The sequence below is a fragment of the Bacillus salipaludis genome, from assembly GCF_004358205.1.
The window spans coordinates 1-115,343 of record NZ_SMYO01000008.1; the positions used below are offsets into that span (position 1 = coordinate 1).

Sequence of the window (115,343 nt, forward strand, 5' to 3'; positions counted from 1 at the left end):
CTGCACATAAACTGGATAATCCAGAAGCTGTATTTATTTCATTGAGCCAGATCTTCTTCCATCCATTATTTGCAGGATTTGCTTTAGCCGCAATTCTTGCCGCTGTTATGAGTACGATTTCTTCACAATTAATCGTTACCTCTAGTGCGCTAATTGAGGACTTATATAAGGTTGTTGTCCGTAAAGGCGCTAAGGATAAAGAACTTGTATTCTTAGGAAGAATGGCAGTGCTAATTGTCGCTGTTGTTGCTTCCGCTCTTGCCTTCAAGCAAAATAGTACAATTTTAAGCCTTGTTGCTTATGCCTGGGCAGGATTTGGAGCTTCTTTCGGTCCAATCATTCTTTTAAGTTTATTCTGGAAAAAAATGAACAACTGGGGTGCCCTCTTTGGAATGATCGTTGGTGCCGTTACCGTAATCATATGGAAAAATGTTGGCCTTGGGGACACCCTTTATGAAATCGTTCCAGGCTTCGTCCTTAACTTTATCGTTTCTGTTATCGTCAGCTTGGCTACTCATAAGAAAAACGATGAAATTGAAAAAGAATTTGATGAAAGTGTCCGTTTGTTGAAGCAAGAATCAGCGTAATTAACCCTTACTACTTAAAATTGATAAAGGGGGCTATTCATAATCTTTATGAATAGCCCCCTTTAGTATGATACTTAATCAAACTTCAACCCTTTTAATGCTTCTGCCAATGCATTATTCAACGGTTCGTCCTCTTTGTTTTGATTTTTTAGATACTTTTGTACTGTGCGTTTATCTACTTTACCGCCAGATTCCTTTTTGCGGCGTGCTTCGAAAGCAGATAATTTTTCACGGTATCCACATTTACATGCGAAAATTTGTCCCTCGCCTTCGCCGCGTAGCTCTAATTTTTTATGGCATTGCGGGCAGCGTGCATTGGTGACGCGCGAGACATTTTTACGATGTCCACATTCACGGTCTTGACATACGAGCATTTTGCCTTTTTTCCCGTTAACTTCCAGCATTGGTTTTCCACAGTCCGGACAATTTTTTGTAGAGATATTGTCATGCTTGTATTTTTTATTACTTGCTTTAATTTCAGCCACAATCTCTTTTGTGTAGTTTTTCATTTCGCCGATAAACACATCTTTTTTCAGCTTGCCATGGGCAATTTGATCAAGCTTTTGTTCCCACTCCGCAGTCAAGGTAGGAGACTTTAGCTCTTCAGGCACTAGATCCAACAATTGACGGCCTTTAGACGTAATATGAATGTCTTTGCCACGTTTTTCGATTAAGAATGAATTAAATAATTTATCAATAATGTCTGCACGCGTAGCAACCGTACCTAATCCACCTGTCGATTTTAATGTTTCTGCCAGTTGTTTATTTTTTGTTTCCATATACTTCGTAGGGTTTTCCATAGCCGAAAGTAATGTTGCTTCATTAAAACGTGCAGGCGGATTGGTTTGACCAGATGTTTGGGCGATTAGTTTTACGTTTAATGTGTCGCCTTTTTCGATGCGAGGTAATATCTGTTCCTTTAGGTCATCTGCTGCATCCTCATCTTCAAAGCGATTTTCGTATACTTCTTTCCAGCCAGTCGCTAAAATCGTTTTTCCCCTTGCAACGAAGTTCTCATCCCCGATTTTCGCACGAAGTGTTAATTGCTCATATTCGAATGCCGGGAATAAAACGGCCAAGAATCGTTTCACCACTAAGTCATAAATTTTCCGCTCTTTATCCGTGAAGGCAGAGAAGTTTACATAGCCTTCTGTTGGAATAATGGCATGGTGATCGGATACTTTGCTGTCATCAACAAATGCCTTCGAGGCTTTGATTGGCTTGCTTAAGATTTTATTGGTTAAAGGACGATATTCCCCTATTCCACATGCTCGCAAACGTTCTGGAAGAGTTCCTACAATATCCGAAGAAAGGTAACGCGAGTCTGTTCGGGGATACGTTAAGACTTTATGTTGCTCGTACAGTTTTTGCATAATGTTTAACGTTTCCTTAGCAGAGTAACCAAAGATTTTATTCGCGTCACGCTGTAATTCCGTTAAATCATAAAGACCCGGTGAAAATGACTTCTTTGGTTTCTTCTCAATTTCTTTTACAATCGCATTTTGTTTACCTAGTTTTCCCACAATCGCATCAATTTTCTCTTTATCAAAGCTGCGGCTGTTCCCCTTCACATCTTGCCACGTCAGCTTTAAATGATCTGCTGTTTGGGCTTCGATACCGTAATAGGTTTGCGCTTTAAAGGTTTTGATTTCGTCCTCACGTGCTGCAATCATCGCAACAGTAGGTGTTTGAACGCGGCCGCAGTTTAGTTGGGCATTGAATCTGGTGGTTAAAGCCCGGGTTGCATTAAGGCCGATATACCAATCCGCTTCTGAGCGCGCGACCGCTGAAGCATATAAATTGTCATACGACTTGCCAGGCTTCAAATTGGCGAAGCCGTCTTTAATCGCTTTATCGGTAACAGAAGAGATCCATAGCCGCTTAATCGGCTTATTGACTTTTACTTTATCAATAATCCAGCGTGCGACTAATTCTCCTTCTCTCCCCGCATCTGTAGCCACGATGATTTCTTTGACATCATTTCTAGTTAGTTGGCTTTTAACCGCATTAAACTGTTTGCCTGTTTGCTTAATGACAGTCAACTTCAAACGATCCGGCAGCATCGGCAGATCTTCTAAATTCCAAGTTTTATATTTCACATCGTAGCTTTCGGGGTCAGCAAGTGTGACTAAATGTCCGAGTGCCCACGTAACAATGTATTTATCTCCTTCAAGGTATCCGTTTCCTTTTTTATTACAATTCAGCACGCGAGCAATATCACGTGCGACAGAAGGTTTTTCAGCAATAACAACACTTTTTGCCATTTTTTAAACATCCTTTCGAATTTCAGGTAAGTTAACTATAGCATACGTTTCAAATGGATTCAGGTATTCCGAAGATTCCAATACATAAAGGTATTGAAACTAATTCCAATAGGATAGTATGATGTAATGGCTTACATGAAAGAAATGGAGATTTTTTATGAGAATTAGAGATTGGGACCGAAATTTAAAGGTCCGTTTATTTGCAGAAGCAATGATGAATATTACCTTTTGGATGTTCTTTCCGTTTTTGACAATTTACTTTGCAGATGAATTTGGTAAAAATAAAGCCGGGATTTTATTGGTATTTTCGCAAGTTTTCTCGGTTCTGGCCAATCTGATGGGAGGCTATTGTGCCGACCGCTTTGGCCGAAAACGAATGATGGTTCTTTCTGCAATTGGTCAAGGTCTTTCTTTTATCATATTTGGAGCTTCCAGCTCACCGTGGCTTGACTCGCCATGGATTGGCTTTATTTCCTTTGCGATTGCCGGAGTTTTTGGTGCTTTCTATTGGCCCGCAAGCCAGGCGATGGTAGCAGATGTCGTCGAAGAGAAAGATAGAGGGAATGTCTTTGCGATTTTTTATACTTCGATTAATATCGCCGTCGTTATTGGACCGATCTTAGGAGCAATTTTTTATGTAAATTACCGCTTTCAGCTTTTACTTGTTGCTGGTATTGTCTGTATTATGCTAGGGTTAATCCTGGCAAAATGGACCCGGGAAACTGCACCATTAAAGAAAACAACTTCTATTGATGTGGATGGGAAATGGTATTACTTTTTACAAAACCAGCTTCGCGACTATTCACTGATTATAAAAGATAAAACGTTTCTATTGTTTATTCTTGCAGGCGTACTAGCTGGGCAAACCTTTATGCAGTTGGATTTATTAATTCCCATTTATATGAAAGATGTTATCAAAAATCAAAGCCTGATTTCGTTCGGCAGCTGGTCCTTTTCTATTAAAGGGGAGCAGGCATTTGGGATTGTATTAGCGGAAAACGGGCTCCTTGTCGCATTATTGACCGTTTACGTTACGAATTGGATGAGCAAATACAAAGAACGTAATGTATTTATTCTTTCTTCTATTATGTATGCCATTGCGATTTTGCTCTTTAGCGGAACAGAGTGGATCTGGGGATTCATTTTTGCAATGGCGATTTTCACATTTGGTGAATTAATGGCCGCCGGACTTCAGCAAAGCTTTGTTTCCAAGCTTGCACCCGAACATATGAGGGGACAATATTTCGCTGCTGCCAGTTTACGGTTTACAATTAGCCGCACCATTGCCCCAATCTTTATCCCGATGACGGTGTGGATTGGGTATCACTGGACATTCTTCTTCCTATCGATTGTGGCTTTAATAAGCGCTGGTTTCTATTGGCTCATGTTTTATTTTTTTGAAAAACAAATAAAACAAAAACGTTCAAAAAACTTTCTATAAATTGTACTAAAATGTTCACATTCCCCTCTTTTACTATTATAATTAACTTGTAAAGGTTTTCTATTATTAAAGGCGGTGGAATGTATGGATGGATCACAATTTTTGTCTCCAACATCAATTTCAGGCATTATTACTTTTCTAGTTCTATTTTCCGCAGGGGTTTATTTTAATATAAAAGTATACGGTTCTAAACTGCAGTAGAGATGTAAAATCTTTACTGTTTTTTTATGCCTTTTGGTCAAAATGGCTGCTAGTTTCTTTTTCCAATTAAACAAGCTACAATATATATATGAAGATTTTGGTAAAGGAGAATACATAATATGAGTGAATTTCAGAAGAACCTTGAAAAATATGCTGAGCTTGCGGTTAAAGTGGGAGTTAATGTTCAAAAGGGCCAAACATTAGTGGTGAATGCTTCCTTAGATGCGGCTGAATTTGTTCGTCTTGTGGTAAAGAAAGCCTATGAAGTTGGGGCATTCAATGTTGTGGTCAATTGGGCTGATGACTTCGTTTCTCGTACAAAATATGATTTAGCACCTGATGAAGCCTTTCAAGAATATCCTGCCTGGCGTGCAAAAGAGACAGAAGAACTTGCCGAAAAGGGCGCAGCTTTTATGTCTGTTATTTCTTCTAGCCCAGACCTTTTAAAAGGAGTCAATCCTGAACGAATCTCCAATTTCCAAAAAGCGGCCGGTACCGCATTAGCCAAATACCGCCAGGCGATTCAATCCGATAAAGTAAGCTGGACCGTTGTTGCCGCGGCATCTCCTGCATGGGCTGCAAAAGTATTCCCAGATGTTCGAAGCGAACAGCAAGTTGAAAAACTATGGGAAGCAATTTTTAAAGCAACTCGCGCAGATGTTGAAAATCCTGTGGATGCCTGGAAAAAGCATGACGAAAATTTACATGAAAAGGTTCATTATTTAAATGAAAAGAAATATTTGAAACTACATTATAAAGCTCCTGGTACCGATTTAACGATTGAGCTTCCGAAAAACCATCTTTGGGTTGGGGCGGGAAGTATTAATGAAAACGGTCATGAGTTTATGGCAAACATGCCGACGGAGGAAGTTTTTACGGTTCCGCTTAAAACAGGTGTGAATGGTACAGTTGCAAGCACGAAACCGCTTAGCTACGGCGGCAATATTATTGATCGCTTTTCGATTACGTTTGAAAATGGAAAAATTGTTGGCGTAAAAGCAGAAGAAGGCGAAGAAATTCTGAAGCGTTTGGTTGAGACAGATGAAGGCTCGCATTATCTTGGCGAAGTAGCCCTTGTTCCATTTAACTCACCGATTTCACAGTCCAATATTTTGTTCTTTAATACCCTGTTTGATGAGAATGCCTCGAATCATTTAGCAATTGGCAGTGCGTATGCATTCTGTATTGAGGGCGGCAAGAAGATGTCTGCTGATGAATTAAAGGAAAATGGTCTGAACCAAAGTATTACCCACGTTGATTTCATGATCGGTTCGGCTGAAATGGATATTGACGGCATTACTGCTGATGGCAAATCAGAGCCAGTATTCCGCGGCGGAAACTGGGCGTTCTAATTGAATATTTGAATGATGAAAAAATGTCCTTCGATTTTTAGTGTTGAAGGACATTTTTTCTTTAGAGTCTCTCTCGGTTACCGCTACTGCTCTTTTTTTGCTTGCTCGGGCATCTAGAACCTCTCTTGGTTACCGATACTGTTCTTTTTTTGCTTGCTCGGGCATCTAGTGCCTCTTTCGGTTACCGATACTGCTCTTTTTTTACTTACCCGGGCATCTAGAACCTCTCTCGGTTACCTCAACAGCCTTTTTCTGCTCGCATGGGCATCTAGAGCCTCTCTCGGTTACCGCAACAACCCTTTTTTTGCTCGCACGGACATCTAGAACCTCTCTCGATTTCCGCTACTGCTCTTTTTTCCTTGCATGGGCATCTAAAGCCTCTCTAAGTTACCGCTCCTGTACTTTTCTACGGCCTAAACAGAATCACCCCGTCTTTCACCTTTGACACATTATCACGCATCTTTTCCAGCTGTTCCACAAGGTCATCAAGCTTTATTCTTCCCAACAAATCCAGCAACCCCAGCGATTTTAGCAGCCCATCATTCCATTTTTCAAGCCATTCCGTCTCGGTAGCATTATCAGAACAAACAGCCCCTAAAGCTACCTGCTTTTTGTGTGCTTCATCGATTAAATTCAAAGCAAGTTCTTTCGATATAACCCCTTTAGCATCATTAAGCCGTTCACATACTGATTGGACAGTCCCTTCTACCTTCTTCTTTGTATCCGTAACCACTGGTTCAACTGTCTTCACAACACGTTCCACTGGTTTAACTACTGGCTCCAACGGTTTTGTCACCGGCTCCAATGGCTTCGTCACCGAATCCACCACCTTCGTCACCGGCTCCAATGGCTTCGTCACCGAATCCACCACATCCGTCACTGGGTCCAACGGCTTCGTCACCGAATCCACCACCTTCGTTACCGGATCCAACGGCTTCGTTACCGAATCCACCACCTTTGTCACCGGCTCCAGCGGTTTCGTTACCGAATCCACCACCTTCGTCACCGGCTCCAGCGGTTTCGTCCCCACACCGACAACATCGTTTACCGGATCCGTTATTTTACCGTTCTTCCCCTGCTCAGCCGCTCCTTCCTCACATGTGAGCGGCAAATGTCCCTTTGAAATCCTTTCAATTTCCTGATCCAACTTCTGTTCAGAAAGCTTCCCCAATCCTTGAAGGATTCCTAATTTACCTGGCTGAGGGCCACCTACCTGCCCCGAAATCGTATTCAGAACAAGCTGCTTTATACTGCTATCCTCATTATTCATATAGTGTGCGACCATTACCACATTTTCCATCGCTAATTTCGGAACCATTTCCGATGCTTTAATACATACACCTTGAAAAGAAATCGCTGTCGTATCAACCGTCATTCCTTTCACCGTTACCGGACCATCGGCCTTTAACGTGATGCTGACGGGACCTTTGGGACTATTCACTTGTTTTACTAAACTCATCCCATAAATGGTGGCTGAATCATAGTGGAACCTAAGCATTATTTTTCCATCATTCGTGGAGGTTTCTTGTTTTACAATGGAAGCGGTCATGCCTGTTCCAATCACCCGGTCGGCTTTAATGATAAAACCATCCGCCTCATTCGTTTCAGCTTTAACTTTTCCACTAATGGAGAATATGGTTAAAAACATGATATGGAGACATACACTGCACAAGAAAAGCCTGCTTTTCCACCACATATTTTGATTCTCCTTTAGAGTGTTTGTGCCGCTTTTTCCGTATTGCTTGGCGGTGTAACCTTCACCTTTGCAGGACCGAGCCTCCAAGCCATTAGTAAGGCCCCGCCGATAATGCCAAGAAGTGTCCCGAAGAGAAAACCGCCCAAGGCACCTATCACAGATAAAATTGATAAAAAGATTGTAAAGATTCCCAGAACCTTGGAGGCATTTGGAAAAAATAAAGCACAGATTCCTATCAATGTAATCGCCCCGCCGAACAGCAGACCAATCGTCGCAATTGATCCAGGCAGGAAGGTGCTTAAATAAAGATTTAACGGGATCCATAAGATTAATAAGCCGCTAATAATGGTAATGATGGCACCCCATAAGGGTCTTTTCTTCCGCCACTGTTTAAATCCCACCCTGTTCATCCTTTCCTACTTTTTGATTCTTTCCACTGTTAATCTCATTCCGTTCATATTAATTGTTTTTTGAAATAGGTAATGGGTTTTTAATTTTGCATGTTCAAGAGTAATAGTTGAAGAGGTTTGTTTAAATTGTTTTTGCCAATCATCACTATGATGTTCTTTAAGAGCAAGATTAGTGAATTTCGCGTCCGCTTGAATCAGACTTGCATCATGCTGCAGCCCGGTAATTTGAACTGGTTTTGATGCCGTTATTTTCACGCGGATCCATTGCCCGCCAACCTTGAAATCCTTGTATAACTGAAGATTATCAATAACAAGATTATCCATAATATTGGTTCCTTGGGGGGCAGAATCTTCACTGCTCGTTTCTCCCAATTTTGGATAAAACGTATAGCCATTTCCTACAAGTTTATCAAACTCAACATAAAAGTCTCCAACTCCCGCAATGGGTACGGCATAGGCCACCCCAGATAAACCAAAAGAAACTAGCAGCAGCCCCAAAATTAAAACCCCAGAAGCTAACGCTGACCAGAAAACTTTTTTACTCGTTGCCCCTTCTACAAGCTGAATCGAACTTTCCATTCACACGCCTCCCTATTTTTTTAATTTTTAGAAATTATACCATTTCCTTAACATTACTTCGAAAACCCTGCAACTACAATCACGGAAAATATCGTGATTATCTGACACCCCCGTCAAATGTCGGGTGAAGGTTAGTACTACGGACATATTGGAAACCCCAAAAACGAACTGTATAATAAGAGAGACCGTGCGGGGGTGTAAAATAATGGAACAAAAAGTGGAGCAGTTGCTACTTAAAGGTCTTAACATCCTATTTGAATATAAAGAACCATTTTTAAAAGAATGGAAAAAGCTTGTTTCGTCAGCGAAATTCCAGCATACCACACTTGCATCAGAATTTGACTCCATGATTCAACTTGCCATTCAGCAAGTATCCAAACAAGAAACTTCAACTGTTGACACCTTAATTCTCTCACTCCTTGATGAATGGCAGAATCGTTTTTCTTCCATCCATGATGAATATGAATCTATCTTTCTGCTTTCTTCCATAGAAAATATGTTTCATAAACTGTTAGTAAAAAATCCAATGGCAACTGAGCATGAACATCAGGCAATCCAAGCATTTTTTTCAAGAATACTTGATCATGCTTTATTAACCCATGACCTGCAGGACCGGACAGAGAAATGGTTAAAAATGATTTTAGCCACAAAGGTAATTCCGATTAAGTGGATTGCCCTTGCTAGAAAAGAAGCCCAAGATTTTCAGATTTCCAGGGTCGTTTGTTCCTCCAAATTTTCTGTCGAGGCTCACTTGCTTGAAATTTGCTTAAATCTAAAATCGAAGGAAATCAATCACCTGTCGAATGCCCTTTCTAGATTAATCGATTCAAATTCACCAGAGGCTACCATCCTGCAAATTAGCTGTTTTAATGAAACCCTACTCCTTTGTCTTCAAGAAAAAGATTTTCCGGTGACCCACCAGCAAACGGAGTTTATTAAAGGGATGTATCTCCGTCAATTAAAGCTTCACCATCTTGAAAGCAAGCTTGAATGGAAGGACGCTTCCCTGCTGTTTTTACAGAGTTTGCTTAAGTCGAGGAGTGTCGATCGTGCTGTTCAGGCGATTACAAAAGGATTAACTGATTTTATGCCCTTTAAGCGCTGCGCCCTTTTTTTGTATAATCACTATGAAGATAAAGGGATTGGGGTTTGCGGTTATAATGTAAATAATTCCTCCCTTCAGCAAATTAGGGAGACTATTTTTAAGCTGCCATTAATAAAAAAATATCTAAATTCATTAAATTATTCACAGCCTCTTTATTTTTCGAATGCGCTGGAAGTTCTGCCAAAGAGATATGTCCGCGAGTTTCGTTTAAAATCCTTTGTGGTATTGCCCATCCTTACAGCAACAGAAGGAAATTTACTTGGAATTGCCATTTTAGACCAGGGAGAGGATTCACAATTTGAGGTTTCAACCCCAACCTTAACCACGTTAATAAAGTTTGGACAATATGCGGGCGAATTACTCCATTCAATATGGGATGAAACCCTGCAGCAGTATGGCAGCAGCAATAGCGTGTTAACAACACGTGAAAAAGAAGTCTTAAAGCTGATTGCTGAGGGTGCTTCCATTAATGAAGCAGCACAAGAGCTCCATCTCAGCAGCTATACGGTTCGTGATTATGTTTCCGTAATTATTCAAAAGCTTGCGGCAAAGAATCGAACAGATGCCGCTGTAAAGGCAATTAAAATGAAGCTAATTTCATAAATAAAGAGCAGTTCATAGAGGGACTGCTCTTCTTTTGTTGGTTGATAAGGTACCAATGAAAATTGTAAAATGAGAACGAATAGATTATGGAGGTTTTTATATGTGGAATGAATTTAAACAATTTGCAATGAAAGGGAACGTCATTGACCTAGCAGTCGGTGTAATTATTGGCGGGGCCTTTGGAAAAATTGTTACTTCCCTCGTTAATGATGTTATTATGCCCTTAATCAGCTTGCTGATTGGCGGGGTTGGGTTCGATTTTACAAAACTTAAAGTTGGTACTCTTAAATACGGCTTATTTCTTCAATCCGTGCTCGACTTCTTTATTATCGCTTTTTGCATCTTCCTTTTTGTCAAATTCATTAATCGCTTTAAAAAGAAAGAGGAACCTGTAAAGGAAGTGGTAAAAGTGGACCGCTCCGAAGAACTTTTAGCGGAAATCCGTGACATTTTAAAAGAAGATAAAGATTTTTTAAGAAAAAATGAAACATCTTGACCACTTCCTCGTATTAATTAATAAGAAACTATTTTGAGGTGAAGAAATTTGTACACACAAACATCTACTGAATTTATGCCATCTGTTTTAAGGACGTTTGCACTTTCGCTTGCTTTCGCCTTTATTGGCACAATGGCAGGTGTATTTGTACCAACTAGTTTATTTTTACCTTTGTCAATCCTTGAATTGGTCATGCTTTTCGCCGCTTTCTTCTTTAGAAGAAAAAAAGCGATTTCCTATTCGTTCCTTTACATTTTTACATTTATTTCCGGGATTACCCTATACCCAATTGTCGCTCACTATATGGCAACAACCGGGGCAAATACCGTTATCATGGCCTTTGCTACCACAACGGTAGTGTTCACGGGGATTGCGATTTATGCATCAAAATCAAAACGGAATTTCTCCTTTTTAGGCGGATTTCTGTTAGCTGCCCTGCTTGCTCTTGTGGCGATTTCAATCTTTAACATCTTCTGGCCGCTTAGCACAACAGGAATGCTAGCTTACTCCTTTATCGGGGTCATGGTCTTCAGCGGTTATGTACTCTTTGATTTTAGCAGGATGAAGCATTACGGGGTAAGTGCGGAAGATGTTCCATTGATGGCATTAAGCTTATACTTGGATTTCATTAACCTATTCATCAGCATTCTGAGGATTTTTGGGATTCTTCAAAGTAAAGACTAACGATTAAAGGAGCTTGGATTACCCAAGCTCCTTTTGCTTATGATTCATTGATCAGCATTAACCCTCGTTCAATCATTTGGCTGATGGATTTTTCCCAGTCGGTATTTTTTAAGGATTCTACAACATGCGTAACAGTGGTTTCGGCTGTATTGTATTTTTTTAATAATTCCAGTATTTCTAACCGGAGAAGCCAATCATTTGGATATTGATGATCTATTAGTGTTAAGATTTCATTTATTTGTAAAAGGCTCTCTTGATTCCATTGATCCTGCTCTCGAATCTTGCGGACTTCCGCGTATAAATGCTCTAATTCTGTTAGGCTTCTCATTTCAACCAATCCCTCTACCTCTTTTTCATTCTGCAAATCAAAATAGGCATTTGGGTCGGCAGCACCGGCATATACCGATGTAATTTTTCCCCCGACCGGCATATCAAAAATGCCCCATCCTTTGTCAAATAGGACTTGTTCCTGATAGGTAACCATACAATCCTTGAAAGATATTACGATCGGGTGACCACTAGACCACAAGATTTCTTTAACTGTCCCCTCTACTTTTACCCCGCTTTCAAAGTTTAAACAAGCTTTCCCCCTTTCTACGATTTCGAGTTCTTCTAATTGCTGACTCGTGCAATTTTCAAGCAATCGGTTTCCTTCTAACACTCCAATCGGAGCACCAAATCCTTTATAATGGGTTTCCTTGCCATGACTTGGTAATTGCTGATTATTTATAGATAAGGCAGTCGGTCCTTTTGTTCGGATATACACCGCTTCCCCATTTCTATCCTTAATGATGGTCGATAAAGTCCCGGTCACCTGTAGACCGGATGAATATACTATCGTTGCAGTATAATCAGATTGAAGCGCTTTTTCAAGACTTTCTGTTCCACCCTTTCGAAATGCCATTGTGGCAGCAAACTTTTCAATTTCCTCTACTAACCCTTCAAAATTTCTGCAGACAAATAATTGCGGCTGCGGCTTTGTAACGTCATAAGAGGTTTTGATACATTCTTCAACAGAGAAAGGGATTTTCCTTACGTCATCCGCTAAACAGCTTTGACTTTCTCCAACAGAAGATAGTAAACCTGCACCATATATTTTAGGATTATTCAATTCGCCAACTAAGCCATATTCTACCGTCCACCAAAACAAGCGCGAGATATAGTCGGCCTCCGCCAAGCTTTTTACCTTTTTCCTCGCCTCAGCAACCATAACCTCTGCTAGTTTAACCTGTTCCGGGGTTGACACTGGGTCCTCTGCGACAATGGTTAACTGTCGAACAGCTCGAAAAACGTCTAGCTTTTCCTTACTTGAAAGGGCAAAGGATCCCATCATGCCGATCTTTTTTACATATTCACGATAGGTCTGATCTAACAGAATCGGGGCGTGTCCTGCCGCTTCATGCAGCATATCCGGAGCAGGAGTATAGGCGATATTCTGCAGTTTCCGAACCTCGGTTGCAATCGGTAATATCCCATTCGCTAAAAAACTGTAGAAGGCAGAGCCTGGGATTAACCCGTCAATCGAAACAGCACCCCACCCAACGCAGGCAAGGCTCGCATCCATTTCCTCTACCTTTGGAATCGATTCAGTTTTGATTCCCGATTGCGCCAGCCCATTTACATAGGCAGGGTGTGCGATTTTTTTCAAGAAAAAATGATTTTGCTTCATGACGAAACGCCATACCGCATGATCTATCGGGGTATAGCTTTTGTAATGTTGCTGCGAAATATAGGGTTTTAAATGGGCAGGGACATTCATTGTCTTTTTTCTATTCATCTGAGACCGACCTCCTTGGTATCATATTTATTTGATTCCAATAAAAATAGACCCAAGGAACGGGTCAAAATAAGCAATTATCGCTGAACTGCTCCCTTTAAAAAAACGGATATTCCAATTTTTTTGCAGATGGTTAGATAATGCATAAGCGCGAGGAGGACAGCACCTGTATTCATCCCGATGATGACCCCTTCCATTCTCCATTCCGGATAGGAGCCGAGCCAGACGATAATGGTAAATGATACAATAACAGACCAAATGATATGGAAAAAGGTATCTTTAATCATATCAAGTCCAATCAGAAAGGCCTGAAATGGCATGATAAAAAAGTGGAATAAAAAATACGGCCAGAGCAATTGTAGAAATACAGCAGGCGTCGATGATTTAAAGAACAAAGAAGTCAGTTGTGGTGCAAAAAAGTAAAAGACTCCTACCGCCGCAACTCCATAAATAAAGGTCATGAACATAACCTGCTGGAGCATTTTTTGCAGGCTCGAATAATCTCCAGCAGCATGGGTTTTCGATACCCCTGGAATTAGGACAATCATTAAGGAATGGGCAATAAAAGCAGGGAAAAAACCAATCGACATTGCCACCCCCATCAGCATCCCAAAATGCTCTGTAGCGACTGTGGCGGACAAACCGGACCGAACTAGTGCCGCCTTAATCAGAAAAGGCTGGATAGCTCCCGTTACGGCAGAAAACAATCGCATCCCCGTTGTTGGAATCGACACCGCCATTAAGTTTTTCCGGACTAATTTCCGATTTAAATTGGAAAAAGGTACCCGTTTTACGTGTTGGAACTGAACGATAAACATATAGAATAAATAAAGGAAGACGACCACCTCACTGCCAATCAAGGCCGTAATGGCAATCAACAAGGCACTTTCTGTTTTATATTGAAACAGTCGAAATAAAACAAATAGGGCTGCAAGCTGGAAAACCTTTCGCAGAAAGTTGGCGACAGCAATTTTTCCCATATGATGCATCCCCATAAAATATCCCCTTGCCACAGAGGTAAATGAAATAACCGGGATTAGTATGAGAACCAGCCATCTTACATAGGGATGATACCCATTAAAGATTGGGATAAACTGCATAATGCTAGTGGCTAAGAGTAGCAAAATACTTGTAAAAATGATGGTAATGGTGAGAGCGTGGTAAAGGATATTGCGATGGTACCTGTCCTCTTTTTCAGCAATAAATTTGGAAATGGACACCTGCAATTCGAAACTTGAGAGCAACACAATTAAAAAAATAGTCGGCAAAATCGACATATAAAGCCCTAACCCGTGACTTCCAAGTTCCCGGGCCAAAATCATATTAACAAAAAATTCAATGCCTTCACCTAGAAAAGCGGATGCCGCTAGAAAGAAGATTCCCTTGTAGTAAATAGCCATTTTTTCATTTCCCCTTCAATAGATCTCACTTCTATAAACCTATGAGACAAGTCCGTTGAATAGTAGGGAAACTTTTTTACATTTTCCGAATTACATTTTTTCACTCCGCCCAATTCCTTACCAAAAAAGGCACATCCAGCTATCCGCCAGTTGTGCCTTTTTTTGTATAACCGCCTATGCGGCTTGCTCTTCGTGATGATCTCTAACTTTGTGACCTTCCCATTTGGAAATAACAATCGCCGCAAGTGAGTTACCGACAATGTTTACACATGTACGGGCCATGTCCAGCAACCTGTCTACGCCTAAAATAAACGCTAGTCCTTCGACCGGAATACCGACACTACCTAAGGTTGAAAGCAGAACAACAATTGAAACGCCAGGGACACCTGCGATCCCTTTTGATGTAACCATTAAAATAAGAACCAATGTAATCTGTTGTCCAATGCCCATATGAATGCCATACATTTGGGCGATGAATAAAGCCGCAATGGCCTGATACAAGGTAGATCCATCAAGATTAAAGGAATAACCAGTCGGAATGACGAATGAAGTAATCCCTTTTGGACATCCGATTCGCTCCATTTTTTCCATAATTTTCGGAAGAACGGTTTCCGAACTCGCTGTGGAATAGCCCAAAATTAATTCGTCTTTCAGATAAGCTAAAAGCTTAAAAATGTTGTAGCCACAAATTTTCGCTACAATGCCGAGCACGACAATAATAAAGAAAGCCATCGCGCCATATACGGTAATAACTAATTTTCCAAGCGGTATTAATGATTCCAACCCAAATTTTGAAACGGTAACCCCAATTAAGGCAAACACCCCTAATGGAGCAATCTTCATAATCTGATTGGTTACATAGAACATCGCATCGGCTGTACCTCTAAAAAATTCAATGATCGGTTTGCCTTTTTCACCAATTGCTGCAACACCAAGACCAAACATAACGGAGAAGAAAATAATCGCCAGCATATCTCCATTTGCAAACGCCTGAACCACATTGGTCGGTACAATATTTACAAGTGTATCAATATGAGAGTGTGACTCCGTTGCTTTTTCAGTCGTAACATAGGAACTGATATCTGATTTAACCAGTTGCGAACGATCCACGCCAGTACCTGGATGAAAAATATTAGCAACTAACAGGCCGACAACAATCGCGATCGTTGTAATGATTTCAAAATATAGAAGCGTTTTGCCTCCTAGTTTCCCTAGCGATTTCATATCGCCGGCACCTGCAACACCAACTACGAGACATGAGATGACAATCGGCACAACAATCATTTTAATTAATCGTAAAAAGATGTTTCCAATTGGCTGTAAGAATTGCTCGATATGTGGATTTCCATAAAAAATGGCTCCTAAAATAATCCCAAGAATTAATCCAATAAAAATTTGCCATGCTAAACTAATTTTTTTCACTCGCTTCTCTCCCATCGATAAGTTTTTTGATTTTTGATAATATTATAGTAGGAATATAGTTTGTAAACGATTACAGTTTATATCATAACGGTTGACCTACGATAACCTACAAAAAACTACAAAGTGGGTTAAAAAAATTTTTACAATTGAAAATAATTTTTTTACTATAGATAGGGGGGGTGATCGTATTCGCGATAAAATATTAGCCTATTTGTTTATGATCATTGCCGTTCCTATAGCCGGAGAAATAAAATTTTATCCTTTAACCGGTGCTGATTTAAGAATCAGCATGAGTACACCTGTATTCTTTTTTATATTGCTATGGTCACGTAAAATCCATCCAGTTGCGGCGGGCTTTTTAACCGGAAGTGCTGTCGTTTGTTTCCGGGTTATTCTGGACAAGCTTCAAGTTGGCTCCTTTGATTTCCCTGACCATTTTCCCGTGTTTTTCTATTACATGGTCTTTGCTGCATTTTTTCATGTTTTTAAAGTAAAAAAATTATATCATCGCCCGCTGCTCATTGGTCTAGTTGGAATGGTGCTCGAAATTATGGGCAATTTTTCAGAAATGACCATTCGCCATTACACAACTGATATGAAAATGACAACCTCTGGCTTCTTAATTATTGTTGGGGTAGCCATCATTCGCAGCTTCTTTGTACTTGGTTTTTTCAATACAATTTTAGTACGTGAGACAAGGTTGGCTGAAGAACAGCAACGAAAACGGACCGAAGAGGTTTTACTTTTAGTCTCAAATTTATATGTGGAAATGTTTCAATTGGAAAAATCAGCAAAGAACGCAGAGCAACTAACCAGCGCCTGCTACACGATTTATCGAGATTTAAAAACGCTAAACAATCAAAATGAAGCACAAGCCATGCTGAAAATCGCCGGTGAATTACACGAAATAAAAAAAGATAATCAACGTATTTATGCCGGCTTGTCTAAATTAATGGCCAAAGAAAAATTAGATGATTTTATGAACATTCGCGAAATCATTTCTGTTGTAACGATCTCAAATAAAAATTATGGTGAACTGCTCGGGAAATCAATTGATTTTCAGGTAAACATTACGGGGGTACATTCGGAGTACCGTACTTTTATCCTTCTTTCCCTTATAAATAATCTTGTTGCCAACGCGGTGGAAGCCATCCGTCAGGAAGGACAGATTGTATTAACGGTTGAAAGGGTTCTGGACTTTGTCAAAATATGCATAAAGGATAATGGAAACGGAATTTCTGAGAAGAACAAAATGTATATTTTTGAACCAGGTTTTACAACAAAATTTGATCAAGCAGGAATTGCTTCAAATGGAATCGGTTTATCCTACACTAGAAACGTCATTGAAAATCTGAATGGCACAATTAACCTAGTCGAATCAGAGAAAGAAAAAGGAACGACCTTTGAAATTCAGCTTCCGGTTATAAATTTAATAAACAAAACTCGCTGATTGGCAACCCCTAAGGGCGGTTTATGAGGCGAGTTGCACTTATACTTTATTACCAGTCGAAAAAGGGGTGATTACCATGAATTTTTTTATTGTTGATGATACCGTTACTATTAGAGGAATGCTATCAAATATCATTGAAGAGGAAGGCTTGGGGTCGATTGTAGGGGAAGCAGCGGACGGGGCTGAAGTGGATGCAGAGACTCTTTCTTTAAAAGATGTCGATATCCTAATGATTGACCTGCTCATGCCTATCAGGGACGGAATTGAAACAGTCAGAGAAATTGCTCCCTCCTTTCAAGGGAAAATCATTATGATCTCTCAAGTCGAAACAAAGGATATGATTAGCGAAGCGTATTCTCTTGGAGTGGAGCATTATATCACAAAGCCGATTAATCGGCTTGAGGTGGTCAGTGTCCTTAAAAAAGTAAGTGACTATCTGATGCTGGAAAAATCACTTCATCATATTCAAAAATCATTAAGCTTTTTAACGAAGCATAATACAAACAACCGCATTCTGGAGAACACACGTCCAACTAAACAACCATCACTGATCTCCTCCGCCAAAAGTATCCTTCTTGAACTTGGGATTATTGGCAAGAGTGGTGAAAAGGATCTTTTGGATCTTTTAACGATTTTACATCAATTAGACATGCAGGGTAATCGCGACCTCCCGCCTTTGAAAGAGTTGTATGAACAGGCAGCCAAAATTCGGCTCGGTTCAGCCGCTTCACCGCAGGAAATAACTAAGGAAGGTAAAGCCGTGGAACAACGGGTCCGCCGTACAATTCAACAGGTGCTAGAGCATCTTGCCTCACTGGGTTTAACGGATTATGCCAACCCAACCTTTGAGTACTTCTCATCCAAATTATTCGACTATACCCAAGTACGAATGAAAATGCTCGAACTCGAAGGAAAAAAACAATCCGCTGCCACTACCCGAATTGATATCAGAAAATTTATCCATTCCATACTCATGGAAGCAAAAGTTAGGGGCTGACACGGTTCCATTTAAAAAAATACTTTAAACAAAGGCTTTGTTAAAGGAGAATGTTGATTTTTGAACAACGTTGATTGGAGTGGAAGGCACGTAGACTCCTGTGGGATTACGGGACAGGGGAGACCCCACAGGAGTGAAGCGACGAGGAGGCTCCCCGGACCGCCCACGGAAAGCGAAGTGCCTGGAGCGGAAATCAACAACTATGTTTAACCGAGCCTAAACAAAAAGGGCCGAAATGGCCCTTTTAAACATTTGCGGGTATTGATTTTCTAAAGAATTTTTTCTTTACCGCGTAGGTCATGAAGAAAATAATCACAAGCAAGCCGATTTGTGTTAAAGTCGTTTCCCACGTTGGGTAAAGTCCAATCCAGTCAACGTATGGAAGCTTATTAACTGTAGTGGTCGGAATCATATTTGATATTTGCAGGGCATGGACGCTGATCCCAAGAATTTTAAATGCCAATACATAAATAAGGATGGTTGCCGCTTTAAAGAATAAACGGATTGGGATTTTCACACTGTATTTGATGATAAGGAACCCAACCACAGCTAAGATTACCACTGCCAGTAATACTCCGATGACGAGCTGCTGTAAGCTGATATAAGGAGTAATCCCCGCATAAAAAATAATCGTTTCTGCGCCTTCGCGAAAAACAGACAGAAAACTAATCATTGCGAAGGAAAGAAGGCTGCCTTTTGCAATTGCCTGTTCCATCTGTTGATTAATAAATTTATTCCAGTTTCCGATGCTTGATTTATTATGCAGCCAAGCTCCGATGGTTAACATCATTAACACGGCCACAATTCCGGTAATGCCTTCGATATATTCCCTACTTGAAGCAGCAGTTAGTTTTGAAAATAGAATGTTGATGAAAATAGCAAGAATTGCGCTCAGTAAAATACCTGCACCAACCCCTGCCCATATCCATTTCTGCTTTGAAGATTTCCCCATCCTTTTAAGAAATGCAAGCAATGTAGCAACAATTAATAATGCCTCCAAGCCCTCACGGAGTAATATTAATGCTGCATCCCATAATGAATAATCGGTTTTGCTCAATAATGGAGCAAGTCTGGTATGTAAATCCTCAATGATTTCAGAAGCCTTTTGAGCGTTAACATTTTTTGAGTTTAGGATGCTGATCGCTGTTGGAACCTTTGTTTCGATATCATTATATAGCTTACTATCCCTTGTCTGAACATCCCCTTCGACCATTGGCCAAATTGTTAAAACTTCGTTCAGCTTACTGCTCGCATTTTGATAATCTTTTTGGGAAATTAGGTCTTCAGCCTTCGTTAATAGATTAGATAAATCTTGTAAACTATACGTTTCTTGAGACTTTCCTGTGTTCTTTCCAGCGAGGAAGTTTTCAATTTCTTTCGTTAATTGATCTAATTGAAGCTGTGCCTTTTTTAAATCCGGCGGGTCCTGTGTGATCGCAATTCGGACGAGAGCCGTGTATTTTTCAATATTTCCATAGGAAGAAATACTTTCATCGTGAACGAAGGTTTCATTGGCAGTCCATTGGTTCATAAATGTTTGATATTGCAATTTCACCTTTGAGATATTCCCTTGTTCGCTGCTTTCCTTCATGGTGTCAATGATTGGAAGAAGGTTTTTAACCTGTTCTTTCCCCTTTTCTTTATCAACTGGGTTTTGTTCTTGATCATATTGCACAACTGCACTTGAAAGAGCAGAGAGACCTTTTGTAATGGCTTCATTATCCGCCTTCTCTTTAAGGAGACGATTGACATCATTTAGTTTTGTGTTAACTGTTTTTGCAAGTTTACTATCTTCTTTTTTAAGAGCATTCCACTCTTTTGAAAATTGTTCCATGTTTTTCGAAACAGTGACTTGATCCCCTTGTTTTGCTTTCATTAAGCTATCGCCAATTAGTACAAAAAGCTCATCATGATTTTCGGCTGCTGCTGCAGGCTGAATCATTAGGATGAGCATGAATAGGCTGATGAATAGGGCCAGTGATAATTTTATTTTCGTCTTCATTCTTTCTCTCTCCTTTAAAGAGGAAAACATTAGCTAAATAATGTTTCCCCTATGAAACCACCTTGTTTGCATCCTGGTAAACAAGCAAAAATCGCACTTCCGCGGTGGGAAGTATATTCATTTAACTTATCCATTTTTGCCAGCCGATGCTGAATCGGGATAAATTGTTTGCTCGGTTTTCGCTGAAAACATAGAAACAACAATCCTGCATCAAAGCTCCCGGTTTTTACATCCATTCCATTTGAATAAGAATAAGCCCGGCGCAGGATCTTTTGCGTTCCATCCCCGTGCGAAAGTCTTGTATGTGAATTAACAGGAATAAAGTCTTTACCATATTCATCTTTATGATTGAAATCAAGCTTGTCGAATTCATTCTTTTGCCCGAGCGGTGCTCCGCTAATTCGATAACGTCCAAATGTATTTTCTTGTTCCTTTAATGTCGTGCGGTCCCATACCTCAATAAACATTTGGATCTTTCGGACGACAAGATAACTTCCATTAGCAAGCCAATTGGGGCCATCTCCTGGCTGTACCCAAACTTGCTCATTCATCTGTTTTTCATCGTTTACATCTGGATTGGCAGTCCCATCTTTGAAACCAAACAAGTTTCTTGGAGTTCCTTCCCTTGGATCAGCCTGTGCCGTACGTTGAAATCCTGATTGAGCCCAACGCAGAATCGCTTTCCCCCTGGCAATGCGGACGAGGTTTCGAACGGCATGAAAAGCGACTTGTAAATCATCAGCGCAAGCTTGAATACAAAGGTCTCCGCCGGTCCACTCCTCTTCTAATGCATCAAGTGGAAATTTAGGAAGATCCACTAATTCCTTTGGCTGCTTATGTTGTAGCCCAAAACGGTCTCGTTGGTCTTTTTTAAATAACGTCGGACCGACACCAAAAGTAATTGTTAACTTGGATGGCGATAATCCTGCTGCCTCCCCAGTGTCCTTTGGCGGAAGAAATTCATTACTGGTCAGCTCCCCGACCGACTTCCCTTCCGTCATTAAAGCAGCTGCCTTTGTCCAGTCCTTAAAAAGTCTAATTAAATCTTGTTTATTCGTTGTCGTTACATCTAAAGCGGCAAAATACACATGATTCTGTGTTTTTGTTGTAATTCCTTGTTGGTGTTTTCCATATAACGGGATGCTCTCACCAGAGTCTATTTGTTTTGCCTTGCTCTCCGTTATAGAGAGCAGGCCGCCTAAACCGGAAGCACCGACAAGTACCCCTACACCGCCAATTCCGGCAGTTTTGAGGATATCTCTTCGCGAGAATGTTTTTGCTATTTTAGTAGATTCATTGTTGATATTTGGGTTCGTTGACAATTAAGACGCCTCCGTTACCATTCCTATTTGAGATAGTGGTTCTGCTAATGCATCAATCGCCTGACTTAATTCTTTTACTTGTTCTTTAGACAGTTCGGTATATAACTGGTATCCGTCACCTTTTTTGTATTGATTTAAAAGGCTGTACATTTCATCAAAACGGGTTTGAATTTCTTTTGCCACATCGGCATCTTTATCATGTAAAGCTGGCTTTAAAAGTTTGTAAATCTCCTCTGCTCCCTGTACGTTCGCCACAAAGTCATACAAATCAGTATGTGAATAGCGGTCTTCTTCTCCTGTTACCTTGGAGGTTGAAACCTCATTCAAAAGGTCCACTGCTCCGGTAATTAATAGGTCAGGAGTAACCTCTACTGTTTCTACCTTAGCACGGAGCAAATTAACGTCCTTCATTAATTGATCAGCATATTTTTCATAGCCCTTGGTAGTCTTATCAACCCAAAGTCCTTTTTCGATTCGGTGGTACCCGCCCCACTCTCCTTCAGGAACATCGCCTTCACGAGCATCGATTTTAGGATCAAGATCACCAAACACTTCGGCAATTGGTTCTGCTCTTTCATAGTACATACGGGCTGGACCGTAAAGCTCTTTCGCTTTTTCAAGATCTCCGTTTTTCACTGCCGTTGTAAAAGCGTCTGTTGCCTTAACGAATTCCTCGATTTCGCCAACAGCATACTCACGATATGTATTCGTAACACCATCAAGATTAGCCGCACTGCTTTTTGGTTCTTTTACTTTTGCAGGTGCAGAGCTTTTTTCTGTATTGGAACATCCGAATAGTAGACTGCTAGATAATAAAATAACGCCTGATACCTTATATAAATTCATTCTATAAAATCCCCCGAATTTAAGATTAATAATGATAATCATTTTCATTATTATTATTTTAACAGTTATTGAGAATAATTATCAATAGTTTTTTCAATATAACCAATGGAAAAATGTTGTTTTTGATTTTTCTTTACCTTTTTTATGCACGGCCTACTTCAAATGGCGGGTTATGAAACGCTCTTTCTTTTACCTTTTTCATTTTAAAACTCATCCTTCGGGCAATGGAACGCCTTTGCTTTTACCTTTTTCATTTTAAAACTCATCCTCCAGGCAATGGAACGCCTTTGCTTTTACCTTTTTCATTTTAAAACTCATCCTCCAGGCAATGGAACGCCTTTGCTTTTACCTTTTTCAGCAAAAGCGTACTCCTTCGGTCAATGAAAGCCTCGAATCCCTTAAAAACCAACAAAAAAAAGACCTTCCAAGGACACCCTGGAAGGCAGTTTTAATATCAATCATTTCGTTAACGAATGTTTAAACGCGTAAATAACCGCTTGGGTGCGGTCCTGAACACGTAACTTGCTTAGAATATTACTAACATGAGTTTTCACCGTTTTTAAGGCAATAAATAATTCATCCGCAATATCCTGATTAGTTTTCCCTTCGGCCATTAACAGCAGAATCTCGAGCTCGCGGCTTGTCAGTTCTTCATGAGGTAAATGCTGATTTTTCTGGCGCATTTTGACCATCATTTTTCCAGTTACCTCAGGCTCAAGGACCGATTGACCATGATATGTAGCTCGAACAGCATCCGCAATTTCGCTGGCCTTAGAGGTCTTAAGCATATAGCTAGTTGCCCCAGCCTCCAGCGCAGGATACACCTTTTCATCATCTAAAAAGCTTGTAACAATAATAACCTTTGCTTCCGGCCATTGTTCGATAATCTGTTTGGTTGCCTCAATTCCGTCCATTTCCTTCATCACAAGATCCATTAAAATGATATCGGGCCGAAGTTCCAGTGCAAGCTCAACTCCCCTTTTCCCATTGTCTGCTTCCCCAACTACATCTATATCAGGCTGTGCAGATAAATAAGCGGAAACACCGATTCTTACCATTTCATGGTCATCTACAAATAATACTCTAATCACTTGTACCATCCCCATTCCTCACCACTGGAACCTTCACTTCCAGGCGGGTCCCTTTATTTTTCATACTTATCACCTTTAGTGTCCCGCCCACTTCAAGGGCGCGTTCATGCATATTCTGCATCCCATAAGATCCTGCTTTTGTTTCATCATCGACCTCAAAACCAATCCCATCATCGACCACCCTCATAATAACAAGGTCATCCCGCTTGATGAGCAGTACGTCAAGTTTCCCGGCTTTTGCATGGCGAAGTGTGTTGGATACCGACTCTTGTAAAATCCTAAATAGATGGTCCTCCACTCCTTTATCAAGCGGAAAGGCTTCAACCTTCCATTTAATATCCATCGTTACCTTCATGGATAATTCAAGTAATAGTTCTTCAATCCCTTCTTGCAAGGATTTGTTCTTTAAGGCAACAGGCCGTAAATGAAGCAGAAGTGCCCTCATTTCTAATTGGGACTGATGAATCATTTCCTCAACCATTTTCAGCTGCTTCGCTTCCCGGTTATCTTCCGAAAACTGTTTCGTTTCATTTATCGCAGACATCATCATCGAAGCAGCAAATAACTGCTGACTGACAGAATCATGCAATTCCCTTGCTAGACGATTTCGTTCCTGCTCGATAATCTCCTGTATCCTTGATTCCTGGTCCTCCACCTTTTCCGTTGCCAACCGCTGCGACAGCTTAGCCTGCTCTGACATTTGTTTGCCGATTTTCTCAATTCTACTTGCAATCGTTTGTACTTCTGTAATCGAAGGTTTTATTTTAATCTCGGCCTGCCGTCCTTCTTCTAGTTGATGTAGAGAATGATCAACGGATAGAAGCTGTCTCCTCCAGAAAAATCCAGAAACGGCACCAATCAGGACTCCTAAAGCAATACTAAAAACCGGTATAAAAATCACAATCGGAATATCCATAAAGTGCCGATCCCATAGCTCCGACCAGTTAGATAACGGGAAAACATTAATGAACACAGCCGAAACAATAATGGCGGTCAAAAAGGAAAAGCAGACACTCCAGACAATTTGACGTTGTGCTGTACTCATATCCGGCTCACCTCTAAATTCCCAACCACAAGCGAGGTAAAGATTTTTACCTTTTGCTCAGCCGTTTCATAGCCTGGTGTTTTTAAATGAATCACCTGGTTAAATACTTTTGGCTCGTGGTGATCAAAAATATTAGTGGAACCCGCCATACAAGAATGGTGGATGCTTACTTCGATTTCATATGGAACAAGGATTTGCATGTTTCCGATTATATTCCGGATAAAAATAACGGTTTCCCCTTTTGGAAGCATGGTATAGCTAAGATCAATAACGGTATCGCCTATTCCAGCCTGGATATTGATATCCTCCCACTCGTATACACCTTGAGGGGTTTTTTGCTGTCCCAAAAAGATATTTTCAAAGAGCGGCTTACTCTTGTACATTGTTTCTTCAAACGGGTCCTGCTTTGGTTCGGCAACTTCCAATTGTATTTTCTTTGGATTTTTTTTTGAAGTAATAAATTGAATAAAAAAGTGCAGTAAAATTGCTAATAATAAAAATTTGAAGGTCATCATATTGATGATGCTAATAATAAAGAAAAAAACACCGGCAATGAAAAGCACTCTCCCACGCTTTTTCCCAGCTTTTTTGCGGCCTAAATACATCAATCCACAGGAGAAAATAAGAGAGAAAATAAGCCCTCTATTAAAAAATAAAATCTCAAGCCCGAGGACGAGGGCACCAATTATAGCCAGCCAGCCAATATAATCATTTTTCGTATTTTTAAACATTGGCTCACCCTCCCCTAGTATAAAATTCATGACCCTTTTACGGAAATTCTTGATATGGTCAAAAGGCGTAGAGATCCTACGCCCTTTTAGAATACCATGATTTGGTTATAATGTGGACTTGCTTTCTTCAACTTTCATTTCTTTTTCCAATTGGGCAATTCTCGCATCAATCGTGCTGCGATAAAAGGATTGATTCACCTGATTTTCTAAACGGTCCAAATAGTTCTCAATCTCTTTGAAACGGGAATAAGATTTTTCAGAGTTAGGATTTGTGTCCAGTACAAGGTTCATCCGATGATTCGCACGAGTCATATTTTCCCGCCCCATTAATTCCATCCGGCGAATTTGCATATCTTTTAACTTATGGTTCATTTCTTGATATTTTCTTTCTAATTCTTCGAGTTGCCCTTTGATTTGCTCAAGAGACTGACTTAACCGTCCAGCACGTTCTGCATATTGCTGATGTTCAGCTGCTGCAAATTGATAAAGTTCCATTTCTCCTGCCTGTGAAGCAATCTCCGCTTGACGCTTTCTTTTTTCAGCCAGCTCCACCGCTTGAACATGTTCCTTTGTAAATTCCTCTTTGAGGGTGTATTGACGTTCAAGGAGCTTACGAACCTTTTCCGTTTCCTGTTCACATTGTCGCAGATATTGATTAAGCAGCATAATTGGATTTTTCTTTTCCTTATGATCCAGGGCTTCATGTAAATCAGCAGCGATTGTGTTTTTAATTCTTGTAAATAAGTTTGTCATTTTGCATCTCTCCTCATAGGTTTAATAATGTTTTAAGTCGTTCCATTGTTTTTCGAAATTGGCAAACGGATCATTGGAGTCCTTTTTCATTTTTGTCTGTTTGTTCTCGTTCCATTTTTTATAAACAAGATAGAGCACATAGGCAGCACCGACACCGATTATCGCCGGTGCATTATGAATAGATGCCACAAGGACGATGAATCCTAAAATACCAAGGCCGATTTTGGCACCTGTTGACTCACTCTTTAGAAACTGTTTGAAGATGAAATATAGGATCACCAGACTGAGAAGTAAACCAATCATCGGACCGATGGTTGAGAGCAGGATGATAGCTGCAATCCCTCCCGCTACTAGTAAACCGAATTTTTTCATTTCGTTTTCCTCCTTTCGTTATCTTGATATCATCTTACCTTTTTTCTTTTAATTCCATAATTGCTCCAGAGCTTGATTTTCATCTCGGTCCTAAGACGTAGAAAGGGTCAGCCCCATGGAAGGACTGACCCTTTCTAGTCACTTAGATATAAATTGCTGTACCCAATAATACCGCATGGACCCGCCTTTTGCGTAGCCTACCCCAATCCTGGTGGTACTGGTACTTAGTATATTGGCCCGATGCCCTGGACTATTCATCCAAGCATTAACCACTTCTTGTGGAGTCGTTTGTCCGGCGGCAATATTCTCTGCCGCAGCGCGATAGGAAATCCCAAAGTTCTTGATCATCGTAAATGGATCCCCGTAGGTTGGACTTGTATGGGAGAAATAATTCTTATCTCTCATATCCATTGCCTTATAGCGGGCTACCCTTGACAGCTCCCAATCAGGTGTGAACGGTTTTAATCCGTTTTTCGCCCTCTCTTGGTTTGTTAATTGAATCACCTGATTTTCAATACTTTTGGTGGCGCCTAAATCAGGAATCGTTACCTTTTGACCAGGGTAAATTAAAGCTGGATTTTTAAACTGCGGGTTCGCTGAAATAATCTCCGATAAACCAACCTGAAACCGGACGGCAATTTTCCAAAGCGAGTCACCCGGCTGTACCGTATAAATTTGCTGGGCAAATGAAACGCTTGGGATGCAGAATATTGATAGGAAAAACAGAATACTAAACCAAAATGATTTTTTCACTTTTTCGCCTCCTCCGAATATATATTTTTAATTTAAAGCTCAAAATATACAGGGACTCATAAATAATTCGTTTTGCTCTGGAGGCTAAAAATGTGAGAGACATTTCATGGATTACCTACATCATGTTAATTTTGGCAAGCTATCGTTTAACCCATTTAATTGTTTTTGATAAAATAACCGAGTTTATCCGTAAACCCTTTATGAAAAAAGTTGAAGTAGAAACAGAAGAAGGAATAAAACTTAAGGAAGTACCTGCATCGATGTTTGGGTATCTATTGAAATGTTACTGGTGTGCCGGGGTTTGGAGTGCCATCCTGCTTGGAGGTGCCTATTTACTTTTTCCAAAAATAACCTTTGTGTTTATTTTCATTTTTTCCATTGCGGGCGGCCAGTCGATTATTGAAACGTTTGTAGGAGTGAATATTAAAAAAGTCGATTATTATGGAGGACACGAGAAGAAAGAATAAGGCATTATCACTATAAATACTATGGAAAAAATGTTCCCCCCAAGGCATATAGTGTAAAAAGGGGGGATTTTTCATGGCTTTATGGTGGGCTACAGCAATTGGCTTTATCATTTGTCTTGGATTTATTTTTGGATCGTTTATTCTTGCTATGCGAAGAGCACTGGACACTGAAGACTCAAGTCGGATTGACCCCATTCCAACAAAATCAGAAGATACGCATCAGTCTCCATCTTAATAATTAATAAAAAAATCACCCTGGACATCATTTCAGGGTGATTCGCACTATTATAGTGATTTCTCAACTGCCTGCTCAAATTGAGCAATAATATCCTCGGCATGTTCAATTCCGACTGAAATTCGGACGACCTCTTTTGTAATTCCTAAGGCTTCCGCAACCTCTTGCGGTAATTCCCGGTGAGAGGTCATTAATGGGTGAGAAACAGTCGTTTCAACCCCGGCAAGAGTTGGAGCAATTTTAATCCAGGATAATGAGCGGAAAAATTGCTGAATATCTACCTTCTTTGAAAGCTGAATGGTAACCATCGCACCGTAGCCTTCAGCATCCTTATCAAATGGGTAATAAACTTTTTCAATAAACTTATTCTGAGAAAGGGCTTCCGCTAACTTTCTTGCATTGGAAGATTGTGCTCTCATCCGTAATGCAAGTGTTTTTAAACCGCGGACAGTCAGCCATGCCTCAAATGGGCTGACATTTGTCCCGAGATTGACCACCTTTGTTTTCGCCTGAGCAACTAAATCCTCTCTGCCGGTCAAAACGCCAGAGATGACATCACTATGTCCGCCAATATATTTGGTCGCACTATGGACAACTAAATCAACGCCCATTAAATATGGACGGCAATGATAAGGGGTTGCGAACGTATTGTCCACCAAAGTAATCAGCCCATGCTTTTTAGCAATTTGTACAACCCCTTCTATATCCTCTACGCGCAATAATGGATTCGAAATCGATTCCGTATATAAAAGTTTTGTGTTTTCTTTAATAGCGTTTTCCACTTGAGTTTGGTCAGTAAACGAAACAAAGCTTGTCTCAATACCAAAATCATTTAATTCTTTCTCAAGCATATGATAGCTGCCGCCATATAGGTCATCTGCCGCGACAATATGATCGCCATTTTTCACAACGGCTAGAATTCCTGCAAGAATGGCTGCTAATCCAGAAGAGGCAGCAACACCAGCTGGTGCTCCTTCAAGCCTTGCAACGGCTTCCCCTAATTCATCTGTGTTTGGATTGCCTGTACGGGAATAAAGGTAGCTCCCATTGCCTTGATAAAATCCTTCGAGGTCGTCAAGATCCTTAAACGTAAAAGCCGATGTTTGATAAATAGGGGTTACTTTACTCGAAAACTTTCTTTCCCGTTTCTTTTCCTCGTGCAAAATTTCTGTTTCAAAATGTTTTCTCATACCTTTCACCCTCTTTTAATATGTATTTTCCTTATTCATTTTTAGGGTGAAAACTGCTCAAGCTTACACTTTTAGCTGTTAAGGCGCCAGAATTTATTGAATATTCTTATATAAAAATATCAATCCAATTATCCATCGTCAATCTAAATGATTTAAAAATTATCCGATGACAATAGATTATTTTTATCAGTTTAGGAAAAATTAAACATAAGCAAATTTTTGTAACTGGAGGATGGAATATGAGCTCAGCTGAAACAACCAATATGTTTCCGAAAACCTATTGGCGTGAAATAGAATTACCCACTTTTGAAGCATTAAAAGAAGATCTATCCGTTGATGTAGCGATTATTGGTGCCGGGATTACCGGTATTACCGCAGCCTATTTGCTGTCTAAAGAAGGAGTAAAGGTTGCGCTGCTTGAGGCAGGCGGGGTGCTGAATGGGACAACCGGGCATACGACGGCAAAGGTTACTGCCCAGCATGGCATATTATATGATGAATTAATCAATCATTTTGGCGAAGAAAATGCCAAACTCTACTTTGAATCCCAGTCAAATGCGATTCAGTTTGTTGAAAAAATGGTAAATGAAAAAGGAATTGACTGCGATTTTAGCAAGCAGGATGCCTATATTTATGCCACAACCGAGCAATATAAAAAGCAGCTTGAAACAGAAATGTCTGCCTACGAGCGATTAGGAATCGATGGTGCCTTAAAGGATACGATTCCATTTAAGATTCAAACGACCGGTGCACTCGTGATGCGCAATCAAGCCCAGTTCCATCCGCTTAAATTTTTAAAGACACTTTTGGATGAGGCTGTAAGTGCGGGCTGTCAAGTGTTTGAGAATACAACAGCCGTTGATTTAGAAGAGGAGGAAACCTCTCATCCAAAGGTTGTGACCAAGGAAGGGCATATCGTTACATGTAAAAAAGTAGTGATCGCTTCCCATTTTCCTTTTTATGATAAACCGGGGCTTTATTTTGCAAGAATGTATGCTTCACGGTCATATGCGATTGGGATTAAATTAACGGAGGAATATCCGGGGGGCATGTATATCAGTGCCGATAACCCGCCACGGTCGATTCGATATACCCCGTTTAATGGAGAAAATTTACTCATTATTGGCGGAGAAAATCATAAAACGGGCCAAGGAATTGACACGCTCGCACATTATCGCGCCCTTGAGGATTTTGCAAAAGAAGTATTTGGTCTCTCTGGCTATACCTATCGCTGGTCCGCACAGGATTTAATCACTCTGGACCGAGTCCCTTATATCGGTCAGATTACCGAAAATAAGGAAAATGTATTAGTGGCAACGGGTTATAAAAAATGGGGGATGACCACCGGGATTTTTGCCGGTCATTTGCTGACGGATTATGTTCTTGAACGGGACAATCCGTATAAGGAACTTTATTCCCCATCACGGTTCCAAGCCGATCCAGATTTAAAGCAGGTGGTTTCGACCAATGCCGATGTGGCGAAGCATCTCCTGAAGGGCAAATTGGAGTTTGTGCCAAAGGATCCGGGAGATTTGCGTCCAGGTGAAGGTTCTGCTGTCATGCACAAAGGTAAAAGAGCGGGAGCCTATAAAGACGAAAATGGCAAACTTTATATTGTAGATACCACTTGCACCCATATCGGCTGTGAAACGGAGTGGAATCACGCAGAAAAAAGCTGGGATTGCCCATGCCACGGCTCGCGGTTCTCTTATTCGGGTGATGTGATCGAAGGTCCGGCGCTAAAACCGTTGAAAAATGTCGGGGATGAGTATTATTCCTAGTGGGCAGATATGCTCCCGAGAATGGTTATCAACATTTTTTTGCCGGATATCAACAATTTTTAGTTAGATATCGACACTTTTCAATGGATATACACAATTTTCAGCTGGATATCGACACTTTTTCACTCGATATCAACAATTTTTCACTCGATATCAACACTTTTTAGCTGGATATCAACAATTTTTAGCTAGATATCGACACTTTTTCACTCGATATCAACAATTTTTAGCTGGATATCAACAATTTTTAGCTAGATATCGACACTTTTTCACTCGATATCAACAATTTTTCACTCGATATCAACAATTTTAAAAAATCATCAACTTAAAACGCCTCCCAAATCACAGGGAGGCGTTCTTGATTATTTACTATTCGGACGGTTCCGTTTTATATCTTCACCTGTTGTAAATTCAACAAGTTCCGAACTGGTCTTCATCGGTTTTTTACGATTATTATTTCGTTGGGCATTCGCATTACCAAGCTTCGTTCTTCCCACACTTACCATCTCCTTTTTCAAGAAAGTCAATGATAGTATGAGTGAAATGAGGCAAACTTATTCTAACAAGGCGGCTTGCGTACAGGGAGCAATTGTTCAAAACCATAGGCTGCTTCAATAAGAACCGGCTCACGATAAGCGGTTCCGGCAAAGGTAATTCCTACCGGTTCCCCATCAGCCGTGTAACCTGCCGGGACAGCAATGGTCGGATAGCCGGCTTTAGCACTAATATGTGACCCTTCTTCCCCAGGAAAAACAATCGCATCCAATTGATAGGTTTCCAGAGCAAAATCAATTCCTTTTACAGTTGCATAATAGTCATCAAATTCTAATGCTTTGAAATAGGCCTCTTCCGTCAACGAACCGCTCGTTTCTTCTGACTCAAGCAAGACAGCTTGACCGTATTTAAGCATCGTATCCTCATTGTTCTGATTAAACTCAATCAAATCCTTCAACGTGCGGACAGATACTGATGGATGAAGTCCATTCAAATAAGCATTTACATCCGGTTTGAATTCATAAGTCAGGACATCGTACTTCCACTTGGCTTTTGCGGATGGGATCTCAATAGACTCAATCACCTCAGCACCGGAGGATTTTAAAACATCAAGGGCAGCATGAATTATTTCCCTCTTATCCTCACGAATCGCATCAATAAAGCCTTCCCATGCAATGCCGATTCTTTTTCCTTTAAGGCCATCCCTCACAAGGTGCTTCGTAAAATCGTAATTTTCAAATGGATTTGTCCCCGTAATTGGGTCTTCTTCATCTCTTCCGGATAATGCATTTAGCAGAATGGCGGCATCTTCAACCGTACGTGCCATTGGCCCTGCGGTATCCTGCGTATGGGCAATCGGAATAATTCCCCTGCGGCTAATAAGCCCTACCGTTGGTTTGATTCCAACGATCGAATTATGACAAGACGGATTAAGGATTGAACCGGATGTTTCGGTGCCCACTGCTGCAGCTGCAAGATTGGCGGCAATCGCCGCACCCGAACCGGAACTTGAACCGCCCACATCGAATTTGCCAGGGCCATATGGATTTAATACCTGCCCCCCGCGCGAGCTGTAACCATTTTTCATTCCGAGCGCCATGAAATTGGCCCATTCTGTCATATTTGTTTTACCAAGGATAACCGCTCCTGCCTTACGCAGCTGCTCTGCAACATAGGAATCCCTTAAGGCAATCGAATCCTTTAAAGCTAAAGACCCGGCACTTGTGTGCATTTTGTCCTTCGTATCAATATTATCCTTAATTAAAATGGGAATTCCGTGCAATGAGCTGCGCGGGCCAGTTTCTTTCCGTTCGGCATCGAGTGCTGCAGCAATTTGCAACGCATCCGGGTTCACTTCTAGGACCGAATTTATGACTTGATCAAATGATGAAATTCTATTTAGATACATCAAAACAAGTTCTTTATAGGTCAGTTCTTCACTTGTTAATTTTTCCTGCATTTCCTTGATCGATGCTTCCTCAAGCCATTCATCATGTAATTTTTTCAGCTTCGGATTTTCCATACGTATTCCCCCTCTTTCCCTTAAGTATTCTTGAAAAAATAATAAAAATCCTTCCATTAAAAAACAGTGGGGATCTCCCCACTGTTTAGCGTCGTACTTTTTCTTCCTGTTCGGCAATCTGCCCTTTATAAAAAATTCGTTTATGCACAGGAACCTTTAACTCTCGGCAAAAACGTTTTAGCTCCCGTTCTTCTCTATCCGTAACGAGGGAGATGACGGTGCCGTTTGCTCCCATGCGGCCAGTTCTTCCGGAACGGTGAACATATTGATCAATGTCTCTTGGAAAATCAATATGGACAACATGAGTAACTCCTTGGATGTCGAGTCCTCTTGCTGCAACATCTGTTGCTATCAGCATCGACATTTTTCCATCGCGGAAAGCCTTTAATGTCGCTTGGCGTTCTAATTTCTTCATATCACTATGTAAAATACCGACTGATAGCTCTTTAAAATGTAATTTTTCTTTAAACACTTGAATTTCGCCAATGTCATTGATGAATGCCAAGGCTTTGATTCCTTCTAAGCGAGCAATTTTTTCAAGAAGTTTGATTTTGTCGCGCGGTTCAGCAGGGAAGTAAATATGTTCAACTTCTCCGGAGGATGCTGCTTCATCCTTCTTAATTCGCAAAACCTTTGGCTCTTTGGTTAAATCAGCGGCAAGCTTTTCTGTCTCGGCTTTCATGGTCGCCGAAAATAAAACAACTTGTCGGTCTGCCATTGTGGATTTGACTATGTTTTGAACGGTCCCAAGATGCTCAGGAATCAGCAATTGATCTCCTTCATCCAAAACGACCAATTTGACTTCATGCATTTTTACTTTTTTCTGTTTAATTAATTCGTATAATCGACCTGGTGTGGCAAAAATGATATGCGGACGCTTTTTTAATTTTTCCAGCTGTCTTTTTACGTTTGCCCCGCCAATAATAGAGGCACCGCGAATTCCGCTGCCTTCTGACCATTTTTGAAACTCTTGATAAACCTGCATTACGAGCTCCTGCGAGGAGGCAAGCACTACAGCCTGCAATGAAGATGAGACAGAGTCAACTTTATTTAAAAGCGGCAGCAAGTAAGCAAGCGTCTTGCCTGTACCTGTCGGTGACTCGGCGATGAGATCTTTTCCTTCTAAGACGAGCGGGATGGCTTCAGTTTGGATGGCAGTCGGCTCAGCAAAGCCTGATTTCTGCCATGCTTCCTGTAAGAAAGGCTTTAGTGTGTTTAGCATAGGGTACTCCTTTTTTCTTTACGTTCTTCTTATTATATTCGTCTTTGATACTAACTTATTCAATGGGCAGTGTCTAGCTAATTAGCTGGTGGTATTTAAATAAAGGAGAATCCACACTAGGTGATAAGCAAGGACGGAAAAATAGAGGATGCCGGCAGCTGTAAGCAGTGTTCTGATTTTTCCTTTAAGCGGGCGGAGGTAAAACAAGCCGATTAACACCAGCGGCAGGATGATTTTTACCAGATAGAAAAAGACCCAGCTTTTTTCGATGATCAGTTTCATCATCGGATTTCCCTCTTCAACGATACCAAATGCAATTCCAATATGGGTTAGGACGGCGTCTATTAAACCAGCAATCAGTAGAAATAAACAGGTTTTCATGTTTCCTCCTAAATAGAAATTTTCATTAGTAACCATTGTTTCTACTAATTCATATGCTGATACACTGGAAATGTTTAATTTTTTAGAAAATTAAACAAGGCTGCCTTTATGGCGGCAGCCCTATCTCAATTTACATATCGGCTATTTTTCGGCATTGCAATCTCATTAAAATTTTCTACAAGATTATGAAGGCTTTTGGTTAATTCATCCCCGGTCATTGGCAGTCCATGACCGGTTACAGCCGTCCTGGGGTTCAATGCTTCTAACTTTTTCACTGACTCAAAGGCAGCATTCCAGTCCGTTGTATAGTATCTCGGCGGGCCGCTGATTTCCTGTGTCTGGGTCATAACTTTATAAAGGGATTCTTGCTTCACGGTAACAAATGCATCACCTGCAATGAGAGCACGGTCGTCTTCGCGAAAAAGGGATATATGGCCCGGTGTGTGCCCTGGTGTATGAACCCACTTCCAACCAGGCATATTCGGAACCGATTGATCTTCTGGTAGTGCTTGGACCTGGCCGCTTATATTAATCCCGTGGTTCGGAAACATCGGGGACATTTTCGCTACAAGGCCGCTGTCGACGCTGGGGTCACCCGGAGGATAGTCTTTCTCCCCTGTTAAAAAAGGAATCTCCAGTTCATGTGCATAAACAGGCACTTTCCAATCCTTCAGCACCTCGACCAATGAACCGACATGATCAAAATGGCCATGCGTTAAAATGATAGCTTTCGGGCGGGCATTTTCGCCAAAATGATCCCCTATCATCGCTTTAATTTCATCTGCTGATTTTGGCATTCCCGCATCAATCAGCACAAATTCATCCGCGGCTCCTACTAATGCGAGATTGACAATTTTATTCGTATAACAATAGACATCAGGCAAAACAGCAATGCCAACGCCGCTTCCCACTGATGTCATTGGTAAAAAAGTATCCTCAAATTTACTATCCTGATTATGCTCCAAACAAATTCCTCCCTCTTTTTTCATAGTATTTAACGGCGAGGAAATATTATTACACTGGCACTAGTCAAATATTCTTAATGCCAATTTGTGAATACTGCTTTGAATTTCATCTTGGTGAATAATAGCTTCATTGTACATGACTAGAATCATTCCGCTGCCGGGGACAATTGTCACTTTTTCAATACCATCGTATTTTTTTATCTTTTTTTTGATTTTTCCAATACAACCTGTGCAAGCCACATCATTCAATGCCAATTGGATGGTACCCATGTTCACCAATCCTTTCTTGTCTTTCTTCCAGTTTACTTGAAGAAGGGCAATATAACCTTGACCTGAATCAAGTATTTGATTTATATCACACCAAAGAAATAGGCCCCACAGTAAAATAAAAGATACTATCTACAGTTGGGAGTGATTTTGCATGTGCTGTTATCAATGCTGCTCTCATGAAGCTTCATGCTTAGTTTCCGTTCCGGTCTTTCAAGGATTGAAAGAAGACGATCTCCAGATTTTGCAGAAGGTAACGCGGAGCCACAAATTTCAAAAGGGAGAGTTCATTTTTCAGGAAGGAGAGCGTTCAGAGACACTGTTTGTTGTAAATGAAGGGTTAATTAAACTAACCAAAATGTCAGCGGAAGGAAAAGAACAAATTGTCCGCCTATTGTTTCCAAAGGACTTTTTTGGATTATATTCGCTGCTTAGGGATGAAAAACACTATGTACATGCGGAAGCCGTCCAAGAAACGGTTATTTGTTATATCGATAAAAAGGATTTTTTAAAAACAATGGAGGGAAATGCCGGTCTGTCCTACCGATTTTTAATCGCTGTCAATGACCGCCTTTATGAAGCAGATGAATCTGTAGGTCTTCTCGGTTTATTAGAGGTAGAGCAAAGACTGGCACGGGTACTCGTGCTTTTTTATCAAAAAATGAACCCGAAAGATGGAATGTTCACCTTACCCATCTCAAAGAAGGATTTAGCAAGCTATATTGGAACAACCCCAGAATCAGTTAGCAGAAAGCTGTTAACGTTTATCTCTCAAAGTCTGATTAAAATGGATGGCAGGAGAAAGATTCAGATTCTAGAGTTGGACCAATTAAAAGAAATTGCCGGCCTGGATTAAAATTCATTCAATTTTACGGCCATAAGCCTAAAATGCATTGGTTCTAATTCGTTTACAATGACGTTCATGCCTAATCCCTGTAAATTAGCAATCAGCGGTTCTGCACGGTGCGGTAAATGTATTTCAAAAAATGTTCCTACCGGCGCTTCATTCACAAAATTTAATATTTCACGTCGTGGATGCTCCCCCTTTAAAATTCTTTCGCGAACATCCATGACGGCTCTTTGATCTTCGATTTGAAATGGCATGATTTAGAGGACCCCTTTGATTTTTATAACCAAAGTTTATCAGCAGAATGTCCGAAACAAATTGATTTATATCAAGTTAGGTTGCCTTCTTTTTGAAACCTTTGTGAACAATACTGTCCAAACGATAAAAGTAGCCTTTAATGATGATAGAATGAAAACAGCAAGATAACAATATTTCGGAGTTGAATATAATGTTTAAAAAAATCTCCCAAATTTCATTGCTGTTATTTTTCCTGCTAGGATTCAGCGTATTTTCACAGTCACATATAGAAGCTTCTTCGCATAAAACATCTGAAAAAACCGAGCAGGCCTCCTTCTCGCAAAAAGCAGAACCTGAATTAAAATCCTATATTATTCCGGGTACAGTCGGTGTCGTTATTGTTCTGGGTATTGCAAGCTATTGGTTGATTTACCGGAGAAAGCATACCTAACATTTAAAAGCAGCGTGAATGATAGAATTCACGCTGCTTTTCATTAATGAAACGATCTCCAAAAATCCCCGTTACGATTAATCATTCCCTTTAATTCTTCAAATGGTATCGTAAAAGTAGGCATACCAGCAGCATACGCGGCAATTTCATACTGGGCATAATAAATATTCAAACCACCCTCGTTGATAAAAAACGACTGATTTGGTTGAATATCTTTATATTCATTGATATTTAGGTAGGAATAGTTTTCATTATTCTTAATCTGGTTCCTGATGAGGTCACTGACGATTTTTACATAGGGTGCATCCAGCTTAAATAAGTCTTTCAGCTGATAAAATACGCCTGATTTCAAATTGACATGAGCATACTTTTTAATTGACATCCCATGTGCCGCTCCAAAAGGATAATCATAACCGTTTACTTCAAGAACTAAGAGATTTTTCTTAAAAAAACTCACTTCAAAATCTCCAATATAACTGGAATCCAGCTGTGTATGTGCGGGAATTTCCTTTACACCTGAGAGATCTTTCAAAGTTTGATTTACATGCTCAAATTCCCCACCTTGAATTTGTGGAAAATAAACTAAATAGTCCTTATTTGGCTTGTATTTATGTTCCGTTACTGCATGCTGCTTGTTTAAAGGAATGATGGTATTCTGCTTCCAAACCAGTTCTCCTTTTTTATTAAAATATAGAAGCCGATAATCAATTTCACCTTTGATTAAGGTTTTATCCTTTTCCAAAGTACCGCTTCCCGAAACCAGTGGAAGATAATAAGCACGATTTCCATTTCGATCAATAAAAAAAGTGGATTGATCATTCGATACGGAAGCAATCCCATCCTTATATTTCGTGATATCAGAATAAATAAATCCAGTAATAAGATGGCCCTCTACATCTGCAATTGCGTATTTTGCACCTAGATAGGGCTGTTCCGGATCATTCACCTTTCCAATCTGATATCTTTCTTCCCCTAGATAGAATATTTGATAATGGTCAGGTTTCATGAGAAACTGTCCTTTTTGATTTATGACACCATAATGGTTGGAATAATCATCAGAAACATTCACAATCGCCCGGCCATGACTAAATGCCTCTACTCCTGAAAATTGTGGTTTGATCACAACATTTCCTAGCTCATCCATATAACCAAATTTCCCATCCTCGCTCTTTTTAAACGCCAGCAAACCTTCACCGTAGTTTCCGACGAACGCATACATATAGGAGTGAAGCACTTTCCCAGTAAGATCGATCAACGCATAGCTGCCGTTTTTTATTTTTACAATCGCTTTGCCCTCTGAAAAATCACTTGCATCCTCATAGGATGCAGGGATGATCTCTTTTCCTTTTCGGTTAAGATAACCATATAAATATTCCCCTTGCTGATTGGAATCAGCAAATCGCGCGCGTCCTTCCTTAAACTCACTAATTGAGTAGTGAGCCTTCGGGGTAATTTCTTTTCCCCTTTCATCGATTATTTTGAAGCCCTTAAGATCATTGGCAATCGCCCGTCCTTCTGAAAAGGAAGTAATATAATCATATTTTGGCTGTACAATAAAATGGCCATTGGTATCAATGATTCCTGCCTTATCTGTCAATCGGACAATAGCCAGGCCATTTTCCTGAAAATCTTCAGCCTGGTCATAGATTGGTGGGAGGAGGGATTTTCCCTTTGAATTGATATATCCCCATTTGCCTCCGCCTATTTCTTTTATCGAGGCAGGAAAAAGGGCAATAGCTCTTGATTCATTGAAATCGAAGGAGCGTTGAGCGGTCTTCTTTTCAGCTTCTTCTAGATATGGATAATAAAATAAATAATCAGGATGTTCCCTAATTTTCTGTTGATAGTATTTCACTACTTTTTGAAAGTAATAGGGTTCAACATCCTTTGCGGGAACAAGCCGATCTATTTCCCAGCGGTAAACTTCTACACGGTAGGCTTCACCGGTGTCATGGGACCACAGCGCAATTTCTGCCAGTCCGTCCTTTCCGTTTTTCCCCGGCATGTCTTCTATTTCTATTTTACTAAAGGTGTAGTCCCCTTTGAGATTTAGTTCTTTTAAGCGGTTATGATGCCATTCGTAAATGGACAATTGGGACAAAACCGCCCCAACTTGCCAGCCAACCACCAGATTTTTTGCATTCCGACTCGTAATATTTGCCGTACCAAGGTAACTTATTTGATATCCTTTCCCCTTGATTAAAGAGATTATATGCCAGTGACCATGAAAGTTATTTAAAACAAAAAGGTAAAGTTCTTGATTTAATCGATAGATACCAATGACTTCCATAAACTCATCCTGATCCAAATTCACAAATTGTAAATATGCTTTTTTGGGCTGAGTCTCTGCGTATAATAGTTCTGCGCCATATGGAAGAAATGGCAGCATCCAATGCTGGCCTCCAGACATCGTACTCCCCCAGTTTATTTTTTTATCTATAATATATGGGGGTAATGCCCCGATGTGCCGACGAATACCAAAACACTAAGGTTTTCGGTGGTGAAATGGTGTTCATCGACCGGATGAAGAACAAATCTCCTTGGGGGCCTTGTGAAATGGTCTTCATCGTTAGCTTTATAACTAATTCCTCAACTTTTGCAAAAAAAAGAGGCCCAATAGAGCCTCTGATCATCCATAAATACAGGACTTACAATTCGTGGCCAATCTTTAACTCGTTTAAGGTCTTTCCCCTTCCCCTATATTCACCGACTGATCACCAATCTCAACAGGATAACTACTAAATAGTGTAACCCCTATTAGAACAGTCGTTCCAGTGAATAACCCATAAATGATTGGAAGCGTTGAAGAAATGCCATAAACAACAAAACAAGCAAAAATAACAATGGTACTGACAACGATAGCCGAAAATGCAGCTTTACTTGTGACGCGTTTCCAAAACAGTCCCGCCACTAACGGCACGAATATCGCTCCTGACAAAATAGCATAAGCCATATCTAGGGCAACAAGAATATTTTGAATCCATACAGAGAAAAGAATCGATAATATTCCTAAACCAAGTGTCACAATACGAGAGGTTTTAATAACTCCTTTATCATCCATATCCTTTTTAAAGTACACTTTTATGATATCATTCGTAAGTAAAGTGGCAGAGGCAAATAATGCTCCTGAAGCATTGGACATTAATGCGGAACAAACACTGGCAAGAACAAGTCCTAATAATCCCGGTGGCAGGATTTTTAATGCTAAGGCAGTAAAGGCCGATTGTGATTCTCCTAAATTCGGAAGTAATACCAACGCGCACATACCCACAATACTTAGTGCTAAAGCATAGAAAAGGCTGTACACTCCCGCAGATACTGCACTGCTTTTCATAACCTTCTGATTTTTTGCGGTAAATACGCGCTGCCATATATCCTGAGAAACAATTAACCCAAAGAAATATAGTAAGAAGTATTGAAAAATACGATCCCAGCCAATATTCGTTAAGCTAAGATGGTCTGCAGGCATACTGTGGAACAAAGCCGTTAATCCTCCTACACTGTTTATACTGTATGGAAACATGATAAAGAAAACACCAATTGTCATAATGACGAATTGAATAATATCTGTAAGCGTAATACTCCACATACCGCCCAGAATTGTATAAAAGAGAACAATCCCACCGCCAATCAGCATGGACGGTAAAACGGACCAGCCTAGTAAAACATGAATTACATTTCCCATTCCAATTACTTGAGTTACCACAATCATAAGCGTATAGATAGCGGTAACAATCGCACTAATCAGCTGAGTTCCTTCACCATACCGCTTCCCTAATAATTGACTGATGGTGAAGACTTCATAGCCGCTTATTTTATTGACAACGAATAGCCCTAATCCAGCAATACCAAGACCCATCATGGTGACAAACCAAAAACCGGAAATTCCAAAATCATAACCTAAAGTGGTTGAACCCATTGTCGCGGCACCACCAATAATAACGGCGGCCAAACAACCTACATGGGTAAAATATCCTAAACGGCTACCAGCTAGTAAAAAGTCTTTTTCTGACTTCGCTTTTTTAATCCCAATGATTCCTACCACAATTAACATACCAAAATAAAGTATCAGTACTGACGTATCTAGTCTATTCATTTATTCGCCCCCAATTCCGATTTCTAATTCATACTCACCGATTGCTTCATCTAATAAGTTGATTCCATAATCCAAATGTTCCCTATCTACAGTTAATGGTGGCATCATTCGAATAACCTCGCCTTTGTTACCACTTAAATAGAAGATGACTCCTTTATCAAGACTCTTCTTGAGAACTTTCATTAACCCTTCCCCGTTTGGATTTCCGGTTGCTGGATCAATAATTTCAATTCCAAGCATTAATCCAATCCCACGGACGCTACCAACGACAGAATGCCTTTCTTTAAGCTCTATTAATCTTTTCAGTGCATATTCCCCTAAAACTCTAGCATTCTCAACTAATTTCTCATCTTTTATAACATCTATGGTGGCACAACCAGCCGCACATGCGACGGGGTTGCCACCAAATGTAGTACTATGGCTTCCAATTGACCATTGCTCCATTAGCTCTTTAGAAGCAACGGTTGCACTAAGCGGTAATCCGCTTGCAATTCCTTTGGCAATCGCCATAATATCAGGAATCACCCCAAAACGATTGGCAGCAAACCAGTCCCCCGTTCTTCCAAAACCTGTCTGAACTTCATCAAAAATCAGCAAGATTTGGTGATGGTCACAAATCTCGCGAATTTTCTTCAGCCATCCTTTTGGAGGAACGATATATCCACCTTCACCTAAAACAGGCTCTAGTATGACTGCTGCTACTTCCTCAGGTGTCACCTGGTGATTAAATAGGCGTTCAAAGTCCTTTTCTACCTGTTCAGACCAGTAAATTTCCGGGTCACTTCCTTCTGGTGTTTCAGTAGGTTTTGCATAGGGAAGTTGATAGGACATATTGGAGCCGACAGGTAAATTTCTTCTGTACTTACTTTTTGAGGTAGTAAGACTTAAAGCACCCATGCTTCTTCCATGAAATCCTCCAAGAAAAGAAACAATATACGGTCTCTTGGTAACATGCCTTGCCAATTTTACTGCCCCTTCAATTGCTTCAGTCCCGCTATTGCCAAAGAAGAAACAATTTAATGGCTCTGGTAAAACCGCTTTCAATTTATTGCCTAATTGTAGGATTGACTCATAATTAATAATCCCTATTGGTCCATGGAGTAGTTTATCAACTTGATCTTTTATCGCTGCTATCACCTTGGGATGTCTGTGACCTGTATTTTCGGTAGCAATCCCTGATGTAAAATCCAAGTATTTTTTACCGTCTTCACTTATATAATACAGCCCCTCCGATTTTACAACTGCTAAATTTGGAAAGTCCTTTGCCATAGTCGGTGCTAAAAGGTCTGCATCTTTTGTTATCATCAAATCAATCATAAAAACAACTCCTCCCCTTAAATGGAAACTTAATTCCCTTGAATTTTCACACAATTTAAAAAATGGGTCAACGACGGTATATTAATAATTCTTATAGTATAAATAGAAGAATATCGTTGAGAATCCTAAAATTAAACGTTGAAAAAAAGATAACTAGGGGAGAGTCATTTAAAAAAGTAGGTATTTGAATAGGAAAAATTTAAATTAAGATAAAATATTGTTCATGACGTCGTTTATAGTATTGAAAAATTTTATAGACTTTTTCAATTTTTTAACGGATTAGATTGATAATACCACAATTAAAATTAACTGTAGATGAAAAAAATTATTGATATAATAGGCATAACAAAGCTGGATATTTGAAGTGGTGTTAGAAAAGAACTGTGGATTTTTAAAGTAAATAACAAAGAGGCGATTGAATGGAACTTAGAAATCTGAAAACATTTCAAATTGTAGCTGAAGAACTAAACATGACAAAAGCAGCAAAACGCTTAAAATATACCCAACCTACCATCACACTACAAATACAATCATTAGAAAGGGAACTTAACCATACTCTATTAACAAGAGTAGGTAAGAACACTTTTTTAACCGTCGCAGGAAGAAGACTCAAGGATCATGTAGATACCTTGTTTACACTTGTTGAAAAAATTGAATTAGATATGGAAAAATTACGTGGGCCAGCAGGAATTCTCACCATTGCTGCACCTGAATACTATTGTACACATCATCTTTCAACTATCATAAATACTTATACGGAACAGTACCCAAATGTGCGTGTAAGTCTCCTGCCGCTAAATAGTATTCATGCCATCCAAAGTATTCGAGATCATGTTGCCGATCTTGCTATTATTGCAAGTGAATGTGATGAAATGGATTTGAGGAAAAACTTTCTGGAGGAAGAACAAACCCTTTTAGTAGCCTCCACGGAACTCAGCAAAGGCCGAAATTTACAAGAGATATTATCTAGCTTTCCCTTTATCTCCTATAATAGTGATTGTAGTTTTAGTGATATTATTGAACAATATTTCAAGAAAATGGATATCAAGCCGATATCCACGATCGTGTGCGGCGGTAGTGATGAAACGATCAAACGGATTGTTTTAAACAATACTGGCTATGCCATTCTTGGAGAAAATTCTATTAAGAATGAATTAAAAGAAGGCACGATAAAAATCCTACAAAAGGTTTCCAAACCGATAAACACTTATTCTATTAACTTGAAGGTTCGTTCAGAGGAACCTAATGTTCAAACCTTTAATGATCTGCTGCAAAACGCATGGCCATTCATTTAATTTCTATAAAAATAACAAACAGGCTACTTTGGTTAGCCTGTTTGTTATTTTTATAAATGTTCTTTTACTTTATATTGCTTTAAAATATTTTCCAGCTTTAAGGCTTTGCCAATGTCGCCTTTAATTTTTAATTTCCCCGTCATAAAGGCCAACGTTCCATTCAGATTCCCTAATAAAAATTTACGGAAGTTATCGAGGGACATGATTAGTGTGCAGTCTGCAGGTGATTCATCTCCTTCTTTAACGGAAGCCTTCCCCTCTTGAAAATGAAGTTGATAGACCCCCTCCTCTGCACCGCTGATATCAAATTGATAGATAGCTGAAAAGCCTTGAACCGGTTCGGGGTTAACTGCTAATATCTCCTCAATTTTTTTCATGACTTCTGCTAAAGAATAGTCTTCAATTGTTTTGGGCATTTGACAATCCTCCTCAGAAAAGTTCTGTAGAAATTGCATTATTCTAAATTTTAAAATAAATAAATACCGTTAACAAGTAAAAAAATAAGCAGCACGCCGCTGCTTTCTAGAGTTTAATGCCCAATATTATTCACTTCCGGAATCAACTGTTTCCATTCTTCATAGGAAATGATGGTATTCCAGTGGCCGGTGATTTTGGCAATTCCAACAACTAAAATAAACAGAACAAGAAAAGCAATAGGAACAAACCATTTGTTTACTTTTTTATTGGCCACCGTCATATTTAATGTATCTTTGATTGGACATGCTTCCACGCATTGCATGCAAGCCGTACAGGCTGGAGTCACGACTGCCTTTTTTGTATGTACCTTTATTCTTTGCGGGCAAACCTTTGTACACATTTCACAGTTCGTACAGCTATCCTCATTTCTCCGGACTTTTGTGATTCTTAGAATCGAACCCAGCCCGATCATCGCACCATAAGGACAAAGGAAACGGCACCAAAAGTTTTTAAAAAATATTGAAAGAACGAACATGACCAAAATAAATTTCAAAGTGAAGCCGCCGATATTTAAGAAAAATAAAAGCATTTTCACATCAGAAACTTTGTTATAGGGATCCTCCAGGAAGCCTTTGGCCACAAATGTCGGCATATCAAAGATAATCATTTTTAAAAAGAATAAGAGTAATAAATATTTTAGTGGCGCTAATAACCATACGAGCGGCTGTGGAAGGTCAAAGTTCCTTTTAAACAGCTTTTTTCCAAGCATCCCGGTCCATTCACTCACCGTTCCAACTGGACAAAACCAACTGCAAAAGGATTTACGAAAAAGATTTCCCGATCCAACAAAAAAGGTAAATAGCACAAGCCCCGCCGGGTGGATTTTATCAAAATCACCACTTGTCAGCCATACCTTCAATCCCACGAGGGCACTAATTGGCAAGAAGCCTTCAACAGCAGATGGCCGTTCAACAAAGGGCTCTTTTCCCAACGTCTCAAAGTGCAAATAAAATTGATAAAATCTCAGTCCTACATAGAGTAAAAATAATAGGAACAGAGCTTGAACAATATGTCTTGTTATTTGAACGGGCTTTTGTTTTAGCTGTTTTATATACCAGGCCTTTGATTTCATAGCGGTTCCCTCCAAAACTTTCAATATCCTAACTATAAGGAATGGATATATGAGGGGAGTGTGATAAAAATCATTTGCCTTATCTATTTCATAAAGAGTTCACAAAAGCATTCTCAAAGTAGACAAAATAAAGGCCGGGGGTTAACCCAGCCTCTCCTATTTTTCAACATCAAAAATAATCTGATTTTGTCTACGTGCTTCTTCCGTTACCTCAAGGACAATCTGACTCCAATTCTTCAACTCTTCATATTTCTCATGATTATTGGTTTCAATGATTTCAGTCAAATTAATGCATTCGTATACCATATCCTTGTCATATTGCTCCACACTCAGGATTTGGCTTTTCTTGGTATGACTGTCAAAAAACTTGATCTCTGAGATTGGTGCCGCATCCCCAAGAACGAAGGTTCCTTTCTCCCCATGGATTTCACAAGGGATCTCGGAATGAGATATTTTCGAACAAAGAATGGTACAAACAAAACCATCATACGTTAACACAAGCGTACCGCTTCCGTCCATCCCGCTATGTAGTAAAACGGGATGATAGGCTACATTTTCAGGCTTACCGAATAATCCAACCGCTAAATAAAGAGGATATACTCCTAAATCAACCAGTGCCCCACCGGAATATTCTGCCGAGAAGATATTTGGCACTTCGCCTTGTAAAAACAAATCGTAGCGAGAGGAATACTGGATATAAGGCAAAACAGTACTCCGTAGCTTTCCTGCAAAATAGAGATTTTCTTTTAAGATTGCAAAATTAGGTGTATGGATATTGCGGATTGCTTCGAATAAAAACACACCATTCTCTTCAGCTGTTCGGTAAGCCTCTTCTAATTCAGTTGTAGTAGAAAAAATTGGCTTTTCACAAATTACGTGTTTTTTATTTTTTAAAAATAAAAGAGCCTGTTCAAAATGAACAGAATTTGGTGACGCAATATAAACAACATCGATCGAAGTGCTGCTAGCCATTTCATTTAAATCTGTATAAAAATTTGCTGAATGATATGTATCTGCGAGTTGTTTTGCTTTTTGCTCCGTCCTTGAATAAACGGCTGTTAAATTAAGTTTCCCACTATGTTTTGCTGCCTCAATAAATCTTGCGGTAATCCATCCTGTTCCTACTGTTCCCAGATTAAGCATAAACCTTCTCCTCTCCTAAGCCTATATATCCATTGATTTTATCTTTAATATAGTTACTTTTGCAATTTTAAAATTTATTTCCCTTCTGTTATGCTTATGATTGTCGGGAATAATGGAAAAATATCAGTATTTATGGTATTTATAGTAGTAGATACAATGAAAGAGGTTGAAAATAGTGGAACATAATTCCAATTTTATAAAAGATGTCATGATAAAGGATTTAGAATCGGGAAAACATCAAACGGTCGTAACCCGCTTTCCACCTGAGCCAAACGGATATTTACATATTGGTCATGCAAAATCAATTATTATCAACTTTGGCTTAGCAGATGATTTTAACGGAAAAACGAATTTACGATTTGATGATACAAATCCGTTAAAAGAGGACGTTGAATTCGTTAATTCTATTAAAGAAGACGTAAAGTGGCTTGGATTTGAATGGGATGACTTATTTTTCGCCTCCAATTATTTTGAAGAAATGTACAGCCGTGCTGTTCTTTTAATAAATAAAGGTTTAGCTTATGTGGATGATCTTACCGCAGATGAAATCCGTGAATACCGCGGTACACTGACAGAGCCCGGGAAGGAAAGTCCTTACCGTAAGCGTTCCATTGAAGAAAACCTTGAATTATTTGAGAAGATGCGGGCAGGAAAGTTCGGGAATGGCGAGAAAGTTCTTCGGGCTAAAATCGATATGTCTTCACCTAACATTAATCTCCGTGACCCTGTCATTTATCGTATTGCCCATGCGACCCACCATAACACGGGTGATAAATGGTGTATTTATCCGATGTATGCTTTCGCCCATCCGCTTGAGGATGCGATTGAAGGCGTTACACACTCCATTTGTACAATCGAGTTTGAGGATCAGCGACCACTGTACAATTGGGTTGTGGAGCAATGTGAAATGGAGAACACACCGCAGCAAATTGAATTTGGCCGTTTAAATATCACCAATACCGTTATGAGTAAACGCAAGCTAAAACAACTTGTCGAGGAAGAATATGTTGACGGCTGGGATGATCCGCGGCTGCCTACAATTTCCGGAATGAGAAGAAGAGGATTCACCCCGGAATCGATTCGGAATTTTGTTCGTGAAACAGGGGTTTCCAAAGGTTCAGGTGTAGTGGATTCCCAAATGCTCGAGCACTTTGTCCGTGAAGATTTAAAATTAAAAGCGCCGCGTACAATGGGTGTAATTAATCCGTTAAAAGTGGTGATTACGAACTATCCGGAAGGACAAATTGAACTCTTGGATGCCGAGATCAATCCGGAAAACCCTGAAATGGGCATGCGAAAGATTCCATTCTCTCGTGAAATTTATATCGAGCAGGATGATTTTATGGAAGATCCGCCGAAAAAATACTTTCGGTTGTTCCCTGGGAATGAGGTTCGCTTAAAGCATGCTTATTTCATTAAATGTGAAGAAGTGATTAAGGACGCGAATGGCAAGGTTGTAGAGCTGCACTGTACGTATGACCCAGAAACGAAGAGCGGTACCGGTTTTACCGGCCGTAAGGTAAAGGGAACGATTCACTGGGTGGAAGCAGCGCATGCTGTTCCAGCAGAGTTTCGTTTGTATGAGCCATTGATTTTGGATGAAGTGGAAGAAGCAAGTGATGGGGAAGAAAAAACTTTCTTAGATAATGTGAACCCAAATTCTCTCGAGGTTTTCCAAGGGTTTGTTGAGCCAAATATGAAGGAAAGTATGCCGCACGACAAATTCCAATTCTTTAGACACGGTTATTTCAATGTAGATCCAAAGGATTCCATTGCGGAAAAATTAGTCTTTAACCGTATTGTTTCATTGAAGAGTTCATTTAAGCTTTAGAGATATGATAGTAGCAAAACACACGATTTCTAATTTGAAATCGTGTGTTTTTTAATTGGTTCTCTAATGGTTATTTGGATTTGAAAGGCAAAGTTACCTTTTTGACTATGGAATAGGTGGGGTTTGAGGGACATTTTTCGCTTTATTGATCCTGGAAATGTTCTTCATTATGGCTTTGAAGGACAAATTTGGCTTTCTGATCATGGAAATGTCCTTCATCTAGGATTTGAAGGACAAAATTTGCTTTCTGATCATGGAAATGTCCTTCATCTAGGCTTTGAAGGACAAATTTTGCTTTCTGATCATGGAAATGTCCTTCATCTCAGCTTTGAAGGACAAAATTTGCTTTCTAATCAAGGAAATGTCCTTCATCTCTGCTTTGAAGGACAAAATTTGCTTTCTGTTCATGGAAATGTCCTTCATCTAGGCTTTGAAGGACAAAATTTGCTTTCTGATCATGGAAATGTCCTTCATCTCTGCTTTGAGGACAAAATTTGCTTTCTGTTCATAGAAATGTCCTTCATCTAGGCTTTGAAGGACAAATTTTGCTTTCTGTTCATAGAAATGTCCTTCATCTCTGCTTTGAAGGACAAATTTTGCTTTCTGATCATGGAAATGTCCTTCATCTAGGCTTTGAAGGACAAATTTTGCTTTCTGATCATGGAAATGTCCTTCATCTCGCCGTTAAGGACAAAACTCCATGGGAAATCACAAAAATGTCCTTAACTAAGCTCCCTTCCTATCACAGCACTCATCATGCTCTTGAAACAGGTACCTCAAAAATAATTTTCGTACCCTTTCCTAGCTCAGAAACAATAGATAGGTCTCCGCTAACCGCCCGGGCACGCTCGTCCATGCTGAAAAGACCAACTCCACGTTGAACATTGTCTACATCAAAGCCTATTCCTTTATCTTCAATCATTACCCTGACAAGTTCATCAATTTCCCTTATCGTGACAGTTGCTTTTAAGACTTCCGCATATTTACGGATATTCGTTAACGCCTCTTGGATAATCCGATAAATTGTTAATTCAATACTGATTGGCAGCCGTTTGTTCAATACACACTCAAAAAAGACATCAATATTATAGTGCTCTGAATAACGAGAAAGAAAAGAACGAATCGCAGGAACTAGCCCGAGGTCATCCAATACAGATGGGCGAAGCTCCCAAGAAATTTCACGAATCTCCTCAATTAACTGTGTAGCCTCCTGCTGCATCTGTTGAAGCAGAGGGTGGTCCTGCTCATTAAGCAGACGATTAATCGTTATCAAATGACTGTATAGATTTTGACCAATCCCGTCATGTAAATTTCTCGACAACCGCTTCCGTTCTTCTTCTTGGACATCAATGATGGTGGTCATCATTTTTTGCAATTCCTGCTCAACGCGCTTTCTTTCCGTGATTTCATATCGAATTGCAACATATTGATAAGGTTTGCCCTTATCATTTAAAAACGGAACAATGGTAGTATCCATCCAGTAATAGGTTCCATCCTTTGCTCTGTTTTGGATTTCCCCTTTCCAAACCTCACCGGAACCAATCGTCCGCCACATCTTTTTAAAAAACTCCTGTGAATGGTATCCGGAGTTAATAATCCGATGATCCTGCCCCAATAATTCTTTCCTTGAGTATTTTGATATCAGGCAAAATTGATCATTCACATATGTAATAATTCCGCGAGAATCCGTTATCGCTACAATTGAAGATGAATCAAGAGCAAATTTATAGTCTAAAAGTTCGTTTTTAATTTGCTGCATTTCTCTTTCCATTTCTTTTCCCCCTCAAAGTAATGTATGCCCTTTTAAAATCTGCTCCAGAGCTTCAGCAGCATCCTTTACCAATTCTTGATCCTGTTCGGTAAAATGATGTGCTGCCCTATTGCCAATAAGCAATACCCCTTTAGGGACAGAATGAAAAAATATCGGCACAGCATATGCCGATACAAGTTTTTCAGCCAGCATAATCGGATAATCAGTTACCTTCCCGAGGATATCATTCGGAAAATCCCCAAGCATCATTGCAGTTCCGCTTGAAATAATTTTTCCGGCGATTCCCTTACCGAAACGAACGGTGATCCGTTCATATTTATCATTCAAATTACCTGAAACATAATGCCAACGAACATCCGGGCCAATTTCATTTTGAAAGGCAAGCCCCACAAACTCACATTTTACTGCAGCTTTCAATTGATTACATATTTCAATAACTGCCTGTAATTCTCTTAATTTTGTCATTTGTGGCGCTTCTCCTTAAAAACCATACCCTAATAACCCCTTTTTAACCGCATATTCAACAAGCTCTGGCCGGGTTTTCATTTGCAGCTTTTCCATCAGGTTCCCTTTATGGGTTTCAACCGTTTTAACACTAATCACAAGCTGCTCGGCGATTTCCTTGTTTGAGTACCCTTTTGCTATGAGGGTGAGGACTTCTTTTTCCCGTTCCGACAAAAGATTATAAGTATCTGAACTGTCATGCTTCATTCCTGTCAAATATTCTTCCATTAACCGTTTTGTAGCTGCCGGGTGAAGATAGGCATCACCTGCTGCAACGGATTCAATCGCAGCCATTAATTCATCATGGGGTGCACTTTTTAAAATACATCCGGATGCACCTGCCTGTATCGCCCGGAACAGATACTCCTCATCATCATGCATGGTTAAAATCAAAATATTAATTGTTGGCATTTCCTTTTTGAGCTCAGTGGTGGCAGTAAGCCCATCTTTACCATGGGGCATACTTAAGTCCATGACCACTACATTCGGCTTTAACCTTAATGCCTTCTTTATTCCTTCGTTTCCTTCCGAAGCCTCCCCGATTACTTCCATCTTCGGATTGGTATTAAGGAGCATCTTCAGACCCATTCTTACAACCGCGTGATCATCAACCAATAGGATTTTTATCAAAACTAACTCCCCTTTGTCCCTTTATTTCAAGGGAAGAGATATTTCTATCGAGGTTCCTTCTCCTATTTTAGAGGAAATTGAACACTGTCCGCCAGTAAGAAGCATTCTTTCTTTCATCGCTGCAAGCCCGGATAATGGACTCGTTATTTCAAGTTCCTCCGGTTGAAATCCCTTACCAAAATCGTGTATCGTTATGGTTAATTCCGTCTTTTTCCAAATAAAATTCATCTTCACATTGGAGGTATCGGCATATTTCGCAATATTTGCCAGAGCTTCTTGGCAAACCCGGAAAACTGCGATATTTTGCCGCTCAGGAATTTGCTTTTCTTCTCCTAATGATTCCAAATCAACAAGAATACCAAATGTTGAAGTATACAACTTAATATAGCTCTTAATGGCGGGAAGTAAACCAAGGGTTGTTAAGGTAGGAGGATGCAATTCTACTGAAAGCAGCCTAATTTCTTGGATGGTTTTTTCGATCAGTTGAGACATTTCACGAAGATAATGCTTCATAGCCGGTTGCTCTGTACCGGATTCAACAAACTGTAATCCTGTTAAAATACTATATAGATTTTGACCTACACCCTCATGGAGCTCTAAAGCAATTCGTTTAATTTCCTCCTCTTGGGAGTGAATAATGTAGGAACTAATCCCCTCTTTTGACGGTAAAGTTGTCATTCATCAACCCTCCTAAACCCCTATTTAATTAGTATGCTCTGTTATTGGTTGTTGATTTCCTCTTCAGGCACAAGCGGTTCGTGGGCGGTCTGGGGAGCCTCCTCGTCGCCCACGCTCCTGCGGGGTCTCCCCTACCCCGTTCTCCCACAGGAGTCTTCGTGCCTTCCGCTCCAATCAACTTTGTTTAAAAAATCAACAATATTCTTTTACACATCCAATTATAAAAAAGCCAGACACTTTAGAGAGTCTGAACTTTTTTTACTGTATAATGAAGACCGCTTTCCGGATCAAATGCGGACCATTCGGTTTCCGTTTCAATAACATCGCTTGCTAGTGGTACTGCCAAAAAATAATAATCATCAAAATAAAAGCGAATATGGGTGCCATCAGGGCATGACTGCACTTTTTTTATCGTTTTGTTAACAGTTGGTGCCTGATCTCCACCCTCTGCATCATGAATCGCAATTTCAACCGGCCCGCCGGTAAATCGTTTTAGATCTTCTAAATTAATGGACTCCACAGCTATTACATCCCCTCTTTGCCGGATAGATGAACATCTTGTATCCTTGCAGATACTCCCAAAATTTCTCCCCGGCATTCTCCTCGAGAAACATAATTGTTTCTTCTTCAGAGCCCCAATCACTCATTCCTTTTATCTCTGCAACAACCATTTCAGCTTCATCCATTGTTTTTTCTTCAAGAAACCAATTCAAACGTTTATTCGCAAAAGTTTCTTTTAAAATCTGGTCTATTTCCTTAGCGAAACCGCCTGATTCTGACCGGATAAAACAAAAATCAATATACGTTTCACTAGTCATTGACCTTCACACCTTTTTTATAGATGATAAGTGCTACAGGAAATAAAATAATATTGATGGCCGCAGCAATAATGGTATTCGTGTACTTTTCATAAAAATATTGATGGACCATGTATTGGGTAAAGATAATGTTTAACATTAAGACAGCCAAGAGGAGTGCAACTGGTACGTAACTACGCTTCATAACGTTTCACCCCCACGGCATAGACAGCGCCGTTCTCAACTTTCACATGAATTTCAGGAAGCGGACGTCTCGGTGGCCCAGCAATTGGCTCACCTGTTTTCACATCAAATTTCCCGTGGTGGCATGGGCAGATCATTTCTCCCTCGTCTTTTTTCCAAAAAACAGGGCAGCGTAAGTGGGTACAAGCATTTTGGTAAGCTACAAATTTATTTTCTGAAAGCCTAATTAAAATCGCGCTATCGTGCTCGCCCGGGAAGGCAAAGTCTACTGCATCTCCTACCGGCAATGACTGTAAGTCAGCGATTTTATGCTTTGGATATTTTTTATCGCTAAGACCCGTTAATTCCTTGGCAGCTAAAGCACCCCAAGGAAGGGAAGAAACTGCAAATACTCCTGCTGCCCCTGCAAGCATTTTCATGAAACCGCGTCGGTCTAGTTTTCTCTCATTATTACGATTGATATTATGGGTGTAATTATCTTCATTAAACGGGATTTTATTATTTTTATTATTCATGTTAATCCCTCCTAAAACAGTTTCGTGACACCCTGCAAGATACCAGGGAGATTCACTCTTACATTTGTTTCGCCTTCTAAATAAGGCATGCTTGTTACCCATTTACCGTTATCTAAATTAAATTGCTTTTGTTTTGCTTCAATTTCTTCATCTGTCAGCCATTGCAATGTATTCGATGGGCAGACACTAGCACACATTGGCGGAATCCCATCCTTCGTCCGATCGATACAAAGATCGCATTTATACATTAAATTCTGCTCTGTATCAAACTTTGGTATTCCATACGGACAGGCAATCGTACAGTTCTGGCAGCCGATACATTTTTCCACAAGTGCCGAAAGCACGGCACCTGTTTCATGAATTTGAATCGCCTGTGCCGGACAGCTTCTTGCACACGCCGGATTGACACAGTGAAGGCACATAAGAGGCATTGTCTGGCGATTGACTAGCGGATTCACATCGTAAACATAGTTTCTGTTGCGCTGTTCATGCCCGCCGCACTGTGTACAAGCCGCTAAACAGGAGCGGCAGCCTATACAGTTTTCAAGTTCTAAATATAACCTCTTCTTCACCATTTATTGCACCTTCTTCATTTCTAGTTTTTCAATCTGTGCTGCACATGCTTTAAATTCCGGCATACGGGAGATTGGATCAAGCGCATCAATCGTTAATAGATTGATAGATTTATCGTGTCCAAAATGATAAGGCACAAACACCGTATCTTTTCGAATCGCTTCCGTAATTTTCACTTTATATTCTGCCTCACCTCTACGGGTAAAGAGGCGGACATATTCTTCATGTTGAATGTTATATTTTTCCGCTGTTTCAGGATGAACCTCCACATACGGCTCAGGACACATATCGCGTAAGAATTGAATTCTTCTCGTTTGATTACCCGATAGGTAATGGAAAACAACACGTCCTGTTGTTAAGCGTAACGGATAGGTTTCATCTGGCTCTTCAGCAGGCGGGCGGTATGGAAGGGCACAAATTTTTGCCTTTCCGTCTGGGTGATAAAACTTCTTATCTAGGAACATATGTGGTGTACCAGCGTCCTTTTCATCTCGGCAAGGCCAGAAAACACCATCTTGTTTGTCGATTTTATCCCATGTTGCTCCGTAGTAATCAGCATAACCGCCTTTTGAGGCTAAACGGAATTCATCTGCCACATCTCTAGCAGTTTTTAAATGCGAGAAATACTTCCCTCTACCCAACTTTTCAGCAAGTTCCACTTGCATTTGCCAGTCCGGCTTCGATTCACCAATTGGCTCTTGCGCTTTATTAATTTTAATAATCCGGCCTTCAAGATTGGTTACCGTTCCTTCATCTTCTGACCAGGTGACGGAAGGAAGGACAACATCCGCATATTCTGCTGATTCAGATAAGTAGAAATCCGCACAAACCATGAAATCCAGGCTCATTAACGCTTTTCGAATAAAGTTTTGATTTGGAGCAGAAACGGCCGGGTTCGAACAAAGCAAGTATAGAGCACGAATTTCCTTTTGCTCCATTAATTGAAACATTTCCACTGCTGAAACCCCTGGCTTCGGCATTTCATCAGGGGTAATGCCCCATACCTGACATACTTCTTCCACATGCTTCGGATTGGTTAGCTTGCGATATCCCGGCAATAAGTCTGATTTTTGACCATGTTCGCGGCCACCCTGACCATTTCCTTGACCAGTAAACGTTGCAACACCTGATTTTGGACGACCAATTTTTCCTGTTACAAGCGCCATGTTGGTGTAACCTGAAACATTGTCTACTCCCTTATGCTGTTGTTCGATTCCACGCGCGAACATGACGATTGCATTTGGTGCTTTGCCGTAAATTTCAGCGGCACGGATAATCTTTTCTTTTGCAACACCAGTAATTTGACTTGTATATTCAGGAGTAAATTCTTTAACTAATTCTTTTGTTTCTTCAAAACCATTGGTATGGTTGTTAACAAATTCCGCGTCAGCATAACCATTTTGAATCAACAGATTTAAAATTCCATTGGCCAGTGCTAAGTCTGTTCCTGGACGTAAATCTAAGTGAACATCTGCTCTTCTGGCAATTGGTGTTTCACGAGGGTCAGCCACAATCAAGTAGCCGCCTCTTTCCTGTACATGCCAGACACGGAACATCGAGGTTGGATGACATTCAGCTGTGTTACTTCCGGCAATAAACAAGCAATCTGTTTCATGGATATCGGTCCACGGTAATGTAGAACCGCGGTCCACTCCGAAGGAACGTAAGAAACCACCTGCTGCACTGGACATACAGAAACGTCCGTTATAATCGATATATCTTGTTTGAAGGGCTACTCTTGCAAACTTTCCTGTTAAATAACATTTTTCATTTGTCATCGATACACCGCTAAATACAGATAATGTATCTTTTCCATACTTTCCTTGCAGTTCGGTAAATTTCTTTGCGATTAGGTCATATGCCTCTTCCCAAGTTGCTTCACGGAAGCCTTCTTGCGTTCCTTTTAATGAAGCATCATCACGAATTAACGGTTTTAAGATTCGATCCGCATGATTCGTTTGTTGATAGGCGGTTACTCCCTTCGGACACATTTTACCAACGTTTACCGGCCAGTCATAACGAGGTTCTACCCCAATGATTTTGTTGGTTTTTGTATTTACACGTAAATTCATTCCACATTGCATTCCACAATAAGCACAATGTGTTTTTATTAACGTTTCGTTAGGGTGCCGTACATTTTCAATTTCTCTAAAAAACTTATCCCTTTGCATTCTGGTTTGCCTCCTTGACCTTCACTTGGTGGGTTGGGAATCCTGAGAATCTTGCAATCCGGTATTTTCTGCGGCATGGCAGGCACAATTCAGCAAGATTAAAACCGTCTTCCATATTAAATTCGATTTCATTGACTCCTAAAACTTGAATGACATCGTTTGATTGTTCAACTGAAACAAAATGATCTCCGCACACTTTACATTCTTTCATATGCTGTTCTCCATAATGTTCTCGGTAATTTCTTGCAAAAACGCTCATTGGACGGAAAGGAATATGAGCAAGCTTTCCGAATGGTAAATAGATTAATGTGATAATCACTGAAAATTGGTGGATTAAGGACATTTGCGGCTGCATCCAGCCATGTAATACTATGTTTTGAAAGGTTAATAACAGACCTGTAATCGAAATAAACAATAATAGGTAAAGCGGTAAGAAATCGTACATGAATTTTTGCTCTGCTCTTGCCTGCATGTTTTTTAAACGGCGGTAAAGCGCCATGCAAACACCTGAAATGACCATAATGGCTGCAATATTCAGTGCGTTATAAGAGAAAAAGGCGATAATCCCTTCAGCGGGAACCTTCATGACATTCATTCCAAAAAGCACAATATTATAATAGCCGTTGTCTTCCATCGTAAAGTACATCCAGCTAAATACGAGCGGGAAGGTCACAAGACACGCAAGCACACAGCCCCAGCCAATTAAGATATGTTGCACCCATCGGTAAATTCCCCGATTCCGGATAAAATCGTAAATCGCTAAATGACTGACTGCAGTTTTCGCTGTGCTTTTTCTAAAAAGCAGTTTTAAACCTTTTTTAATGATGATTTTGGTTGGCGGTCTTTCTCCCCAGGCAATAAATCGGTAGAAAAAGCCACCAATAAAGACAAGGGTTCCCACCATGTATCCGTATAAATTTAAGTCAATATGGGTAAACATTCTTGTTCCGATAAAGGTTAAAATCGCTAGTCCGACGACAGTTAAAAAGACTGATTTCGCAAAATGGGATGCAAACGCATCATTGACCGAGCGTTCCTGTTTTTTACTTGCTACTAGTTTCGCTTCCATTTCAAGCTCCTCCTAAAAAAAAATAACACTAACGTTTTGTCTTACCTTATTGTAAGAAAAACGTTAGTGTTTCAAATATAGGGGAACTCCCCCATCCTCAGGGGGAAAAACCCTTAGAAATATGGATTTTGACAAAACTCTGTCACATTTGTGATTTTTGAAGGTATTTTCCCTTCCAGGAATTGATGAGCAGGTAAAAGAACAATGCAATCTGTAAGATGAAGAGAGTTGAATCCCAAAAGCTTATACTTGAAGGGAATGTTTTAAAGCCTGGGATTACTTCCTGTATCGAATAAAACAATTCCGGAATGAAATAAAAAATATATAAAAATACAGTTAAACCTACCCCTATAAAATATAAAATGGAATAGCTGATTACAGTCTTTTTTTCGCTTTCAAAAAGAATTTCACCAGGGGTAAGTGATTTTCCAAACGGTATAAGGCCCCTCAGCAGCCCTTGAGCATTTTCCATCAAATTATAGCAGCCCGAACAATTCTCGAAAAGGTAATAAAAATCTGTTTTCATGTAAATACAGCATTGATACACCATTCTAAAAAAGATATCTAAAACAACAATTTTCATTAGGCTTAGGAAAAACCCTAGAGTGGGGGAAAAAAACAGTTGACCTGCTAAAGCAAAAAATAGGATAACTGTATCAAAACAGATACCTGCCAAAAATAACTTATTCCGATCCTTTGCTGGTAATTTCCATACCGTGGACATATCTGTTTCTAATACTAAAAGAAATAATCGGTGTCCCACATTTATTTTTGCAGGCATATTATATGAACGTAATGCCATAACATGTCCAAATTCATGAATTAAAACAAGAAGAGACCTTAGTACAATTAACAGCGGTAAAATTAAAGACATCGAATCAAGAACGAATAAATCTTTATAGTGCGGGAACAAAGAAGGATTTATGATTAAAAGAATGATATTAACAAAAAATAAAAGCGAATAAATAAAATAAGCATACCGATTGAAAAAGATTCTCCCAATTTTTGAGGGAATCCATAGAAATCCTAAATCTTCTTTTTCCCTTTGATTACACTCAATTTTTACTCCATCAATTTCTGCTATTAGATTTAGTGAGGTTAACTGGTCAACAAATTTAATCAGGTCCACGTCTTCATTAGGATATTTCGTGCGAAGTTGATGCTCGATTTCTCCTAACGGTATTTCCTGGCTAATTAAATGAATCGCATCAATACAAATCTCCGTCATTTCATAAAACTCACTTGAAGCTTGATCTTCAACAATATAATGTTTTTTATCTCTATGAATTTCGATCGCGACCAATTTGAGCAAAGAAGAATAGCTAACGCTCATTTAACCACCCTTTTACTTTTAATCTATAAAAAAGGATGCTTAGCTAAAAAGCTAGCACCCAACATTTTTCAAGGCATAAAGATACACCACCAGCAGGTAGTTTTGATTTTTTTTAACTTCCGGATCTTCATGAGGTCACCCCCCTTACCTTTGTCTTTTCTTCATGTATGTTTAAATTATTATGTCCTAATCCATCATTCAATTTACTATGAATGGTTTTCCATTTTGGTAATACTTTTTTATATTCTTCAACTAATTCAGGATCAAACTGTGTCCCGCTTCCCTCTAAGATTCTACTATTTGCTTCTTCAACTGATAAAGCTGATCTGTACGATCTTGTTGAGGTCATAGCATCAAAAGCATCTGCTATGGCGGATATCCTTGCGAGAAAAGGTATTTCTTTACCCTTTAATTGATCCGGGTACCCCTTTCCATCCCAACGTTCATGATGGGAACGTATGACAGAAATGCTATTCTTTAAACCCACCACCTTGGAGACAGCTTCGGCTCCCACAATGGTATGAGACTTTATAATTTCATATTCTTCATTCGTTAACATACCAGGCTTCATTAATATTTGGTCTGGGATATTAATTTTTCCAATATCATGGAGTAGACAAGCATAATTAAAAGACTTCAACTCATCTTCTGAAAATTTCCCACTTACTTTTGCCAACTCTAATGCATAGCTGGCAACCCTTTCGCTATGCCCTCTTGTATAAGGATCCTTAAGTTCGAGAGTCGCAATAACTCCTTTTACAATACCCACTATTTGTTGATCATAAGAAGTTTTTATTGCTTTTACATACGATTTGAATCTATATAAGATAATGAATGAAAGTACTGAAAAAATAGCTACAATTAAAACTGGCAAAAGAACAACTGGAGATTGGATGATTATCCCATCAAGAATGTATTTTAATAATAAACCGACCGTTACCACCTTAACAAAAGTGGTACTGACAAATACTGGTGATAATAGCAGCCAAAACACTTCAACTACATTTCCTGTTTTAAAATGAGTAGGGTCCCCCAAAAAGGAAATGATTTCATTTATTAATGATACACTTGTATAGGTAATAAAATAGATATATTTTATTAGGTATACCTTTTGTCTTTTAAATAAATAGTAAGCAATTGGAATTAATGCAAACATGAATAAATAAATCCATAAACCTAGGAAATCTCGATTATCATTCTTAAATTTCGGATCATAAATTGAAATTATTCGAAAAGATAAATCATACGCAATGGAGATAAAATAAAACAATACAAGAAACCATTTTAATGTTCGGCCCTCTTCATTTCTTATGTTGGGGTCTATTAATTTTTTTTTCATATATTTACCTCACATAATGGATGCTAAAACTTATAGTAGAAGAGAGAAATCAATTAGCTGAACAACACCTAAATTCCAACACTTTTCTACATTATAAATCATTTATTTTAATAGAAGAATACAAATAAGAGATGAATTTTTGTATTTTTGTAGAAATATTTTTGAACAAATAGGATAAATTGCCCAAAGACAGATATGGACTAAATTTCACCCTATCTTTTCAAATTTTGGTTAATTGGTAGAACTACTTCGACCTTTGTCCCTATACCAAATTCACTAAGAAAGTTCAGATTCCCGAAATGATCGTTAATAATTTGATTCGTAACCATCAGACCAAGGCCAGTTCCTTCCTTTTTGGTAGTGTAAAAAGGTTCACCTAAATTTAAAAGGCTTTCCTCAGAAATTCCGCAGCCCCCATCTTGGATCGAGATATGCATGCTTTCTTCCTTTGCTTCTTTTACGTTAATTTTCACCTTACCCCCATTAGGCATTGATTCAATTGCATTTTTTATTAAATTAATAAAAACTTGTTTCAACTGTTTTTCATCACATTCTATTGCTGGCAATGGCCCTTCTATAACCGTTTCAAGTATGACATTCTGGTTTTTGGCCTGTTGCTGAGTAATTGATAACGTATAAGCAATTATTTCTTCAATTCTTGCTCTGTCGAATTTAATTCTTTTTGGTTTTCCCAGATACATCAAATCATTGACAATTGAATTAATGCGGTCAATCTCTTGAATCATAATGGGGTAGTGGTCATTTGTATTTGGGTATCTCTCCTTTTGTAATTGCGTAAAACCTTTCAACGAAGACAATGGATTCCGAATCTCATGGCCTATTGCGGCAGCCATTTGACCGATTACTGCCAATTTCTCTTTTTGACGAAGTTCATTATAAACATTCGTTAAGGAATCAATATAGGAGTTAAATCTTATTAATAGAATAAAAGCAATAGCACCTATGATGAAAAACATCAAGACTGGAAAAAGCGCACGATAGTCATGCAGGATTAAACCCAAAAAAAGATCTTTTCCAATCATACTAAGAGTAACTGTCCAAAAGTATTTTTTATTAACGAAAACTGGTGAAAAAACAATGAATAGAATCTCTACAATATTTCCACTGGCAAATGGCTTTGATGTACCTAGATATGTAATAAGACAATCAATTACATCAAAAAATATATAACCGTAAATATACAGATACTTTACAATGTACGGATTTCCTTTTTTAATAAAATAAACTCCAATGAGCAACAAAGAAGATAATAAAAAATATTGCCATAATCCTAAACCATCATTAAGGTCTTTCAACTCCTTTTCATTCGAAAAAGAATAGATATAATCATAAAAAAAATCAAATGAAAAATAGATTATATAAAACAACCACAAAAATAATTTAATGGCTTTTTTCTCTTCAAATATTAACTTTTGATTTCTGAAGCCCTCTTTCATATTTGAAAATCCTCCAATGACTTAAGAAACGCGATAGATTTTGATTTATCTTTCCTACTATTCTACCATCTATTATAAAAATTACCGACAGAAATTTTAATTATACGATGATTTTCGACATATTTTTCAATGTTTAGTGCATAGGAAAAAGGACCTCTTTTTTGAGGTCCTTTCCGCAATTTTGTAGAACTAACTAACTTTTCTCATTTCCTTTACACTGCTATTCAATGTGGAATGCTTGCGTCCATAACCGAAGTAAACAGCTAATCCAATCACAAGCCACACTCCAAAGCTAATCCATGATGTTGCTGGAAGCTGAAATGCCAAGTATCCGCAGAATATGAAAGCCATGATTGGTACATATGGTACGAATGGAACGCGGAAACCCTTTGAAGCTCCTTGATTATTTTTACGTAGATATAAAATCCCGATTGAAACGGTCATGAACGCTAATAATGTTCCGATGTTAACAAGCTCAGCTAATTTACCCAGCGGCACTAATCCTGCAAATATGGATACAAGGAAGCAGGTAATCCATGAGTTCATCATTGGAGTTTGCGTTTTCTTATTAACCTTTGAGAAAACTTTTGGTAATAACCCGTCACGACTGATTGCATAAAACAAACGGGTTTGTCCATAAATCATTACGAGTAGAACCGTTGTTATTCCGGCTATTGCACCAAGTGAAATGAGGCCAGCCGCCCAATCTTGATGGATAAAGTTAAGTGCGAATGCTACTGGGTTTTTTACATCAAGTTGTTGATATGGAACAATACCCGTTAAAATGGCCGATACAGCAATGTATAAAACCGTACAAACAATTAACGAAGCGATAATTCCGATTGGTAAATTGCGCTGTGGGTTTTTTACTTCCTCTGCCGCTGTTGCAACAGCATCAAACCCTATATAAGCAAAGAAAACAGTTGCGGCACCAGTTGCAACGCCTGAGAAACCAAATGGCATAAACGGTGTCCAGTTAGATGGTTTAACATACCATACGCCGATAACGATAAATAGTACAACGACCGCAAGCTTTATAATAACCATGATCGCATTTAAACGAGCTGACTTTTTAACACCCTGCGTTAATAAGAAAGTAATAAAGAAAACAATAATAATAGCCGGGACATCGATAAATGTTCCGTTTGCCGGATCGTAGGCGCTTGTGATAGCTTTTGGAAAATGGATGCCAAAACCGGAAAGAAGCCCTTGAAAATAACCTGACCAACCACTGGCAACTGCCGATGAGGCAAGTCCGTATTCAAGAATTAAATCCCACCCTAAAATCCAGGCAATGATTTCACCAAATGTCGCATAGCTATACGTATAGGCGCTTCCTGATACTGGGACTGTTGAAGCGAACTCCGCATAACAAAGTGCTGCGAACACACAAGCTAAACCAGATAATATAAAAGAGATGATGAGTGCTGGTCCTGCATGTTCTGCAGCAGCAACTCCAGTTAATACAAATATACCTGTTCCGATGATGGCTCCAATGCCCAGCATCGATAAATCAAAGGCACCTAATTCTTTTTTTAAGGTTATATCTTTTTGTCCAACCTCTTTGATTAAGGACTGGATTGATTTCTTTCTAAATAAATCCATTGTGTTTACCTCCTCGACAAATGTCGAAATGTTCCGAATAAATACTTCGCAAAAATTTATATTGAAATAATATAATTTATTATCACAAAAAGCAATATATTTTGAAAAATAAAACAACTTGTAGATAATACCAAAACAGAATTTCCCTTTTATAAGGGTTTTTAACAGGGAATGATTGCGTTTTCACTATATTTGCTTCTATCTTCATTATATTATTATAATAATTTCTATTACCGAAATAATTCTTTTTTAGGCTGTGTTAATGGACAATGCGAGACTCCTCGAAAATGCTATCGCATTTTCATCGTGCGTGGGCGGATTCGGGGATGTAATTCAATGTCATGCGGGAGAAGCGGGACAGGTGAGCATCCTGGTGCGGAAATCAACAACTAAGTTTAACAGAGCTTTTTTATAAAAAAACTGACCTTTCATATGAAGGGCCAGTTAGACTATATAGTTACTTCTTCCTTTTTACCCGCAGGCAGTATCATTCTTACTTCGGTGCCAACTCCAGGTTGACTTTTGTAGGACACCTTCCCATTCATGGTTTCAATAATTCGTAATGAAACAGATGTACCAAGTCCAGTCCCCTTATCCTTTGTCGTATAAAATAAGGTTCCAATCCTTGAGAGCTGCTCATGTGTCATTCCCTTGCCGGTATCTGTTATCAAAATAATAGCATTTTGATGATCATGCTTGAACTGAATCCCAACCTTCCCTCCTTCTGGAGTAGCTTCAATTGCATTCTTTATCAAATTAACCAGTGCTTGCTTTAATTGATTCCGATCTGTAAACAGCGAGAAATCATTTTGGTTAAATTCACTTTTAAGCGTCACCCCTTGTTTTACCGCAAGCGGATCCAAAAGCATAACGACTTCTGAGAGAACATCTGCCAGTTGAAACTTCTCTAATTTTTCAAATTTAGGTTTCGCGAAATTTAGATAATCATTAATGATGGATTCAGCACGTCCTAATTCACTCAAAACAAGGGAAAAGTATTCATAATTTTTACCCTGTTCCTCTTTTTGCATCAATTGTAAAAATCCCTTCACAACCGTCAATGGATTCCGCACCTCATGGGCAATAGAGGCAGCAAGTTCCCCTAACGTATTTAGCTTTTCAGCCCGGATAATTTCCTCTCTCATCTTTTTTCGTTCGATCACATTTTCACTTAGCTTTGAAGTGATGATAATAGCAAGAGTATGTATAAATCCGATAAGAATAATATCTGGAATATTAAGAACTATTTTGAGTGGGGCCCCTTGAAAATAGTGGTAGGTATTAAATGAAACAAAGCAAAGCAGCAGGGGCCAACAGCCAATTACACTTGAAATAAGCACCCTTTTATTAGGAGATAATTTCCAAAACCGTTTCGCAGCTATAAATGATAGTAAAGCAGTTAATAGCGTAATGGCGAGCCCAAAATAAATGGTGTTTCCTCCCATAATGATTCGAGTCACAACAAGGGTTCCTAAAACCATCCCTCCGGCTCTCGGTCCCGCGTAAAGAAAAGAGAGGACGAGAGGGACGTAACGGAGGTCCCAATGAAATCCATAGTTTGCATGTGTAAAGATCATACAGGTTAGGGCAACTAAACTTTGCAGCGTACCGCTAAGAATAGGAGAGTTCATTTTTCTATTTTTGTCTGAAAGAACGCTATAAATTAGGACAGGTGCAATTGTGATTAACAAATTCAAAAGAAGTCTTTCCGCCAGCATCGCCGTATTCCCCCAAAAACCAACTATATTCTCAGTTATTCGACAAAAATTTCTCCATTCCTTTAAAACGAAGAAATTTTTTACATGAGGTATACTTTTTTGCGGTTAACGACTCTTGCCGGTAAAATTCCCATAGTAAATATAGCATTTTCGGTCTTCATCAATTTCTCTTGAATCTAAAGCAAATTCGAGAAACATCCCATCCGTTTGAATATAAATAAAATCCGAATGCAGGCTGGACAACACTTCTTCATGTCCCCATAATTCCTTGCTATCTAAAAGCTTTGTCCCTGATGGGTTAAGTTCTCTAATCTCAAAACCGATATAGGAATAGCTCTGCTCTGTTCCTTCGTTTACGTAATCTTCTTTTTTAACATAAAGAACCGCCATACCATCGGGATCCATGGCAGTGGCCGTTACGGCATATGTCCGGCCTTCTTTGACAAAAAAGTCACATGTCATTCTTGCTACAGTTTCCGTTATCGGTATGTCCTGGTAGCTCCATAATGCAGGATAGTTCAAATCCTGGTCGTCAAGGCGATATTCCAGCCGCATCCTCATCCCTCTTTCTTTTTTGTTTCAATTTTACCATTGTTTTCCTCACCATTCCTTCTATAATAAAAATAGATTAAAAAAGGGGTGAGACAGTGAAAAAAACACAATGGTTAATAACGGGGGTTCTTACCTCTTTAGTGGCTGGAACGGTATCCGGTTGTTCACAGGACCTGCCACCTAAACCGGATGATAATCGTTGTGCCGATTGGGATTGGGATGACAACCAAGGGGTTTGGCGCTGTGATGATACCCATTCAGGCTATTATCATCATTATTACCACGGGGGTAGTTTCTTTAAGAGCAAGTCGGCCCTACATAAATCATCTGCCTATAAATCTTATAAATCCTCCTCCAGTTTTAAAGGTGGGTTCGGAAGCGGGTCAAGGGGCGGATTTGGAGGGTAAGCATGTCCATTTATAAAGAAAAACGAAAGCAATTTTATTCAAAATTTCCTTCCTTTTGGTCAGACCTGTATGGAGGAGAATATAGTCTCTACCATATTTTCGAAATCACAGATCAAACCCACATGCTTCTTCGTGAAGCAACAGAACGGATGGGGAAGATCTTTTTCAAAACAGCTAAGCTTCTTCGTACTCTTACCGATGAACAGCTTCTCGAGCTTGGTTTCCCACATTCATGTTTGCCATTCATTCGAATGAAGACTCTTTATCCTGAATCAGTTATCGGAAGATTTGATTTTGCTTTAACCAAAAATGGATTCAAAATGCTTGAGTTCAATAGTGATACTCCGACGTTTATCGCTGAATGCTTTCAAATCAATGGAAAAGTTTGCTCGGAGTTTGGTTATCTTGATCCTAATCGCAGACAAGAAGAACTTCTTTCCTCCGGAATTACAAGGGCAGTGCTTGATGCAACAAATGGGAATCCATCAGCAAATGTGGTCTTTACCGCTCATGACGACCATATAGAGGATTGGAATACAACCCAATATTTAAGTGGACTCTGCCAAGTAAAGAATAAGATTTTGCCAATGTCAGAGCTTAGTATAACGGAAGATGCCTTACTTGATTGTGACGGTATTCCAATTGATGTTCTGTACCGTCAAACCTATCCCCTTGAACACTTGGTGGAGGACCGTGATCCAAGAACGGGCGATTATGTCGGAATTGAATTATTGCAGCTTGCCAAAGATGGAAAAATTGCAATTTTAAACCCAGTTTCGGCTTTTCTGCTTCAGCCTAAATCTATTCAAAGCTTAATTTGGGGAATTGCCGAGAATAGAGCGTTTTATACCGAAGAAGAACAATACTGGGTTAAAGAATATATGCTGCCAACCTATTTAGAACCGGACACTTTTATTGGAAAACAGGAGTTTGTCCAAAAACCATCGTTTGGGAGAGAAGGAGACACCGTGACGATTTGGGAGAAGAATTCTTCAGTTAAAGTACAAAATACTTTTCAAACCTTTGCGGAAGAATTGCCCATCTACCAAGCGTATGTACCACTTCCAACCGTTTCGCTTGAAACAGAAAAGGGCATGGAGGAACTTTCTTATGTGTTTGGGTCCTTCTTGATTGGCGGTAAACCGAGCAGCATCGGGATTCGCGCCGGCGGAAAAATCACTGGGAATGAATCGTATTTCTTACCTGTGGGAATTAAAGATTAGGGGGATTGTTTATGGTAAGTTTTTTAAGTTATTTAGCGGTTTCACTTGTTCTTTTGCTGGTGGGGCTATTTTTAATGGAAATCACAACGAAGGTTAAGGAATTTTCCTTAATGGCAAAAGGAAATAAAGCAGCCAGTTATGTGCTCGGAGGAAGACTCTTAGGCCTTGCAATTGTTCTATATTCAACTGTTGCCAATTCTATTTCCCTTACGGATATGGCTTTGTGGGGTGCAGTTGGAATATTGGCACAGATTATTGTGTTTTATTTAGCGGAATGGCTCACGCCCCGTTTCAATGTTACGCAAAGTATTGAAGAAGATAATCAAGCAGTCGGACTTTTTCTGATGTTTTTATCGGTTTCAATTGGGCTTGTGATTGCTGGATGTTTGACGTACTAGTTTTGATTGACATTTTTAATGGACCTTTTTCAATTTTTGTCCTTCCAGCTACTTTGGAAGAACACTTTTACTGGCTTGCTTCTTTTTTTGTCCTTCCACCTGCTTTGGAAGGACATTTTTACTGGCTTGCTTCTTTTTTTGTCCTTCCACCTGCTTTGGAAGGACATTTTTACTGGGCTTGCTTCTATTTTTGTCCTTCCACCTGCTTTGGAAGGACACTTTAACTAACCCGGTACATAAATTTGTCCTTCCACCTTCTCTTAAAGCTTTTGAAATGTTTTTCGATCACAGATCACAAATAACCTGGCCTCTTTTGGAATCGGCTCGTTCCATTTTTTTAGAATGTTTAAATCCTTTCGATCAGCAATAAGCTGTGCCCCCGCTTCCTTAAGGGATTCGTAAGCCTCACCGTACGTTCTCCATTCCGGTTTAACGTCTACCTCCCAAAGATCACTGCCTTCATCCCCATCCTGGCGGCTCAACAATTGCGTAAACAGATAACTTGCTCCCTTATTCTGAGCAGACTTCGCCATCAAATTAGAGACCGATTCATGCGATAAAATAAATTCATCGATTTTGACATGTTCAAAATTACCCACATGCTTTTCATTCAAAATCTCTGCAATCGTATAAATATTTTTTTCCGTGCCCTCATCATATCGTTCAATGGAAGAGGCAACAAGCAAGGTTTTCCCATCAGCCAAATCCGGATTCGTAACCCCATCCGGAGCAAATAACAAGACAGCTTTCGATTTTTCAATCTTCGCTTTTCTTAATGTCTCTTCATCCGTAGGACTTCCTTGAATATAATGAAACCGTTCATGTTCATACGGTGTTTTCTCTAACTCATCAATCAGGACAATCTCCGTTTTGGGGCCGCCTAGAAAAAGTTCTTGGATGGTATTCTTACTTTTTGTTGTCCAGCCAATAATAACGAAATGATCCTCCCCTCTGAATGCCATTCTTCCTTCCTCCTTCATTTTTTTGATTTGGGATAAGCTATCGACAATCAGCCCAATCACCGTTCCAAATAAACCAATACCCGCCGTATAAACAATAACCATTGCCCAGATTCTCCCTAAGGTGGTAGACGGATAGACATCTCCATACCCGACAGTGGTCATCGTTGTTAAAATCCACCATACGGCATGCAAAGTATTTTCAAAGGTTTTAGGCTCAATAACCCTCATAACCTCAGCGTTGATAAAAATAAAAAGAATAGTAAAAATGAGGACAGTCCGGTATCGATACCGGGAAGCTGTTAGAAACAGCCTTCGAAAAAACAGCATGTGTCCCTCTCCTTTTCCACCTAAAAAGAAGGCACTTCTACCTTCTTCTAGGATTTCTATAACCATCCACTTTCCTTATTTTTCTAAGGATATTATATCATTGGAAAATCTGCACTGGTTTTTATTTTTAAAAAGTATCTCTCCTAAGTCGCTTTAGAGGAAAACTTTTGGGTATATACAAAATATAGTTCCTAAAAGCTTATTCCTTTAAATGAAAAGCCTCATACAGGGAATGCTATCAGCGAAATATGATGTCAGAAAGGGGAGTTAATATGCACAATGATCAGGTGATAAAGCAGACGGTCGCCCATAAAAAGTTAGAAAATCAGGAAAAGGGAAAATCCTCTGAACTCGCTTGGTGGCAGCTTTCTCTTCTTGGAATTGGTTCGGTCATCGGAGCTGGCTTTTTTCTTGGAACGGGTCTATCCATTAAAACAGCCGGTCCTTCCATTTTATTTAATTACTTAATTGCCGGGTTTACGGCCTTTTTTGTTTTTAGCGCGCTTGCAGAAATGACCGTCAGGGACCCTCAGCCCGGCTCGTTTCGAACCTACGCGAAAAATGCCTTCGGGAACTCAATGGGGTTTATTTCGGGATGGATGTATTGGCTATCTGGTGTGTTTATTATGTCAAGCGAGGCAGTCGCGCTTGGAACCTTCACCCGTTTTTGGTTTCCCCACATAGCCTTGTGGATTTTTACCGTTGCCTATGTTGTCATTGCCTTTGGAATCAATTTATTAGGGGTTAAAAACTTTGGAAAAATTGAATCGACGTTTGCGATGATTAAATTATCTACGCTCGTAATTTTCATTCTTTTTGGTGCCTTTCTGTTATTTCATTTCATATCCCCGCCAACAACTCCATTAAGGGGATTTACTGACTTTCATCATATGCTGCCAACAGGAATGAAAGGAATGTGGTCTGCTTTAATCTTTGTGTTTTTTTCCTTTGGCGGAATAGAGATCATGGGAATTGCATCAAATGAATTGAAAAATCGCAAAGAAGTGCCAAAGGCCGGCAGCAGCATGCTGATCGCCCTTGTATCTGTATATATTTTATCGATTTTCTTTGTCCTTTATATAGTTTCGTGGACGAAAATCAATGAATCCAAAAGCCCTTTTGTTACTTCCTTATCCGTTTTCCATATTCCTTTTATTGATACCATTCTTAATTTCATTATTATTAGTGCTGCATTTTCAACCATGATTGGTGCACTTTTTTCCGTGACCAATATCTTGATCTCTCTTGCTCAAGATGGCGATGCACCGAAAGGATTGGCAAAGAAAAACGGGCGAGGTACTCCGGTGAAAGCATTGTTTTTAACTGGTATTGCTTTAGCCGCCTCCCTTGGTCTATCGTTTATTTTACCGGGAAAAATATACGAGTACATTACAACGGCGGCAGGTGTGATGCTGATTTTAAACTGGACGATTATTCTTTCGTCCCAAATTAAATTGCGGAAAAGCGATACCTCAAAAACATTTAAAATGTTTGGATATCCATTTACCTCCTATTTAGGAATTGCCTTAATCATTATAGCAGTCTCAGGTGGTCTTCTTCATGCCACACAAAGGATGGGGGTCTTTATTAGCCTGGGTCTAATTGGGGTGATTGTGTTCAGTTATTGGGTCACACTTAAGACAGGACTCCTATCTCATAGTAAGGCTGAATAATGGTTCCAGCAGCCTTTTTCAAATTTATATTTGACAAAAACAACATTCACCTGTAAAATAATGTCTTGTGCTTTACAAATTATGTAACTTGGAATTTAGAAAAGAACGCAATGTAAGAATTTTTTCTGGCATTCTGCTTATGTTTTAATAGAAACTATTCACACTGGATCGGCTTCGGAGCCGTAAGGATGTAAGAGAGGTAGGGCTTACGTCGTTTAGGGAAAACCATCAGTGGAACAGTAACCGCGGCAATTGGTATATAAAAACAATCATATCTAAATAAATTTTTACCTTGCGATGGCTGATATCATTGGCAACCATTCACAAGTTACGATAACAACCCCACAGAGGGTTAAAGCAAAAAAGGCAGAGGGCATTCGTCCTCTGCCTTTGCCATTTTTATAGCAAAAGAATTTATCCTCGAAGCTTCATCCTTTGAAGTTTTATTTTTCGAATCACCTGGTTTAGTACTTCTGAAAAAATCAAACCAAAAGCAATTGCTCCTGATAGCATCAATACATTGGCTGCATTTCCTAAAGCCTGGTTATAATCATTTTCCACAAAATTACGCATCGCATCATAAGCAAGTCCTCCGGGAACGAGAGGAATAATCCCGGCTACGCTGAAAATAATCACGGGGGTCTTGTAAAATTTCGCAAGTACATGACTCACCACGGCAATAAATATTGTTGCAATCCAAGTCGCTAAAACTGCATCTCCAAAATAATCTTCTATGACATAGTAAATAAGCCAGCCTCCCATGCCAATCAGACCACATTTAATTAACGTATTTTTGGGAGCATTAAAGATGATTCCAAAAGCACCCGTCGCAATAAAACTTGTAATTAATTGTGCTAAAATATTCATCCTCTGCCCTCCTTGCTTTTATAAAAATGACAGGACGATTGCAATACCTGATCCGATAGCAAACGCTGTTAGAAATGCTTCGGCCCCTTTTGATAGTCCTGACACTAAATGGCCGGCCATCAAATCTCTGATAGCATTGGTAATTAATAGTCCGGGAACCAAGGTCATAACAGAGCCAATGATAATCTTATCCAACTCATGACCGATTCCTAATTTTACAAATAAGAAGGACAGCAGACCAATTACAAAGGAAGCAAGGAACTCAGAAAAGAACTTAATGGGTACAAAACGGTGAAAGTAAATATTGCTTAAATAGCCAAGACCGCCTGCGATCATCGCCGGGATAAAATCATTCCAGCCCCCGTTAAACATAATCATAAAACAGCCGCTTGCCATGGAAGCCGCCGCCACTTGAACCATGAACGGAAACGTTAAGGTTAACGAGTTAAGCTCCTTTAGTAATTTTAGCGCTTCTTTTGGACCTATTTCCCCGCTGCTAATTCTGCGTGAAATACTGTTGACCATCGCGACTTTTTTTAAATCAGTGGATCTTTCAGAGATCCGAATAAGTTTTGTCTTCGTAGGTTCCGATCCTTCTGCTGAAAAAATGATCCCTGTTGGCGTTACATAACTATGGGAATTTTCTATTCCAAAGGCAGCGGCAATTCGCATCATGGTATCTTCTACCCGATAGGTCTCCCCGCCGCTCTGGAGCATGATTTTCCCTGCAAGAAGACATACTTCCATAATTTCATAGGTTTGTGATGCTCGATTTTCCATTCAATCTCTCCATTTATCCTTTAACATTCAGATAAATTACAGTTTAAATCAAAATTATGTGAATAAGCAATCTTCAATTCTTATGAAGGACGTTTTCACCATTTTTCCAACCATTTCGGCCTTCATCAACCTCATGAAGGACGTTTTCACCATTTTTCCAACAATTTCGTCCTTCATCCCTCTTATGAAGGACGTTTCTACCATTTTTCCAACAATTTCGGCCTTCATCCCTCTTATGAAGGACGTTTCTACCATTTTTCCAATAATTTCGGCCTTCATCAACCTCATGAAGGACGTTTTCACCATTTTTCCAGCAATTTCGGCCTTCATCCCTCTTATGAAAGTCGTTTTCACCATTTCTTCAGCAATTTCGGCCTTCATCCCTCTTATGAAGGACAGTTTTCACCTTTTCTCCAACAATTTCGTCCTTCATCCCTCTTATGAAGGACGTTTTCACCATTTCTTCAACAATTTCGTCCTTCATCGACCCCTTGCAAGACCAGCGGCTTTCCCCAGTAGAAAAGTCACTCGCCAATATTGTTTTCAAGCCATTCCTGGAGCTCTCTCAAAGAATTGAAACTGAAAATCTCTTCCCCGTTCTGTCCGTTATCAACACCTGTATTCCCTCTTAAGGTAACCTGGCCTTCCTCACCGGAAACTAAAATGGCATAGGGATGGTTTACATTGATGTACCTTGCATCCAAATCATTGTCAATCCAGTTTTTACTGCGCAAAAACACCTCATAGTTTTCCACAACAATCCCTCCTATCCCCTTATTGTGCCAATTTATAAAAAAATAAGACCTCTTCGCCAACACGAAAAGGTCAAATACAATCATCTATGCTTTTTGCTTATAGTACGTAATCGCTAGCGCAAAAGCTAACACAGTTCCTTTAACGATATCCATTGCATAATAAGGAACAGACAACATAACGAGTCCGTTTTGAAGAATCCCAATCAAAACAGCTCCGATAAAAGTTCCAAAGGCATTCGCTTTCCCTGCACCAAGAACAGAAAATCCAATAAATGCTGCAGCAACCGAGTCCATCAAATATGGAGCCCCGGAATTGATCTCCGATGTCATGACACGAGAGGCAAGAACAATCCCGCCAATCGAAGCAAAAAGAGCTGAAAGCAGGTAGGCTGCCACCTTATACTTATTAACCGGAATCCCCGAAAGCCTCGCTGCCTCCTTATTCCCGCCAATTACATACATGTAGCGTCCATGTTTCGTATAGTTTAAAAAAATATGAACAACTAAAACCGCCACAGCCATGATAATAATGATCCACGGAACCTCACCAATTTTTGCAAAAAATGGACTAATGAGACCTTCTGCCATTGTGCCATCCGGCATCACCATGTTTTGCGAAACGGTTGCCCCTTTTGTATAGGTTAACGCTGTCCCTTGAATGATAAACATTGTTGCCAACGTCATCAGCATATCTGGAATCCGCATTTTTACAATCATGAAGGAATTCACGGCTCCGACCACAATAGAAGCGGCAATTGCTGAGATAATCGCAACCAATGTATTTTGTGAAAACCAAACAAACATTGAAATCACGATAGCATTGGAAAGCGATGCGACGGACCCAACCGATAAGTCAAACCCATCAACGGATAACGAGATTGTGATCCCAATCGCAATAATCGTCACAATTGAAATCGAACGAAGGATATTAACGATATTGCTACCTTGAATAAAATTAGAATTAGCGGCCGAAAAAATAATGATTAAAGCAACAATCGTGATGATTGTTCCATATTTATAAAAAAACTGAAACAGGTCAAATGTTTTTTTCTCTTGTGGCTTTGATTGTATTTTTGGTTCCATTATTACCTGCCTCCTGTTGAATAGAATAAAAGCTCTTCTTCTGTTGTTGTTTTTGTTTCCAATTCTTTTACCGCCTGTCCATCATATAAACAATAGACCCGATTCGTGATGCCGATGATTTCAGATAACTCTGATGTTGCATAAAGGATGGCTTTCCCGCGTTTCGCCAATTCCGCAATTAAATCGAAGATATCCTTCTTTGCCCCGACATCTACCCCTTTAGTAGGTTCGTCAAAAATATAAACATCTGCTTCAGCAACAAGCCATTTCCCAATCGCAACTTTTTGCTGATTCCCTCCAGAAAGGTTTTGTACCTTGGTATCCTCTGATGGCGTTTTAATTCCGAGGCGTTGGATGAATTGTTTAGCATTTTCCTTCTCTTTTTTTCGATCAACAAAACCAAATACTTTCGTAAATCGGTTTAAATTTGCAGCGGTTAAATTCGTTTCAACGGACTCAAGGACTAGAATCCCCTCTTTGCGCCTTTCCTCCGGCACTAACGCTACTCCATTTACCACTGCATCATGTGGACTGCGCAATTTCAGCTTTTTGCCATGTAAAATAATTTCACCTGTGGTCAATTTTTCCGATCCAAACAACGCCTTACACAGCTCGGTTTTTCCTGCCCCTACTAAACCAGCAATCCCGACAATTTCTCCCGATTTGACATGTAATGATAAATCGCGTATTTTATCTTGGTCTGAAAGGCTGTTTACCTCAAGTACAGTGTTTCCAATTTGAGTATGCAGTTCGGGGAACTGCTCCTCCAATTTTTGACCCAGCATCTTCTCCACAACTTTATTTTGCGTGGTATCCGCTATTCTTTCGGTCGCGACCCATTCGCCGTTTCTCATAATGGTAATTTCATCGCAGATTTCAAATATTTCCGGAAGGCGGTGGGAGATAAAAATAATCCCGACATTTTGTTTTTGCAGATCTCGGATGATTCGGAACAGCTCTGTTGTTTCGGTATGGCTTAATGGTGCTGTCGGCTCGTCTAAAATCAAAAATTCACATTGCTGGGAGATCGCCCGTGCAATTAGGACCATTTGTTTTTCCGCGAGTGTCAGTTCGCTTACTAGCTTTTTCGTAGAAATTTCAATATTCATGCCTGCTAATATTGCAGCCGCTTTTTCATGGAGCTCTGTCCATTTAATCAACTGCTTTTTACCCATGCTGTGAACCGTTTCAAGCAACATAATATTTTCGGCAACCGTTAAGTAGGAGATAAGTGCAGTATCTACTTCCTGATAAACTATTTGAATTCCCGCATCCTGTGCTTTTTTCGGCGACCGAATGTCCTGCTTCTGGCCATTTATCGCTATTTCACCTGTATAGTGGCTGTAAGCACCGGAAAGAACCTTCATTAAAGTTGATTTACCAGCCCCATTCGCCCCGATCAAAGCATGGACTTTTCCTGTTTCCATTGTAAAATGAACATGATTTAATGCTTTTACCCCGGGGAACTCAATTGATATGTCTTTCATTTCTAGTGTTGTCTTCGCCAAAATGGTCTCCCTCTTTCAAGAAAACACTCTCTTCATCATCTGAAAAAGAGAGTGTGATCAGAACTGCATTATTTCTTGTAATGATCTTTTAGTGTCTTCATCCAATCCTCTTCAAATGCATTAGATTGACCCCATCCAGGGATGATTTCTGCAAGATTTACCATGTTTACTGGCTGCTTGGACTTTTGCAGATCACTTTGTGATACAAGCGATGCTTCAAGGTCATATTTTTTTGGTGTTTCCTCTTTTGCTAGTTTTTTAGCTAAAATTCTCATATCGACTGCACCAATCAATTTAGGGTCAACGGCAGCCGTATATTTCCAAGCACTGCCTTGACGCTGAATTTCTTGTAAATCAGAGTTTGAAACGTCAATTCCATAGATTTTCACTTCCTCACGTCCTGCTTCTTTAAGAGCACGTGCGGCACCAATCGCGAAGGCATCCCATGTGGCAAAAATCGCATCTAATTTTCCTTTTGGATATTTATTTAACATTGCGGCAACTGCATTTTGCGTTTGGACACTTGTATCAGCAGCCGCTACACCAAAACGGTCCACTTCTTTAATACCAGGATTTTTCTTAAGAACATCTTGGTAAATCTTATTTCTTCTAACCATTGCCGGGAATCCGTCGACCCAAAGATAGGCAATATTGGCTTTTCCATTTGTTTCTTTTACTAATTGATCTAGGGTTAATTGCGCTAACTTTTCATCATCTTGAGAAGTTAACGTGACACCATCCACATCCGCAATTTTTGGATTTGAGTCGAAGGTAACAACGCTTTTCCCTTTTTCAACAATCTTCTTCACATCATTGACGGTTGCATCATCATCTCCATGAGAAATAATGTAACCATCATAGTTTTGGTCCAATGCTTGGTTAATCGCATCATGGAATTTAGCTGTATCGCCATTAGCGGTAAATACGTCGACTTGGAAGCCAAGTGCTTCCCCTTCTTGCTTGGCACCAGCTAAAAATTGTGCTGTATGATCGTCTCCACCGATTTTACGGATGACCTTAATTTTAAAATGATTTCCCTTCGCATATACAGCTGGTACACCTTTTAATGAAACATTTTTGTCTCCGCTTGCTTGCTTTGTCGTACTCCCTGAAGCACAGCCTGATAATAGTAATGTAGCTGCTAGTGCTGAAACGAGTGTACTTTTTAATAGATTTTTCCTCATCGAAATGCTCCCCCTTTTTCTATTGCTGTCCTATACCAAGATGGAGGGTCTCTTTTTTAAAATAAAAAAACCTCTCTAAAAAGAGAGGTTTAAATCACTAGTAAAAAGAGATTTCTCCTCTCTTATCTTTCAAAACAAGTAATTGTTTTGCAGGATTTAGCACCAATTCCAATTAGGAACGGTTGCTGGGCATCATCGGGCCAGTCCCTCTGCCACTCTTGATAAGAGAACGCAATATTATATGAATCTAGTTTTTATAATAAACTTATTTTAACTCCTATTACCAAATTGTCAATAGTGTTTTGAATATTTCTAATAGAATAATTTTTTACCCTCAGACTTTTGATCTTCATCCCTCCTATGATGACCTTTGCCACCATGTACCATCAGACTTTTGGTCTTCATCCCTTCCATGAAGACCTTTTCCAACATGTACCCTCAGACTTTTGGTCTTCATCCCTCCTATGAAGACCTTTTCCAACATGCACCCTCAGACTTTTGGCCTTCATCCCTCCCATGAAGACCTTTCGCAAACGGTAATATGGATTTTGCCTTAGCAATTAGGACGTCCTTTTCTAATTGAATTTTAACTGTAATAAAATTTAATTCGGCACTATAATATTTAGATAAACGAAATATTTTTAGAAAGAAGTGCTATTTATCGTGTATCAACAGGAAGGTGCAAAGCGAAACCTAAGGATTATGTGGTTTGCCAACTTTTTTGTTGGCGGCAGTATGACGATGGTGTTGCCTTTTATTTCACTATATATTGAGTCGATGGGGAACTTTTCAGAAAGGTATGTACAACACTGGTCTGGATTAACTTTTGGAATCACCTTTGTGTCCGCTTTTATCTTTTCACCTATTTGGGGGAAAGTTGGCGATCGGTTTGGCAGGAAAAAAATTCTCATTTATTCTGGAGTAGGTATGGGAACCTCCATCTTACTAATGGGATTTGCTCAGTCTGTTTTTCAATTATTTATGCTCCGCTTCTTCATGGGGTTTTTCTCTGGTTTTATTTCCATGTCCCAGGCATACATTTCAACACAGACGCCAAAAAAATCGCTGGAAGAGTATTGGGGACACTTCAGACAGGCAGTATTACCGGCTCGTTATTGGGGCCCATGCTTGGGGGCGTTCTAGCGGATTCACTTGGATATGCAACCTCATTTAAATGGACATCCATTTCCATTTTCATATCAGCTCTGTTGGTTATTTTCACCAAAGAGTTCCGCATTGAAACCAGCAAAAGCACGAAATCTCATTACTCAAGTAAAGAGGTTTTAATGCATATCGTAAAAAACCCTGTTTTTCTTACGGTTATATTACTTTCATCGCTTGAACAGATTGCTCATTTTAGTGTTCAGCCGATTCTCTCTTTATTTGTCAGTGACCTGCATGGAAAAACAAATGTCGCATTGTATTCAGGAATTGCCTTCTCCGCTGCTGGCCTAGGAAACTTGATGATGACGAAAAGATGGGGGAAAATCTCGGACAAGTACGGATATACGAAAATCTTAATCATCCTCCTCTTGGCGGCAGGGTTCATCTATTTACCAGGGGCGGCTGTCACACAATTTTGGCAGCTAGTTTTCATCCGTTTTGTTCTTGGCGTTTTGATCGGCGGCGTTGTTCCGACCCGAATTGCTTATATCCGGCAAGAGGCACCGATTGCAATGCAAGGAGAAGTGCTTGGTTATAATACAAGCTTTCGTTTTTTTGGAAATATTATCGGCCCGATGCTCGGTGGTTTTATTTCCGGAACCTTTGGATATTCCGCCGTATTCATCAGTACAAGCGCCTTACTTATTATTAGTGGGTTGATTTTATTTGCCGCTGTCCACTATCAGCCAAAGTTTTTAAAGCATACAGCATAGGCCGCATGTGAAAACATACGGCCTTTTCTAATAGCTATTTTGCTATTTTTGCATCTAAAGTAGTAAAATCAAGCTCTTTATAATAACTGTTCTTCACTAAGATGTTCGGACCAAGGCATGAAACAGCCGGACAGTGACAATTTAATTCATTTGCGATACTTGAAGCTTGCCAAGCTTGATAGGCATCTTCAAGCCTTGTCGTTTGAATATTTCCAAGCGCCGGGGTATCGCCAAAATCTGTGACAATAATATCACCGTTAAAAATGTTTACATTTAGACGTGAACGGCCGTCAGGATCATTTCTCACGGTAACATTCTTGCTTTCGTAAAGGCGCCGCAAAAGATCCAAATCCGCTTGGTTATGACTGCAAGGATAGAATGGCAGCGTCCCAAACAGCATCCACACATTTTCATCTCTAATGTCTAGTAAATGATGGATCGCCGCCCTAATTTCATCCAGTGTTAATGTCTCGAGATTGCTTGCGAAATCACTGGGGTACATCGGGTGCACTTCATGACGTTGACAATGCATTTCCTCAACAATTTGCCGGTGGATTTTTTCTAAATGTGGCAGGGTACGTTTATTCAACATCGTTTCCGCCGATACCATTACTCCCGCCTTTACGATTTCACGACTGTTTTCTATCATTCTTTCAAAATATTTTTCTCGTTGACTGTAATCAGGCTGCTTTTCCATTCTGGCAAAGCCTCCTTCTACAAAGTCATCTATCGTTCCCCAGTTGTGTGATATATGTAATACATCCAGGTGTGGAATGATTAATTCATAACGATCTAAATCCAATGTTAAATTGGAATTAATCTGTGTTCGAACACCGCGTTCATGAGCATATTTTAAAATTGGCGCCACATAATTTTTCACCGAAGAAAGAGAAAGCATCGGCTCCCCGCCCGTGATACTTAGCGATCTTAACATCGGAATTTCCTCTAACCGTTGCAGGAGCAATTCAAGCGGAAGTGCCTCTGGGTCCTTTGTCTGTAAGGTATATCCAACTGCACAATGCTCGCAGCGCATATTACAAAGGGTCGTTGTCGTGAATTCAATATTACTTAACAAAAGTTTTCCATATTGCTCAACATCTAAATAAGCTTCCCACGGATCAAACATTGGGGTGATTTTCTTCATATTTGGCATGATAAATCTCCTTACTATCAGTCTTTCAAAACCTTTCCCATTCTAACATAAGATATTCTCTTAGCAAGAAAACCATGACCCAAAAGGCCGCAAATGATTATTTTTGCGGCCCCTCAAATCTACATTATTTTCAAATTCCCGGGAAATATCGACAAAAAGCTATATGATTATTTTTCTTTACTCATGAAATAAAGATAGCCCTTAATCATGAAATAGCTGACTTCGTCAGGTAGAAGCTCCTTAATCGGCTTTAAGCGCTCGCGGCCTGCTTCTTCTACCGCTTTTTCCAATAACGGAACGTATTCAGGAGGAATAATCGTTGAAAACTCAACCCCTAATCCCTGCTGTGCACATTGAATTAAATGGTTTTCGATGGTACTAATAGATAAATCTCGCTGTTTTGCAATCTCTTTTAAAGATAGGTTGTTTTGATGAAGTTTAAGCGTTTCTAAATGGGAATCACCTAACGTCTTTTTGAGAGACTTTTTTGCTGGCTTCGCTTCGGTTGTGAGCTCACTTTGATATTCGGGATTCATCTCACAAAACTCACGAATTGCCTGAATAAAATCGAGACCATACTTTTGCAGTTTCATTTCACCAACACCGCTAACCTGTAAAAAAGCATCACTGGATTTCGGCACTTTGGCGCACATATCCTTTAACGCTGCATCTGAAAAAATGACAAATGGCGGTACTTTTTCTGCTTCTGCAATTTTTCTTCTGACCTCACGTAGTACTTCAAATAATGGGTCGCTCTTGGATACTTGTTTGACGGTAACAATTTCCCTGCGATGAACTTGATGTTTTCCCAAAAGAACCTCTTTACCTTTTGGCGGAACATAAAGTGTCGGAAAGGTTCCTTGTTCAATGGCAATTAAATCTTGAGAAATCAAAAACTCTATGAAATCACCGATATCTTTCACACTTTGGTCCTTCATGATTCCAAATGTAGAAAGCGTGTTAAAGCCCATATCGGTTACTTTTTTATTTTTCGAGCCTGTTAACACTTGGGCGATCAGTGTTTTTCCGAAACGCTGCCCCATCCGGATAATACATGAGAGCACCATTTGTGCTTCCTTCGTAACATCCACACTTGAACGGGAATCTAAGCAATTTCCGCATCTGCCGCATGGTTCTGTTTCGGTTTCCCCGAAATAATGTAAAATAAATTCCTGTAAGCAGTTTTCGGTGTGGCAGTAATCCACCATCTGCTGCAGTTTTTCTAATTCCCGCGTCATTCGGCTGCGGTCACTTGATTGGTCAATCAGGAAGCGCTGAATTTGCACATCCTGTGAGGAATGCAGAAGAATACATTCACTATCAAGACCGTCTCGTCCTGCACGCCCGGCTTCTTGATAATAGCTTTCCATGTTTTTTGGAAGCTGAAAATGGAGGACGTATCTTATATTGCTCTTATCTATTCCCATTCCAAATGCTGATGTTGCAACCATCACGGAGGCTTTATCCTCCAAAAATCGATCCTGCTCTTGGGCGCGTTCCACATCTCCCATCCCCGCATGGTACCGTGCAACCTCTATGTTTTCTCTCTTTAATTTTTCATAAAGCTGGTCGACATTCTTCCTGGTTGCGGCATAAATAATCCCGGCTTCCTTTTCATTCTTTTTAATATAATCAATGAGAAATTTAAAACGATCCTGTCCCTTAATAACAGAAAAAGAGAGGTTCTCCCGTTCAAAACCTGTCATCACTGTGTTCTCTTCATCAATTTTAAGCAGTGTGCAAATATCTTCGCGAACTTTTGGGGTTGCTGTTGCCGTCAAAGCAAGGACGATAGGTTTCTGCGGAAGGTTATTTACCATTTGTTGTATATGGCGATAACTCGGCCGGAAATCATGTCCCCATTGTGAAATACAGTGGGCTTCATCAACAGCTACTAACGGAATTTCCATTTGTTTAAGGTCCTCAATGAATTCCTGAGATTCCATGCGCTCTGGTGCTATATATAAAAGCTTGTACTTCCCCTGCTTAGATTCCCGAATTCGCTCATTTGCTTCGTTATAGCTTAGGGAACTGTTGATAAATGTTGCAGGAATTCCTGCCTGGATAAGGGCATCGACTTGGTCTTTCATTAAGGAAATCAGCGGAGAAATGACGATGGTCGTTCCCGGAAGCACCATTGCTGGGATTTGATAGCAAATCGATTTACCGCCTCCGGTCGGCATTACACAAATCGTATTATTTCCCTCTAATACAGAGCGGATCGCCTGCTCTTGACCCTTACGAAAGGATTTGTACCCGAAATACGTTTCTAATATAGGAAGAGCTTGTTGAAACAAACTTAGTCACTCCTTTCTATTAAAAAAACTCGTATTTCCATTATACGAGTTTTTGAGCATCGAATTCTATAGTCATATAAGGAGCTTTTTTTGGACAGCACTTGAAGTGGATTAAAGTTACAATTAATGGGTATTTTTTTTAATGAGACAATCCATTACAATATAAGTAAATCAAAGACCTAAAGAGGGCATCACTGATGAAACCATTTAAAGAAAAGAAAAAACACAAGAAAAAAATCCGTCATTATGTATTTGAAGAAATCATTGAGTGTATCTTTGAGGGGATATTAGGTCTGATATGGAGATTAATTGTAGGGCTTTTTCACCTTATAGTCCGGTCGATTGCCGCTATTTTTCATCATTTCTTTTAAATCAAAGGTTGTCAAAAAGCGCAGCGACTTTTTGACAACCTTTTTTATTATCGCTGAGCTTTTCCCAAAGCCCCTTGAGCAAACAGTTCCTCTAACTTTTTCCGTAATATAAACTTTTGAATTTTCCCGCTGGCATTCCGCGGCAGCACCTCACAGAAAACATACTTTCTCGGCCGTTTATAGTTTGCTAATTTGTCGCTGTTCTTACAGTAATCATCCAACTCTTGTTCGTTGACAGCGGCATCTTTTTTCACAACAAAAGCAGTTACCGTCTCACCCCAGCGGTCATCCGGCTGCCCGACCACTGCGACATCCAGCACTCCCGTATGAGCATGTAAAATATCTTCTACCTCGCGCGGGTAAATATTTTCCCCGCCGCTAATAATCATGTCATCCACACGATCATTTACAAAAAGATAGCCCTCTTCATCCATATAGCCAATATCTCCTGAGTGGTACCAGCCCTTATACATTGCTTTTTCTGTCGCCTCCTCCCGGCCAAAATAGCCAAGCATCATACACGATCCCTGAACAATAATTTCACCAGGTTCGCCTGGAAGCAGAATATCATCCGGATCGGATGGACCATCCTCTCTTGGACGGACAACCCGAATATCATGATTTAAGCAGGCCTGGCCTGCAGAGCCCACTTTCCGCAGTTGGTCGCTTTCAGATAAAAAGGAAATCGCCGGGCCCATCTCAGTCATTCCATATGCCTGTACGAGGGATATTCCCAAGCGGTCGTGGCAGGCATGGACAAGGGAAGGCGCCATTGGGGCAGCTCCATATAAACCAAGCTTCAAGCTTCTAAGGTTATATTGGCTCAAATCCTCTTGAAGAAGCATATTCCACATTGTTGGAGCAGCAAAAAATTTCGTGACTTTTTCCTGACTGATTAATTCAAGAACTTTTTGGGGATTAAATTGGTGCAGAATCACATTACGGCATCCCAAATGAACCCTTGGCAGGAAAGCGCAATGAAGTTCCGCACAATGGAACATCGGCGCGGTCACCAGCCCGACATCCATCGCTTCATATTTCTTTGCTGCAATCACCAGCATACTCTGCTCAATCATATTCCGATGACTGTGCATAACCCCTTTCGGTCTGCCCGTTGTCCCGCTTGTGTACATAATCGCATATAGATCATTTTCATCAACTTCCACCTGTACAAGTTCGGACGAAACCGCACCAAGCTGTTCATGAAAGTTTTTTGCATAGATGGGCGTATCTTCATCAATATACCAGAAGGAGATGGCTGGGAAACGGTTCTCGATGTTGGCGATGATAGGCTCTAAAGCTTTTTCAAAAAGAACAACCTTTGGGGAGGCATCTACTAAAATATAAGCAACTTCCTCAGAAGTTAACCGAAAATTAATCGGATTGAAGACGGCACCGATTTTCGCACAGGCAAAAAAGGCAGTCCCTAATTCTTCCGTATTAAATAGAAAAGTCGAGACGCGGTCGCCTTTTTTAACCCCTCCCATTATGAGTGCTTCCGCAAGGCTGTTGATCCGTTCGTTCCATTCTTTATAAGTGAAACGAACATTTTTTCTTACATCAAAAATCGCTTCCTTATTCGGAAACTTTTTAACCGTCAAATCGAAAACTTTGCCAATCGTCGTTCCCATTCAATCTCCTCCAGAATATTAGTCTAATCTTTCAATAATCGTCGCATTTGCCATCCCATGCCCTTCACACATTGTCTGCAGACCATAACGGCAGCCTGAACGTTCAAGCTCATGTATCATTGTCACCATTAACCGTGCCCCGCTGGCGCCCAATGGATGACCCAAAGCAATCGCACCTCCATTTGGATTCAGCTTGGCCGGATCCGCACCTGTTTCTTTTAACCAGGCCATTGCTACTGGTGCAAACGCTTCGTTGACCTCAAAAATATCAATATCATCAATGGATAGACCTGATTTTTCCAATGCCTTTTGGGTGGCCGCGATTGGCCCTGTCAGCATCAAGGTTGGATCCGATCCAACGACAACACGGGTATGAACGCGGAAGCGAGGTTTTAACCCCAGCTCCTCTGCCTTTTCTCGGGACATAAGTAAAAGGGCTGCTGCGCCATCGCTGATTTGACTGGAATTTCCCGCATGAATAACCCCATCCTCAACAAAGGAGGTTTTTAGTCCGGCAAGTGCCTCTAAAGAAGTTCCTCTTCTTGGCCCTTGGTCATCCCTAATAACCGCTGATGTGCCATCAGGAAGTGTTACTTCAAGTGGAAAAATTTCACTGGCAAAATGGCCCTCGGCTTGTGCACGCAATGCCTTTTCGTGACTTTCCAGTGAAAATTGATCAAGCTCCTTTCGGGTAAAACTATATTTTTCAGCAATCCGCTCTGCAGAAAGCCCTTGGTGAATCATCTCAAATCGTTTTCTTAAATTGGGGCTGAAAGGGTCTCCAGCTCCTTTATAGCTAGACCCCATCGGCACCCGGGACATGCTTTCAACACCACCAGCTATTACGACATCCATATCTCCCGCGAGGATGGCCTGTGCAGCGAAATGAACAGCCTGCTGGCTTGAACCGCATTGGCGGTCAATCGTCGTCCCTGGGACTTCAATCGGGAATCCGGCAATCAATGCCGCGACTCGGGCAATATCTCCTGCTTGTTCACTTACCTGTGTGACACATCCAAGGATGACATCATCAATAATGGCAGGGTCTATCCCGGCTCGATTTACTAATTCTTTTAATGTAAATGCTGCCAGGTCATCTGGACGAATTTCCTTTAATACTCCATTTCTTTTTCCAACCGGTGTTCGAACTCCTTCTACAATAACTACTTCCCGCATCAATTATCGACCCCTCTTTTCTATAATCCTAGGTTTTTTGCAATAATTGTTTTCATAATTTCATTCGTCCCCGCATAAATGCTGGAAACTTGTATATCACGGAATCTTCTCGCAATCTCATATTCTTCCATGTAGCCATAGCCGCCGTGCAGCTGCATACATTCGGAGGCAATCTTCTTTGCATTTTCTGTAAGTTTCCATTTTGCCATTGAAACCTTCGTCACAACATTTTTACTCTCGATATGTTCTGCAATCAGTTGATCTAAAAAGGCCCTGCCCATTTCAATGTCGGCTGCCATCTCAGCGATTTTAAACTGGGTATTTTGGAATTGGCTGATGGACTTTCCGAAAGCTTCACGGCTTTTTACATAATCTATTGTTAGTTTTAGCATTACCTCTGCTGCTTTCTGGGCCTGTATCGCCACAACAAGCCGCTCCTGCTGTAGTTTATCCATCATATGGAGGAAGCCTTTTCCTTCCTCACCAATAAGATATTCTTTTGGAACCTTGCAATCTTCAAAAATAAGTTCGGCAGTATCCTGGCAATGCAAGCCAACCTTGTTCAGCTTTCTCCCTCTGGAAAAACCGGGAGTGCCTCTTTCTACCATCAATAGGCTGATTCCTTTATGTTTTGGCTTGGCATTCGGGTCGGTTTTACAAGCAACTAGGATTAAATCCGATTGAATTCCATTGGTAATAAACGTTTTTTGTCCATTTACTAAATAATGACTTCCATCAAGTTTTGCGGTTGTTTTAATATTAGCCAGGTCTGAACCCGTCCCTGGTTCTGTCATCGCAATCGCTGTAATCAACTCACCCAAAGCACACCTTGGCAGCCAGCGCTTTTTTTGTTCCTCTGTTCCAAAGGCGGTGATGTAGGGAATGACAATATCGCTGTGAAGTCCAAGCCCCACTAATCCGGATCCTACGCGTTCGAGTTCCTCATTAATGACAACGGAAAAACCCCAGTCAACCCCACTCCCTCCATATTTCTCCTCTAAATCAGGGCAAAGGAATCCCTGCTCCCCCATTTTTGTCCAAAAGGAACGAGGAATAAGGCGATTCTCCTCCCACTGTTCATAAAAGGGATATGCTTCTTTGTCCAAAAACTTTCGTAAGGATTTGCGGAAAATTTCATGGTCTTCCGTTAAATATGGATGTTTCATCCCACAATCACCTCTCTAAGTTTCGAAAACGCTTTCCATCCTTATTTTAACAGATAACACTGAATTTTTTGAATATTTCGCTCTCAGAAATCACTCCCTAGTACCCATGTCATAGGACATTTTGCATAATTTGTAGAACTGTAATTGTTGAATATTCAGAAAATATGAAACTATAATAGTTTTGGTAGGAAAAAATTACATAATTGGAGGGAATTTTTGTTGAATTTTAAAAAGTTGTCGATTTTAGTTGTATTAATACTGGCACTAAATACCTTCTTGTCTTCGTTTGTTTTTGCCGAAAATAACGATAAAAAAAGCATTGTTGCCTTAGGGGATTCGATTACATATGGATGGAATCTTCAAGATCGTTCACAAGCATTTCCCTATCTAATTGGAACTAACGAATATACGGTCTCAAAAAATATTAGTGCCCCTGGCTGGAAAACTACTGATTTATTAGCAGCATTGAGCACCGCTGAGAATATGGATGCAATTAAAAAAGCTGACTTGATTACGTTGGATATCGGAAATAATGATTTATTGTCGCTTCCGGAAGTAAAAGTAATATTAGATCAATTAAAAGCTAACCCGCCGGTACTGCCAACTCAGGACCAAATTAATGCAGCAACCGCTGCTTTATTGAATGCTATTTCAAAATTACCAGCAAATCTAGGTGCAGTAATCACAACGGTTGAAAATGTGAATCCTGATGCACAAATTATTCTTTACAACCTATATAATCCATTTGGAACCAGCGCTGGTCCTTTACATGACCTTGGTGAAAAAGTTATCCCAGCTGTTAATTCACAGGTTATTAACCCTCTTGCGCAGACCTTTGGTGCCCACATAGCTAATGCCTATTCCGCGTTTAATGGAAGACAAGCTGAATTAATCTTACCTGGAGATATTCATCCAAATACTACCGGCCATCAAGTCTTAGCTGGTTTAGCAAATGATATTTTAAAAACCTTTACACCACAGGATTTTGATATTACGCTAACACCATCAACAACAAAGCCAGCGGAAAAGGTAACAATTTCTGTTTCTTCCACGGCAAAAGAAGTTATTGCAATGAAATGGCTAAAAGGCGAAAAAACCGTTGCAGATTTCACTAACCAAGGAGAAAACATTACTGACAATAAATTTGATATAACTGAAAATAATAAATACACCGTTTATGTTAAGGATGGCACTGGGCTTGAAAAAGTGAAGGTCATCGATATCAACAATATTAAACAGGCACCTGCACCTGATTTCACCCTTGACTTAGCGGCTTCGCCAACAGAGGAAACAGATGGACCAGTGACAATCAAAGTTTCCACCAATGCCGAAGAGGTCCTACAGATGAAATGGCTTGCTGGTAAAAAAACGATTGATGATTTTGCCAACGATGGGACTGACATAACGGATAACCAGTTTGATGTTACCGAGAACGGAAAATATACCGTTTATGTTTTGGATGGTAAAGGCGTCCAAAAAGTAAAGGTCATCGAAATTAATAACATTAAATCGAAAACAGACGATCCTGGGAATGGAAATCCTGGTGATGACGGTACTACTAACCCTGGCGATAATCCAGGAGATACCGGTAATGATAACCCTACTGATAATCCCGGGGATACTGGTAATGACACCACTACTGAAAATCCTGGGGATGGCGGAAGTGATCACCCAGCATCAGATTCCGCTGATAAAGGCAGCAAGAGTCCTGCATTCGCAACAGATAATTCATTACCAGACACTGCAACATCAATGTACAATTATGCTGCATTGGGACTTGCCCTACTACTAGCTGGATTAGTGGCAATGAGGGTCCAGCAAGTAAGAAGAAAGAGAGAAAATATCTAATTTAATAAGAGATTCGTTTCATTAGAGACTAATTATAAATAAACCTGCCATTAAAGGCAGGTTTATTTGTTGTTATATTCTTCTAAGATGCGAAATTTTCCGAATCACCAAGACCCAACTCCGGCGGTTGTTTCCGGAAAAACTTTGTGATGAACAGCAAATGAATGATTCCTATGAGACTTTCTATTTTTTTAACAAAATTATTAAGTAAATCATAGTTATCAAACAAATCGTACTCGACCACGCCAAAGAACGTTCCATCTTTTTCATAGATAGGGTACCGCGTACTAATGAGGGTCGCATTTTCTAAAAAATAAGGGTCAGCAATGGCGGGTGTTTTCATTTCGACCGTTTTATGAATTTTCGTGGTGGGAATCACATCGTGAACATGTTTTCCAATAATCTCTTTCAGATCCACCTTAATGGAGTCTGCCGTTTTTTGATTCATATATATGATTTTCGCATCTTTATCCACTACAACTAACCCGTCAATATATTCTAAAATTAAGTGACATTGCTCCAATGAAAGCATAATACATCCTCCCAGGAATTTAATCTGGTAACAAACTTTATTAATATAAAGATGTTACCATTTTTCCTATTTTTCCGTTATCATAAAATTTAGTTAATAGATTTTTAATAGAACGGAGCGATGGTATGGAAAAGAGAAAAATGGTCATTACCAATAAATTAACACAGCAGCAAGTTAACCTAATCCAAGAAATCATCCCTGATTGGGAATTAATCGTAGGAAAAGATAAAGAAATTTGGCAAGAACACCTGCAGGATGCAGAAATTATTGCCGGTTGGAAACGGGGGCTTGAAGAATCTTGCCTCACCCCTGATTCAAAACTAAAATGGCTTCAGACATGGAGTGCCGGAGTCAACTCCCTGCCACTTGAAAAACTGGAATCAAAAAACGTTTTTGTGACGAGCGCTAATGGTGTGCATTCCTACCCTATTTCTGAAACCATCTTTGGCTTAATGCTAGGGTTAACGAGAAAAATCCATACCTATGTAAAGAACCAACAATCGAAAAAATGGCACCATGCAAACATGGGCTTGGAATTGCATGAAAAGACGATTGGAATTTTAGGTGTTGGGGCAATCGGAAAGGAAACCGCAAAAATAGCGAAAGCCTTTGGTATGCATGTAATCGGCGTCCGTCACTCAGGAAATCCTGAAGAATATGTCGATGAAATGTATACACCGAACAAACTCGATGCCCTCCTGCCAAATTGTGATTATGTTGTGATTACAATGCCATTAACGAAGGAAACGTATCAATTAATCGGAAAAGAGCAATTTGATCAAATGAAACCTTCTGCCTTTTTCATTAATATTGGCCGTGGTGAAATTGTCGTAGAAAAGGATTTGGTTCAAGCCCTACAAAACGGAAAAATTTCCGGTGCTGGGCTCGATGTTTTTGAAAAAGAACCATTGACTGAAGACAGTCCGTTATGGGAAATGGAGAACGTGATTATTACCCCACACACCTCCGGCTCAACTGAACATTATAATCAGCGGGTAATTGAAAAAATACTTATTCCAAATTTAAAAAGCTATCTTTCCGAACAAACTCCATCAGAAAATCTAGTAGATTTTTCGAAAGGCTACTAGTGGTCTATGGCGCAAATCACCATTGATAAAACAAAAAGGCGAGGCGTCAAATTTTTAAAGATTCTTGTACCGGCTCTTCTTCTTTTTCTGCTCGCTGTTAATCTTTTGCCCGTTCAGCCTATTAAGGAGAAGCCATTTTTCAAAAATAACCGTCCATTGGTTGTTGCCCATCAAGGCGGTGAACTGCTCGCTCCCTCCAATACAATTGCGTCATTTTCTAATGCAGCAAAACTTGGGGTTGATGCACTCGAAACTGACCTCCATATAACAAAAGATGGGCAGTTAGTAGCCATCCATGACCCGACTGTTGACCGGACAACAAATGGACATGGGGCTGTAAAAGACTTGACCCTGAAGGAAATCCAAAAGCTTGATGCCGGGTACCATTTTAAAGACGTGCACGGCCAATACAGTTTTCGTGGCAAAGGTGTTTATATTCCAACCGCTGAAGAGATTTTTCAAAGGTTCGGGAACATGAGGATTGAGATGGAGATTAAGGATGATAATCCGCCGAAGCGATATGAAGAAATGGCTAAAAAGCTCTGGGCTTTAATTGAAAAGTATCACATGGAGGATAAAATACTTGTTGCCTCTTTTGACCAAAATATTCTTAAAACCTTTGATAAGTACGCAAAGCAGCGAGTGGCTACTTGTGCTGGTAAACAAGAGGTAACAAAATTTGTTGTGTTTCATAAGTTCTTTTTACGAGATTTATATCAGCCGCAGGTGGATGATTTTCAGTTACCCGTTGCGGATAGCGGTTTCGATTTAAAGGACAAGAAATTGATTGATGGTGCACATCGGCGCGGCATGCAAGTTCATTACTGGACCATTGATGATCCGAAAACAATGAAAAAATTAATTGCAGCCGGGGCAGATGGGATCCTAACCAACAGGCCGGACCTGCTGCTTAAAGTGATGAAAGAAATGGGGATATAATACGAAAGGCTGCAGATTGATTGATAACCAACCGACAGCCTTTTTTTATTAATAAACCGTTTGTGCCCCTTTACCCGCAACCGTCATCCATTCAAACTGTCGAAGTCTAACCTCAAACAATGTCAATGGGTCGCGGAATAGTTCAGGATTGGTGTTCATTTTTCCAAGCAAATCTTGATTCGTTTCAATTTCTGATTGCGCTTCTTCAATTGCTCGCGATACCACGCTTGCCGGGCCTCTAAAAAACAAGCTAATATCCCGTTCCAACGCTTTTTCAAATAATTCAAATTGCTGGAAAAAACGATCATTTACCAGTGCAACCGTTTCAGAATAATCCTCATTCTCCACAAATGCTTTGTACTTATTGAACAACATGGTTTTGTTTTGCGACAACGCACCTAACAGCTTCCCTGCACTTTTTAACAAGAACTGTGATGGGGTACGGCGCAGCAGGATATTAACAGGCTCTAAGATGAATCGGCTTGTCATTCGATCCGTATCCCTCCGCCAATCATCAAGAACCTTAAAATCACATTCCAGCTTAAACCGTTCCTCTCCATACATGACATTGAAGCCTTCCGCCATTTCGTCTAAAAATTGTTGGCTTTGAATGAATTCCTCTTTCGTTTGCCCAATCCACTCCTGCAACGAAGTATAGTATTTCGGAAGAATCGTCTGCTCTAAATATTCTTGCATTCTTTTATTCATTTCGTTATTTAGCTCAAGATGAATATTGCTAAAATCGCTATTTTCTTTGATTAATAGAGAGCATTCCTTCAGCATTTTCGGTATTACATCAGAAATTTCCTTCTGAAGTTCCGTCTTAATGAGTCCATAGCTCCTTGAAATGGTCTCAGCTTTTTGTGATTCGGTATCCTTTAGTTGATTAAGGGCTCCGGTCAATTTCAAGTGCATCTCTTCATTCCATCGTACCGATTCAATTAATTGGTTCTCCACATCAATACGTTTTTGCAGCAGCTCTGTAATGGTAGAACGGATAAAAAATAATAATTTTGCCAGCCGTTTATCTTCAAGATTTCTAGTATGCTTAATCGATTGGATAAACTCAGTCAACTCACTTAACTGCTGACCGCGATCATTTTGCGACGAAAACGCCAAAACCTTCGAATCTGGTAAATAGGAATTGATTTCCGCCTTTGTTTCATTAAAAATCCGTACGGTATCCTGTTCATTCGCAATCGTATCCATTTTATTCAGCAGAAAATGGATTGGAACATTCGGTGCCTGGTCATGGATTTGTGAGAGAATTCCCCGCTCCTTAGCAGTAAAGGGTGCATTGGCATCTAGCACAAATAACACCGTATCTGCCGCATGAATCTGTTTCATCACTTCATACTGATTCCCATTTAGCCCAGGAGTATCAATCATTGCAAGTCGATTCTCCTTCAAAAATGGATTAGGCCGCTTAAATTCAATCAGCGACTCTAATGCATTCCGACGCCGATCCATTCTTTCTTGAAAGTCAACTAGGTCCGTCAATTGAACCGTTTCCTTATTGTTGATTTCATCTATTTCAAGTTCCGGATGGTCCTTAAACATAACAACAGATGAAGTGGGACTATCCTGCAAATCTTCACCGGAAATCATATTGATAAAAGTTGATTTGCCACTACCGCTCAATCCGGTTAGTAAAAGATGATGGGTTTCAAAATCAATTAGCTGCTGAACCATCCACTTTAGACGATGATTCTCTCCCATATCGTGTGCTTCTGCCCAATGTAAAATCGATTCAAACAGCTTTAGGCATTCTTCGAGTTCGTCGATTTCATGATCCATTTTACTGATAAACTTTTCAGCCTCACTCACAATCAGCATATTAATGCTTACTGGAAATAACTCATTCCAAGAAAGGACCGCAGCTGACGCCAAAACAAGTTGGGAAGAATTCGAGATCCGAATCCAATTAGAAAGTACATCAGGAATTATATCAGTTAATTCCTTAATCAAATAGCTTCCATCTATCAAGCTGAAATAGGTTTCTTTAAAAAGGGCAGAAAGTTTTTCCCAGTGTTCGTTTTGATCCATTTCCAAATTGGATAAAAGGTAATTGATTTCTTTTAACCAGGTAAAATAGCAATCTTCCGTTTTATAACTGTTCCAAAGTGCAGCGGTCAGCTCTTCAAATTGCTTCCTATCTAAGGTATAAACCACGTTCAAGGCATGTGAAAAATAGCCTGGTAAAAGACGTTTTGTTACACCATTATTCACATAGGAGTTTACAATTCCGAACCATTCCGATGACTCTGTACGAATGGCCTCATTCACTGCAAGTTCGATGGCATTTTGCCAATCCTGCCGTTCCTCAAAAAACTTTCTGGCGATTTCTGTAACCTGCGGATAATCCGGATTGGAAAGAACCGTTTTCTTGATGACTTCGACTGCTGAGTCCATTTTTCCGCGTTCAATATAAAGTGTAAATAACTGTAAAGATACTTCAGTCTTTAAGGTAAGATTGTCGGTTTCAATAGCGGTATACAAGTCCTCCGCATTGGACAACAGCCCCATTTCGTAATAAGCATCTGCTGTATTTTTTTGCGCCCATGGCTCCAGTTCATTAATAATATTTCCCCATTTAAAAATGGCTGTCTCAAAGTCTCTATTGTGAAAATACACTTCACCTTGTGCAAAACGTATATAGGCTAAATCCGGTATATCCTTTTGCATTTCTTCTTGATAGGCATCCCCGAGAACACGAATCGGATGTACCTCTTCATGTTCATTAATGAACATGCTATAGTACTGTTTCTCTGTTAGCTGCTTTTCTACCGACATTGTTTTCCCTCCAATTGCAAGCACTTCTATGTCATTCATATGGAAAAGAGGCATATTTATTCCTCATACTATTCGAACAATGGGACGATTATAAGTCCATAACAGAATAATTCTACCAAATGAATTTTTAAAAGCGATTTCAGTTATGTTTCATTTTGGAGACAAAGCTTTTCAAATCGCTTTTTTTCTCCGCTTTTACACCGTATAATGATGTCAAAGAAAGCTAAGGAGCAATCATTTTGGAAAAGGAACAGGCAATCTCACTCAGTAATTGTATAGAAAAGTGGAATGGAACTGGCTATGAAATCACTCAGTTAAAAACAATTGACAATACTTTACCAAAGTTTCATCAATGGACAAATGGAAAATCTGTTGTAGCGGGTTATAGAGTTACCCGGATTGACTATGATACAAGCTACTACTTTATATTTATTGACTGGCATCGAAACGACAAGTATTATTTAGTGATTTATACGCATGATAAATCGACGACCGTCGCTGAAATTCGTAATGTGGAAGAAATTAACGGCGACCAGCATCTGTTATGGACATATAATCCATTAAAGAGGGACGGAAAAAATGCAGAACGTAAAGCCTACTTTAAACAAATGTTTGGCTCTGTGACTGTTCAGATTAAGCTTCCATCATCCCCCCTTGAGTTAGCCGAATTCTTTAGCCAACTATTTCTTCTTTGTTCAAGAAGGATAAAAGCGGACCGGATTGTCGAAGTCTTTGACTTTGATGATCCACATAAACTAGAACGATAGTAAATTGAAAGGGAGGCCATTAGCGGGCCTCCCTTTCACAAGATTATAAAACCTTACTCAAAAATGATTTCGTTCTCTCTTCTTGCGGGTTATCAAATAGCTCACTTGGAACATTTTCCTCGACAATCAGGCCGCCATCCATGAAAATAACCCGGTCTCCAACTTCCTTGGCAAAGCCCATTTCATGCGTGACGACAACCATCGTCATGCCTTCTTTTGCGAGCTGCTTCATTACCTCTAACACTTCACCGACCATTTCTGGATCAAGCGCTGAGGTTGGCTCATCGAAAAGCATGATTTTCGGCTCCATCGCCAGTGCCCTTGCAATTGCAACCCGCTGTTTTTGCCCTCCGGAAAGCGAATCCGGATAGGCATCCGCTTTTTCTGCTAATCCTACCTTTTTCAATAAATCCAGACCTTTTGATTTCGCCTTTTCGGCAGATACATTCCTTACCTTCATCGGTGCCAGCATTATATTTTCAATGACGGTTTTATGCGGAAATAGGTTAAATTGCTGAAACACCATTCCTACTTCTGTTCGCACTTTATTAATATCTGTCTTTTTATCAGTTATATCGATTCCCTCAATCAAGACATGTCCGCCTGTGATGGTTTCTAGTAAGTTAATACAGCGAAGAAAAGTGGATTTCCCTGATCCGGAAGGCCCGATGACAACAACCACTTCCTGGGGTTTTACGGTAACATTAATATCTTTTAAAACTTCATGATTACCAAAGCTTTTTTTCAAATTGGTTACTTTAATCATTCTGTGGCCAACCTTCTTTCAAGTCGAGATAACAGGAAGCTTAAGGAAAGAGTTAACACTAAATAAATCGCTGCTGCTGTAAGATATGGCTCCCACACACGGTAATACTGCCCTTGCATGGCTTGTCCCCAGTACATAAGCTCTGGTGCCGCAATGAGCGCTGCGAGGGAGGAATCTTTGATTAATACAATAAATTCATTTCCAAGTGGCGGAATCATACGTTTAAAGGCCTGCGGCAAGATGACAAATCGCATTGATTGTACATGGTTCATACCTAATGAACGGGCTGCTTCCATTTGTCCTTTATCAATTGATTGAATCCCGGCACGGAAGATTTCAGCGATGTAGGCAGCTGAGTTTAAAGAAAGTGCAACAATGGCAGCCACAATCGCATTGGTTTCGCCAAGGAATACTGGAACCACAGCAAAATGGATGAGCAATATTTGAACCATAAACGGTGTCCCGCGGAAAAAGGCAATATACCATTTAAACGGTAGCGCTGCCCATTGATTTTTCATCATTTTTCCTAATCCAATTAATAGCCCCAGTACTGTTCCAATGATGATACTGCCAATGGAAAGCCCAATGGTTAATAGGGTTCCCTTCAAGAAAAAAGGACCATACTCAGCTAATAAATCCCAACGAAAATCCATTCATTGACCCCCTCAATCTTTTTAAAAATCCACCTTTTATACTTTAGTTATTTATCGCAATAAAATATTTTAAGCAGATGCAAAAATTGCGTAACTGCTAGTATTCTAGAGTTACGCAATTTTCATCTTCTATTGTTGCTTTAACGAATTCAAATCCGGTTCAAACTTAAACCATTTTTGATAAATTTTTGTGTATTCACCGTTTTCCATCATTTTCTTAATCGCCTGATCAAATTCTGCCTTTATCTTACTTCCTTTTGGAAACAATACGCCATAAAACTCTTTAGCAAATGCAGAGTCATCTGGAATGACAACAAAATTTTCATTTGGATTATTTTTTACATATTGCTCAACAACTGTGTTATCAGCGACCACTGCATCGGTACCGCCGCTCTTAAGCTCCATAATCGCTAGATTATTATCTTTGAACTTTTTAAGTTTCGAATTATTTTTTCCAAACAGAGCTTCTACCGCTGATTGACCTGTTGTACCATTCTGTACGGCAACTACTTTCCCTTTCAGATCTGCAGCACTTTTAATTGCACTACTTTTCGGAACTAAAATTTCATTTTTAGATAAAAAGTATGGAGTAGAGAAGTCATAGGTTTGTTTGCGTTCGTCATTGATGGTGATTGCACCAACTCCGATATCAGCATTTTTCCCTTTCACTTCAACAAATAGCGGTTCCCAGCCCACATGCTCAACTTTGATGCTATAACCGGCTTCTTTAGCAGCCGCCTGGATTAAATCAATATCAAAGCCAACAATTTTCCCTTTATCCATATATTCAAATGGCGCATAAGCAGCATTTGTTACGACTCGTAAAGTCTTCTTTTGATCTCCTTTTGCACTGCCATTTGTCTTTTCGCTCGTTCCACAAGCTGATAGAACAAACATCAATGCCACAACTAAAATGGTAGAAAAAATCTTAACCTTCTTCATTTTGTACCCCCCAATATTTTTCTATAAAAATATTAATAATATTTCGAATATATAATATTATAACCTATTTTTAAAGATTTTTCTACAAATATCAGGAATATTTTGAACATACATGATTATAACTACCACTGCATTCTTATTCAATATGTAATAAATTACTATTTCAATATGGTAAATAATGGTTTGATCGCATATTTTTTGATAGGAATAAAAATTGCGTAACGGCAAAGGGTTACGCAACTTAATTCTTTCCTATTGTTGTTTCAATGCATTTAAATCCGGATCAACCTTAAACCATTTTTGATAAACCTTTGTGTATTCCCCATTCTCAATCACTTTTTGAATCGCTTTATCAAAATCAGCTTTTAACTTGCTGTCCTTTGCAAACATTAATCCATAGAATTCTTTATCAAATGCAGAGTCATCTGGAATGACTACAAAATTTTCATTTGGATTATTTTTTACATATTGTTCAACTACTGTGTTATCAGCAACAACTGCATCGGCACCGCCGCTCTTAAGTTCCATAATCGCTAGATTGTTGTTTTTGAATTTTTTAAGATTCGAATTATTTTTACCAATTAGCGCTTCGACTGCTTCCTGGCCAGTTGTACCATTTTGTACGGCAACTACTTTATCTTTTAGATCTGCAGCACTCTTAATTGGGCTATCCTTTGGAACTAAGATTTCGTTTTTTGAAAGGAAGTATGGAGTAGAAAAATCATATGTTTGTTTACGCTCATCATTGATGGTAATGGCAGAAATTCCACCATCGGCCGTCTTTCCTTTAATTTCTACGAATAACGGATCCCAGCCAACATGTTCAAGTTTTACATTATATCCTGCTTCTTTTGCTACAACATTAAGGAAGTCTACATCAAAACCAACTACTTTACCCTTATCCATATACTCGAATGGTGCATAGGCCGCATCGGTTACGAACCGTAAAGTTTTCTTTTCCTCTTTTTTGGGACTGGCATCTGTTTTTTCACTTGTACCACAAGCAGATAAAACAAACATCAAGGAAAAGACTAGAAGCGTTGAAAAGATTTTGAACTTTTTCATTTTCTACCTCCAATGTTTTTTTATAAAAATATCAATAATATTTAGAATATACAATAATGCCTATCATTTTTAAAGTGTTTTCTGAAAATATTGATAATTTTTCTGTATTTCATGATTCTATCGAACTATGTATTTTTATTCAGTTTTTAGCTTATTACTATCTTAATACACTAAATCATTAACTAAATGAATAGCATGATTCGTTAAGCCCTCTTCTGTCAAAATATTTTTGGGATAAAACCTTCCACCGGTGTTTCAATTTGTTTGTTAATTTTTCTAACAGCTTCACTGACAAAAAGGAAAAAAATAGATATCTTAACATTACAAACCATCGAAAGGAAGATTTATATGTATCGAAAAAACGATATCCAACTGGCAGCAAAAATAGTGGAATTAGATTTATTACGAGACGAACTGTATGAAGAATTAATGAGACAGCTTGGTTCCAAAGCACATGAACTTTTAAGAAAAATTCAAAATCAGTAAAGGAGTGAGAAGCATGTCTACACATTTGCGTATAGGAATAGACACCCTAAAAAAATATTACATTAATAAGTTAATTCAATCTGGTCCCGATAAAGATTTTAAAACTGAATTAGATTCCCTTACTTTAAGCGAATTAAAATTGATCCTTAAAAATCAAATTCCCAATCAAAAATGATTCCACAATCTAATCCACTTTTCTATAATATCAAAATTATAGAAAAATTCATTCAAATGTGAGAAGATGTAACATAAACTGTTATAAAGTTTACAATCTTTTAAAAATAGATGAATAGAGTGTGGTGAGAAAAGATATGGGAAAAGATTTGTCTTATAAAGATAAGAAGGTTATTACCATCGGAGTAGTCAGAGATCTAACCGGTCTATCCGAAAGGCAAATCCGCTATTACGAAGAAAGAAAACTCATTTTCCCAGAAAGATCAGGCGGTGGCAGTCGAAAATATTCCTTTAACGATGTTGAGTTATTAATGGAGATAGCAAATAAGATTGAAGACGGGATACAAACTCACGAGATTAGACGAGAAATGCTTCGCGAACAAAAGAAACAAAACCAGGAAGAAATACGCAGGAAAATGATCCAGGGGCAACTAAACGCGCAATTTGGTTTAAGGAAAGGTCAATAAACTAAAAAAACTTTAAATATTTTTGGAGCTTGGGCCTCGCTGTTACATTTGAAGCGGGCTTTTTATTTTGCCCCCCTGTTACTTTAGCAATCTTACAACATCCAAAAAATCATGTGAGATAATCTAACATAATTATAGAAATCAACCGCACATTCATGCAAAAATACAACTACAGTGAATGTTAGCAAATTTAACATTACAAAAAGGGGGAGAACGAATGGATACTTTGTTTTTATTAAACAGTTTATGGGTGATGGTAGGTGCAGTCCTTGTGATCCTCATGATTGGAGGTTTTATCCTTCTAGAAACAGGATCTACTCGAATGAAAAATGCAGGTCATATTGCTGGTAAAACGATTCTAACCTTTAGCATAAGCTCCATCCTATTTTGGGCTGTAGGATATGGATTATCCTTTGGAAAAGGTAATGAACTGATTGGCCTTTCCAATTTTTTCTACTCCGGTTATGAAATCAAAGGATTATCTCTATCCGGCTCAGTATTCTTCTTGTTCCAATTAGCTTTTGCCGGTATTTCTTTAACCATTGCCTTCGGCGGTTTTGCCGAACGGGCAAAATTATCTGCCTATTTAGTATTTGCGGTCCTTTTCTCTGTACTGGTTTACCCTCCTATCGCCCACTGGATTTGGGGCGGCGGCTGGTTAGCAGAGCATGGGAAACAGGATTTTGCAGGCTCAACTGTAGTCCATTTAACAGGTGCCATGGCGGCACTAGCGGCTACCATTCTACTAAAACCACGGATTGGAAAATATAATAAAGACGGATCACCTAATAATATCGCTGGGCATAACCAAGTTTTTACAGCATTAAGCGTTTTGCTTTTATGGGTTGGCTGGTTTGGATTCAATGCAGGTAGTACATTATCTGCAGACAAAGCATTCTTTGGATTTGTTGCCCTAAATACAAACCTGGGTGCAGCAGCTGGTACTGTTGCGGCAATGATGATTTCATGGATGGTGATGGGAAAAGCAGATGTGCCAATGATGTTAAATGGCGCTCTAGCAGGATTAGTCGCCATCACTGCTTCCTGTGGCTTTGTCGATACATGGGCTGCTGTCGTAATCGGTTTTATCTCTGGCATCCTTGTATTTTATAGCATTCGTTTCTTTGAAAAGAGAAAAATCGATGATCCGATTGCTGCTTTATCGGTCCACGGAACGGCCGGTGTTTGGGGAACACTTTCAAATGGCTTGTTTGCCACAAAGGAATTGGCAACCGTAGGTAAACCGGGGTTATTTTATGGCGGAGGCTTTCACCAATTAGGCATTCAAGCTATGGGGGTCATCACATGCGCCGCTTACGCATTCATTGTATCCTTTATCATTTTGGCAATTATGAAGGCGGTTATGAATGGGTTACGCGTTACGGAGGAAGAAGAAATTATTGGACTCGATATGAGCGAGCATGGAAGCTATGGTTATCCTGAATTAATCAAAGCAGAACAAAAACTGAAAGCTTAATAATCTTTTAGCAAAAGTGCGGTGTCCAATCTCTCTTCACAAGCCGAGGGATTGCACCGCTATATCCGTTTTTACAGATAGGAGGTAAAAAATGACCTATGAAAGCTTCCAAGAAATCAGAAACTTTAGAGAAAGTCAGTTAAAAGATGCCATTTGGGATCATTTACAATTAAATCAGTTACATGACGAAATCATTCAGCATGTCATAAAGACTGCCATCAAGAATGTTACTCATCTCCTCGGTCCTCCCCCATCCCCTTTTTCTTTTTTTGTTATGGGAAGTGCGGGCAGATCTGAACAATCCATATGGAGTGATCAAGATCATGGAATCATCTATCAAAATCCAAGTAAAGCAGCACAGGATTATTTCCTCGCATTAGGGAAAGAAATCTCACATGGACTCTACATAGCAGGGTATGCATTCTGCGAAGGCGGAGTAATGGCTGATCATCCTTTATGGTGCAAATCCTATCCTGATTGGCAGCGACAATTATTAGATTGGATGACCGCTGCATCCTGGGAAACCATTCGGTATTTGTTAATCTTTATGGATGGACGGTCTCTTTATGGAGAATCCGGCTATATTCAAGAATTAAAAAGAATGGTTTATCAAAAGGTTAAAAAGAATGTTCTGCTGCCATCCATTTTGAAAAATACCTTGCATGTAAAAAAAGGAGTCGGCATATTAGGACAGCTTTTAGTGGAAACACACGGGAATCATGCCGGCTCACTTAATTTGAAAGAAATGGCCATTTTACCATATGTAAATGCTGTTCGGGTATTGGCCATTCAAGATCATCTGCAGGAGACTTCCACGCTTTCAAGACTTAGTCAACTAAAGATAAAAGATCACACTATCTATAAACAGCATTTCTTTAAATTACTAGAATACAGGCTGCATTTCGGAAACCACTCCGATTATGAATCGGGGCATTATTTACCTATTGCCTCACTGGACAAAATTCAACGTAAAGAAGTTAGAAATATCATAAAAAATGGCATGACTCTACTTCAATTAACCATCAAGCTAGTAGGCAAGGGGGATTAACTTGAGAATGAATGAAATGATTCAATACTTTAAGCAAATATCAGGAAAACTGGGTTCAAACTTTTACACAGGATTCCAAGATACGCATAATCTGCAACAATTATCTTTTATAAGAAACCTGCAAAAAGAAATGAAAGATACTAAAATCTTGGACGTTCCCTTGCATGAATTAAATTTTACAGTTTTTGACTTGGAAACATCGGGCTTTTTCCCTGAAAAGGGAGACCGGATCCTTTCCATTGGAGCTGTTAAAATGAAAGGGACTACGATTATTTCGAATCAAACTTTTTATACCCTTTTAAAATCTGAACACCCTATCTCCGATGAAATTTCTTTATTAACCAAGATACAAACTGATGAACTACAAAACGCCCCCGATGGGAAAGAAGTGTTACTCCAATTCTATCAGTTTATTAAAAAGGATATTCTTGTAGCCCATCACTCCAAACATGAAAAAGCCTTTATGCAAAAAAGCTGCTGGGATCACCTAAAAATAAGATTTGTCCATCGAATCATCGATACATCTTTTCTGATCCGATTATCCAATCCACAATGGAAATCGTTCTCACTTGATGATATCTGCCAAAAATGTGGAATTGAGATAAAAAACCGCCACCATGCACTGGGAGATGCGATGATGACTGCTCAAATTTGGGGGTTTTATTTAAATAAAGCACAAGAGATGGGGTTTAAAAATTTAAGAGAAGTGTATGAATACCTTGCAAAATCATATAATTAACAATTCTAAAATAATAAAAATGGTAAAAAACAGGATGATTTATCATTAGTAAAAATGTATCACTGACTGCCATTTTTTCCTTTATAACCCCATAAATTCCTCTCGTTTTTCTCCCGCTATTATCAAAAAAGAGTGTGAAATAAAAATTTTTAAAATTTTTTTATTCTTGGGTTTTCCTTATCGTTACAACATTGTAAACGCTACCAGCTTTTACGATTAGTTTGAATTGTCAGATTTTTATGTTGACCATGTATACAAATGGAGTTATGATAACTGACAATAAAACTTATACGAAAGTGATAAGTTGAACACAGCCTTTTACATTCTTCTATAAATAGAAGGAGTCAGGCTGATCATTTACAACCATTTTTAAAATATGAATGATAAGAATTTAGATGAATTGTTACAACAGACGGAGTCGCTTATTATCCATCTGCTGCAAACCACGCAATTGTAAGTTAGGAGGCGCGAAAATATGCGCAGCGATATGATTAAAAAGGGGATTGACCGTGCTCCCCACCGCAGCCTATTATACGCAACTGGGGTAAAAGTGAGTGATCTTGACAAGCCGTTCATCGGTGTATGTAACTCCTATATTGATATTATCCCTGGTCACAGACACCTTAATCATTTCGGTGAGATTGTGAAAGAAGCCATTCGTGAGGCAGGCGGAATACCTTTTGAATTTAATACCATCGGCGTTGATGATGGTATTGCAATGGGACATATCGGGATGAGATACTCCCTTCCAAGCAGGGAAATCATCGCTGATAGTGCCGAAACAGTAATAAACGCACACTGGTTTGATGGTGTGTTTTATATTCCAAACTGTGACAAAATCACACCGGGAATGTTGATGGCAGCTGCCAGAACCAATGTCCCATCAGTCTTTGTTTCAGGTGGACCAATGGAAGCGGGAAAAACCTCTTCCGGAGAAAACCTTTCTTTAACATCTGTTTTCGAGGGTGTTGGAGCCTATCATAAAGGTACCATGACCGAACAGGAGTTATATGAAATTGAAACAAGTGCCTGTCCAACATGTGGTTCTTGTTCAGGGATGTTTACAGCGAACTCAATGAACTGTCTGATGGAAGTACTTGGAATGACGGTTCCTGGGAATGGAACGATTGTGGCAACCTCCGAAGAAAGACATGAATTGATTCGTCAAGCTGCAAAGCATTTGATTAAATTAGTGAAAAAAGATATCCGCCCACGCGATATCATAACAAGAGAAGCAATTGATAATGCATTCGCATTGGATATGGCCATGGGAGGATCCACCAATACGGTATTACATACCTTGGCAATCGCTCATGAGGCCGGTATTGAATACGACTTACGTGATATTAATAAAATTGCAGAAAAGGTTCCTTATCTCGCAAAAATCATGCCAGCATCTAATTATTCAATGGATGATGTTCATCGGGCTGGTGGAATTAGCGCCATCCTTAATGAACTTTGTAAGGTTGAGGGAGCGCTTAATAAGGATTGCATTTCAATAACAGGAAAAACATTAGCTGAGAATGTAAAAGATGCAGTCATTACCGATGAAAAAGTTATTCGGACAAAAGATAATCCATACAGCCCCGTGGGCGGACTATCCATCCTATACGGAAACATTGCCCCAGATGGCGGTGTCATCAAAGTAGGAGCTGTTGATCCTTCAATTAAAACATTCTTGGGTGAAGCCATTGTTTTTGAATCCCAGGATGAAGCGCAGGAAAACATTAATAATGGAACGGTTCAAGCAGGTCATGTTGTTGTAATCCGTTATGAAGGTCCAAAAGGCGGTCCGGGAATGCCGGAAATGCTCGCTCCTACCTCCGCGATTGCCGGAAGAGGGTTAGATAAGGAAGTAGCCTTGATAACAGACGGCCGTTTCTCTGGTGCAAGTCGAGGTATCTCCATTGGACATATTTCACCGGAAGCTGCTGAAGGCGGCCCAATCGCCCTAGTGCAAAATGGTGACAAAATTTTAATTAATTTACAAGAACGTTCGATTGATCTTCTCGTAGATGATGAAGTATTAGCGGAAAGACGCCGCTCTTGGCAAAAACCGGAGCCAAAAATCAAATCTGGTTATCTTGCAAAATATGCAAAACTTGTTACCTCTGCTAACACAGGCGGAGTCATGAAAATCTAAGTTAGTTAAATTCCAAGGGATTGATTAGTACCCCTCCCCTTCCGAAGAGAAGTAAAGGTGCTAAAACCATATTGACAACGGAATATTTATAAATCGATGACGGGAATAAAAGAATAAGAAACTTGTATTTTCAGAGAGTCGGGGTTGCTGTGAGCCCGGCAATACAACTTATTCTGACATCATCCCTGAGTGTTGGGCTGAACGGCTTAGGTCTAGTAGGTTCAATCGGGTGTTAAATCTTAGACACCTGTTACTAAAAGAAGCGTTAATCCATTTAATATCGCTTCATAAGGCAGTATTCGTAAGGATACTGTGAAACCGGGTGGTACCGAGAAAATGAAGGCCCTTTTCTCCCCGATTACTCTGCTTTATTTCTATTAATTGCAGTTTATTCGGAGGGAAAAGGGCTTTTTACTTTGATTATATCCGATTGAAGGTTCGGCTTAACGCAAAACTGCATGCTAAGTTTTTAAAATATTCAAATAACCCTAAGGAGGGATTACGACGTGAAAGTTGAAGCAAAACCGGAATTCCAAACTAGTACCGCACCATTAACAGGTGCAGACCTTCTCATTGATTTATTAATTAAAGAGGGTGTTGACACAATTTTTGGGTATCCCGGAGGTGCTGTCCTACCAATTTATGATGCAATCTGGCGGGCTCAAAACTCAATTAAGCACATTCTTTTCCGCCACGAACAAGGTATGATCCATGCTGCAGAAGGGTATGCCCGAGTTACAGGAAAACCTGGTGTAGTCCTTGCAACTTCAGGACCTGGGGCAACCAACCTTGTTACAGGAATTGCAGATGCCATGATGGATTCCTTACCGCTCGTTGTTTTCACCGGGCAGGTTGCACGAAGCGTGATTGGAACAGATGCCTTCCAAGAGGCTGATGTTGTGGCTATCACTACTCCAATTACAAAACATAATTACCAAGTGCAATCGATTTCTGATTTACCAAGAATCGTTAAGGAGGCCTTTCATATTGCTTCTACTGGCCGGCCTGGTCCAGTCTTAGTCGATATACCAAAGGATATTCAACAAGTCACTTCTTTAAGTGAACAGGAAGAAACTGAGATTCAATTACCGGGCTATCAGCCAACAACGAAGCCAAATCCGCTGCAAATTAAAAAACTGGCTGATGCACTTTCTAAAGCGAAGAAGCCTGTAATTCTTGCCGGAGCCGGTGTACTTCATGGAAAGGCTTCAGCTGAACTGACAGCCTTTGCAACAAAACACAATTTGCCAGTCGTAACCACCCTGCTTGGGTTAGGAAGCTTCCCTGCTAACAGCCCTCTATCACTTGGAATGGCCGGCATGCATGGAACTTATGTTGCTAATATGGCTCTATATGAAACTGATTTACTTATCAACTTCGGAGCACGCTTTGATGACAGACTTACTGGAAACCTTAAACACTTCGCACCAGATGCAAGGGTCGCTCATATCGATATCGATCCGGCGGAAATTGGAAAGAATGTTCCAACACAAATACCAATTGTTTCCGATGCAAAAGAAGCATTAAGCGAATTATTGGCGGAAGAAGTTGACTCACCACAAGCTGAGGAATGGCTAGAAAAACTTGCAAAGTATAAAGCGGAATATCCACTATGGTATAAACATAGTCCAAACGGTATGTGCCCGCAATGGCTCATTGAAGCTGTTCATAAAGTAACAAATGGTGAAGCGATTGTCGCTACTGATGTTGGTCAGCATCAAATGTGGGCTGCACAGTACTATACATTCAATCATCCACATCGCTGGATCACCTCCGGCGGCCTTGGAACAATGGGCTTCGGTTTCCCTGCTGCAATTGGGGCACAGTTGGCATCACCAGAAAGTACAGTGGTAGCGATTGTCGGAGATGGTGGTTTCCAAATGACCCTTCAAGAATTATCGGTCATCCAAGAAAGAAACTTGCCGGTTAAAATTATCCTTGTTAATAATGGGGCTCTTGGAATGGTTCGTCAGTGGCAGGAATTACAATATGATAATCGTATTTCCGAATCCCTGCTTCCGGTACAGCCAGATTTCGTAAAGCTTGCTGACAGTTATTCTATCCGAGGCATGAGAATTGATTCTCAAGAAGAACTTATTGCAGCACTTCCTGAAGTATTTGCTTATGATGGTCCTGTTCTTCTGGATTGCCGAGTCCTTCAAAAGGAATTAGTGTTCCCAATGGTCGCTCCAGGGAAAGGTTTACATGAAATGATTGGGGTGAAACCATGAAACGTATTATAACAGCAACGGTTCAGGATCGCTCAGGCGTGCTAAACCGTGTAACTGGCCTTTTGCTCAGACGTCAATTTAATATTGAAAGTATTTCAGTCGGAAAAACTGAAGTCGAGGGAATCTCCAAAATGACCCTTGTGGTTGAGATTGAAGATGAACAGCGTCTCGAGCAAGTTACAAAGCAATTAAACAAACAAATTGATGTTTTAAAAGTTTCCGATATTACCGACAAAGCTATCGTCGCACGGGAACTAGCTTTAATAAAAGTAGCAAGCAGTTCACAGCTACGAAGTGAGATAAATGGCATTATTGATCCGTTCCGTGCAGTGATTATTGACGTAAGTAAAGATAGCTTAGCTGTCCAAATTACCGGTAAGCCGGAAAAAATTGATGCATTGATTGAATTACTTCGCCCTTATGGCATTAAAGAAATTGCAAGAACCGGCCTGACTGCCTTTTTACGTGGGCATCAGCCACAACTTAACGAGCTAGCAACATATTCACTATTAAAATAAACTACTATACTTGGAAGGATGATATTAAATGGTAAAGGTATTATATAACGGAGATATTCAAGCAGAGGTTTTACAAGGAAAGAAAATTGCAGTAATCGGTTATGGTTCACAAGGACACGCACATGCTCTTAACTTAAAGGAAAGCGGCTTTGATGTGGTTGTTGGTTTAAGAAAAGGAAAATCATACGATAAAGCAGTAGAAGATGGCGTTGAAGTTACCTCTGTTGCTGAAGCAACTGCTGCTGCAGATGTAGTAATGGTTTTACTTCCAGATGAAATGCAGCCAAAAGTTTATGAAGAAAGCATTAAAGATAACTTACAACCTGGTAATGCCCTAGTGTTTGCTCACGGTTTCAACATTCATTTTTCACAAATCGTACCACCTGCAGATGTAGACGTATTCCTAGTAGCTCCAAAAGGACCAGGACACTTAGTTCGTCGTACTTACACTGAGGGTGCCGGAGTTCCAGCTCTATATGCTGTATACCAAGACTATACTGGCGAAGCTCGTAATCTAGCACTTGCTTATGCAAAAGGAATTGGTTCTGCTCGTGCAGGTGTATTAGAAACAACATTCCAAGAAGAAACTGAAACAGATCTATTCGGTGAGCAAGCCGTTCTTTGCGGCGGTACTACTGCCCTAATCAAAGCTGGTTTCGAAACGCTTGTAGAAGCTGGTTACCAGCCAGAGGTTGCTTACTTTGAGTGTTTACATGAATTGAAATTAATCGTTGACCTTCTATATGAAGGAGGACTTGAAAACATGCGTTATTCTATCTCTGACACTGCTCAATGGGGAGATTTCGTATCTGGACCACGCGTAGTAAACGAAGATACAAAAGCACGCATGAAAGATGTATTAAAAGATATCCAAACTGGTAAATTTGCTCAGGGCTGGATCTTAGAGAACCAAACAAACCGCCCACAATTTAACGCAATTAATCGTGCAGAAAACAACCATCAAATTGAAAAAGTTGGCCGCGAGCTTCGTGCATTAATGCCATTTATTAAAAACAAACCTGTAAACGAGAAAAAGGAAGTGGCGGTAAATGGTTCACGTTAACATCTTTGATACAACACTACGTGATGGCGAACAGTCCCCTGGTGTTAATTTAAACCAGCTTGAAAAATTAGAGATTGCCAGACAGCTAGAACGGTTTGGCGTTGACATTATGGAGGCCGGCTTCCCGGCTTCCTCACAAGGTGATTTCGAAGCAGTAAGAGCCATTGCCAGAACCATCAAAAACTCATCAGTTACCGGCTTGGCACGAGCAATGAAATCGGACATTGACATTGCGTGGGATGCTTTAAAAGATGCAGCAGAACCTAGATTGCATGTTTTCATTGCAACCTCCCCTATCCATATGCAATACAAATTAATGAAAACGCCTGATCAAGTCGTGCAAACGGCGGTCGAGATGGTAAGTTATGCTAAAAAGAGATTTCCACATATTGAATGGTCGGCTGAGGATGCTTCCCGTTCTGACCTTGATTTTCTTGTAAAGATTATTACAAACGTAATTGATGCTGGAGCTACAGTTATCAATCTTCCAGATACGGTGGGTTATACAACTCCTGAAGAATACGGCCGCATGTTCCGCTATATTCGCGAAAATGTGCCAAATATTCATAAAGCAGCATTATCCTGCCACTGTCACGATGACTTAGGAATGGCTGTTGCCAATTCACTGGCTGCCATCGAAAACGGCGTTACACAGATTGAAGGTACGATTAACGGAATCGGGGAACGCGCCGGTAATGCCGCATTAGAAGAGATAGGCGTTGCTTTAAATATTCGTGGTGATAAATATCCTTACACAACCAACTTGGTTTTAAAGGAAATTAAACGTACAAGTGACTTAGTCAGCCGTTTCACAGGTATGAAGGTCCCTCCGAATAAAGCAGTTGTCGGAAAAAATGCTTTTGCCCATGAATCAGGAATTCACCAGGATGGCGTCTTAAAAAATGCCCAAACCTATGAAATTATTACTCCTGAATTAGTAGGAGTCGGATCGAACGACTTAGTCCTTGGAAAACATTCCGGACGCCATGCGTTTAAAGACAAAATTGAGCAAATGGGCTTTGAGCTATCTCATGAAAAGCTGAACGAAGCGTTCCAATCCTTTAAACAACTAACCGATAAGAAAAAAGAAGTAACGGATGAAGATTTATATACCATTTTACTAGATATTCAAACAGCTTCTATCGATGTAAAAAAATATGAGCTTGTTGCTTTCCAAGTTCAGAGCGGATCTGGGAACTTACCTACCGCTACAGTTGCCCTTACAACTCCTGATGGAAACAGAGTAGAAACAGCCCGTACTGGCAGCGGAAGCGTCGAAGCATTATACAACACGCTTGAGGCATTAATTGAAGAAAAAATTCATCTTACTGATTTTAACTTGAGCTCTGTCGGCAAAGGTCGCGATGCTTTAGCTGAAGTTCACGTAAAAATGACCGTTAACGGTACCCCTGTCAGTGGACGCGGTTCTGCTCAGGATGTTTTAGAAGCAGCAGGAAAAGCCTTTTTGAACGCAGTAAACCGTGTATTTTTTAATCAACAGATTGCCTTAAAAGAACCAGCAAACGCATAATACCAAGACAGCTCTAGAAAAAGTGTAAGTGCCGCCTTTGCGGCGCTTACCAACAACTCTTTTGGTGTCAAAATAAAATGAGGAGGTTGCTCTTAATGAATAAACGAATTGTTTTGCTTCCAGGTGATGGAATCGGTAAGGAAGTTGTTGAATCTGCAAAAGATGTATTAAGTGCCATAGCTGAAGAATTTAATCATACTTTCAGCTTCGAAAGCCATGATATCGGAGGAGCGGCCATTGATTTGCACGGAACTCCCCTGCCGCAATCAACCGTTGATGCTTGTATGCAAGCAGATGCTGTTCTATTAGGAGCCGTTGGTGGTCCAAAATGGGACCAAAATCCCTCCCATTTACGGCCTGAAAGAGGATTGCTGGGAATTCGCAAGGCGCTTGATCTATATGCAAATTTAAGACCAATCAAAGGGTTCAAAAATCTACTACATGCCTCCCCTCTTAAAGAAGAAGTGATTACAGGCAGTGACCTTTTAATTGTCCGTGAGTTAACAGGCGGTCTATATTTTGGGACGCCAAGCGAACGCCGGGACGGAGGCCAAACTGTTGTTGATACACTTGCCTATTCCCGCAGAGAAATTGAGAGAATTGTAGATAAAGCCTTTCAAGCTGCCGAGCAGCGCCGCGGGCATCTAACCTCTGTCGATAAAGCAAATGTGCTTGAGTCCAGTAAGCTATGGCGCGAAATTGTAGAAGAGAAAAAGGCTCAATATCCAAATGTTGTCGTTGAGCATGCCCTAGTGGATTCAACTGCCATGAAGTTAATTACCAATCCAACCGAATTTGACGTGATCGTTACCGAGAATATGTTTGGCGATATTTTAAGTGATGAAGCATCCGTATTAACTGGTTCTCTTGGAATGCTCCCTTCTGCCAGCTTACGTGAAGATGGTGTTGGTCTTTACGAACCAGTTCATGGATCTGCACCGGACATCGCCGGTAAAGGGGTTGCGAATCCGATTGCAGCCATTTTATCCGCTGCCTTATTACTCCGCTACTCTTTTGGATTAGAAGATGAAGCGAAATTAATTGAAGAAGCTGTTCAATCAGTACTTGATGCAGGCTACCATACAGCTGACTTACAAGTAAGTGAAGGACGCCTTGTCGGCACCTGGGAAATGGCGAAGCTAATTGTTGATTTTATTCAATCACAAAATGCCTCAAAATGTATCATGAGCTGTTACGTGTAAGAAAAGCTATGGGTTTGGACTCGGTTACCGGGGCCGAACCCATATTTTTAAAAATCAGATTTTTAGTCAAAAGGCAAATAATTGCCTAAAAAATATGAACGTTGAGGAAGGAAATTATGCAAAAACCAAAAAATATTATTCAAAAAATTTGGGAACAGCATGTAGTACATCAGGAAGACGGCAAACCTGATTTATTGTATATTGATTTGCACCTTGTTCACGAAGTAACTTCTCCTCAAGCATTTGAGGGATTACGAATGAACGGCCGCAAAGTACGCCGCCCTGACCTAACTTATGCAACAATGGACCATAACGTTCCAACGCGCAACCGCGAAGTAATCAAAGATCCAATTTCAAAAACTCAAATGGATACATTAGTGAAAAACTGTGAGGAATTCGGTGTTACCCTTGCAGGCATCAACCACCCTGATAATGGGATTGTTCACGTCATTGGTCCAGAACTTGGCTTAACACAGCCTGGTAAAACCATTGTCTGCGGTGACAGCCATACCTCTACTCACGGTGCCTTTGGGGCCTTGGCGTTTGGTATCGGAACAAGTGAGGTTGAGCATGTTTTAGCAACTCAAACGCTTTGGCAGGCTCCTCCTAAAACTTTAAATGTTAAAGTAAATGGCAAGCTAGGCACAGGAGTAACTGCAAAAGACTTGATCCTTGCTATCATCGGTAAATTTGGTGTTCAGTTTGGTACAGGCTATGTAATGGAATACACTGGCGAAGCGATTCGCAACCTTTCTATGGAAGAACGGATGACTGTTTGTAACATGTCCATCGAAGCCGGAGCAAGAGCGGGATTAATTACCCCTGATGAAACTACATTCGAATACTTAAAAGGCAGACGTAATGTTCCACAGGGCGAGGAATTTGAAAAAGCCGTTGAAAGATGGCGTGCACTTGCATCAGATGAGGGAGCTACTTATGATGCGGTTGTTGAAATTGAAGCTGCTGATGTAGAGCCGCAAGTAACTTGGGGAACAAATCCTGGCATGTGCCTTCCAATTACGGCTTCTGTTCCAAATCCTGACGACGCTGTAAAGGCAAGTGAACAAGATGAAATCAAACGCGCGCTTGAATATATGGGTCTTGAAGCAGGCCAATCCATTTCCAGCATTGAAATTGACCATGTCTTCATTGGTTCTTGTACAAATTCAAGATTAAGCGATTTACGTAAAGCCGCTGAAGTGGTGCGCGGTCATAAAGTAAAGCCATCCGTTAAAGCGATAGTTGTACCAGGTTCCTTCAGTATTAAGCTTGCGGCTGAAAAGGAAGGAATCGATCAAGTGTTTATCGAAGCAGGTTTTGAATGGCGTGAAGCTGGCTGCAGTATGTGTCTTGCCATGAACGACGACATCGTTCCACCGGGCGGACGCTGCGCTTCTACCTCTAACCGGAATTTCGAAGGCCGTCAAGGGAACGGGGCACGCACCCATCTTGTCAGCCCTGAAATGGCAGCTGCCGCTGCAGTTGCTGGGCATTTCGTCGATGTCCGTCAATTTACTGCCCAGGAGGTTGGTTAATCAATGGAACCGTTACGCATTCATACAGGCCTTGTTTGTCCATTAAACCGGACAAATGTGGACACAGATCAAATTATTCCGAAGCAATTTCTTAAGCGTATTGAACGCAGCGGCTTCGGCCAATTCCTTTTTTATCACTGGCGTTTTGATGACGAAGGTAAATTAAGAGAAGATTTCATTTTAAATAAGCCTCAATATCAAGGTGCATCTATCTTGGTTGCCGGTGATAACTTTGGCTGCGGATCTTCCCGTGAGCATGCTCCGTGGGCTGTTCAAGACTTCGGGTTCAAGGTCATCATCGCTCCAAGTTATGCTGATATTTTTAAAAACAACTGTGTGAAAAATGGTATCCTTGCGATTGTCGCAAGCGAAGACCAAGTACAAACCCTTATGAAAAAGGCTGAATCTGAAGGGTATTCATTAACAGTGAACTTGGAAGAGCAAGTGGTTACCGATAATGAGGGCTTTGAAATCAAGTTTGATATCGCTCCCTACCCTAAGCAAATGCTGCTAAATGGCTGGGACGAAATCGGCGTTACATTAAGCTATGAGGAACAAATTAATAAATATGAGGCTGCACATAGGTAGTTTTTAAAAATTGCCCCCAAATTAGGGGGCAATTTTTATATTTTGTTGCCTTTTTTATTAGCCATTTGGCTTTTATCTGCGTTAAATTAGTATTTATCTGCGATACTCACCAGTTTATCTGCGATAAGTTCGGGTTTATCTGCGAAAGTAGTCAATTTATCTGCGTTGGAGTCTTCCCTTTAAAACTCCGGTAATTGATCCAAGTTATTTTCTTTGATTCCATCCGGCTCACTTCGAATAATATCCCGACCATACTTATGGAAAACATCAATGTGCGCGATCTTCCCTGCTTTTGCATCCTCTAACGCAGTGATGTAATCCAATTCCCGGCCTGTGCTGGTTTTAAACGCAATAATATCACCATCATCATTTTTCCGAACAGCAACAAATTCCTCTTTCCCATTCGGATTACTGTTCCCTGCTTCTATTTGAGCCTGCTGTTCACTTTGCTGTTTGTATTCCTCATAAATTTTTTCAAAATCCTGTTGTTCCATTTATTACACCTCCGAACATACGTTTAGTATTTGTCCTTTTTTCTTAATTATCCATTGGTACAAAGATGATATCGCATTAAAAAAAGCCCTCCACTAAATAAAATGTGTGAAGGGCGTTTGCCTATCTAAATTTTAAGTTATATGAAACAGTTTCTCCTAATTGGATAAATTCATCATCGAATGGTCCATCCACCTGTATTTGTATGGATTTAATCGAATCCAGGTTACTTTTATTTACTTTTAATACAATCTTTCCACTCTTTGTTGTATTCCCAAGGAACTCCCCATCAACCTGTTGTGAGTATGAAATGGCATCCTCTATTTGTTCCCCTGTATTAAAAGCGTAAATTCCTTGTACAGGGAACCAATTTACCTTTTTAGCGGATGTGTTTTGAACCTTAACATCTAAAACCACCGCTTTAATTGCCGGCATGTATTGGTCATATTTGTAACTAGGATTGACTGTAACCTTACTCACGGTCATTTTCATCGGCCCTGATTGAAGTACAGCATTTACATTATAGGATTTCAGCTTAGTTCCACTTGGATGATAATCCTTAGATGTAACAATATATTTATTTGATTTTTTATCATATTTTACTTTACCACCAAACCACGAAACAACGTCGGTAAGAGGTACATATGCTTTTTTATTAATCATTTTAACACTTACTTTTTTGGCTTTACCATTAAACCAAACAGATAATTTTGGTGCAGCCCATACCCCTAAACTAAAAGATAAAAATACAAAGAATGCTACAAACCCTGATAATAATACTTTTTTCTTCAATTTCAACTTCCTTCCATGTCTAATTTATTCGAATTGAAAGTTCAATACGATGATATGATCGCCTGCACTAACCAAAATTTTCTTTTCAATCCTTTTAAAACAGTTATCCCGGAACGATAAAGGTCCAGTTATTATTTTCTCCTTATATTTCTAAATTACTAATAAAAAGCAAGTAACAAACATTAACTTCATCTTGCAAAAGCCTTATAATTTGTTTAGAGCCATTAAATTCCGTCAAAAATGATGGATAAAAGAAGTCTAGGAGAATTAATTATGAATCAACAACGTACCCCCAAAATAGTTGATCCCCAAAAAGATAATCAGCCTATTAAAATTTTCGCAATCCTTCTATGGGGCTTGTTTCTATTGATCAATACTTGGACAAATAACCTTGAATTAATGATTCACTCCGGGTCTGTTGAATTTCAATGGAACTCGTCACCAGACTTTATATCATTCTTTAATTTTAATGACATCGCCCTAATCCATCCCTACTTTGTTGTGATCAAACTGGGACATTTTATTGGCTTTGCTATCATGGACCTGCTCATTTTCAACTTGTTAAAAAGCCATAAGTCGTCAATTACAATATCCGTAGCCTTCGCCTTCTTCACTGAGTTTTTTCAACTCTATTGGGGGCGTGATGGCCGTTTATATGATCTTGGCATCGATACACTTGGAATATTGACAATTTATATCACGATAAAGACACTAAATAAAGAAGATCAGAAAAAATAGAAGTTCTGTCCACTCCACACGGACAAAACTTCTATTTTTTCCATGGACGGTGCCTGTCACTTTGTGAAATAAACGGAGGTGAATTTTAGTTGCTTACTTTAGGTAAAAATCATGATCCAAGAAGGAATGGGGAGTTTCTCAGCCAAATCAATGGCGGTCAGCTTGACCTAAAAAGAGTTTTGCATGAAACTGAGAAACTATACTTGGAATGTACGGAGAAAAAGATTCCCCTCCCTGCTCCTGTGCAAAGGAAGCAAGCTTTTCAAGAGAAAATCCTTTCTGGACTATTTCGTCCCCTGTCC

General features: G+C 39.8%; 110 protein-coding genes, 1 pseudogene and 1 riboswitch (1 of these 112 running past the window's edge). Of the genes and pseudogenes, 42 read left to right on the top strand and 69 right to left on the bottom strand.

Going from position 1 to position 115,343, the window contains the following annotated elements; genetic code table 11:
- Positions 1-587, top strand: a 587-nt coding sequence (locus tag E2K98_RS17145) for a sodium:solute symporter family transporter (RefSeq protein ID WP_407921215.1), incomplete at its 5' end; no start/stop codon positions are given.
- A gap of 74 nt (positions 588-661) precedes the next feature.
- On the opposite strand, the gene E2K98_RS17150 is transcribed toward E2K98_RS17145, so the two are convergent.
- Entirely contained in the window at positions 662-2,851 is a 2,190-nt protein-coding gene (locus E2K98_RS17150) for a DNA topoisomerase III (protein WP_133336219.1), read from the bottom strand.
- Positions 2,852-3,008: 157 nt separating this feature from the next.
- On the opposite strand from E2K98_RS17150, the gene E2K98_RS17155 reads away from it, so the two are divergent.
- Entirely contained in the window at positions 3,009-4,292 is a 1,284-nt protein-coding gene (locus E2K98_RS17155; RefSeq protein ID WP_133336221.1) for an MDR family MFS transporter, read from the top strand.
- A 320-nt stretch (positions 4,293-4,612) separates the two neighbouring features.
- The gene (locus E2K98_RS17160; RefSeq protein WP_133336223.1) at positions 4,613-5,845 is read left to right on the top strand and encodes an aminopeptidase; all 1,233 of its coding nucleotides are present in this window, start codon (positions 4,613-4,615) and stop codon (positions 5,843-5,845) included.
- A gap of 406 nt (positions 5,846-6,251) precedes the next feature.
- On the opposite strand, the gene E2K98_RS17165 is transcribed toward E2K98_RS17160, so the two are convergent.
- From E2K98_RS17165 to E2K98_RS17175, 3 genes are read right to left on the bottom strand one after another with little or no spacing between them, the layout of a single operon-like run.
- Positions 6,252-7,541 carry a hypothetical protein gene (locus E2K98_RS17165; RefSeq protein WP_133336225.1) on the bottom strand — a complete coding sequence of 430 codons (1,290 nt, stop codon included), beginning with the start codon at positions 7,539-7,541 and terminating at the stop codon, positions 6,252-6,254.
- A gap of 14 nt (positions 7,542-7,555) precedes the next feature.
- Positions 7,556-7,942: a DUF6114 domain-containing protein gene (locus E2K98_RS17170; protein WP_235824840.1), complete on the bottom strand. Its 387-nt coding sequence runs from the start codon at positions 7,940-7,942 to the stop codon at positions 7,556-7,558.
- A gap of 15 nt (positions 7,943-7,957) precedes the next feature.
- Complete coding sequence (locus E2K98_RS17175; protein ID WP_133336229.1) at positions 7,958-8,530, bottom strand: DUF6230 family protein; 573 nt, start codon at positions 8,528-8,530, stop codon at positions 7,958-7,960.
- A 205-nt stretch (positions 8,531-8,735) separates the two neighbouring features.
- On the opposite strand from E2K98_RS17175, the gene E2K98_RS17180 reads away from it, so the two are divergent.
- The 3 genes from E2K98_RS17180 to E2K98_RS17190 all read left to right on the top strand — a co-directional run bounded on the left by E2K98_RS17180 (position 8,736) and on the right by E2K98_RS17190 (position 11,418).
- Positions 8,736-10,238 (top strand): response regulator transcription factor, encoded by a 1,503-nt coding sequence (locus E2K98_RS17180; RefSeq protein WP_133336231.1) that lies wholly within the window; start codon positions 8,736-8,738, stop codon positions 10,236-10,238.
- Positions 10,239-10,338: 100 nt separating this feature from the next.
- A complete protein-coding gene (mscL, locus tag E2K98_RS17185) occupies positions 10,339-10,734 on the top strand; it encodes a large-conductance mechanosensitive channel protein MscL (protein ID WP_133336233.1) in 396 nt (131 codons plus the stop codon).
- A gap of 75 nt (positions 10,735-10,809) precedes the next feature.
- A complete protein-coding gene (locus E2K98_RS17190; RefSeq protein WP_133336762.1) occupies positions 10,810-11,418 on the top strand; it encodes a Bax inhibitor-1/YccA family protein in 609 nt (202 codons plus the stop codon).
- Between the two features lie 37 nt (positions 11,419-11,455).
- On the opposite strand, the gene E2K98_RS17195 is transcribed toward E2K98_RS17190, so the two are convergent.
- From E2K98_RS17195 to E2K98_RS17205, 3 genes are all read right to left on the bottom strand, one after another.
- Entirely contained in the window at positions 11,456-13,195 is a 1,740-nt protein-coding gene (locus E2K98_RS17195) for an aromatic amino acid hydroxylase (protein ID WP_235824841.1), read from the bottom strand.
- Positions 13,196-13,272: 77 nt separating this feature from the next.
- A complete protein-coding gene (locus tag E2K98_RS17200; protein WP_133336235.1) occupies positions 13,273-14,595 on the bottom strand; it encodes an oligosaccharide flippase family protein in 1,323 nt (440 codons plus the stop codon).
- A 174-nt stretch (positions 14,596-14,769) separates the two neighbouring features.
- Positions 14,770-16,017 carry a cation:dicarboxylate symporter family transporter gene (locus E2K98_RS17205; protein WP_133336237.1) on the bottom strand — a complete coding sequence of 416 codons (1,248 nt, stop codon included), beginning with the start codon at positions 16,015-16,017 and terminating at the stop codon, positions 14,770-14,772.
- A gap of 217 nt (positions 16,018-16,234) precedes the next feature.
- Here E2K98_RS17205 and E2K98_RS17210 point away from each other — a divergent pair, with 217 nt between their 5' ends.
- The gene (locus E2K98_RS17210; protein ID WP_235824842.1) at positions 16,235-17,467 is read left to right on the top strand and encodes a sensor histidine kinase; all 1,233 of its coding nucleotides are present in this window, start codon (positions 16,235-16,237) and stop codon (positions 17,465-17,467) included.
- A gap of 76 nt (positions 17,468-17,543) precedes the next feature.
- Complete coding sequence (locus E2K98_RS17215) at positions 17,544-18,464, top strand: response regulator (protein ID WP_133336239.1); 921 nt, start codon at positions 17,544-17,546, stop codon at positions 18,462-18,464.
- Positions 18,465-18,708: 244 nt separating this feature from the next.
- Here the strand turns inward: E2K98_RS17215 and E2K98_RS17220 are convergent, their stop codons facing one another.
- The 9 genes from E2K98_RS17220 to safA form a co-directional block, all read right to left on the bottom strand.
- A complete protein-coding gene (locus E2K98_RS17220; protein WP_133336241.1) occupies positions 18,709-20,466 on the bottom strand; it encodes an FTR1 family iron permease in 1,758 nt (585 codons plus the stop codon).
- A gap of 29 nt (positions 20,467-20,495) precedes the next feature.
- Complete coding sequence (gene efeB, locus E2K98_RS17225) at positions 20,496-21,788, bottom strand: iron uptake transporter deferrochelatase/peroxidase subunit (protein WP_235824843.1); 1,293 nt, start codon at positions 21,786-21,788, stop codon at positions 20,496-20,498.
- Positions 21,789-22,634: an iron uptake system protein EfeO gene (gene efeO / locus E2K98_RS17230; protein ID WP_133336243.1), complete on the bottom strand. Its 846-nt coding sequence runs from the start codon at positions 22,632-22,634 to the stop codon at positions 21,789-21,791. It lies immediately after the preceding gene.
- Positions 22,635-23,092: 458 nt separating this feature from the next.
- Positions 23,093-23,725, bottom strand: coding sequence for a response regulator transcription factor (locus tag E2K98_RS17235; RefSeq protein WP_133336770.1), 633 nt, complete (start codon positions 23,723-23,725; stop codon positions 23,093-23,095).
- Positions 23,718-24,770 (bottom strand): sensor histidine kinase, encoded by a 1,053-nt coding sequence (locus E2K98_RS17240; RefSeq protein WP_133336245.1) that lies wholly within the window; start codon positions 24,768-24,770, stop codon positions 23,718-23,720. The genes E2K98_RS17235 and E2K98_RS17240 overlap by 8 nt, the downstream gene beginning before the upstream one ends.
- A complete protein-coding gene (gene liaF / locus E2K98_RS17245) occupies positions 24,767-25,501 on the bottom strand; it encodes a cell wall-active antibiotics response protein LiaF (RefSeq protein ID WP_026573177.1) in 735 nt (244 codons plus the stop codon). Before liaF ends, E2K98_RS17240 begins: the two co-directional genes overlap by 4 nt.
- A 105-nt stretch (positions 25,502-25,606) precedes the next feature.
- The gene (locus tag E2K98_RS17250) at positions 25,607-26,254 is read right to left on the bottom strand and encodes a PspA/IM30 family protein (protein WP_133336247.1); all 648 of its coding nucleotides are present in this window, start codon (positions 26,252-26,254) and stop codon (positions 25,607-25,609) included.
- Positions 26,255-26,275: 21 nt separating this feature from the next.
- On the bottom strand, positions 26,276-26,626 hold the full coding sequence (locus E2K98_RS17255; protein WP_133336249.1) for a lmo0954 family membrane protein: 351 nt from the start codon (positions 26,624-26,626) through the stop codon (positions 26,276-26,278).
- A gap of 138 nt (positions 26,627-26,764) precedes the next feature.
- Entirely contained in the window at positions 26,765-27,379 is a 615-nt protein-coding gene (safA, locus tag E2K98_RS17260) for a SafA/ExsA family spore coat assembly protein (protein WP_133336251.1), read from the bottom strand.
- A gap of 92 nt (positions 27,380-27,471) precedes the next feature.
- On the opposite strand from safA, the gene E2K98_RS17265 reads away from it, so the two are divergent.
- Both E2K98_RS17265 and E2K98_RS31035 read left to right on the top strand, forming a co-directional pair.
- Entirely contained in the window at positions 27,472-27,846 is a 375-nt protein-coding gene (locus E2K98_RS17265) for a DUF1360 domain-containing protein (RefSeq protein ID WP_208025379.1), read from the top strand.
- A gap of 73 nt (positions 27,847-27,919) precedes the next feature.
- Positions 27,920-28,081: a hypothetical protein gene (locus E2K98_RS31035; protein ID WP_165976306.1), complete on the top strand. Its 162-nt coding sequence runs from the start codon at positions 27,920-27,922 to the stop codon at positions 28,079-28,081.
- 50 nt (positions 28,082-28,131) lie between these two features.
- Here E2K98_RS31035 and E2K98_RS17270 read toward each other — a convergent pair whose 3' ends face one another.
- Positions 28,132-29,271 carry a trans-sulfuration enzyme family protein gene (locus tag E2K98_RS17270; protein ID WP_133336253.1) on the bottom strand — a complete coding sequence of 380 codons (1,140 nt, stop codon included), beginning with the start codon at positions 29,269-29,271 and terminating at the stop codon, positions 28,132-28,134.
- A gap of 239 nt (positions 29,272-29,510) precedes the next feature.
- Between E2K98_RS17270 and E2K98_RS17275 the strand changes: the two genes are divergently transcribed.
- On the top strand, positions 29,511-31,052 hold the full coding sequence (locus tag E2K98_RS17275) for an FAD-dependent oxidoreductase (protein WP_133336255.1): 1,542 nt from the start codon (positions 29,511-29,513) through the stop codon (positions 31,050-31,052).
- 362 nt (positions 31,053-31,414) lie between these two features.
- Here E2K98_RS17275 and E2K98_RS32065 read toward each other — a convergent pair whose 3' ends face one another.
- The 6 genes from E2K98_RS32065 to E2K98_RS17300 all read right to left on the bottom strand — a co-directional run bounded on the left by E2K98_RS32065 (position 31,415) and on the right by E2K98_RS17300 (position 35,907).
- On the bottom strand, positions 31,415-31,549 hold the full coding sequence (locus E2K98_RS32065; RefSeq protein ID WP_268884108.1) for a hypothetical protein: 135 nt from the start codon (positions 31,547-31,549) through the stop codon (positions 31,415-31,417).
- 62 nt (positions 31,550-31,611) lie between these two features.
- A complete protein-coding gene (locus E2K98_RS17280; protein ID WP_133336257.1) occupies positions 31,612-33,069 on the bottom strand; it encodes an amidase family protein in 1,458 nt (485 codons plus the stop codon).
- Between the two features lie 85 nt (positions 33,070-33,154).
- Positions 33,155-34,291, bottom strand: coding sequence for a DEAD/DEAH box helicase (locus tag E2K98_RS17285; RefSeq protein WP_133336260.1), 1,137 nt, complete (start codon positions 34,289-34,291; stop codon positions 33,155-33,157).
- Positions 34,292-34,372: 81 nt separating this feature from the next.
- The gene (locus tag E2K98_RS17290) at positions 34,373-34,672 is read right to left on the bottom strand and encodes a DUF5658 family protein (RefSeq protein ID WP_133336262.1); all 300 of its coding nucleotides are present in this window, start codon (positions 34,670-34,672) and stop codon (positions 34,373-34,375) included.
- A gap of 125 nt (positions 34,673-34,797) precedes the next feature.
- The gene (locus E2K98_RS17295; protein WP_372512585.1) at positions 34,798-35,637 is read right to left on the bottom strand and encodes an MBL fold metallo-hydrolase; all 840 of its coding nucleotides are present in this window, start codon (positions 35,635-35,637) and stop codon (positions 34,798-34,800) included.
- Positions 35,638-35,697: 60 nt separating this feature from the next.
- Positions 35,698-35,907 (bottom strand): cation transporter, encoded by a 210-nt coding sequence (locus E2K98_RS17300; RefSeq protein ID WP_133336266.1) that lies wholly within the window; start codon positions 35,905-35,907, stop codon positions 35,698-35,700.
- A 151-nt stretch (positions 35,908-36,058) separates the two neighbouring features.
- Between E2K98_RS17300 and E2K98_RS17305 the strand changes: the two genes are divergently transcribed.
- Positions 36,059-36,760, top strand: a complete 702-nt coding sequence (locus E2K98_RS17305; RefSeq protein ID WP_133336268.1) for a Crp/Fnr family transcriptional regulator — start codon at positions 36,059-36,061, stop codon at positions 36,758-36,760.
- On the opposite strand, the gene E2K98_RS17310 is transcribed toward E2K98_RS17305, so the two are convergent.
- Positions 36,757-37,008 (bottom strand): amino acid decarboxylase, encoded by a 252-nt coding sequence (locus E2K98_RS17310; RefSeq protein WP_133336270.1) that lies wholly within the window; start codon positions 37,006-37,008, stop codon positions 36,757-36,759. The two genes, E2K98_RS17305 and E2K98_RS17310, sit on opposite strands and share 4 nt — an antisense overlap.
- A gap of 191 nt (positions 37,009-37,199) precedes the next feature.
- Here E2K98_RS17310 and E2K98_RS17315 point away from each other — a divergent pair, with 191 nt between their 5' ends.
- Positions 37,200-37,439 (top strand): hypothetical protein, encoded by a 240-nt coding sequence (locus E2K98_RS17315; protein ID WP_133336272.1) that lies wholly within the window; start codon positions 37,200-37,202, stop codon positions 37,437-37,439.
- Between the two features lie 43 nt (positions 37,440-37,482).
- Here the strand turns inward: E2K98_RS17315 and E2K98_RS17320 are convergent, their stop codons facing one another.
- The 3 genes from E2K98_RS17320 to E2K98_RS17330 form a co-directional block, all read right to left on the bottom strand.
- On the bottom strand, positions 37,483-39,849 hold the full coding sequence (locus E2K98_RS17320; protein WP_133336274.1) for a WG repeat-containing protein: 2,367 nt from the start codon (positions 39,847-39,849) through the stop codon (positions 37,483-37,485).
- Between the two features lie 267 nt (positions 39,850-40,116).
- Positions 40,117-41,535 carry a sodium:solute symporter gene (locus tag E2K98_RS17325; RefSeq protein ID WP_133336276.1) on the bottom strand — a complete coding sequence of 473 codons (1,419 nt, stop codon included), beginning with the start codon at positions 41,533-41,535 and terminating at the stop codon, positions 40,117-40,119.
- On the bottom strand, positions 41,536-42,852 hold the full coding sequence (locus tag E2K98_RS17330) for an aspartate aminotransferase family protein (RefSeq protein WP_133336278.1): 1,317 nt from the start codon (positions 42,850-42,852) through the stop codon (positions 41,536-41,538).
- A gap of 419 nt (positions 42,853-43,271) precedes the next feature.
- On the opposite strand from E2K98_RS17330, the gene E2K98_RS17335 reads away from it, so the two are divergent.
- Positions 43,272-44,147: a LysR family transcriptional regulator gene (locus tag E2K98_RS17335; protein WP_133336280.1), complete on the top strand. Its 876-nt coding sequence runs from the start codon at positions 43,272-43,274 to the stop codon at positions 44,145-44,147.
- A 50-nt stretch (positions 44,148-44,197) separates the two neighbouring features.
- On the opposite strand, the gene E2K98_RS17340 is transcribed toward E2K98_RS17335, so the two are convergent.
- The 3 genes from E2K98_RS17340 to E2K98_RS17350 all read right to left on the bottom strand — a co-directional run bounded on the left by E2K98_RS17340 (position 44,198) and on the right by E2K98_RS17350 (position 46,839).
- Positions 44,198-44,563, bottom strand: coding sequence for an SCP2 sterol-binding domain-containing protein (locus E2K98_RS17340; RefSeq protein ID WP_133336282.1), 366 nt, complete (start codon positions 44,561-44,563; stop codon positions 44,198-44,200).
- Positions 44,564-44,676: 113 nt separating this feature from the next.
- On the bottom strand, positions 44,677-45,696 hold the full coding sequence (locus tag E2K98_RS17345) for a 4Fe-4S binding protein (RefSeq protein WP_133336284.1): 1,020 nt from the start codon (positions 45,694-45,696) through the stop codon (positions 44,677-44,679).
- A gap of 156 nt (positions 45,697-45,852) precedes the next feature.
- The gene (locus tag E2K98_RS17350) at positions 45,853-46,839 is read right to left on the bottom strand and encodes a Gfo/Idh/MocA family protein (protein ID WP_133336286.1); all 987 of its coding nucleotides are present in this window, start codon (positions 46,837-46,839) and stop codon (positions 45,853-45,855) included.
- Positions 46,840-47,014: 175 nt separating this feature from the next.
- On the opposite strand from E2K98_RS17350, the gene E2K98_RS17355 reads away from it, so the two are divergent.
- Both E2K98_RS17355 and E2K98_RS17360 read left to right on the top strand, forming a co-directional pair.
- Positions 47,015-48,670 (top strand): glutamine--tRNA ligase/YqeY domain fusion protein, encoded by a 1,656-nt coding sequence (locus tag E2K98_RS17355; RefSeq protein WP_133336288.1) that lies wholly within the window; start codon positions 47,015-47,017, stop codon positions 48,668-48,670.
- 123 nt (positions 48,671-48,793) lie between these two features.
- Positions 48,794-49,198: a hypothetical protein gene (locus tag E2K98_RS17360; RefSeq protein ID WP_133336290.1), complete on the top strand. Its 405-nt coding sequence runs from the start codon at positions 48,794-48,796 to the stop codon at positions 49,196-49,198.
- A gap of 226 nt (positions 49,199-49,424) precedes the next feature.
- Here the strand turns inward: E2K98_RS17360 and E2K98_RS17365 are convergent, their stop codons facing one another.
- The 17 genes from E2K98_RS17365 to E2K98_RS17445 all read right to left on the bottom strand — a co-directional run bounded on the left by E2K98_RS17365 (position 49,425) and on the right by E2K98_RS17445 (position 65,589).
- Entirely contained in the window at positions 49,425-50,441 is a 1,017-nt protein-coding gene (locus E2K98_RS17365; RefSeq protein WP_133336292.1) for a sensor histidine kinase, read from the bottom strand.
- Between the two features lie 12 nt (positions 50,442-50,453).
- Entirely contained in the window at positions 50,454-50,906 is a 453-nt protein-coding gene (locus tag E2K98_RS17370) for a GAF domain-containing protein (RefSeq protein ID WP_133336294.1), read from the bottom strand.
- A gap of 15 nt (positions 50,907-50,921) precedes the next feature.
- On the bottom strand, positions 50,922-51,575 hold the full coding sequence (locus E2K98_RS17375) for a response regulator (protein ID WP_133336296.1): 654 nt from the start codon (positions 51,573-51,575) through the stop codon (positions 50,922-50,924).
- Positions 51,576-51,596: 21 nt separating this feature from the next.
- A complete protein-coding gene (locus tag E2K98_RS17380; protein WP_133336298.1) occupies positions 51,597-52,253 on the bottom strand; it encodes a sensor histidine kinase in 657 nt (218 codons plus the stop codon).
- 238 nt (positions 52,254-52,491) lie between these two features.
- On the bottom strand, positions 52,492-52,773 hold the full coding sequence (locus E2K98_RS17385) for a hypothetical protein (RefSeq protein WP_133336300.1): 282 nt from the start codon (positions 52,771-52,773) through the stop codon (positions 52,492-52,494).
- Positions 52,760-53,071, bottom strand: coding sequence for a hypothetical protein (locus E2K98_RS17390; protein WP_133336302.1), 312 nt, complete (start codon positions 53,069-53,071; stop codon positions 52,760-52,762). The genes E2K98_RS17385 and E2K98_RS17390 overlap by 14 nt, the downstream gene beginning before the upstream one ends.
- Positions 53,064-53,255, bottom strand: coding sequence for a hypothetical protein (locus E2K98_RS17395; protein WP_133336304.1), 192 nt, complete (start codon positions 53,253-53,255; stop codon positions 53,064-53,066). Before E2K98_RS17395 ends, E2K98_RS17390 begins: the two co-directional genes overlap by 8 nt.
- Positions 53,245-53,769, bottom strand: coding sequence for a Rieske (2Fe-2S) protein (locus tag E2K98_RS17400; RefSeq protein WP_133336306.1), 525 nt, complete (start codon positions 53,767-53,769; stop codon positions 53,245-53,247). The genes E2K98_RS17395 and E2K98_RS17400 overlap by 11 nt, the downstream gene beginning before the upstream one ends.
- 11 nt (positions 53,770-53,780) lie before the next feature.
- Positions 53,781-54,344, bottom strand: a complete 564-nt coding sequence (locus E2K98_RS17405; protein WP_038539580.1) for a 4Fe-4S dicluster domain-containing protein — start codon at positions 54,342-54,344, stop codon at positions 53,781-53,783.
- Complete coding sequence (locus E2K98_RS17410; protein WP_133336308.1) at positions 54,345-56,513, bottom strand: molybdopterin oxidoreductase family protein; 2,169 nt, start codon at positions 56,511-56,513, stop codon at positions 54,345-54,347.
- A complete protein-coding gene (locus E2K98_RS17415; protein ID WP_026573148.1) occupies positions 56,500-57,582 on the bottom strand; it encodes a membrane protein in 1,083 nt (360 codons plus the stop codon). The genes E2K98_RS17410 and E2K98_RS17415 overlap by 14 nt, the downstream gene beginning before the upstream one ends.
- A gap of 142 nt (positions 57,583-57,724) precedes the next feature.
- Positions 57,725-58,915, bottom strand: coding sequence for a hypothetical protein (locus E2K98_RS17420; protein ID WP_133336310.1), 1,191 nt, complete (start codon positions 58,913-58,915; stop codon positions 57,725-57,727).
- A 127-nt stretch (positions 58,916-59,042) separates the two neighbouring features.
- Positions 59,043-60,254, bottom strand: coding sequence for an HD-GYP domain-containing protein (locus E2K98_RS17425; RefSeq protein WP_133336312.1), 1,212 nt, complete (start codon positions 60,252-60,254; stop codon positions 59,043-59,045).
- A gap of 212 nt (positions 60,255-60,466) precedes the next feature.
- A complete protein-coding gene (locus E2K98_RS17430) occupies positions 60,467-61,711 on the bottom strand; it encodes an ATP-binding protein (protein ID WP_133336314.1) in 1,245 nt (414 codons plus the stop codon).
- Positions 61,712-61,900: 189 nt separating this feature from the next.
- Entirely contained in the window at positions 61,901-63,316 is a 1,416-nt protein-coding gene (locus E2K98_RS17435; protein WP_133336316.1) for an amino acid permease, read from the bottom strand.
- Between the two features lie 449 nt (positions 63,317-63,765).
- Positions 63,766-65,034 carry an ATP-binding protein gene (locus E2K98_RS17440; protein WP_133336318.1) on the bottom strand — a complete coding sequence of 423 codons (1,269 nt, stop codon included), beginning with the start codon at positions 65,032-65,034 and terminating at the stop codon, positions 63,766-63,768.
- 105 nt (positions 65,035-65,139) lie between these two features.
- Positions 65,140-65,589: a hypothetical protein gene (locus E2K98_RS17445; protein ID WP_133336320.1), complete on the bottom strand. Its 450-nt coding sequence runs from the start codon at positions 65,587-65,589 to the stop codon at positions 65,140-65,142.
- Positions 65,590-65,681: 92 nt separating this feature from the next.
- Here E2K98_RS17445 and E2K98_RS17450 point away from each other — a divergent pair, with 92 nt between their 5' ends.
- Genes E2K98_RS17450 through E2K98_RS17460 form a run of 3 tightly spaced genes read left to right on the top strand, consistent with a single transcriptional unit; the run spans position 65,682 to position 67,614 of the window.
- Positions 65,682-65,993, top strand: a complete 312-nt coding sequence (locus tag E2K98_RS17450; protein WP_133336322.1) for a hypothetical protein — start codon at positions 65,682-65,684, stop codon at positions 65,991-65,993.
- A gap of 2 nt (positions 65,994-65,995) precedes the next feature.
- A complete protein-coding gene (locus E2K98_RS17455; protein WP_133336324.1) occupies positions 65,996-67,216 on the top strand; it encodes a glutathionylspermidine synthase family protein in 1,221 nt (406 codons plus the stop codon).
- Between the two features lie 11 nt (positions 67,217-67,227).
- Positions 67,228-67,614 (top strand): DUF350 domain-containing protein, encoded by a 387-nt coding sequence (locus E2K98_RS17460; protein ID WP_133336326.1) that lies wholly within the window; start codon positions 67,228-67,230, stop codon positions 67,612-67,614.
- Positions 67,615-67,874: 260 nt separating this feature from the next.
- Here the strand turns inward: E2K98_RS17460 and E2K98_RS17465 are convergent, their stop codons facing one another.
- On the bottom strand, positions 67,875-68,969 hold the full coding sequence (locus E2K98_RS17465) for an ion channel (RefSeq protein ID WP_133336328.1): 1,095 nt from the start codon (positions 68,967-68,969) through the stop codon (positions 67,875-67,877).
- Positions 68,970-69,175: 206 nt separating this feature from the next.
- Here E2K98_RS17465 and E2K98_RS17470 point away from each other — a divergent pair, with 206 nt between their 5' ends.
- Positions 69,176-70,576, top strand: a complete 1,401-nt coding sequence (locus E2K98_RS17470; RefSeq protein ID WP_133336330.1) for an amino acid permease — start codon at positions 69,176-69,178, stop codon at positions 70,574-70,576.
- Positions 70,577-70,990: 414 nt separating this feature from the next.
- Here the strand turns inward: E2K98_RS17470 and E2K98_RS17475 are convergent, their stop codons facing one another.
- The 8 genes from E2K98_RS17475 to E2K98_RS17505 all read right to left on the bottom strand — a co-directional run bounded on the left by E2K98_RS17475 (position 70,991) and on the right by E2K98_RS17505 (position 76,753).
- Positions 70,991-71,443, bottom strand: coding sequence for a threonine/serine exporter family protein (locus E2K98_RS17475; RefSeq protein WP_026573137.1), 453 nt, complete (start codon positions 71,441-71,443; stop codon positions 70,991-70,993).
- Positions 71,444-71,461: 18 nt separating this feature from the next.
- A complete protein-coding gene (locus E2K98_RS17480) occupies positions 71,462-72,223 on the bottom strand; it encodes a threonine/serine exporter family protein (RefSeq protein WP_133336332.1) in 762 nt (253 codons plus the stop codon).
- A 54-nt stretch (positions 72,224-72,277) separates the two neighbouring features.
- On the bottom strand, positions 72,278-72,604 hold the full coding sequence (locus E2K98_RS17485) for a hypothetical protein (RefSeq protein WP_133336334.1): 327 nt from the start codon (positions 72,602-72,604) through the stop codon (positions 72,278-72,280).
- Positions 72,585-72,707 carry a hypothetical protein gene (locus E2K98_RS32070; protein WP_268884109.1) on the bottom strand — a complete coding sequence of 41 codons (123 nt, stop codon included), beginning with the start codon at positions 72,705-72,707 and terminating at the stop codon, positions 72,585-72,587. The genes E2K98_RS17485 and E2K98_RS32070 overlap by 20 nt, the downstream gene beginning before the upstream one ends.
- A 40-nt stretch (positions 72,708-72,747) precedes the next feature.
- A complete protein-coding gene (locus tag E2K98_RS17490; RefSeq protein ID WP_133336336.1) occupies positions 72,748-72,978 on the bottom strand; it encodes a hypothetical protein in 231 nt (76 codons plus the stop codon).
- A gap of 84 nt (positions 72,979-73,062) precedes the next feature.
- Positions 73,063-74,061 (bottom strand): ABC transporter permease, encoded by a 999-nt coding sequence (locus E2K98_RS17495; RefSeq protein WP_133336338.1) that lies wholly within the window; start codon positions 74,059-74,061, stop codon positions 73,063-73,065.
- Between the two features lie 2 nt (positions 74,062-74,063).
- Complete coding sequence (locus E2K98_RS17500; protein ID WP_133336774.1) at positions 74,064-75,548, bottom strand: sugar ABC transporter ATP-binding protein; 1,485 nt, start codon at positions 75,546-75,548, stop codon at positions 74,064-74,066.
- 89 nt (positions 75,549-75,637) lie between these two features.
- Positions 75,638-76,753: a sugar ABC transporter substrate-binding protein gene (locus E2K98_RS17505; RefSeq protein ID WP_133336340.1), complete on the bottom strand. Its 1,116-nt coding sequence runs from the start codon at positions 76,751-76,753 to the stop codon at positions 75,638-75,640.
- 119 nt (positions 76,754-76,872) lie between these two features.
- A riboswitch (SAM riboswitch) is annotated at positions 76,873-76,981 on the bottom strand.
- Positions 76,982-77,455: 474 nt separating this feature from the next.
- Here E2K98_RS17505 and E2K98_RS17510 point away from each other — a divergent pair.
- Positions 77,456-78,630, top strand: a pseudogene (locus E2K98_RS17510) (MFS transporter).
- Between the two features lie 34 nt (positions 78,631-78,664).
- Here E2K98_RS17510 and yfkAB read toward each other — a convergent pair.
- Positions 78,665-79,783: a radical SAM/CxCxxxxC motif protein YfkAB gene (gene yfkAB, locus E2K98_RS17515; protein ID WP_133336342.1), complete on the bottom strand. Its 1,119-nt coding sequence runs from the start codon at positions 79,781-79,783 to the stop codon at positions 78,665-78,667.
- Between the two features lie 167 nt (positions 79,784-79,950).
- Positions 79,951-82,080 carry a DNA helicase RecQ gene (gene recQ / locus E2K98_RS17520; protein WP_133336344.1) on the bottom strand — a complete coding sequence of 710 codons (2,130 nt, stop codon included), beginning with the start codon at positions 82,078-82,080 and terminating at the stop codon, positions 79,951-79,953.
- A 197-nt stretch (positions 82,081-82,277) separates the two neighbouring features.
- Between recQ and E2K98_RS31040 the strand changes: the two genes are divergently transcribed.
- On the top strand, positions 82,278-82,451 hold the full coding sequence (locus E2K98_RS31040; protein WP_165976307.1) for a hypothetical protein: 174 nt from the start codon (positions 82,278-82,280) through the stop codon (positions 82,449-82,451).
- Between the two features lie 47 nt (positions 82,452-82,498).
- On the opposite strand, the gene E2K98_RS17525 is transcribed toward E2K98_RS31040, so the two are convergent.
- From E2K98_RS17525 to E2K98_RS17535, 3 genes are read right to left on the bottom strand one after another with little or no spacing between them, the layout of a single operon-like run.
- A complete protein-coding gene (locus tag E2K98_RS17525; protein ID WP_133336346.1) occupies positions 82,499-84,082 on the bottom strand; it encodes a fatty acid--CoA ligase in 1,584 nt (527 codons plus the stop codon).
- An 18-nt stretch (positions 84,083-84,100) separates the two neighbouring features.
- A complete protein-coding gene (locus tag E2K98_RS17530; protein ID WP_133336776.1) occupies positions 84,101-85,258 on the bottom strand; it encodes a thiolase family protein in 1,158 nt (385 codons plus the stop codon).
- Positions 85,259-85,278: 20 nt separating this feature from the next.
- Entirely contained in the window at positions 85,279-86,424 is a 1,146-nt protein-coding gene (locus E2K98_RS17535; protein WP_133336348.1) for an acyl-CoA dehydrogenase family protein, read from the bottom strand.
- 219 nt (positions 86,425-86,643) lie between these two features.
- On the opposite strand from E2K98_RS17535, the gene E2K98_RS17540 reads away from it, so the two are divergent.
- Positions 86,644-88,272 (top strand): SGNH/GDSL hydrolase family protein, encoded by a 1,629-nt coding sequence (locus tag E2K98_RS17540; RefSeq protein WP_165976308.1) that lies wholly within the window; start codon positions 86,644-86,646, stop codon positions 88,270-88,272.
- Between the two features lie 82 nt (positions 88,273-88,354).
- Here E2K98_RS17540 and E2K98_RS17545 read toward each other — a convergent pair whose 3' ends face one another.
- Entirely contained in the window at positions 88,355-88,804 is a 450-nt protein-coding gene (locus tag E2K98_RS17545; protein ID WP_133336352.1) for a PAS domain-containing protein, read from the bottom strand.
- Positions 88,805-88,929: 125 nt separating this feature from the next.
- On the opposite strand from E2K98_RS17545, the gene E2K98_RS17550 reads away from it, so the two are divergent.
- Positions 88,930-89,892 carry a D-2-hydroxyacid dehydrogenase gene (locus E2K98_RS17550; protein ID WP_133336354.1) on the top strand — a complete coding sequence of 321 codons (963 nt, stop codon included), beginning with the start codon at positions 88,930-88,932 and terminating at the stop codon, positions 89,890-89,892.
- A gap of 6 nt (positions 89,893-89,898) precedes the next feature.
- The gene (locus E2K98_RS17555) at positions 89,899-90,831 is read left to right on the top strand and encodes a glycerophosphodiester phosphodiesterase (protein ID WP_133336356.1); all 933 of its coding nucleotides are present in this window, start codon (positions 89,899-89,901) and stop codon (positions 90,829-90,831) included.
- Between the two features lie 48 nt (positions 90,832-90,879).
- Here E2K98_RS17555 and E2K98_RS17560 read toward each other — a convergent pair whose 3' ends face one another.
- On the bottom strand, positions 90,880-93,624 hold the full coding sequence (locus E2K98_RS17560) for a dynamin family protein (protein ID WP_133336358.1): 2,745 nt from the start codon (positions 93,622-93,624) through the stop codon (positions 90,880-90,882).
- A 239-nt stretch (positions 93,625-93,863) separates the two neighbouring features.
- On the opposite strand from E2K98_RS17560, the gene E2K98_RS17565 reads away from it, so the two are divergent.
- On the top strand, positions 93,864-94,391 hold the full coding sequence (locus E2K98_RS17565) for a hypothetical protein (RefSeq protein WP_133336360.1): 528 nt from the start codon (positions 93,864-93,866) through the stop codon (positions 94,389-94,391).
- Positions 94,392-94,434: 43 nt separating this feature from the next.
- Here E2K98_RS17565 and E2K98_RS17570 read toward each other — a convergent pair whose 3' ends face one another.
- The 4 genes from E2K98_RS17570 to E2K98_RS17585 all read right to left on the bottom strand — a co-directional run bounded on the left by E2K98_RS17570 (position 94,435) and on the right by E2K98_RS17585 (position 97,817).
- Positions 94,435-95,157 (bottom strand): amino acid ABC transporter ATP-binding protein, encoded by a 723-nt coding sequence (locus E2K98_RS17570; protein ID WP_133336362.1) that lies wholly within the window; start codon positions 95,155-95,157, stop codon positions 94,435-94,437.
- Complete coding sequence (locus E2K98_RS17575; protein ID WP_026573120.1) at positions 95,154-95,810, bottom strand: amino acid ABC transporter permease; 657 nt, start codon at positions 95,808-95,810, stop codon at positions 95,154-95,156. The genes E2K98_RS17570 and E2K98_RS17575 overlap by 4 nt, the downstream gene beginning before the upstream one ends.
- A gap of 129 nt (positions 95,811-95,939) precedes the next feature.
- The gene (locus tag E2K98_RS17580) at positions 95,940-96,752 is read right to left on the bottom strand and encodes a basic amino acid ABC transporter substrate-binding protein (RefSeq protein ID WP_133336364.1); all 813 of its coding nucleotides are present in this window, start codon (positions 96,750-96,752) and stop codon (positions 95,940-95,942) included.
- 252 nt (positions 96,753-97,004) lie between these two features.
- Positions 97,005-97,817, bottom strand: a complete 813-nt coding sequence (locus E2K98_RS17585; protein ID WP_133336366.1) for a basic amino acid ABC transporter substrate-binding protein — start codon at positions 97,815-97,817, stop codon at positions 97,005-97,007.
- Positions 97,818-98,165: 348 nt separating this feature from the next.
- Here E2K98_RS17585 and E2K98_RS31045 point away from each other — a divergent pair, with 348 nt between their 5' ends.
- The 14 genes from E2K98_RS31045 (at position 98,166) to leuD (ending at position 113,019) form a co-directional block, all read left to right on the top strand.
- Positions 98,166-98,303, top strand: a complete 138-nt coding sequence (locus tag E2K98_RS31045) for a hypothetical protein (RefSeq protein ID WP_165976309.1) — start codon at positions 98,166-98,168, stop codon at positions 98,301-98,303.
- A gap of 13 nt (positions 98,304-98,316) precedes the next feature.
- Positions 98,317-98,478 carry a Fur-regulated basic protein FbpA gene (locus E2K98_RS17590; RefSeq protein ID WP_133336368.1) on the top strand — a complete coding sequence of 54 codons (162 nt, stop codon included), beginning with the start codon at positions 98,317-98,319 and terminating at the stop codon, positions 98,476-98,478.
- Positions 98,479-98,614: 136 nt separating this feature from the next.
- On the top strand, positions 98,615-98,944 hold the full coding sequence (locus tag E2K98_RS17595; RefSeq protein ID WP_208025380.1) for a MerR family transcriptional regulator: 330 nt from the start codon (positions 98,615-98,617) through the stop codon (positions 98,942-98,944).
- Between the two features lie 217 nt (positions 98,945-99,161).
- Positions 99,162-100,421, top strand: a complete 1,260-nt coding sequence (locus E2K98_RS17600) for an ammonium transporter (RefSeq protein ID WP_133336370.1) — start codon at positions 99,162-99,164, stop codon at positions 100,419-100,421.
- A gap of 91 nt (positions 100,422-100,512) precedes the next feature.
- Entirely contained in the window at positions 100,513-101,469 is a 957-nt protein-coding gene (locus E2K98_RS17605) for a DUF294 nucleotidyltransferase-like domain-containing protein (protein ID WP_133336373.1), read from the top strand.
- A 7-nt stretch (positions 101,470-101,476) separates the two neighbouring features.
- On the top strand, positions 101,477-102,208 hold the full coding sequence (locus tag E2K98_RS17610; protein WP_235824853.1) for an exonuclease domain-containing protein: 732 nt from the start codon (positions 101,477-101,479) through the stop codon (positions 102,206-102,208).
- Between the two features lie 475 nt (positions 102,209-102,683).
- Positions 102,684-104,351: a dihydroxy-acid dehydratase gene (ilvD, locus tag E2K98_RS17615; protein WP_133336377.1), complete on the top strand. Its 1,668-nt coding sequence runs from the start codon at positions 102,684-102,686 to the stop codon at positions 104,349-104,351.
- A gap of 506 nt (positions 104,352-104,857) precedes the next feature.
- Complete coding sequence (gene ilvB, locus E2K98_RS17620) at positions 104,858-106,582, top strand: acetolactate synthase large subunit (protein ID WP_133336379.1); 1,725 nt, start codon at positions 104,858-104,860, stop codon at positions 106,580-106,582.
- Positions 106,579-107,100, top strand: a complete 522-nt coding sequence (gene ilvN / locus E2K98_RS17625) for an acetolactate synthase small subunit (protein WP_133336381.1) — start codon at positions 106,579-106,581, stop codon at positions 107,098-107,100. The genes ilvB and ilvN overlap by 4 nt, the downstream gene beginning before the upstream one ends.
- A gap of 28 nt (positions 107,101-107,128) precedes the next feature.
- Positions 107,129-108,163 (top strand): ketol-acid reductoisomerase, encoded by a 1,035-nt coding sequence (ilvC, locus tag E2K98_RS17630; protein WP_133336383.1) that lies wholly within the window; start codon positions 107,129-107,131, stop codon positions 108,161-108,163.
- Positions 108,150-109,694: a 2-isopropylmalate synthase gene (locus E2K98_RS17635; RefSeq protein ID WP_133336385.1), complete on the top strand. Its 1,545-nt coding sequence runs from the start codon at positions 108,150-108,152 to the stop codon at positions 109,692-109,694. Before ilvC ends, E2K98_RS17635 begins: the two co-directional genes overlap by 14 nt.
- A gap of 95 nt (positions 109,695-109,789) precedes the next feature.
- Positions 109,790-110,896: a 3-isopropylmalate dehydrogenase gene (gene leuB, locus E2K98_RS17640; RefSeq protein ID WP_133336387.1), complete on the top strand. Its 1,107-nt coding sequence runs from the start codon at positions 109,790-109,792 to the stop codon at positions 110,894-110,896.
- Positions 110,897-111,012: 116 nt separating this feature from the next.
- Positions 111,013-112,431 carry a 3-isopropylmalate dehydratase large subunit gene (leuC, locus tag E2K98_RS17645; RefSeq protein ID WP_133336389.1) on the top strand — a complete coding sequence of 473 codons (1,419 nt, stop codon included), beginning with the start codon at positions 111,013-111,015 and terminating at the stop codon, positions 112,429-112,431.
- Positions 112,432-112,434: 3 nt separating this feature from the next.
- Entirely contained in the window at positions 112,435-113,019 is a 585-nt protein-coding gene (leuD, locus tag E2K98_RS17650; protein ID WP_133336392.1) for a 3-isopropylmalate dehydratase small subunit, read from the top strand.
- Between the two features lie 179 nt (positions 113,020-113,198).
- Here leuD and E2K98_RS17655 read toward each other — a convergent pair whose 3' ends face one another.
- On the bottom strand, positions 113,199-113,513 hold the full coding sequence (locus E2K98_RS17655) for a DUF3892 domain-containing protein (protein WP_133336394.1): 315 nt from the start codon (positions 113,511-113,513) through the stop codon (positions 113,199-113,201).
- A gap of 121 nt (positions 113,514-113,634) precedes the next feature.
- Complete coding sequence (locus tag E2K98_RS17660; RefSeq protein ID WP_133336396.1) at positions 113,635-114,303, bottom strand: hypothetical protein; 669 nt, start codon at positions 114,301-114,303, stop codon at positions 113,635-113,637.
- A 273-nt stretch (positions 114,304-114,576) separates the two neighbouring features.
- Here E2K98_RS17660 and E2K98_RS17665 point away from each other — a divergent pair, with 273 nt between their 5' ends.
- Together E2K98_RS17665 and E2K98_RS17670 are read left to right on the top strand one after the other, a co-directional pair.
- Positions 114,577-115,041 (top strand): VanZ family protein, encoded by a 465-nt coding sequence (locus tag E2K98_RS17665; protein WP_133336398.1) that lies wholly within the window; start codon positions 114,577-114,579, stop codon positions 115,039-115,041.
- Between the two features lie 89 nt (positions 115,042-115,130).
- Positions 115,131-115,343 carry the start of a glycosyl hydrolase family 28-related protein gene (locus E2K98_RS17670; RefSeq protein ID WP_208025381.1) on the top strand. It continues 1,362 nt past the right edge of the window, so only the first 213 of its 1,575 coding nucleotides appear in the window; the start codon lies at positions 115,131-115,133; the stop codon falls past the right edge of the window.

Excerpts from the sequence above, each read along its gene's own strand:
- E2K98_RS17575 (WP_026573120.1), bottom strand. The coding sequence starts at position 95,810 with ATGGATTTTCGTTGGGATTTATTAGCTGAGTATGGTCCTTTTTTCTTG.
- E2K98_RS17240 (WP_133336245.1), bottom strand. The coding sequence starts at position 24,770 with ATGAGTACAGCACAACGTCAAATTGTCTGGAGTGTCTGCTTTTCCTTT.
- E2K98_RS17270 (WP_133336253.1), bottom strand. The coding sequence starts at position 29,271 with ATGAGAAAACATTTTGAAACAGAAATTTTGCACGAGGAAAAGAAACGG.
- leuD (WP_133336392.1), top strand. The coding sequence starts at position 112,435 with ATGGAACCGTTACGCATTCATACAGGCCTTGTTTGTCCATTAAACCGG.
- E2K98_RS17410 (WP_133336308.1), bottom strand. The coding sequence starts at position 56,513 with ATGCAAAGGGATAAGTTTTTTAGAGAAATTGAAAATGTACGGCACCCT.
- E2K98_RS17600 (WP_133336370.1), top strand. The coding sequence starts at position 99,162 with ATGGATACTTTGTTTTTATTAAACAGTTTATGGGTGATGGTAGGTGCA.
- E2K98_RS17200 (WP_133336235.1), bottom strand. The coding sequence starts at position 14,595 with ATGGCTATTTACTACAAGGGAATCTTCTTTCTAGCGGCATCCGCTTTT.
- E2K98_RS32070 (WP_268884109.1), bottom strand. The coding sequence starts at position 72,707 with ATGAAGGACGAAATTGTTGAAGAAATGGTGAAAACGTCCTTCATAAGA.
- E2K98_RS17285 (WP_133336260.1), bottom strand. The coding sequence starts at position 34,291 with ATGCTAAACACACTAAAGCCTTTCTTACAGGAAGCATGGCAGAAATCA.
- mscL (WP_133336233.1), top strand. The coding sequence starts at position 10,339 with ATGTGGAATGAATTTAAACAATTTGCAATGAAAGGGAACGTCATTGAC.
- E2K98_RS17555 (WP_133336356.1), top strand. The coding sequence starts at position 89,899 with ATGGCGCAAATCACCATTGATAAAACAAAAAGGCGAGGCGTCAAATTT.
- E2K98_RS17390 (WP_133336302.1), bottom strand. The coding sequence starts at position 53,071 with ATGACTAGTGAAACGTATATTGATTTTTGTTTTATCCGGTCAGAATCA.
- E2K98_RS17435 (WP_133336316.1), bottom strand. The coding sequence starts at position 63,316 with ATGGATTTATTTAGAAAGAAATCAATCCAGTCCTTAATCAAAGAGGTT.
- E2K98_RS17330 (WP_133336278.1), bottom strand. The coding sequence starts at position 42,852 with ATGATTGATTTGATGATAACAAAAGATGCAGACCTTTTAGCACCGACT.
- E2K98_RS17635 (WP_133336385.1), top strand. The coding sequence starts at position 108,150 with ATGGTTCACGTTAACATCTTTGATACAACACTACGTGATGGCGAACAG.
- E2K98_RS17530 (WP_133336776.1), bottom strand. The coding sequence starts at position 85,258 with ATGCGGGAAGTAGTTATTGTAGAAGGAGTTCGAACACCGGTTGGAAAA.
- E2K98_RS17535 (WP_133336348.1), bottom strand. The coding sequence starts at position 86,424 with ATGAAACATCCATATTTAACGGAAGACCATGAAATTTTCCGCAAATCC.
- E2K98_RS17290 (WP_133336262.1), bottom strand. The coding sequence starts at position 34,672 with ATGAAAACCTGTTTATTTCTACTGATTGCTGGTTTAATAGACGCCGTC.
- E2K98_RS17505 (WP_133336340.1), bottom strand. The coding sequence starts at position 76,753 with ATGAGGAAAAATCTATTAAAAAGTACACTCGTTTCAGCACTAGCAGCT.
- E2K98_RS17220 (WP_133336241.1), bottom strand. The coding sequence starts at position 20,466 with ATGAAGACGAAAATAAAATTATCACTGGCCCTATTCATCAGCCTATTC.
- E2K98_RS17580 (WP_133336364.1), bottom strand. The coding sequence starts at position 96,752 with ATGAAGAAGGTTAAGATTTTTTCTACCATTTTAGTTGTGGCATTGATG.
- liaF (WP_026573177.1), bottom strand. The coding sequence starts at position 25,501 with ATGTTTAAAAATACGAAAAATGATTATATTGGCTGGCTGGCTATAATT.
- E2K98_RS17470 (WP_133336330.1), top strand. The coding sequence starts at position 69,176 with ATGCACAATGATCAGGTGATAAAGCAGACGGTCGCCCATAAAAAGTTA.
- E2K98_RS17550 (WP_133336354.1), top strand. The coding sequence starts at position 88,930 with ATGGAAAAGAGAAAAATGGTCATTACCAATAAATTAACACAGCAGCAA.
- E2K98_RS17365 (WP_133336292.1), bottom strand. The coding sequence starts at position 50,441 with ATGGAAAGAGAAATGCAGCAAATTAAAAACGAACTTTTAGACTATAAA.
- E2K98_RS17175 (WP_133336229.1), bottom strand. The coding sequence starts at position 8,530 with ATGGAAAGTTCGATTCAGCTTGTAGAAGGGGCAACGAGTAAAAAAGTT.
- E2K98_RS31035 (WP_165976306.1), top strand. The coding sequence starts at position 27,920 with ATGGCTTTATGGTGGGCTACAGCAATTGGCTTTATCATTTGTCTTGGA.
- E2K98_RS17380 (WP_133336298.1), bottom strand. The coding sequence starts at position 52,253 with ATGACAACTTTACCGTCAAAAGAGGGGATTAGTTCCTACATTATTCAC.
- E2K98_RS17190 (WP_133336762.1), top strand. The coding sequence starts at position 10,810 with ATGCCATCTGTTTTAAGGACGTTTGCACTTTCGCTTGCTTTCGCCTTT.
- E2K98_RS17315 (WP_133336272.1), top strand. The coding sequence starts at position 37,200 with ATGTTTAAAAAAATCTCCCAAATTTCATTGCTGTTATTTTTCCTGCTA.
- E2K98_RS17325 (WP_133336276.1), bottom strand. The coding sequence starts at position 41,535 with ATGAATAGACTAGATACGTCAGTACTGATACTTTATTTTGGTATGTTA.
- E2K98_RS17665 (WP_133336398.1), top strand. The coding sequence starts at position 114,577 with ATGAATCAACAACGTACCCCCAAAATAGTTGATCCCCAAAAAGATAAT.
- E2K98_RS17595 (WP_208025380.1), top strand. The coding sequence starts at position 98,615 with ATGGGAAAAGATTTGTCTTATAAAGATAAGAAGGTTATTACCATCGGA.
- E2K98_RS17495 (WP_133336338.1), bottom strand. The coding sequence starts at position 74,061 with ATGGAACCAAAAATACAATCAAAGCCACAAGAGAAAAAAACATTTGAC.
- E2K98_RS17440 (WP_133336318.1), bottom strand. The coding sequence starts at position 65,034 with ATGCTGGCGGAAAGACTTCTTTTGAATTTGTTAATCACAATTGCACCT.
- E2K98_RS17255 (WP_133336249.1), bottom strand. The coding sequence starts at position 26,626 with ATGAAAAAATTCGGTTTACTAGTAGCGGGAGGGATTGCAGCTATCATC.
- leuB (WP_133336387.1), top strand. The coding sequence starts at position 109,790 with ATGAATAAACGAATTGTTTTGCTTCCAGGTGATGGAATCGGTAAGGAA.
- E2K98_RS17610 (WP_235824853.1), top strand. The coding sequence starts at position 101,477 with ATGAATGAAATGATTCAATACTTTAAGCAAATATCAGGAAAACTGGGT.
- E2K98_RS31045 (WP_165976309.1), top strand. The coding sequence starts at position 98,166 with ATGTATCGAAAAAACGATATCCAACTGGCAGCAAAAATAGTGGAATTA.
- E2K98_RS17165 (WP_133336225.1), bottom strand. The coding sequence starts at position 7,541 with ATGTGGTGGAAAAGCAGGCTTTTCTTGTGCAGTGTATGTCTCCATATC.
- E2K98_RS17585 (WP_133336366.1), bottom strand. The coding sequence starts at position 97,817 with ATGAAAAAGTTCAAAATCTTTTCAACGCTTCTAGTCTTTTCCTTGATG.
- E2K98_RS17485 (WP_133336334.1), bottom strand. The coding sequence starts at position 72,604 with ATGAAGGCCGAAATTGCTGAAGAAATGGTGAAAACGACTTTCATAAGA.
- E2K98_RS17500 (WP_133336774.1), bottom strand. The coding sequence starts at position 75,548 with ATGAAAGACATATCAATTGAGTTCCCCGGGGTAAAAGCATTAAATCAT.
- E2K98_RS17590 (WP_133336368.1), top strand. The coding sequence starts at position 98,317 with ATGTCTACACATTTGCGTATAGGAATAGACACCCTAAAAAAATATTAC.
- E2K98_RS17305 (WP_133336268.1), top strand. The coding sequence starts at position 36,059 with ATGTGCTGTTATCAATGCTGCTCTCATGAAGCTTCATGCTTAGTTTCC.
- E2K98_RS17445 (WP_133336320.1), bottom strand. The coding sequence starts at position 65,589 with ATGCGGCTGGAATATCGCCTTGACGACCAGGATTTGAACTATCCTGCA.
- E2K98_RS17395 (WP_133336304.1), bottom strand. The coding sequence starts at position 53,255 with ATGAAGCGTAGTTACGTACCAGTTGCACTCCTCTTGGCTGTCTTAATG.
- E2K98_RS17545 (WP_133336352.1), bottom strand. The coding sequence starts at position 88,804 with ATGCTTTCATTGGAGCAATGTCACTTAATTTTAGAATATATTGACGGG.
- E2K98_RS17400 (WP_133336306.1), bottom strand. The coding sequence starts at position 53,769 with ATGAATAATAAAAATAATAAAATCCCGTTTAATGAAGATAATTACACC.
- yfkAB (WP_133336342.1), bottom strand. The coding sequence starts at position 79,783 with ATGCCAAATATGAAGAAAATCACCCCAATGTTTGATCCGTGGGAAGCT.
- E2K98_RS17275 (WP_133336255.1), top strand. The coding sequence starts at position 29,511 with ATGAGCTCAGCTGAAACAACCAATATGTTTCCGAAAACCTATTGGCGT.
- E2K98_RS17160 (WP_133336223.1), top strand. The coding sequence starts at position 4,613 with ATGAGTGAATTTCAGAAGAACCTTGAAAAATATGCTGAGCTTGCGGTT.
- ilvD (WP_133336377.1), top strand. The coding sequence starts at position 102,684 with ATGCGCAGCGATATGATTAAAAAGGGGATTGACCGTGCTCCCCACCGC.
- E2K98_RS17320 (WP_133336274.1), bottom strand. The coding sequence starts at position 39,849 with ATGTCTGGAGGCCAGCATTGGATGCTGCCATTTCTTCCATATGGCGCA.
- E2K98_RS17465 (WP_133336328.1), bottom strand. The coding sequence starts at position 68,969 with ATGGTTATAGAAATCCTAGAAGAAGGTAGAAGTGCCTTCTTTTTAGGT.
- leuC (WP_133336389.1), top strand. The coding sequence starts at position 111,013 with ATGCAAAAACCAAAAAATATTATTCAAAAAATTTGGGAACAGCATGTA.
- E2K98_RS31040 (WP_165976307.1), top strand. The coding sequence starts at position 82,278 with ATGAAACCATTTAAAGAAAAGAAAAAACACAAGAAAAAAATCCGTCAT.
- E2K98_RS17180 (WP_133336231.1), top strand. The coding sequence starts at position 8,736 with ATGGAACAAAAAGTGGAGCAGTTGCTACTTAAAGGTCTTAACATCCTA.
- E2K98_RS17525 (WP_133336346.1), bottom strand. The coding sequence starts at position 84,082 with ATGGGAACGACGATTGGCAAAGTTTTCGATTTGACGGTTAAAAAGTTT.
- E2K98_RS17345 (WP_133336284.1), bottom strand. The coding sequence starts at position 45,696 with ATGAAATCAAAGGCCTGGTATATAAAACAGCTAAAACAAAAGCCCGTT.
- E2K98_RS17215 (WP_133336239.1), top strand. The coding sequence starts at position 17,544 with ATGAATTTTTTTATTGTTGATGATACCGTTACTATTAGAGGAATGCTA.
- E2K98_RS17150 (WP_133336219.1), bottom strand. The coding sequence starts at position 2,851 with ATGGCAAAAAGTGTTGTTATTGCTGAAAAACCTTCTGTCGCACGTGAT.
- E2K98_RS17605 (WP_133336373.1), top strand. The coding sequence starts at position 100,513 with ATGACCTATGAAAGCTTCCAAGAAATCAGAAACTTTAGAGAAAGTCAG.
- E2K98_RS17280 (WP_133336257.1), bottom strand. The coding sequence starts at position 33,069 with ATGGAAAATCCGAAGCTGAAAAAATTACATGATGAATGGCTTGAGGAA.
- E2K98_RS17415 (WP_026573148.1), bottom strand. The coding sequence starts at position 57,582 with ATGGAAGCGAAACTAGTAGCAAGTAAAAAACAGGAACGCTCGGTCAAT.
- E2K98_RS17420 (WP_133336310.1), bottom strand. The coding sequence starts at position 58,915 with ATGAGCGTTAGCTATTCTTCTTTGCTCAAATTGGTCGCGATCGAAATT.
- efeO (WP_133336243.1), bottom strand. The coding sequence starts at position 22,634 with ATGAATTTATATAAGGTATCAGGCGTTATTTTATTATCTAGCAGTCTA.
- E2K98_RS17350 (WP_133336286.1), bottom strand. The coding sequence starts at position 46,839 with ATGCTTAATCTGGGAACAGTAGGAACAGGATGGATTACCGCAAGATTT.
- E2K98_RS17655 (WP_133336394.1), bottom strand. The coding sequence starts at position 113,513 with ATGGAACAACAGGATTTTGAAAAAATTTATGAGGAATACAAACAGCAA.
- E2K98_RS17430 (WP_133336314.1), bottom strand. The coding sequence starts at position 61,711 with ATGAAAGAGGGCTTCAGAAATCAAAAGTTAATATTTGAAGAGAAAAAA.
- E2K98_RS17155 (WP_133336221.1), top strand. The coding sequence starts at position 3,009 with ATGAGAATTAGAGATTGGGACCGAAATTTAAAGGTCCGTTTATTTGCA.
- E2K98_RS17480 (WP_133336332.1), bottom strand. The coding sequence starts at position 72,223 with ATGGAAAATCGAGCATCACAAACCTATGAAATTATGGAAGTATGTCTT.
- E2K98_RS17300 (WP_133336266.1), bottom strand. The coding sequence starts at position 35,907 with ATGGGTACCATCCAATTGGCATTGAATGATGTGGCTTGCACAGGTTGT.
- ilvC (WP_133336383.1), top strand. The coding sequence starts at position 107,129 with ATGGTAAAGGTATTATATAACGGAGATATTCAAGCAGAGGTTTTACAA.
- E2K98_RS17460 (WP_133336326.1), top strand. The coding sequence starts at position 67,228 with ATGGTAAGTTTTTTAAGTTATTTAGCGGTTTCACTTGTTCTTTTGCTG.
- E2K98_RS17335 (WP_133336280.1), top strand. The coding sequence starts at position 43,272 with ATGGAACTTAGAAATCTGAAAACATTTCAAATTGTAGCTGAAGAACTA.
- E2K98_RS17250 (WP_133336247.1), bottom strand. The coding sequence starts at position 26,254 with ATGACAAACTTATTTACAAGAATTAAAAACACAATCGCTGCTGATTTA.
- E2K98_RS17370 (WP_133336294.1), bottom strand. The coding sequence starts at position 50,906 with ATGACAAAATTAAGAGAATTACAGGCAGTTATTGAAATATGTAATCAA.
- E2K98_RS17310 (WP_133336270.1), bottom strand. The coding sequence starts at position 37,008 with ATGCCATTTCAAATCGAAGATCAAAGAGCCGTCATGGATGTTCGCGAA.
- E2K98_RS17405 (WP_038539580.1), bottom strand. The coding sequence starts at position 54,344 with ATGGTGAAGAAGAGGTTATATTTAGAACTTGAAAACTGTATAGGCTGC.
- E2K98_RS17475 (WP_026573137.1), bottom strand. The coding sequence starts at position 71,443 with ATGAATATTTTAGCACAATTAATTACAAGTTTTATTGCGACGGGTGCT.
- E2K98_RS17560 (WP_133336358.1), bottom strand. The coding sequence starts at position 93,624 with ATGTCGGTAGAAAAGCAGCTAACAGAGAAACAGTACTATAGCATGTTC.
- E2K98_RS17210 (WP_235824842.1), top strand. The coding sequence starts at position 16,235 with ATGATCATTGCCGTTCCTATAGCCGGAGAAATAAAATTTTATCCTTTA.
- ilvN (WP_133336381.1), top strand. The coding sequence starts at position 106,579 with ATGAAACGTATTATAACAGCAACGGTTCAGGATCGCTCAGGCGTGCTA.
- E2K98_RS17455 (WP_133336324.1), top strand. The coding sequence starts at position 65,996 with ATGTCCATTTATAAAGAAAAACGAAAGCAATTTTATTCAAAATTTCCT.
- E2K98_RS17195 (WP_235824841.1), bottom strand. The coding sequence starts at position 13,195 with ATGAATAGAAAAAAGACAATGAATGTCCCTGCCCATTTAAAACCCTAT.
- E2K98_RS17570 (WP_133336362.1), bottom strand. The coding sequence starts at position 95,157 with ATGATTAAAGTAACCAATTTGAAAAAAAGCTTTGGTAATCATGAAGTT.
- E2K98_RS17340 (WP_133336282.1), bottom strand. The coding sequence starts at position 44,563 with ATGCCCAAAACAATTGAAGACTATTCTTTAGCAGAAGTCATGAAAAAA.
- E2K98_RS17425 (WP_133336312.1), bottom strand. The coding sequence starts at position 60,254 with ATGAAAAAAAAATTAATAGACCCCAACATAAGAAATGAAGAGGGCCGA.